Origin of the sequence: Pseudaquabacterium rugosum (assembly GCF_038066575.1) — a bacterium.
Taxonomy (GTDB): domain Bacteria; phylum Pseudomonadota; class Gammaproteobacteria; order Burkholderiales; family Burkholderiaceae_C; genus Pseudaquabacterium; species Pseudaquabacterium rugosum.
In genome coordinates, this window is the sequence record NZ_JBBUTF010000007.1 from 173,015 (window position 1) to 286,188 (window position 113,174).

The following is a 113,174-nucleotide window of genomic DNA, read 5'->3' on the forward strand; positions in this document are numbered from 1 at the left end:
CGTGCCGGCGTTGAACACCGCCGTCAGGTTCGACGGCAGCTGCTGCACGGCCCAGGCGTAGCAGAGAAAGGGCAGGGCGGAGTTGGTCAGGCCCACCAGCAGCAGCTGCGGCGCGCGCTCGCGCAGGGCCGCGCCTTCGCCGCGCCACAGCGCGATCGGCACCAGCAGCGCCGCAGCGCCGGCCACCCGCAGCCAGGCTGTGCCCGCGGGCCCGAAGACCGGCACCACCAGGCGCATGAACAGGAAGGAGCTGCCCCAGATGGTGGCCAGCAGCAGCAGATCGGTCAGGTGTCGGGGTTTCATGGCGGGGCTCGCGGGGCGAGCCGTGGGAACGTCAGCCGGGGCGCAGCGGGCGGCACCCGGGCGATGAGCGCGGGGCCGACCCGCGAGTGTGCCTGCGCCGCGGGGGCGGGATTCGCGTCAACAGGGCGCCAGGCTCGCCGCTTCCCATTGCAGCAAGGCCTGTTTGCGCGGCAGGCCGCCGGCATAGCCGGTCAGGCTGCCGTCGCGGCCGATCACGCGGTGGCAGGGCACCAGCAGCGTCACCGGGTTGCGGCCGACGGCCGAGCCGACCGCGCGCGGCGAGGTGCGCCGGCCCAGGACCGGCGCCAGCCGATCGGCCAGATCCTGGTAGCTGGGCCGCTCGGCGGTGCGCAGTGCGGCCAGCGCCTGCCAGACCGCCTGCTGGAAGGGCGTGCCGCTGCGCAGGTCGAGCGGCAGGCGGGGGGTGTCGGCCTCGCCGCTGCGCCACAGGTGGGTCGAGCCAGAGCGATCCCCGGTCGGATCCCCAGACCGATCCGTTAGCGCTAGCGTGATCGCGGATGTCTCCGGCAGGTGGGGGTGGCCGGACGGCGGGCGCGAGACGGCCGCGGCCTGCAGCGCGCCGAGCGCCGTCAGCGGGCTGCCCGGTGCCTGCCAGCCGTCGAAATAGGTCGTCAGCAGGTCGGCCGTCTGGTGCAGCCAGGGGTGATCGGGGTCCGCGGGGGCGTCCAGCGGGCCCGGGTGGTGGCGTTCGTCGTCGAACCACAGGCCGCACAGGCCGAGCGCGGTGACGGCGGCCGTCATCGGGCCCAGCGGGGTGTCCAGGCGGGTCTGGGCGATCAGCGGGGGCAGGCGGTGGGAAGCGCTCATCGGCAGGGCGGAACGGCGGGGGCCGGGGTGGGTGTCGGATCGGCGCGGACCGTCCGACGCTGGTCATGCCACCAGGCCAGCGGGGCCAGGCCGTGGCGGCGGACGAAGATGCGGCGCAGGTGGCGCGGGCTGATGCCCAGGCGCGCCGCGATGGGGCCGAGGGCCGGTGGGCGCGCGGTCTGCAGCGTGGGGCGCAGCCAGTCGGCGGCGAGATCGGCCAGCGTGGCCGGGCCGTCGACCCGGGCCAGCCCCGGCGCCTGCTCGGGCCGGCAGCGCAGACAGGCGCGGAAGCCGGCGGCCTCGGCCTGGGTGGCCTGTGCGAAGAAGCGGCAGTTCTCGCGCCGCGGCAGCCGCACCCGGCACACCGGCCGGCAGTAGATGCCGGTGGAGGTGACGCCGATCCACAGCCGGCCGTCGGCGTGGGCGTCGTGGTGCTGCCAGGCGGCCCAGGCCGCGTCCTCGTCGGCCACGGTGCCGCGCGCCGCGCGCCAGGCCGCACGCCCGGGGCGGGGCGGCGGGCGAGGTGCGGCGGGCGGCGGAGCGGCGGCGGGCATGGCGGCCATCATAGGCAGCGCCGGGGGCGGCGGTGTGCGCGGCCGCGGACCTGTGAGCGTCCGGGCGCCGGCCGGCCACCCCTGCGTCATGGCCACGGTCACCGTCATCGCCACCCGGCCCGGGCGCCGCGCGTCGGCGGCCCGCGGGGCGGCACGGATCGCCGGTGTCCGTCCGCCAGCGGTCCGGGCCCCTAATGTGTCGGTGCCGGATGGGGTGTCCACCCCACGCGCACGGGGCCCGGACCGCCGCGGGCCGTCGGGGCCCCTCCTAGAATGCGGCGCACATCCAACCCGAGCCCGCACGGGCCCAGCCTTACCTCCACACGCCCCATGCAAGTCACCGCATCGGCCTTCAAGGCCTACGACATCCGCGGCATCGTCGGCGAAGCCCTCGACGAGCCGTTCGCCGAGCACCTGGGCCGTGCCTTCGGCAGCGAGGCCCGGCTGGCGGGCGAGAAGGCGGTGGTGGTCGGGCGGGACGGCCGCGTGTCGGGCCCGATGCTGGTCGATGCGCTGATCCGCGGCCTGCGCGCCGCCGGCGTCGACGTCGTCGATCTGGGCGCCGTCACCACGCCGATGCTCTACTACGTGGCCGCCACCCGTGGCATCCACGGTTGCAACAGCGGCATCCAGGTCACCGGCAGCCACAACCCGAAGCACTACAACGGCTTCAAGATGGTGCTGGCCGGCCGCGCCATCCACGGCGCCGAGATCCAGAACCTGCGCCAGCGCATGGAGCTGGAGAACTACGAGGTCGGCACCGGCCGTCTCGGCCACATGGACATCGTGCCCGAGTACACCGCGCGCATCACCGGTGACTGCAAGCTGGCACGGCCGATGAAGATCGTCGTCGACAGCGGCAACGGCATCCCGGGCGCCACCGCGCCGGCCATCCTCAAGGCCCTGGGCTGCGAGGTGGTCGACCTGTACTCGCGCGTGGACGGCGACTTCCCCAACCACCATCCGGACCCGTCCAAGCCCGAGAACCTGGCGGACCTGATCAAGGTCGTGCACGCCACCGATGCCGAGCTGGGCCTGGCCTTCGACGGCGACGGCGACCGCCTGGGCGTGGTCACCCGCGACGGCCAGATCATCTACCCGGACCGCCAGATCATGCTGTTCGCCGAGGACGTGCTGTCGCGCAACCCGGGCGGCACCATCATCTTCGACGTCAAGTGCACCCAGCGTCTGGCGCCGATCATCAAGAAGGCCGGCGGCGTGCCGCTGATGTACAAGACCGGCCACAGCCTGGTGAAGGCCAAGATGAAGGAAGTCGGCAGCCCGTTCGCCGGCGAGATGAGCGGCCACATCTTCTTCGGTGAGCGCTGGTACGGTTTCGATGACGCGATGTACACCGCCGCGCGTCTGCTGGAGATCCTGTCCAAGCATGCGGACCCGAGCCGGGTGCTCAACGAGCTGCCGACCAGCTTCAGCACGCCCGAGCTGAACGTGGCCTGCGCCGAGGGCGAGCCGGCCCGCATCATCGACACGCTGCGCGCGACCTGCCAGTTCCCGGGCAGCCAGGAGGTCGTGACCATCGACGGCCTGCGCGCCGAGTACAGCGACGGCTTCGGCCTGATCCGCGCCAGCAACACCACGCCGGTGCTGGTGCTGCGCTTCGAGGGCCACACGCCCGAGGCCCTGACCCGCATCCAGCAGCAGTTCATGGACGCGCTGCGCGAGGTCAAGCCCGACGCCAGGATCCAGGAAGCCGCGCACTGAGCCACGCCCTGAAGCCCGATCCGGCGGCCGCGGCAGCGCCCCACGCTCCCGACGCCGCGGACACCCCGCCCCCGGTCGCGCCCTGGGCCGACCGCCTCGCGCGTGCCGCCTGGGCGCTGGCGCTGCGCCTGGCCACGCCGGCCTATCTGCTGCGCCTGTGGCGGCGCGGTACGGCCGAGCCCGGCTACCGCAGCCATCTGGGCGAGCGCCTGGGTCTGTATGGCGATCGGACGCGGCCGGCGGCCGGCGCGATCTGGGTGCATGCGGTCAGCCTGGGCGAGACGCGGGCCGCGCAGCCGCTGGTCGAGGCGCTGCGCGCCGCCCATCCCGGGCGGGCGCTGCTGCTGACCCACGGCACGGCCACCGGCCGTGAGGCGGGCGCGGCGCTGCTGCAGGCCGTCGCCGGCCGCGTCGGCGCCCATGCCGATGACCGCCAGGCCTGGCTGCCCTACGACACGCCCGGCGCCGTGCGGCGTTTCCTGCGCTGGCAGCGGCCGTCGGTCGGCGTGCTGATGGAGACCGAGCTGTGGCCGGCGCTGATGCACGCGGCCGAGCGCCAGGGCCTGCCGGTGGTGCTGGCCAACGCGCGCCTGAGCGCCCGCAGCGCGCGCAAGGGCGAGCGCCTGCGCGCGCTGCTGCATCCGGCGGCCGCGCGGCTGAGCCGCGTGCTGGCCCAGACCGCGGCCGACGCACAGCGCCTGCGCGCGGCCGGTGCCCGCGACGTGCAGGTGGCCGGCAACCTCAAGTACGACCTCGATCCGCCGCCGGCGCTGCTGGCCCTCGGCCGCCACTGGCGCGACGCCATCGCCGCCCCGCGCCCGGTGGTGCTGGCCGCCAGCACCCGCGAGGGCGAGGAGGCGCCGCTGCTGGCCGCCTGGCAGGCCGCGCTGCGCGCCCGCCCGGCCGCTGCGCCACGCCCGCTGCTGCTGCTGGTGCCGCGCCATCCGCAGCGCTTCGACGAGGTGGCCGCGCTGGTGCGCCAGCAGGGGCTGACGCTGGAGCGGCGCAGCGCCTGGAAGCCGACCCCGTCGGCCGTGCCGGCCGAGCCCTCCGCGGCCATCGCGCAGCCCCTGCGGGACGTGCTGGCCGAGCGCGGCCAGCCGCCGGCCGAGGCCCTGGCCGCCGACGTCTGGCTGGGCGACAGCCTGGGCGAGATGCCGCTGTACTACGCCAGCGCCCAGGCCGCGCTGCTGGGCGGCAGCTTCGCGCCGCTGGGCGGGCAGAACCTGATCGAGGCGGCCGCCTGCGGCTGCCCGCTGGTGATGGGCCCCCACACCTTCAACTTCGAACAGGCGGCCGAGGACAGCCTGGCCGCCGGCGCCTCGCAGCGGGTCGACGGCATCGAGGCCGGCGTGGCCGCCGCGCTGGCGCTGGCCGTGGCCGCCGATCGCCCGTCATGGGAGGCCCGCGCCCGCGATTTCGCCGCCGCCCACCGCGGCGCGGCGCGGCGCATGGCCGCGGCCATCGTGCCCGGCGCGGCCGGCGCGGTCTGATGGCCCGGCCGCACTGGTCACCCGCGTGAACGCTTGCTAACCTCGGTCGCCAGCGGACGGATGGATCCGTCCCGCGATCCAGGGAGTGAACATGTCGATCGATCGAAGCGCGGTGGCCTGGGCCACCGTCCTGTGCATGGCCGCGGTGCCGGCCGCCCGGGCCGCCACCAGCACGTCCGCGGCCTATGTGCTGGACACCGGCGGCACGCCGCAGACCGCCGGCCAGACCACCGACGGGCTGAGCCCGGCCAGCGCCGGCACCCTCTACACGCTGGACAGCGGCGGCCAGCAGCTGTCCTGGGCCCTGTCGGCGGTCAGCGGGCAGAGCGGCCGCGCGTTCAGCGTCGACAGCCGCGTGCAGCTGAGCGCCGCCTCGACCGCCGGCGGTCTGGCCAGCACGGGCGGGGTCTCGGCCCGCCTGAGCTTCGTCGACACCTTCGTCATCGACTGCGCGGGCTGCGTCGCCGGCACGACGGGCACGCTGCAGCTGTCGGTGCCCGATCTGGCGGCGGTGATGGCCGCCGGCGGTGCGGGCGGGCGCGACAGCGGTGATCTGACGCTGTCCGTCGATGCGGCGGGCATCGGCGCGGCCGAGGCACTGGCCACCACCACCCGCACGATCGAGCTCAGCGTGCAGGGCGACAACCTGCCGCTGCCGCCGGGCGTCGGCCCGGCCGACAGCTCCGCCTGGTGGACCCGCACCGAGACCGAGACCTGGCGCGACAGCGGCAGCGGCGGCACGGCCTTCCTGCCGGTCAGCGAGAGCGCCACCGACGGCGAGATCCGCTTCGTCTTCGGCCAGCCGATCCGGCTCGTGCTGTCGATGGGCGTCAGCGCCGGGCTGGATGTCGATGCCTGGCTGGCGGCGGGCCATCCCAGCTTCGAGGCCCGGCTGTGGCGCGAGGCGGCGCTGCAGTTCGACCTGCCCCAGGTGCTGGCGGTGTTCGATGCCTCGGGCACGGCGGTCAGCGGCTTCAGCGCGCTGTCGGCCTCCGGGCTCGATCTGGCGGCCGTCGCAGCCGTGCCCGAGCCGTCGCCGGCGCAGGCGTGGATGGCCGGTCTGCTGCTGCTCGGCGCTCTGGGCTGGCGTCGCCGCAGCGGGTGCACCGCGGCCGGCCGGCCCATCCCGGCCGCCGCTGGATCCTGAGATCGGCGGACGCCGCCGGGGGGCTGCCTGGGCACAATGGCCCATCGGCCTTTCCAGGCGGTGGTGGACGCTCGCCCTGCGTGACAGATGTGGGGCGCTGATGCGCATCCGCCACCTGTCTCCCCTCCAGGGCTGGGGCCTGCCCGGCGCCGGCAGGCCAGATCCCGACCTTTCCCCTTCTTCCGGATGACCTCACCTGACCGTTTCCATGGCCTGCAATCGCTGATCTGGCCCGACGAGGCCTGCCATGCCGAAGACGCCCTCCATTTCCAGGATCCGGAGGCGGCGTTCTTCGACCGCGCGGCACACGGCGTGCGCCTGCGGCCCGGTGGCCGTCTGCGGCTGATGAGCTACTTCAACGCCTACCACGCCACCCGCTGGCGTCAGGTCAACCCGGACATCGTGCCGGCCTTCCAGCTCAAGGGCCGGGGCCGTGTGCGGCTGTGCTGGGAGCAGCTCGGCGCCGACGGCCGGCTGCAGCCGCTGACCGAGGTCGAGCTGGCGCTGTCGCCCGACGGCTGGTCGACCTCGCCCATGCCCGCCGGCGTGTCGGGCTTTCTGGCACCGTGCGTGACCGGGCTCGACGACGACAACCTCGTCACCGAGGGCCGTTACGTGACCGCGCTGGCGCCGCGGCGCAGCGTCCGCCTGGGTCTGGTCATCACCCATTTCCAGCGCCAGGCCCAGGTCCAGGGCGCCATCGCCCGCCTGTCGGCGCTGATGCAGGCGCCGGACTACCGGGACAAGCTCGCGCTGAAGGTGATCGACAACAGCCAGGATCTGCCGCCGGCCGACAGTGAGCAGGTGCAGATCGTGCCCAACCGCAATCTCGGGGGCTCGGGCGGCTTCGCCCGCGGGCTGTTCGAGTTCGAGGCCGACGGCGGCTACACCCACTGCCTGTTCATGGACGACGATGCGTCCTGCCCGGTCGAGTCGATCCGGCGCACCCTGGCCGTCCTGGAGTGGGCGACCGACGACCGCATGGCGGTGGCCGGCGCGATGCTGCGCGACGATCGGCCACGCGAGATGCACGAGAACGGCGCCACCTTCGCCGGCTGCGTCCATTCGTTGCACCGGGGTCTGGATCTGGGCCGGCTGGCCGATCTGGCCCGCACCGACGGCCTGCCGCACATCGACTACGGCGCGTGGTGGTACTTCGCCTTTCCGCTGCGCCATGTCCGTCACTACCCGTTCCCGTTCTTCGTCCGCGGCGACGACATCAGCTTCGGCCTGGCCAACCGCTTCGACATCCTGACGCTCAACGGCGTGTGCTCCTGGCAGGACGCCTTCGAGGAAAAGGCCTCGCCGCTGACCAATTACCTGGACACCCGTAACCATCTGGTCCATCTGCTGACCGGCCATGTGGCGCACGGCCGGCGGGCCGTCCGTCAGGTGCTGCGGGGCTTCGTGACGCGGCGTGCCGAGGCGATGCTCTATGAATCGGCCGAGGCGGCCCTGCTGGCCGTCGAGGACGTGCTGCAGGGCCCGGCCTTCTGGCGGGCCCACATGGACCTCGGCGAACGGCGCCGGATGCTGGCCGAGCTGACGTCCGTCGAGAAAGCCCGTCCGCTCGATCCGGCGACCATCGCCCAGGCCCGCCTGTGCCGCTCGCCACGCCGGCTGGCGACCCGCCTGGCCTATCACCTCACGGGCCGCGGTCGTCTGCTGCCGGGCAAGCTGCTCGAGCCACGGCCCGCGCTGGCCCGCAAGGGCGTTCCGGCCAGCCGTTATGCGCTGTTCAGGTTCCGGCAGGTGATCTACCTGAGCGCTTCCGGCCACAGCGGCTTCATCGCCCGGCATGACGCGGCCCGGCTGGCGGCCATCCGTCAGCGCGCGCGGCAGCTGCAGCAGGTCCTGAGCGAGCGCTTCGAGACCCTGTCGGCCTCCTACCACACGGGCTATGCGGAGCTGACGTCGAAGGCGTACTGGCAGGCGGTCTACGCCTGACGTTCTCGGCGGCCCCGCCGTGTCCGGATCCCTGGTGTGACAGCCCGGGTTGCCGGATTGCTGAGTTAAGGTCCGCGCCATGAACGCATCGCATCAGCCCTTCGCGGCGGGGCGCCCTCCGGCGGTCGAGGTCCCCGGCGCATCCGTCCCCATCCGCTTCGACGACGGCGCCGCCTACGAGCGCTACATGGGCCTGTGGAGCCGCGAGGTCGGCCTGCGCTTCCTGGACTGGCTGGCGCTGCCGGCCGGCGGGCGCTGGCTGGACATCGGCTGTGGCAACGGGGCCTTCACCGAGCTGCTGCCGGATCGGGTGGCGCCGGCCGCGATCGATGGCATCGACCCGTCGGCGGCCCAGCTGGCCCATGCCCGCGCCCGGCCGATCGGCGCCCGGGCCCGCTTCGTCGAGGGCGACGCGATGGCCTTGCCCTACGCGGACGGCGGCTTCGATGCCGCGGTGATGCCGCTGGTCATCTTCTTCGTGCCCGATCCGGCGCGTGGCGTGGCCGAGATGCGCCGCGTGCTGCGCCCGGGCGGCACCGCAGCGGCCTATGCCTGGGACATGGCCGGCGGTGGCTTTCCCTATCACCTGGCGCAGCAGGGCCTGCGCGAGGCCGGTGTCGACGTGCCCCGTCCGCCCAGCCCCGAGGCGTCGGATCTGCCGGCCCTCGTCGGCCTGTGGCAGGGCGCCGGTCTGGTCGACGTGTGCACCGAGGTCATCACCGTGCGCCGCCGGTGGCCGGACTTCGAGGCCTGGTGGCAGACGCTGCGCGATGCGCCGAGCATGGGCGCGCGCATCGCGGGCCTGGACGCCGAGCGCAGCCGGCAGTTGAAGGAGCGCCTGTGCGCCCGTCTGCAGCCCGAGGCCGACGGCAGCCTGTGGCTGAGCGCGCGGGCCCACGCGGTCCGCGGCCGGGTGCCGGGCTGAGCCCCTGTGGACGATCGTCGACACCCGCTCGACGCGCCCTGACGCTCCCCACCCGGGCGCTCCCAGCCCCGGTGCCCCCGCCCGGGGGCGCCCGGCTCCTCCGCAGGTTCCGGGCCGACGGCCGGGCCGGCCTCAGCCCGGTGCGCGGGCCTGCAGCCGCAGCGTGAACACGGCGCCCGGCCGGCCGTCCTCGCGGTCGGCGGCGGTGAGCTCGCCGCCGTGGCGCTCGACGATGCCGCGGCTGATCCACAGCCCCAGGCCGTTGCCGTCGTGCTTGTGGGTGCGGAAGGGCTGGAACAGCTCGGCCAGCACCGCGGGCCCCAGGCCGGGGCCGCTGTCGCCGACCTGCACGGCGATGCGCCCGTCGTCCTCGTCGCCGCTGCGCAGCGTCAGCTCGCCCTGGCCGTCCATCGCCTGCAGTGCGTTGACCAGCAGGTTGACCAGCACCTGCTGCAGCTCCAGCCGGTTGCCCAGGGCGATGCGCCGGCTCCTCAGGTCGCGCGTGATGACGAGGCGCCCGGGCACCGTCAGATGGGCGACCAGGCGCAGGCTGTCGTCGACCAGCGCCGTGACGTCCAGCGGCTGGGCGGCGGTCGCGGCCGCCTCGCCCGGCCGCGCGAACTGCAGCAGCTGCGTGATGATGCGCTGGATGCGGGCGATCTGTTCGTCGACCAGGGCCAGTTCGGTGCGCACCTGGGCGGCGGCCGGTGGCGGCAGCAGCGCGCGCACCAGATCCAGATTGCCCTGGATGACGGCGATCGGGTTGTTCACCTCATGGGCGATGCCGGCGGTCAGCTGGCCGATGGTGGCCAGGCGTTCGCGGCGCACCAGGCCGGCCTGCGCCTGTTCCAGCGCCCGCGTGCGGGCGGCCACCTGGGCGTCGAGCTCGGCGTTCCAGCGCTGCAGGTCGCGCGTCTTGGCATCGACGGTGTCCAGCAGATGGTCCAGGTGGCGGGCGAGGGTGCCGATCTCGTCGGTCTGGGCCAGCGGGCCGACGCGTGCGGTGCCGTGCCCGGCCTCCACCTCGCGCATCGTGTGCGCCATGCGCTCCAGCGGCGCCGAGAAGGCGGCCGAGGCCCGCAGGGCCAGCCAGCCGGCGCCCCACATCGCCAGGCCCAGCACGGCGGCCAGGGCGCCCAGCAGCGTCCACTTCAGCCAGATGAAGGGCCGCTCCAGAAAGCCGACGTAGAGCATGCCGATGCGCTGGCCGCGGGCGTCGTGCAGCGGCCGGTAGGCCGAGACGTACCAGTCGTCGACGACGAAGGCGCGCTGCAGCCAGGTGCGGCCGTCGCGCAGCACCGCGTCATGCACCTGCTGCGAGACCCGGGTGCCGATGGCCCGCTCGCGCGCTTCGCCGCCGAACAGGCGTACATTGGTCGACACCCGCACGTCGCCGAGGAACAGCGTGGCCGTGCCGCGGCTGCCGAAGGGCAGGGCGTCGGGCGGGTAGATGCGGTCGTTGAGCGCGTCGATGAAGCGCAGGTTGCGGTTGAGCAGCACGCCGCCGTGCAGCACGCCGCGCACGCGGCCGGCAGCGTCGTGCACCGGCCAGCGGGCCTCGGCGACCAGCGCCCGGTCCTCCTGCCGGCGCGCCGTCGGCGCGGCATTGCGTGTCGGCAGCAGGGGCACCGACACCTGGCCGCGCAGGGCGGGCGCCAGCCGCGCGACGGTGGCGGCATCGAGCACCGCCAGGTCGGCGCCGGGGATCGGGCGCGGGCCGGGCGCGCGGGCGGAGGCCGCCGTGGGGGTGCGGGCGAAGGCCGCTGTGGGGTCTGTGGCCTCGCTGGACTCGTGAGTGCCTGACGTGGTGTCTGATGTGGTGCCCGAGGTGGCGCCCGAGGTGACGGGGAAGGTCGCCCCGGCGTGCCATTGCAGCCAGTCCAGACCGTGGCGCTGACGCTCGGCATCGAGCCAGGCGGTGAGTGCGGCCGCGGTGTCCGGCGCGTGCTCGCCGGGCTCCGGATGGGCGCGGGCGTCCGCACCCTCTCGGCCGTCGCCCGAGCGCTGCCGCGCAGGCGTGGCACGCGGCAGTGGCTCTGGCTGTGGCCGTGGCCGTGGCGGCTGCAGCCATGCGGCCAGCGCGGCCGATTCGGCCACCGCCGCCGTGCTGTGGCCGACGCTGTCGAGCAGCTGCTCGAAGGACACGCTGGCACCGGCCAGATCGGTGCGCACCTTGGTGATCAGCAGCCGGTCCCAGGCCAGCGCGCTCCACCACAGCGCCAGCAGGCCCAGCAGGGGCAGCACCAGGCCCAGCGGCAGCAGCACCAGCGCCAGCAGCTTGCGCCGCACCGGCAGGGCCTGCCAGCGCCCGGTCAGGCGCGCGCGCAGGCCGGGCCCGTGCCCGCTGTCCCGCCCTGGGCGATCCGGGGGGCCAGCGTGGATGGGTGATGCGGGTGGTGCGGGTGGTGCGGGTGACAGGGCATGCCCGGGCCCGGTCCCGCCCGCCGGCGCCGCCTCAGACCGCGTCGTCACCATCCGCCGCGGCGCCGCCGGCCCATTCGGCCTGGCGGCGCTCCAGGGTCCGGCGCGAGACGCCCAGCAGCCGCGCGGCCTGCGTCTTGTCGCCACCCACCGACTGCAGCACCTGCCGGATGTGCTGCTTCTGCAGCGCCTGCAGATCGACCGGGCGGGGCTCCGCGGGGGCCTGAAGCTGGCTCGGGTGGCCCGGTCCGCTCGGTCCGCCCGGTCCGTCCGCATCGCGCGGTCCGTCCGTGCCGTGCGGTGCTTGCCGAGCCGCGCGCTCGCGCCGCGCCAGGTCCTCGTAGAGCGCGCTGACGTTGAGCGAGCCGATGATCAGCGAGCGCTCGATCAGGTTGCGCAGCTCGCGCACATTGCCCGGCCAGTCGTAGCCGGCCAGGAAGTCGAGCTCCTCGTGGCTGACGGCGATCGGCGGCACGCCCAGCTGCGGCGCCAGGACCGCGATGAAATGGGCGACCAGCTCCGGGATGTCCTCCTTGTGGGCGCGCAGCGGCGGCAGGCGCAGCTGCACCACCTGCAGCCGCCAGTACAGGTCCTCGCGCAGGCGGCCGGCGGCGACCTCGGCATCGAGCGCGCGCTGGCTGGCCGCGACGATGCGCACATCCACCGGCACCTGCTGCTCGCCGCCCAGCGGGCGCACCTGCTGGTCCTCCAGCACCCGCAGCAGCGCAGCCTGCAGCGCCAGCGGCATCTCGGCGATCTCGTCGAGGAACAGCGTGCCGCCCTGGGCATAGACGAACAGGCCGTCGCGCGGCGTGCCGGCGGCGGCCGTGCAGCCGAAGAGCTCGGCCTCGATGCCGGCGGCGGTCGCGGTCGCGCAGTTCAGCGGCACGAAGGGGCCGTCGGCCCGGGGCCCCAGCCGGTGCAGGGCGTGGGCGGCCAGCTCCTTGCCGGTGCCCGATTCCCCGCTGAGCAGCACGGTGCTGGGCACGCCGGCCACGCGCTGCAGCGCGGTGCGCAGCCCCTGCATCGCCAGCGAGCGGCCGACCAGGCCGTCGCCCGGCGGCGTGCGTTGCTGCAGGCTGCGCCGCAGCACCCAGTTCTCGCGCCGCAGGGCCGCGCGTTCGAGCCCGCGCCGCAGCGCGTTGAGCACCTGGGTCAGCCGGAAGGGCTTGAGCAGCAGGTCGCAGGCGCCGGCGCGCAGGGCCTCGATGGCCGTGTCGAGGTCGGCATAGGCGGTGATCAGCACCACCTCGCCGTTGTGCCCCTGCGCCTGCAGCGCACGCAGCCAGTCCAGGCCGCTGCGCCCGGGCAGGGTGATGTCCAGCAGCGTCAGGTCGACCCGGTGGCGCTGCACCAGCGGCGCGGCCTCCTCGGCCGAGCCGGCCACCAGCACCTGGCCGACGCACGGCGCCAGCGCCCGCGCCAGGAAGTGGCGCATGCCGGGCTCGTCATCGACCACCAGCACGCAGGCCAGTGGCCAGCGCTCGGCCTGGGGCCAGGCGGCGGCGGGATCGTCGGCGTCCGGGGCGGTGGCCATGGCGGCGCATTCTAGGCAGCGCGGCGGGCGGCCCGGATCGGGGAGAGCGCCGGGCCGCGGGGCCGTGGCACGGGCCCGACTGCGACAAGTTGTCGCGCCGCTGCGTCAGCCTGTCGTGAGCGGGCCCGTGTCGTACCGACTGTGCACCTCGTCACGTCCGGTGTCTGATGCGCCCCGCCGTGCGATGTCGCCGGCGTCCGTGGCGGATGGCGGCCGTCGTCGCCGGCCTTGCTCCCGCCTGCCCTCGCTCCACCGGAGAAGGATCCTCATGTCTGCAGTGATGAGCGGCGCCGTGCCGCACACCGGCCGCGCTGGCTGGCTCGACAAGGAGCGCACGATCGCGGCGCCCGGCTTCAACCGCTGGCTGGTGCCGCCGGCCGCGCTCGCCATCCACCTGTGCATCGGCATGGCCTACGGCTTCTCGGTGTTCTGGCTGCCGCTGTCCAAGGCGATCGGCGTGCAGGCCGCCCAGACCTGCGCCAAGGACATGAGCCTGTGGGCCGAGCTGTTCACCACCAGCTGCGACTGGCGCATCTCCAGCCTGGGCTGGATCTACACGCTGTTCTTCGTGCTGCTGGGCTCGTCGGCCGCGCTGTGGGGCGGCTGGCTGGAGCGTGCCGGTCCGCGCAAGGCCGGGGTGGTGGCCGCGCTGTGCTGGTGCGGCGGCATGGTGGTCTCGGCCCTCGGCGTGCACCTGCACCAGCTGTGGCTGATGTGGCTGGGCTCGGGCCTGATCGGCGGCATCGGCCTGGGCCTGGGCTACATCTCGCCGGTGTCCACGCTGATCAAGTGGTTCCCCGACCGCCGCGGCATGGCCACCGGCATGGCCATCATGGGCTTCGGTGGCGGCGCGATGATCGGCTCGCCGCTGGCGGCCGAGTTGATGAAGGTCTTCGCCGGGCCGACCTCGGTCGGTGTCGTGCCCACGCTGCTGGTCATGGCCGCGGTCTATGTCGTCTTCATGATGGGCGGCGCGCTGGGCTACCGGGTGCCGCCCTCGGGCTGGGCACCCGAAGGCTGGCAGGCGCCGGCCGCCAGCACCGGCAGCGCGATGATCACGCGCCAGCATGTGCACGTCAGCAAGGTCTGGGGCATTCCGCAGTTCTGGCTGGTGTGGCTGGTGCTGTGCATGAACGTGTCGGCCGGCATCGGCGTGATCGGCATGGCCAGCCCGATGCTGCAGGAGATCTTCGGCGGCCATCTGATCGGCGTCGACCTGCGCTACGGTGATCTGGACAAGGCCCAGCTGGCGGCGATCGCCGGCGTGGCCGCGGGCTTCACCGCGCTGCTGAGCCTGTTCAACATCGGCGGGCGCTTCGTCTGGGCCAGCCTGTCGGACCGCCTGGGCCGCAAGACCACCTATGTGGTGTTCTTCGTGCTGGGCGGGCTGCTGTACGCCAGCGTGCCGTCATCGGCGGCGGCCGGTCAGCTGGTGCTGTTCGTCGGCGCGCTGTGCCTGATCCTGAGCATGTACGGCGGCGGCTTCGCCACGGTGCCGGCCTATCTGGCCGACCTGTTCGGCACGCAGATGGTCGGCGCCATCCACGGCCGGCTGCTGACGGCCTGGGCCACGGCCGGCATCCTGGGCCCTGTGGTGGTCAATTACATGCGGGACTACCAGCTGGCCCTCGGCCTGCCGCGCGAGCAGGTCTATAACCAGACCATGTACATCCTGGTGGGCATGCTGGCCCTCGGCCTGGTGTGCAACCTGATGATCCGGCCGGTGGCCGCGCGCCACTTCATGAGCGATGCGGAACTGGCCCACGAGAAGCGGCTGGCGCATGACCGCGCGGCGGCGGCCGAGGTCGGCCCCGGCACCATGACCTTCCACCGCACCTCGACGGCGGTGGTGGTGCTGGCCTGGGCGGCGGTGGGTCTGCCGCTGGCCTGGGGCATCTGGCGCACGCTGCTGAGCGTGGCCAAGATGGTCCACTGAGGTCGTCGGTACGGTGGCGGCCGGCCGGGTGCCGGCGGGCCGCCTGGCGCTTCCGGTCCGGCTCCGGTCCGGCCGTCAGGCCTGCGCAGGCGGGCCGGAGCGCTGCCGCAGCCGGCGCAGCAGCGCGCTGGCGGCCAGCTCGGCATGCAGCGCCGGCTCCAGCGGCGCGCGACACAGCCCGGCCTGGGCGTAGTGCAGGTTCTCGTAGAGCTCGGCCAGCGCCGGGCGCACGCGCAGCAGCCGCTCCAGCGCCTCGTCGCGCTCGGTGGTCTGCAGCTGCGCCCGGGTGCGTTCGACGACATGGCGGTACTGGTCGGCGCTGGCGCTGCCGGGCTCGCGCTCCAGCTTCTCCAGCAGCGTGGCCAGCTCGGCCAGGGCCTTGAGCCGCAGCGGCAACGTCACGCCGCCGGCGCGGCCTGCGGGAGACGGCGGGGTCGAGGAAGCGGGGGTGTCGTGCGTCATGCCCTGCAGATGGCGCGTGGCGGGCGGAAATCAAGAGGCGGCCGCCGGCCGGCCCGCTCCGGCCGGGTGGAGGGCGCTGTCCAGTGGCTCGGATCCCGCGGCGACATCTGTCCGTTTTCTACAGGAAAACGATGTCTTGAAACGTCCGTACGCAAGCCCCTCGCGCCTGCGCATTGACCCGGATCAAGCGCCTTGGACATCCCCAGTTCATGGCCGATGGGACGCGTAATTCAAGCGCTATTCTGCCTTCGCCCCACCCGTGGACGGACCGCCGGTCCGTGTGGGCCGGGGCCGCCGCGATCGCGGCACCACGGAGGACGATGACTGTGCTGGATGCGCTCGCGCCGACCGCCCCCTGGGCCGGTCCGATGCTGTACGCCTGCCTGCTGTTCGGGCTGCGCTACCTGGTGGTGGCGGGTTTCTGGTTCGTGATGAGCCGGCCGGTGGCCGGGCGCGGGGGCGGCCGGGCCCATGCGGTGACGCCGGGTTCGCGCTTCGACGTCCGCTCGGCCGCGCTGCACGAGGCGGTGCGCTCGGCGGTGGCCATCGGGGTGTTCACGCTGGTCTATGGCGTGTGCGCCGGCTGGCAGCTCGACCGCTGGATGGCCGTCTACCTCGATGACCGCCATCCGCTGTGGTGGATCCCGGTGAGCATCGTGCTGGCGCTGCTGCTGCACGACACCCTGTTCTACTGGCTGCACCGGCTGATGCACACCCGCGCGCTGTTCCGCCGCGTGCATCTGGTGCACCACCGCTCGATCCATCCGACGTCCTTCGCCGCCTACTGCTTCCATCCGCTGGAGGCCTTGCTCGAAGGTCTGGCGGTGCTGGCCGTCTTCTGCATCGTGCCGATGCATCTGGGCGCGATGCTGGCCTTCGAGACCATCGGCCTGATCTACAACTGCTACGGCCACTGCGGCCGCGAGTTCTATCCGGTGGGCTGGGGCAGCCATCCGCTGGGCCGCTGGCTCAACAGCTCGTCCAACCATGCCCACCACCACCTGCGCGGCAGTGGCAACTACGGCCTGTACTTCATGGTCTGGGACCACCTGATGGGCACGGCCGTCGAGCAGAACGCGCTCCAGCAGGACGCGCCCGACACCGTGCCGATGGAGCTGCTGCCGGATTCGCAGATGGTGTGAGCGCGCGGGCGGCCCCGGCGGGGGAAGGGCCGCCCTGGCTGCTCACACCGCGCCATGCGCCTCGACGTAGAGCGCGTACAGCGAATGGCAGCTGGCCATGTAGAGGCGGTTGCCCTTGGGGCCGCCGAAGCAGAGGTTGGCGCAGCGCTCGGGCAGGCGGATGTGGGCCAGCGGCTTGCCGGCGGGGCTGAACACCATCACGCCGTCCAGGTCTTCGGGCTTGCCCTTGAGTTGGTAGACCTTGCGGCCACCCACGTCGCTGGGCTCGGCGTTCAGCGCGCCGTTGCTGCCCCAGCCGCACCACAGGTTGCCGTCGCGGTCCACTTTGAAACCGTCGAGCGCGCCGAAGTCGGCCGCGTCGATCAGCTTGGTCTTGTTGGCGACCGTGCCGTCGGCGTTGACGTCGTAGGCCCAGATGCTGCGGTTGGGCGTTCCCTTCCACTCCACCACGTAGAGCTTCTTCTCGTCCGGGCTGAAGGCCAGGCCGTTGGGGTTGACCAGGTCGGTGATGACGGCGGTCAGCTTGCCGTCGGCGGCGATGCGGTACACGTTGGTGCTGGCCTGCTCGGGCTTGGCCTTGAAGCCTTCCCATTCGCCGTTGATGCCGAACAGCGGGTCGGTGAACCAGAGGCTGTCGTCGGACTTGACCACCACGTCGTTGGGCGCGTTCAGGCGCTTGCCCTCGAAGCTGTCGGCCAGCACGGTGAGCTTGCCGTTGGTCTCGGTGCGCACCACGCGGCGCGTGACCGAGTGTTCGCAGGTGATCAGGCGGCCCTGGCGGTCGCGGGTGTTGCCATTGGCCCAGTTGGCCTTGTCGCGGAAGACGCTGATACTGCCCGTCTTCTCGTCGAACTTCATGATGCGGTTGTTCGGAATGTCGCTGAGCAGCAGGTAACCCGGTGCGCCGTCCGCGCCCGGGAAGTAGGCCGGCCCTTCGGCCCAGCGCATGCCGGTCGCCACCTGTTCGATGGTGCTGCTGTAGATGCGGTAGCGGGCGAAGGACGGGTCCAGGATCTGCACCGACGGATCGGGATAGCGCTGCTGCGGCGTGAAGGCGAAGGCCTGGGCCAGCGCGCTGCCGGTGAAGGCGGTGGCACCGGTGGCGGCGCCGGCGGCCAGCAGCTGGCGACGGGTGGGATGGGCGAGGCTCATGGTCGGGTCTCCGGGGTGATGCGGCCCTTCTGCGGGGCCATGAAAAAGGCCGGCACACGTCTGCGTGCCGGCCTGGGATGGCGCGAGGGCGCGCCGGGGTGCGCCGTGCGTGGTGGCGCACCGGCTCCGTCCAGCGCGCGCTCAGCGCACCAGGCAGGGCTTCTTGTTGTCGAAGGTCCAGCCCGGGATCAGGTACTGCATGGCCATCGCGTCATCGCGCGCGCCCAGGCCGTGCTGCAGGTAGAGCTGGTGGGCCTTCTCGACCTCGACCATGTCGAGCTCGACGCCCAGGCCCGGCTTCTTCGGCACCTGCACATGGCCGCCGACGATCTTCAGCGGGTCCTTCGTCAGGCGCTGGCCGTCCTGCCAGATCCAGTGGGTATCGATGGCGGTGACCTTGCCCGGTGCGGCCGCGCCCACATGGGTGAACATGGCCAGCGAGACGTCGAAGTGGTTGTTCGAGTGGCTGCCCCAGGTCAGGCCCCAGTCGCGGCAGGTCTGGGCCACACGCACCGAGCCGGCCATGGTCCAGAAGTGCGGGTCGGCCAGCGGGATGTCCACGCTCTGCAGGCTCAGCGCATGGGTGAACTGGCGCCAGTCGGTGGCCACCATGTTGGTGGCGGTGGGCAGGCCGGTGGCGCGGCGGAACTCGGCCATCACCTCGCGGCCCGAGAAGCCGCCCTCGGCGCCGCAGGGGTCCTCGGCATAGGCGACGATGCCGCGCATGCGCTGGCCCAGGCGGATCGCGTCCTTCAGCAGCCAGCCGCCGTTGGGGTCCAGCGTGACGCGGGCGTCGGGGAAACGTTCGTGGATGGCGGTGACGGCATCCACCTCGGCATCACCGGCCAGCACGCCGCCCTTCAACTTGAAGTCGTTGAAGCCGTAGCGCGCGCGGGCGGCCTCGGCCAGGCGCACGACCGATTCGGGTGTCATCGCGGCCTCGTGGCGCAGGCGACACCAGTCGTCGGCGTCATCGGCTTCATCGGCCGGGCTGGCGTAGGGCAGATCGGTCTTCGTGCGGTCGCCGACGAAGAACAGATAACCGAGCATCTCGACGGCATCGCGCTGCCGGCCTTCGCCCAGCAGATCGCACACCGGCAGATCCAGGTGCTGGCCCAGCAGGTCCAGCATCGCCGATTCGATGGCGGCCAGCGCGTGGATGGTGATGCGCAGGTCGAAGGTCTGCAGGCCGCGGCCGCCGCTGTCGCGGTCGGAGAAGGCCTTCTGCACCGCCTGCAGCACGGCCAGATGGCTGCCCACCGGCTGGCCGACGACCAGCGCGGCCGCGTCCTCCAGCGTCTGGCGGATCTTCTCGCCGCCGGGCACCTCGCCCACGCCGGTGCGGCCGGCCGAGTCGGTCAGCACCAGCAGGTTGCGGGTGAAGTAAGGGGCATGTGCGCCGCTCAGGTTGAGCAGCATGCCGTCGCGGCCGGCCACGGGGATGGCGCGCAGGGAGGTGATGCGGGGCGTGGTCATGAGGAGGTGGGTCCGTGATGCAGGGGCAGGGCGCCGGGCCGCGGCTTGCGCCCCGCGGAGGGCGCGTGCGCGGGTGTCTGCAGGGGTGGGGGAACTCAGTCCGCGGTGATCTTGCGGGTCTCGATGAGCTGCTTCCAGCGCGCGTTCTCGCGGGCCATGAAGGCGGCGAAGGCCTCGGGCGTGCTGGCCACGATCTCGAGGCCGACGCTGGTGAACTGCTGGCTGATCTTCGGGTCCTTCAGCGCGTCGACCAGGGCGTCGTGCAGCTTCGCCTTGACGTCGGCCGGCAGGCCCTTGGGCGCGACCACGGCCTGCCACGAGTAGACGTCGGCCCCCTTGACGCCGGACTCGGCCAGCGTGGGCACCTGCGGCAGCACGGCCGAGCGCTTGTCGCCGGTGACGGCGAGCGCGCGCAGCTTGCCGCCGCGGATGTGCTGCAGCACCGCGTTGACGTTCTGGAACGAGGCCTCGACCTGGCCGCCCAGCAGATCGCTGATGGCCGGTGCGCCGCCCTTGTAGGGCACGTGCAGGCCGGAGGTGCCGGTCTGCAGCCAGAACAGCTCGGCCGTCAGGTGGTCCGACGAGCCGTTGCCCGACGAGGCGAAGCTGACCTTGTCCGGCTGGGCCTTGAGTGCGGCGACGACATCGGCGGTGGACTTGAACGGCGAGGCCGCCGGCACCACCAGCACGTTGGGCGCCTGCACGGCCACGGTCAGCAGGTCGAAGTCCTTCTGCGCGTCATAGGCGGTGGCCTTGATCAGGTGCGGGGCGATCACCAGCGGGCCCAGCGAGGTCACCATCAGCGTGTGGCCGTCGGCCGGCGCGCGCTTGACCTGGGTGGCGCCGATGGTGCCGGTGGCGCCGGCCTTGTTGTCGACCAGGAAGGTCTGGCCGAAGCGCTCCTGCAGCTTGGGGCCGATGGCGCGGGCGATCGAATCCGTCGAGCCGCCGGGCGGGAAGGGCACCAGCAGGGTCACCGGCTTGGCCGGCCAGGTCTGCGCCTGGGCGGACGGGGCGAGGGCGAGCGAGGCGGCAAGGGCCGGCAGGCCGAGGGCGAGGCAGGCCAGGCGGCGAGAGAACATGGCGGTCATGATAGCGCTGTCATCCGTGGGTGATCGAATGATATCGTTGTCATCTGGTGCCGGACAGGGGGATGAAATCCGTGTTTACCCGGGGGCGTGAGCGCGGCTTCGGCCGATCGTTGGGGGCCGGCGGTGCCCGGCGGTGCCCGGTACTGGTGGCCTGTGCGGGTGGCCGGTGCGGGTGGTCAGCGCCCGGGGCCCGCGGCCGTGCCGCGGTGGCGTCTCGCCCGCCCGGAGCGCCTCAGTCGCTGTCCCGGCTGACGATGCGGAAGCCGACGTCGATCACCCGCGGGCCCGCGTCGCCACCGGCGCGCGCGACGATGCAGGCCGCCGCGTGGCGGCCGATGGTCGGGCCGTCGATGCGCACCGTGCTCAGCGCCGGCAGGGTGTCGGCCGCGAAGTCGAGGTCACCGAAGCCGATGACCGCCAGATCCTGCGGCAGCCGCAGCCCGTCGGCCTGGGCCTGCAGCAGCACGCCGAGGGCCAGCAGATCGGAGCTGCAGAAGACCGCGTCGGGCCGCGCCGCGGAGGCGGCGGTGGCCGTGGTGCCGGTGGTGCTGGCGGTGCCGGTGATGGACGGGGTGCCCGCGGTGCCGCCGGCGCCGGCCTGGCCCGTCGCCCCGCCCAGCAACTGCCGCAGGCCGGCGCGGCCGCTGCGCAGCGTGGTCGGCGCCGGCACCTCGACCGCCTGCACCGGGTCCAAGCCCAGGCGCGCCGCCTCGTCGGCGAAGGCGGCCGCGCGGCGGCGGGCCCGCGGATCGTCGCCACCGATCAGCGCCAGCCGGCGCCGGCCCCGGGCATGCAGATGGCGGGCCACCGCGCGGCCGACCGCCTCGTGCGAGAAGCCGACCAGCATGTCGATCGGGTCGCCCGCCAGGTCCCAGGTCTCGACCACCGGAAAGCCGGCCGCGCGCAGCCGCCGGCGGGCGGCCTCGCTGCGCAGCGTGCCGGTCAGCACCAGGCCGTCGGGGCGGCGGCCGATGATGGCCTCCAGCAGCGCGTCCTCGCGTGCGACGTCGTAGCCGGTCTGGCCCAGCATCAGCTGGCAGCCCTCGGCCGCCAGCGCCTCGGTCAGTGCGGCCACCGTCGGCAGGAAGACCGGGCCGGTCAGCGTCGGCACCACGGCCGCCACCAGGCGGCTGCGGGTCGAGGCCAGGCCGCCGGCCAGCAGATTGGGCACGTAGCCGGTCTGCGCGACCGCCTCGGCCACCTTGCGCCGCACCTCGTCGGAGACCAGCTGCGGCTTGTTGAGCGCGCGCGAGGCGGTGATCGGCGCCACGCCCGCCAGCCGGGCCACCTCGTGCAGCGTGACGGCCCCGCTGCCGCGCCGCGCGCGCCGCGGCTTCAGCGGGTCCATGCCCGGGCCGTCGGCTCGGCCGGCCGGTGTGGCGCCTGAAGCGCGGCCCGGTGTGTCGCCCGATCTGCGCGTGGCCGTGCCGGTCGATCCGCCGCCGCGGCCTCAGCGCGCCAGCAGCGCATCGGTGGCCTGCAGATCGGGCTCGGCCAGCACGCCGGCCAACTGGCGCAGCTTGAGCTGGCCGACCAGCAGGTCGTAGCGGGCCTTGGCCAGGTCGCGCTGCGCACCGTTGAGCTGGCTCTGCGCGTTGAGCACGTCGAGGTTGACGCGCACGCCCACCTGGTAGCCCAGTTGCGTGGCCTGCAGGGCCAGCGCGCTGCTGGCTTCGGCCGCCTGCAGCGCGCCGATGCGCGCGCGCAGCGAGCGCAGGCTCTGGAAGGCGCTGCGCGTGCCCTGGGCGACGCTGCGGCGGGCGGCCTCCAGATCGGCGCGCGCCTTGGCCTCCAGCGCCAGCGTCTCCTTGAGCCGGTTCTGCAGCGACTCGCCGCTGTAGAGCGGCATGTTCAGCGCCACGCCCACGCTGCCCGACAGGCCGCTGCCGCGGTTCGGGCCGAACGGCACTTCCTGGCCGCTGCTGACCGTGCGGCCGGACACGCGGGTCCAGGTGTCGGCCAGCGTCGCGCTGGCGCTGACGGTGGGCGACAGCGCCGCGCGGGCCTTGTCCGTCTCCAGCCGGGCGACGTCGAGCGCCAGCCGCAGCTGGGCGAGTTGCGCGTTGTTCGCCTCGGCCTGGGCGACCCAGGCCTCGACGTCGTCGGGCAGCAGCGCCGGCAGCGTGACCGGGCGGGCCAGCGGCCGCGGCTGCAGGCCGTCACGGCCGACCAGCTGGCCCAGCGCCAGCCCGGTGGTCTCCAGATCGTTCTCGGCGGCGATTTCCTGGGCGCGCACCAGATCGGCCCGGGCCTCGGCCTCGCGGGTGTCGGTGATGGTGGCGGTGCCGACCTCGAAGTTGCGCTTGGCCGAGGCCAGCTGCTCGGCGATGGCGCTGCGGTTGGCGCGCACCGTGGCCAGCGCGTCCTGGGCCGTCAGCACGTCGAAATAGGCCTGGGTCAGGCGCAGCATCAGGTCCTGCTGCGCGGCGCGCAGCTGGGATTCGGCCACGGCCACGCCGCGCTCGGACTGGGCGATGGTCGCGTCGTTGGCGCGGTTGTAGAGCGACTGGCGCGCGGTCAGCGTCAGCTGGCCCTGCTGGTTGTGCGTGGTGCGCGTGCTCGACCAGGGCGTGTCGGCGGTGGACGCCGCCAGGCTGGCGCCGCCATCCACGCTCGGGCCCTTCAGCGCGCGGCTCTGCGCGGCCTTCAGCCGGGTGCCGTCGGTCTGCAGCCGGGCCGATTCCAGCGTCGCGTCATGGTCGCGTGCGGCCTCGTACAGCGGCTGCAGGCTCTGGGCCTGGACGGATCCCAGGCCGAGGCCTGCGAGCGCCAGGGCGATGGCCCGGGCCATCGCGGGGCGGCGCAGGCGGCCGGGCGTCGGGCGGGTACCGGCCGACGGCCGACGGAACAGGGAGGAACGGCTCAGGCTCATGATGCGCACCACCGCCGGCTGGCGTGTCAGTAACGGGGAATGGACGGGTCCACGTCGCGCGACCAGGCATCGATGCCCCCGGCGATGTTGACCAGATGGTCGAAACCTTGATCCGCCAGGAAGCGCAGCGCGGCCACGCTGCGCACGCCGTGGTGGCACAGCGCCAGCACCGGCTGCCCGGGGTCCAGCGCGTCATGGCCGTGGGGCAGGCTCTGCAGCGGGATGTGGACCAGCGCCGCGCCGTCGATCTCCAGCCGTGCCGTGGCCAGCTCCCAGGGCTCGCGCACGTCCAGCAGCACCGGTCGCGCCTGCGGCTCGCGCTGGCGCAGGGCGTCCAGCCAGGGGGCGATGTCTTCGGGGCGCAGGTGCTGCATCGGGGAGGCTTTCCGTGGGGCTGTCCGTGGGGCAGGGCGGTGCGGCCGGGGCGCCAGGGCCGTGGCGCCCCGCGGCCGCGACGATCAGAACTGGAAGCGCGGGCTGTCGCTGAAGCCCACCAGGCGCGGCGCGACGGTGTCGAACAGCGGCTCGGTGTGCAGGCCGCCGTTGGGCAGACGGGTGATGCGCTGGGCCACCATCATCGGCAGGTCGCCGACGACGGCCAGCAGGCGGCCGCCCGGCTTGAGCTGGTCGATCAGGTCCGCGGGCACGCGGGCCACGCTGCCCGACAGCACGATGACGTCGAACGGCGCATCGCCGGCCGCGCCGCGGGCGCCATCGGCCTCGCGCACGGTGACGTTGGTGACGCCGGCCGCGCGCAGCGATTCGGCGGCCTGGCGGGCCAGCGCCGGCACGCGCTCGAGCGTCAGCACGCTCTGCGCGCGGTGGCCGAGCAGGGCGGCCATGTAGCCCGAGCCGGTGCCGATCTCCAGCACGCGCTCGTGGCGCTGCACGCGGGCCTCCTGCAGCAGGCGGGCTTCCAGGCGCGGGGCCAGCATGATCTGGCCGTCACGGCCGCCATCGGCCAGCGGGATCTCGGTGTCGCTGAAGGCCAGGGCCTTGTGGACGGCCGGCACGAAGTCCTCGCGGCGCGCCACGCCCAGCAGCGACAGCACGTCGAGGTCGAGCACGTTCCAGGGGCGGATCTGCTGCTCGATCATGTTGAAGCGGGCTTGTTCGATGTTCATGGCGCGTTGTCCGTGTGCGTGTGCGGTGGAGCGGTTCTTCGGGCGGGTGGCGCGGCGTGCGGGCGGCGGCCTTCGGGCCACGCGCACCGGGCACGGCGCGGACAAACCCGCGATTCTATGGGGGGCTTGTCCCCTCCAGGCTGACGTCCGTCACGGCCGGCGGCAGGCCCAGCCGGTGCCGGCCCCAGGCGGCCAGATCGTCCATCCAGCCGTAGATGACCGGCACCACCACCAGCGTCAGCACCGAGGAGGTGATGACGCCGCCGATGACGGCCTGGCCCATCGGCGCGCGCTGCTCGGAGCCCTCGGACACGCCGAAGGCCAGCGGCACCATGCCGAAGACCATGGCCAGCGTCGTCATCAGGATCGGCCGCAGCCGCACGCGGGCGGCCAGCAGCAGGGCCTCGGTGCGCGGCAGGCCGGGCACGCGCCGGCCCTGGGCATCGACCGTGTCCTGGCGGGCGCGGATCGCGAAGTCGATCAGCAGGATCGCGTTCTTGGTCACCAGGCCCATCAGCATGATCACGCCGATGACCGAGAACATGCTCAGCGTCGAGCGCCAGACCAGCAGCGCGCCGACCACGCCGATCAGCGTCAGCGGCAGCGAGGCCATCAGCGCCAGCGGCTGCAGGAAGCTGCGGAACTGGCTGGCCAGGATCATGTAGATGAAGACCACGCCGAGCGCCAGCGCCGAGACCGCGTAGGCGAAGCTCTCCTGCATGTCCTTGGTGCTGCCGCCGAAGCGCCAGCTGTAGCCCGGCGGCAGCGGCATCGCCTTGAGCACCTTCTGCACGTCGGCCGAGACCTGGCCGAGCGCGCGGCCGTCGGTGTTGGCCGTGATCTCGGCCTCGCGCTGCAGGTCGCGGCGGTTGATCTGGGCCACGCCGGTGTCGGGCCGCAGGTCGGCGACCTGGCCCAGGCGCACCAGGCGCGCGCTGCCGTCGCTGCCCTGGCCGACCACCAGGCCCAGGCGCGCCAGGTCCTGCGGTTCGTCGCGCGCTTCGGGGGCCAGGCGCACGCGCACGTCGTAGCTCTGGTCGTCCTGGGCCCGCCACTGGGCCACCACCGTGCCATTGACGAGCGCGCGCAGCGTGCTGGTGATGGCGCCGACCGACAGGCCGAGGTCGCTGGCGGCCTCGCGCCGCACGTCGACCGTCAGCACCGGCTTCGGCGGCTTCATGCTGCTGTCCGGATCGACCAGGCCCGGCACGGTGCGCAGCCGGGCCAGGGCCTGCTGCGTCAGCCGCTCCAGCTCGCGCAGGTCCGGGCCCCGCAAGGACAGCGACAGCGGCTTGGCACCGCCCACCGCGTCCAGCAGGCCGACGTGGGTGACGGTGATGCCCGGCACCTGGGCCAGTTGCGCGCGCAGCGGCGCCGACATCTGCTCGACGGTGCGCGTGCGCGCCTTGCGCTCGACCAGGCGCACGAAGATCGACACGTCGGTGCGCCCGGCCGCCTGGCCGGAATTGATCGTGGCCAGCGTCTGCCGCACCTCGGGCAGGCGGCGCACGATGGCGTCGACCTGGCGGGCGCGGGCCTCGGTGACGGCCAGCGGCGTGCCCGGCGGGGTGTGGAAGCTCAGCGAGGTCTCGGAGAAATCGGCCTTGGGCACGAACTCGGTGCCCAGGCGGCCGGCCAGCAGCAGCGCCGCCACCAGCGTGCCGACGGCCAGCAGCACGGTCTTGCCCTGGTGGCGCAGCGACCAGTCCAGCGCCGCCACATAGTGTTCGCCCAGCCGGTGGCTGGCGCGGTCGACGGCGTGCGTCAGGCGGCCCAGCGTGCGGTCGTAGCGCGTGCGCGGCACGAACGGCTGGCCTTCGCGGTCGATCGCCGGGTCATGCCAGACCGCGCTGAGCATCGGATCGAGCGTGAAGCTGACGAACATCGAGATCAGCACCGCCGCGACGATGGTGAGCCCGAACTCGTGGAAGAACTTGCCGATGATGCCGCCCATGAAGCCGATGGGCAGGAACACCGCGACGATCGACAGCGTGGTGGCCAGCACCGCCAGCCCGATCTCGGCCGTGCCCTCGAGGGCGGCCTGGCGCGCCGTCTTGCCCATCTGCACATGGCGCACGATGTTCTCGCGCACGACGATGGCGTCGTCGATCAGCAGGCCCACGCACAGGCTCAGCGCCATCAGCGTGATCATGTTGATCGAGAAGCCCCAGGCGTACATGAACAGGAAGGTGCCGATCAGCGCGATCGGCAGCGTCAGCCCGGTGATGACGGTCGAGCGCCAGCTGTTGAGGAACAGGAAGACGATGCCCACCGTCAGCAGCGCGCCCTCGATCAGCGTCTGCCGCACGTTGGCCACCGCGGTGCGGATCTGGCGCGAGTTGTCGCGCACCACCTCGATGGCCATGCCGGCGGGCAGGTCGCGCCGGAGCTCGGCGGCCACCGCCTGCAGGCCGTCGACCACCTCCACCGTGTTCTGGCCCTGGCTCTTTTGCACCTCGAGGGCCAGCGTGCGCCGTCCGTTGAGCAGGGCCAGCGATTCCGTCTCGGCCGCGCCGTCGATCACGCGCGCGACCTGGCGCAGCCGCACCGGCTGGCCGGCCGCACCGGCCACCGTCGTGCTGCCGGCCGCGGCCGCGCCGCGGCGGGCGACGATCAGCTCGCCGAGCGCGGCCGGATCGGCCACCCGCGCGCGGATCTGCACCGAGCGCTCGATCTCCGGGCCGCGCAGCGCGCCGGCCGGCAGATCCTGGGTGTCGTTGCGCAGCGCGGCCATCACCGCGTCCACCGTCACGCCGTAGGCCTCCATCGCCTGCGGGTCGAGCGCGATCGAGACCTCGCGCGCGCTGCCGCCCACCAGCGCCACCGAGCCCACGCCGCGCACCGTCTCCAGCCGCTTCTTCAGCACCTGGTCGGCGTGGCGGGTCAGCTGCTGCAGGCTGCGGCTGGCGTCGGGCGAGGTCAGCGCCAGGCTGAAGATCGGCCGCGTGGACGGATCGAAGCGCGAGACGCGCGGCTCCTCGACCTCGTCGCGCAGCTGCGGGCGGATGGCGGCCAGCTTCTCGCGCACGTCGTCGGCCGCGCGCCGGCCGTCCACGTCCAGATTGAACTGGACGATGACCACCGAGGTGCCTTCATAGGTACGCGACATCAGCTGGTTGATGCCGGCGATCGTGTTGACCGCCTCCTCGACCTTGCGCGTGACCTCGTTCTCGACCACCTCGGGCGCGGCGCCGGGGTAGTCGATCTGGGCGACGACGGTGGGAAATTCGATCTCGGGGAACTGGTCGACCTTCAGCCGCTGCAGGCTGAACAGCCCCAGCACGACGAAGGCGGCCATCACCATGACGGCCATCACCGGGTTGACGATCGAGACGCGGGTGAACCACATGGCGGGCGGTGGGCGAGCCGGGGGCGCGGATGGCGCGCGCGTCAGCGCGAGGCCGCCAGGGCGGTGGCGGTCGCGGTGGCCGACGGCGGCGTCGCGGGCATCCCGGGCGTCCGGGGCGGCCCGGACGGCGCGGGGCCGTTGGCCCCCTGCGGGCTGCCGCCCGGCGGCTCCAGCCGCAGGCGCATGCCTTGCGGCACCAGACCGGCCGCGCCGGACAGCACCCGGTCGCCGGCCGTCAGGCCATCGAGCACCACCACCATGTCGACCCCGTCCAGGCCGTTGGCGCGCCCCCGCTCGCCGAGCCGGGGCACCACCCACTGCGCCAGGCCATCGGCGCCGACACGCACCACATAGGGTTGCGGCTGGTCATTGCGCAGGGCCGAGACCGGCAGCAGCAGCGCGTGTCGGCGGTCCAGCTCCAGCGTGACGCGGGCGAACAGGCCCTGGCGCAGCGACGGATGGCCGTCGACCGACAGATAGACCGGCAGCTGGCGGCTGCCGGCCTGGGCGCTGGGGTTGATGCGGGCCAGCCGGGCGGGCAGCACCTCGGCCGCGCCCTCGACCTGCAGCCGTGCCGGCTGGCCCGGCCGCAGGGCGGGTGCGGCGTCGGGCGGCACGCCGGCCTCCAGCTCCAGGCGGCGCAGGTCGACGATCTCCAGCACGCGGGCATCGAGGGCCAGCCGCTCGCCCGGCTGGGCCAGGCGCTGCGACACCAGACCGGTCAGCGGCGCGCGCAGCACCGTGTCGTCGGCCGCCTTGCGCGCCAGGGCCAGCGCCGCCTGTGCGGCCTGCACGGCGGCACGGGCGGCGGTGGCGTTGGATTCGCTGGTCTGCAGCGCCGTGCCGCTGATGAAGCCCTGCCGCTGCAGGGCCTGGTTGTTGTCGAGCTGGCGCTGGGCGATGTCCAGCTGGGCGCGGGTCTGCACCAGCTGCTGCTCGGCCTGTTGCAGGCGCAGCCGGGCCTCGGTGGGGTCGATGCGGCCGATCTCCTGGCCGGCGTGCACGCTGTCGCCTTCGCGCACGTCCAGCCGCTGCAGCTCGCCCGCCGCACGGGCCTTGAGCACCGCGCTGTCGACCGCCTTCAGGCTGCCGTTGAGCTCCAGCGTGCGCAGCAGCTCGCCCTGCTGCAGCGTGAACACGTCGCGTGGCAGCAGCGCCAGCTCGATGCCGCCGGCCCCCTCCACGGGGCTGCCGACGGTGCCGCCGGCCACCCCCGCAGCACCCGGGGCCGCGCCGCGGGCGCCGGCCGTGGGCGCCTGGGGCGCCGGTGCCGCGCGCTGGCGCAGCAAGAGCCCGCCGGCGATGACGACGGCAGCGGCGATCAGGCTCGACACGAGGATGCGACGGCGGGCGGGGCTCACGGCGACGGGGGCTCCAGGCTCCGGGTCGACGGGCCGCAGCAGGCGCTGTCTTGCGGCGGCAGGCCGGGCGCTCCGGTCTGCAGGCCGTCGACGACCAGGTTGACGTGGTGGCGGATGAACTGCGCGGCGTCGGCCGACAACGGCGAGACGCACGGCGCCAGCGAATGCCGGTGCACGCACAGCATGACCAGCGGCAGGATCAGCGAATGCACGACCAGATCCGGATCCAGCGGCCGGAACTCGCCACTGGCGATGCCGCGGCGGATCAGGGCGGCCAGCATCGCATGCGCCGGCTCGACCACCTCCTGCGCGTAGAAACGGCCGATCTCGGGGAAGTTGCGCACCTCGGAGATGATCAGCTTGAACACCCCGGCCGCCGGGCTGTCGTGGGCCTCGATCCACCAGTCGGCCAGACCCTGGCGCAGCACCGGGCCGCAGGGGCCGGTGTGCTGCGCGATCTCGCCCAGCGTGGCGGCGATGCGCTGCGACACGAAGTGGCTGATGACGGCCTTGAGCAGGTCTTCCTTGCTCTGGAAGTACAGGTAGAGCGTGCCCTTGGACACGCCCGCGGCCTGGGCCACTTCCTCGGCCCGGGTCGCGGCGAAACCCTTGTCGACGAACAGGGCCAGGGCGGCCTCCAGCAGTTCCTGCGGGCGGGCGTCCTTGCGGCGGCGGCGGGCCGGATCGGCAGCGGGGGAAGACACGGAAATCGCGAGTTAATGACTGACCGGTCAGTAATGTAGTGCGCCGCGGTGCCGTGGGTCAACCGCCGACGCGCACCGAAGGCCCGTCACATCAGGGATGGCGCCCCCGGGGCCCGGGTGTGGCTGCTGCAGCCGCCCGGGTGCGCTCGTATCATGCGCGCGCACCGCACTGGGGTTGACCCTGATCAGCCAGCCCCGGCGCGCCTGTTCACTGTCATTCAAGGGGCGTCATCCGTGGATCTGTTGTTGCTGGCCAAGGCCGCCATCATGGGCATCGTCGAGGGCCTGACCGAGTTCCTGCCGATCTCCTCGACCGGCCACCTGATCCTCACCGGCTCGCTGCTGGGCCTGACCGAGGCCAAGGACAAGGTCTTCGACATCGCGATCCAGACCGGCGCCATCTTCGCCGTCATCCTGGTCTATGCCCAGCGTCTGAAGGAGGCCGTCACCGGCGTGGCCAGCAGCCCGGCCCAGCGCCGCTTCCTGCTGAACGTGGGCATCGGTTTCTTCCCGGCCGTGGTGCTGGGCCTGCTGTTCGGCAAGGCGATCAAGGCCCATCTGTTCACGCCCACCGTGGTGGCGACCAGCTTCATCGTCGGCGCCTTCATCATCCTGTGGGCCGAACGCCGGCCGGCCAGCGCGGTGCGCATCCACAGCGTGGACGACATGAGCCCGCTGGATGCGCTGAAGGTCGGTCTGGTGCAGTGCGTGGCGATGATCCCCGGCACCAGCCGCTCGGGCGCGACCATCATCGGCGGCATGCTGCTGGGCCTGTCGCGCAAGGCGGCCACCGACTTCAGCTTCTTCCTCGCCATCCCGACGCTGATGGGTGCCGGCGCCTACAGCCTGTACAAGGAGCGCGCGCTGCTGAGCCTGGCCGACGCACCGCAGTTCGCCGTCGGCCTGGTCACCGCCTTCATCAGCGCCTATGCCTGCGTGCGCTGGCTGCTGCGCTACATCGCCAACCACAGCTTCGTGCCCTTCGCCTGGTACCGCATCGTCTTCGGCATCGTGGTGCTGGTGACGGCCTGGACCGGCGTGGTGAGCTGGCAGGACTGACCGCGCGTCGCGCCCGGCACCGGGCGCCGGGCGGATGAACGAAGGGGCCCCGCGGGGCCCCTCGTCACGTCGGCTCGCCGTCAGTCCGCCTTGCGGCGGAACACCAGGTCCCACACGCCGTGGCCCAGGCGCAGGCCGCGGGCCTCGAAGCGGGTCAGCGGGCGCATCTCCGGGCGCGGCACATAACCGTCGGAGCCAGGGGCGGCGGTGTTCTCGAGCGCCGGGCAGCCGCCCAGCACCTCCAGCATCTGCACCGCGTAGTCCTGCCAGTCGGTCGCGCAGTGCAGCCAGCCGCCGGGCGCCAGCCGGGTGGCCAGGAAGGCGACGAAATCGGGCTGGATCAGGCGGCGCTTGTGGTGGCGCTTCTTGTGCCACGGGTCGGGGAAGTAGATGTGCAGGCCAGCCAGGCTGCCGGGCGCGACCATGTCGCGCAGCACCTCGACCGCATCGTGCTGGACGATGCGGACGTTGCCGAGCCCGCCCTCGCCGATCATCTTCAGCAGCGAGCCCACGCCCGGCTCGTGCACCTCGACGCCGATGAAGTCCAGCTCGGGCCGCGCCGCGGCGATCTGGGCCGTGGCCTGGCCCATGCCGAAGCCGATCTCCAGCACCCGCGGGGCCTGACGGCCGAAGTGCGCATCCCAGTCCTGCAGCTGCGCCTGGTAGGGCAGACGGAAGCGTGGCGCCAGTTCCTCCAGCGCACGGATCTGGCCCGTGCCCATGCGGCCGGCCCGCAGCACGAAGCTGCGCACCGGGCGCTGGTGACGGCTGTCGGTGGCCACCGGCACCTCACCCGCGCCGCCGACCGGGTCGGACGGCGCGGCGGCGGCGGCATCGGTCATCTCGTCGGCAGGGGGCATCGGCACGTCGCTGGCCATGGGCGGGTCTCGGGCGGTTCGGGGCAGGGCGGCCCGCCATGCGGGCCCGGAAAGCACAGAGGCCCCGGATGGGGCCTCGTGGGTGGCACGGGTCAGGTGCCGGGGTCTGGAGCGGGTGAAGGGAATCGAACCCTCGTATGAAGCTTGGGAAGCTGCCGTTCTACCATTGAACTACACCCGCATTTCACTTTTCCCTGATGAATCAAGCACTTGCGTCGTTTTATCCTTGTGGGGCAACAACTTGGCACCGTTTCCTCGGGTCAGTGGCCATAGTCTAACAGCCCTCGAAGGGCCGGGGCAGTCGGGGCCGCGGCGTAGATATTCGCGTAGAAAAAAACGGGTCCGGAGCGACCGGACCGTGACCGGACCGTGACCGGACCGTGACCGGACCGCGGCCCTGGCCGCCGGGTGCCGATCCACGGCGCGGGGTGGCGGGTCCAGCGCCGCCACACACGGGCACACACGCATTGGCACCCCCCTGCGCCTGAGGCATCATGCCGTCTTTGCTGCACTGCACACATGAGCGCCCCCGTCGAAATCATCCTGGTCTCCCGTGCACCGGCACCGGACCTCGGCTTCAGTCCCTACGGGCCCTTGATCCTGCATCCGGTGGCCGATCTGGCGCAGCTGGGTGAGGCGCTGGTGCGACAGCGCCCCGACGGCCTGGTCTTCGACTGTCCGGATGCGCCGACGTTGGCGCGCGTGGCGGCCTGGCCCGGGCTGGCCCAGGCCGCGCTCGATGCCGCGGTGGTGGTGCTGGGGCCCGAGCCGGCGCTGGCCGATGTGTTGCGCCTGCTGCGGCTGGGCGTGCAGGACGTGCTGCCGCGCCGCGAGGCCTGGGGCCTGGCGATGGACCGGCCGCTGCGGCTGGCGGTCGAGCGCAAGCGCCTGGAGCGCGAGGCGCGCAAGGCCTATGCGTCGGACCTGGCCACCGGCCTGCCCAACCACGCGCAGCTGATGGAGCACATGACCCATCTGCTGGCGCTGCGTGAGCGCGAGCCGGCACCGATGGCCGTGCTGCTGCTGCAGTTGCAAGGGCTGGACGAGGCCACGCGGGATCTGGGGCCGGAGGCGGCCAACGTGCTGCGGCGCAAGGTGGCGGTCCGGCTGCGCTCGGGCCTGCGCGCCAGCGACGTCGTCGCCTCGATCGGCGGCGATGCCTTCGCCGTGCTGCTGGCCTGGATGGATGATCCCAAGGACGCCGGGCGCGTGGCCGAGAAGCTCGCGCAGCTCCTGCTGCGGCCGTTCGCGGTGGCCGGGCGGGATCTGGGGGTCAGCGTGGCCACCGGGCTGGCGCAGTACCCGCAGCAGGGCAAGGATGCGCGCGAGCTGCTGCAGCGCGCGCGCGAGTCCTGCCTGACGGCGGTGCCGCGCGGGCGGCTGCCCTTCGGTGCCCGGGGCACGGCCGCACCGGCCGCCAACGACGAGTGAGTGGGGGGGCGCCCGTGGCGCCCCGGGGCCTCACTTCTGGATGTCGCCCAGGCAGAGGTACTTGGTTTCCAGGTACTCGTCGATGCCCTGGCGGCCGCCCTCGCGGCCCAGGCCCGACTGCTTGACGCCGCCGAACGGCACCTCGCAGGTGCTGATGATGCCGGTGTTGATGCCGACCATGCCGTACTCCAGCGCCTCGCCGACGCGGAAGATGCGGCCGACATCGCGGCTGTAGAAGTAGCTGGCCAGACCGAACTCGGTGGCATTGGCCGCGGCGATGGCCTCGGCCTCGGTCTCGAAGCGGAAGACCGGGGCCACGGGGCCGAAGGTCTCCTCGCGGGCGCACAGCATGTCGGCCGTCACGTCGGCCAGCACGGTGGGCTGGTAGAAGCGCTCGCCGTGCTCGGCGGCGCGCTGGCCGCCGGCCACCACGCGGGCGCCCTTGGACAGCGCGTCGGCCACGTGCTCCTCGACCTTGACGAGCGCGTCGTCGTCGATCAGCGGGCCCTGGGTGACGCCCGGCGCGAAGCCGTTGCCCACGCTGAGGGTGGCGACCTTGGCCGCCAGCTTCTCGACGAAGGCGTCATAGACGCCGGCCTGTGCGTACAGACGGTTGGCGCAGACGCAGGTCTGGCCGGCGTTGCGGTACTTGCTGGCCATCGCGCCCTCGACGGCCGAATCCAGGTCGGCGTCGTCGAAGACGATGAAGGGGGCGTTGCCGCCCAGCTCCAGCGCCAGCTTCTTGACCGTGTTCGCGCACTGGCGCATCAGGATGCGGCCGACCTCGGTCGAGCCGGTGAACGACAGGTGGCGCACCACGTCCGACGAGCACAGCACGGCGCCGATCTCGATGCTCTGGGCCGAATCGGCCGGCAGCACGTTGAGCACGCCCGCGGGCAGGCCGGCACGCTGGGCCAGCTCGGCCACGGCCAGCGCCGACAGCGGCGTGGCCTCGGCCGGCTTGATCACCACCGGGCAGCCCGCGGCCAGCGCCGGCGCCACCTTGCGCGTGATCATCGCGATCGGGAAATTCCACGGCGTGATGGCCGCGCACACGCCGATGGGCTGGCGCATCGTCAGGAAGCGCTTGTTGCCGTCGGTCGAGGGGATGGTCTCGCCGCAGGCGCGCTTGGCTTCCTCGGCGAACCACTCGATGAAGCTGGCGCCGTAGACGACCTCGCCCTTGGCCTCGGCCAGCGGCTTGCCCTGCTCGGCGGTCAGGATGCGGGCCAGGTCGTCGGCATGGCGCTGGATCAGCTGGAACCAGCGCATCAGCACCGCCGCACGCTCCTTGGCGCTGCGGGCGCGCCAGGCGGGCCAGGCCTTGTCGGCGGCGACGATGGCGTTGTGGCAGTCGATCGGGCCCATGTTGGCCACGTCCACCAGGCGTTGGCCGGTGGCCGGATCGTGCACGTCGAAGCGGCTGCCGCCGCTGACCCACTCACCGCCGATCAGCGCGTCGGTCTTCAGCAGGCTCGGGTCGGCCAGGCTGTCCAGGGGCGATGCGGGGGTGTCGGACATGGTGATGCTCGTCGGCTCGGTGGCTGCGGGGAGCGTGGACTCTAGCCCAGCCGTCGGGGCCTGCAGGGAGGAAGTCGTGGACATCGGGGGGGCGTTTGTCGCGGATCAGGGGGGGAAGTCGGGGTCCTGGGGGGATCAGGCGCGGCGGCCGCGCAACCACTCCAGCGCCAGCATCAGGCCGGTGGTGAACAGCGTCAGCAGCGTGGCCACGGCGGCGATGGTCGGGTTGATGTTCTCGCGGATGCCGGTGAACATCTGGCGCGGCAGCGTCACCTGCTCGGGGCCGGCGATGAACAGCGTCACCACCACCTCGTCGAAGGAGGTGGCGAACGCGAACAGCGCACCCGAGATCACGCCCGGCGCGATCACCGGCAGCGTGACGCGGAAGAAGGTGGCCAGCGGCGAGGCGCCCAGGCTCAGCGAGGCGCGCACCAGGTTGTGGTTGAAGCCCTGCAGCGTGGCCAGCACGGTGGTGACGACGAAGGGCGCGCCGAGCGCCGCATGCACGGCGATCAGGCCGAGGTAGCTGTCGGCCAGGCCGATGCGGGCGAAGAACAGGTAGCAGGCGACGCCCACGACGACGATGGGCACCACCATCGGCGCGATCAGGATGCTCATCAGCAGGCCCTTGCCGGGGAACTGCGCACGGGCCAGGCCGACGGCCGTCATCGTGCCCAGCACGGTGGCGATCAGCGTGGCGGCGGGGGCGACGATGAAGCTGTTCTTGGCCGCCCGCGTCCATTCGGCGCTGGTGAACAGCTGCTCGTACCAGCGCAGGCTGAAGCCCGGCATCGGGTAGGCCAGGAAGGACGAGGCGCTGAAGCTCAGCGGCACGATGACCAGGATGGGCAGCAGCAGGAACAGCAGCACGGCCACGCCGGCCACGCGCAGCGCCCACCAGCCGGCCTTGTCCAGCGGGGTGTAGTAGGAGGGGAAGATCGACGGGCGCATGGCGGGCGGGCGGCGGAGTGGAGGAGGGCGCGGCGGTGCGCAGGGACGGGCCGGGCGTCAGCCCAGGCTCAGCTCGGCCTTGGCCAGGCGGCGGTAGACGGCGTAGAGCGCCAGCGTCGCGGTCAGCAGCACGGCGCCGAGGGCGCAGGCCATGCCCCAGTTGATGTCGACGTTGGTGTAGTGGGCGATGTAGTAGCTGAGCATCTGGTCGTCGGCCCCGCCCAGCAGCGCCGGGGTCACGTAGTAGCCGATCGACAGGATGAACACCAGCAGCGCGCCCGCACCGATGCCGGGATAGGTCTGCGGCACGTAGACGCGGAAGAAGGCGGCCAGCGGGCTGCTGCCCAGCGAGATGGCCGCGCGCAGATAGGTCGGCGGCACGCTCTTCATCACGCTGTACAGCGGCAGGATCATGAAGGGCAGCAGGATGTGCACCATGGCGATGGTCACGCCGGTGCGGTTGAACAGCAGTTCCAGCGGCTCGCCGGTCAGGCCGATGCCCTGCAGCGCACCGTTGACCAGGCCCTCGCGCTGCAGCAGCACGATCCAGGCGGCCACGCGCACCAGGATCGAGGTCCAGAAGGGCACCAGCACCAGGATCATCAGCACGTTGGCACGGCGCGCCGGCAGCGTCGACAGCCACCAGGCCAGCGGGTAGGCCAGCAGCAGGCACCACAGCGTGACGCTCAGGCTGATGGTGAAGGTGCGCAGCAGGATGCGGCCGAAGACGCGCTGTTCGGGCTCGATGGCGCCGATGCTGCCGTCAGGCCCGCGCTTGAGGTCGATGCTGGTCAGCAGGTAGTCCGGCGTCCAGCGGCTGGCGTTCTTGGCGATGGCCTGCCAGTACTTGTCCTCGCCCCAGCGCGGGTCCTGCGCGAGCAGGGCCGCGCGGGCGGCCACGGCGTCGGCCGGCGCCTGCCAGCCTTCACCGTGGATCGCGCGGTAGGTGCCCATGATCAGCGAGCGGCCGCCGGCCACCTCGGTGTTGAGCCGCCGGGCCAGGCCGCCGGCCTGGGCACCGTCGTCGATCGCGGCCAGATCGGCCGCGATGCCGGCATAGGCCGCGTCCGGCACGGCCTCGCGGTGCTTCCAGCCGGAGAGCGCGCCGGCCGTGCGCGAGAGGTTGGCCGCCACCTCCGGGTTCTCGACCGCGCGTTGCAGCAACGCGCCGATGGGCACCAGCAGCGTCAGCAGCAGGAACACCAGCAGCGGCAGCGTCAGCGCGACGGCCAGCAGGCGCTGGCGGCGCTGGGCCGTGGCCAGCGAACGGCGCAGGTCGGGGGAACCGAGGGCGATGGAGGTCATGGCAGGGCCGGCGGACTCAGGGGGACTTCAGCAGGAGCAGCCAGGCGTCACTGCGCGGCCCAGGCCGCGAAGCGCTTTTCCAGTGCCTCGCCCTGGTCGGCCCAGAAGCCGATGCTGAACTGCAGCGCGTCCTTGGCGTTGGCCGGGGCGGTCGGCAGGCCCGACAGGGTCTTGGCGTCCAGCTTGGCCAGGGCCTTCTTGTTGGTCGGACCGTAGGCGATGTTCTGGGCGTAGACGGCCTGGGCTTCCGGCGTCGAGGCGAAGGCGATGAACTTCATCGCCGCGTCCTTGTTGGGCGTGCCCTTGACCACGGTCCAGTAGTCCAGGTCGTAGATGCCGCCGGTCCAGGCCACCTGCAGGTTCTTGCCCTCGCGCTGGGCGGCGTCGATGCGGCCGTTGAAGGCGGTGGCCATCACCACGTCACCGGCGACCAGGAACTGCGGCGGCTGCGCACCGGCTTCCCACCACTGGATGTTGGCCTTGAGCTCGCTCATCTTCTTGAAGGCGCGGTCGGCCCCTTCCTGGGTGGCCAGCACCTTGTAGACGTCGGCCGGCTTGACGCCGTCGGCCATCAGCGCGAACTCCAGGTTGTAGCGCGCGCCCTTGCGCATGCCGCGCTTGCCCGGGATCTTCTTCGTGTCCCAGAAGTCGGCCCAGGTCTTCGGGGCGGTCTTGATCTTGTCGCCGTTGTAGGCCATGACGGTCGACCAGACGAAGATGCCGACGCCGCACTCGTGGATGGCCGCGGGCATGAAGTCGGCCTTGTGGCCGACCTTGGACCAGTCGATCTTCTCGAACAGGCCCTCGTCACAGCCGCGGGCCACGTCCGGGCTCTCGACCTCGACCACGTCCCAGCTGATCTTCTTGGTCTCGACCATGGCCTTGATCTTGGCCTGCTCGCCGTTGTACTCGACCGACACGATCTGCGTGCCCGTCTTGTTGAACGGTTCGACATAAGCCTTCTTCTGCGCGGCTCCGTTGGCGCCGCCGAAGTTGACGACGGTCAGTTGCGACTGGGCGAAGGCGGGCAGGGCCAGCAGACCGGCGGCAGCCAGCGCGACGGCACGGACGGGACGGGACAGACGGATCATCGACGGACTCCAGGGACGAAGGAATGCGCAGGCCAGCGGCCCGTGCGGGTGGGGATCGGGGGCAGGGCGGCGCGGACCGTGAGGGCCCGCGTGCACCGCGCGGCCCCGGCCCGGCGGTGTTCAGGCGTAGACGCGCAGATAGGGCGTCGGGATGTGCAGCCAGACGGTCTGGCCGGCCACCGGTTGCTCCTGCGCCGACAGCGGCAGCTTGACCGTGGCCGGCTGGCTCTGGCCGGGCAGCGCGCAGCGCAGGCGCAGGTGGTCACCGAAGTAGATGACGTCGTTGACGGCGGCCTGGATCACGTTCGCGCCGGGCTCCGACGGGGTGAAGCAGGCCTCGATGCGCTCGGGGCGGACGGAGGCCAGCGCAGCCTGGCCCGGCAGCGCGCCGTTGACGTTGATGCCCGACAGGCGTTCACCGCCGGGCAGCACCAGCTCGCAGCTGCCGCCGGAGGAGGTGCCGATGGTGCCGGCCAGCGGCGTGCTGTCGCCGACGAAGCCGGCGACGAAGCGGTTGGCCGGCGTCTCGTAGAGGCGTTCGACGGCGTCGATCTGCTGGATCTCGCCATCGTTGAAGACGGCTACGCGGTCGCTCATCGTCAGCGCCTCGTCCTGGTCGTGGGTGACGTAGACGAAGGTGATGCCCAGCTGGCGGTGCAGGGCCTTGAGCTCCAGCTGCATGTGCTCGCGCAGCTGCTTGTCGAGCGCGCCCAGCGGCTCGTCCATCAGCACCAGCTGCGGCTCGAACACCAGCGCGCGGGCGAGGGCCACGCGCTGCTGCTGGCCGCCCGACAGCTGCGACGGGTAGGCGCTGTCGCGGTGGGTCAGCTGCACGCTGGCCAGCGCCTTGCGCACCCGCTGCGCGATCTCGCCCTTGGGCATCTTGCGCACCGTCAGCGGGTAGGCGACGTTGTCGGCCACCGTCATGTGCGGGAACAGCGCGTAGTTCTGGAACACCATGCCGAAGTTGCGCTTGTGCGGCGGGGTGCGCGTGATCGGCTTGCCGTCGAGCAGGATCTCGCCGGCGGTGGGCGACTCGAAGCCCGCCAGCATCATCAGGCAGGTGGTCTTGCCCGAGCCCGAGGGGCCCAGCAGCGACAGGAACTCGCCGCGGCGGATGTCCAGATCGAGGGAGCGGACGACGAGCGTGTCCCCGTCATAGGTCTTCTGGACCCCACGGAACTGGACGAGGGTGTCGGAGGCGGGGGACGACATGGCGGTTTCGGAGGCAGCGTGCAGCGGAATGCCGCGCACTGTAGGTGCCGCCCCCCGTGGGCGCCATGTACAAACAGTCATCCCCGACGGGACACTGTGCAGGCGCAGATGCCAGTACAGAGATCAGGGGTTTCCCGGATGGATTTGCCCAGATCTGGTGCGTGACGTCAAGCCCCGGAAGGCCGGTCCTGCGCCTCTTTTTCGGCGTCAGGTCGTGCCTGCGCGGCGGGCCAGCCCTGACCCGCGGCCAGCGCGGCACGGATCGCCGGGCCGTCGGCGTCGAGGGCGGGTGGGGTCTGCAGGGCCATCGGCCGCGTGCCATCGACGCACATGGGCGGGGCCACCAGCGGCAGGCCGTCGATGGTCACGCCCAGCCCGCGGTGCTTCACCTGCGGATGGGCGAAGACCTCCGGCACGCCCAGGATTGGTGCGCAGGGCACCGCATTGGGTTCCAGCAGCGCGCACCAGTCGGCCGTCGTGCGTTCGCGCAGCCACACAGACAGCTGCGCGACCAGCTCGGCACGGTGCTGCACCCGGTCGGCATTGCGGGCGTGGCGCGGATCGGCGGCCACCTCGGGCCGTCCGGCCAGCGCGCAGAAGCGCGCGAACTGCCCGTCGTTGCCGATGGCCAGCACCAGATGGCCGTCGGCCGTGGCGAAGACCTGGTAGGGCACGATGTTCGGATGGGCATTGCCCATGCGCGTGGGCCGCAGCCCGCCGATGCGGGCGTTGGCCGCCTGGTTGGCCAGCATCGCCACCTGGGTGTCGAGCAGGGCCGCGTCGATGTGGCGGCCGCGCCCGGTGCGGCCGCGCTCCAGCAGCGCGGCCAGGATGGCGGTGGCCGCGTAGACGCCGGTGAACAGGTCCGTCACCGCCACGCCCACCTTCTGCGGCTGGGTGCCGGGCGTGCCCTCGGCCTCGCCGGTCAGGCTCATCAGCCCGCCGGTGGCCTGGATCGCGAAGTCGTAGCCGGCGGCCTCGGCCAGCGGGCCGTCCTGGCCGTAGCCGGTGATCGAGCAGTAGACCAGGCGCGGGTTCAGCGCCTGCAGCGTGGCCGCGTCCAGACCGTAGCGCGCGAGCTGGCCGACCTTGTAGTTCTCCAGCAGCACGTCGGCCTCGGCCGCCAGCTGGCGCACCTGGGCCGCGCCCTCGGCGCTGGCGATGTCGATCGCCACCGAGCGCTTGCCGCGGTTGGCACACAGGTAGTAGGCGGCGGTGCGCTGCGCGCCCTCGCCCCACCAGGGCGGGCCCCAGGCGCGCGTGTCGTCGCCGCTGCCGGGGCGCTCGACCTTGATCACGTCGGCGCCGTAGTCGGCCAGCAGCTGGCCGCACCAGGGGCCGGCCAGCACGCGGGAGAGGTCGAGCACGCGCACGCCGTCGAGCAGGCGGGGGCCCTGGTGGGGCAGGGCCGGGGGCGGCGGGGTGTCGCTCATCGGGTCGGTCATCGGGGCGGGCATCGCGTCGGTCATCGGGGCGCTCATCGCGGGGCCCCTGCCTTCAGCCGGTGAAGGCCTGCAGCCCGGTGATCGCCCGGCCCAGGATCAGCGCGTGGATGTCGTGCGTGCCCTCGTAGGTGTTGACCACCTCCAGGTTGACCAGATGGCGCGCCACGCCGAACTCGTCGGAGATGCCGTTGCCGCCCATCATGTCGCGGCTCATGCGGGCGATGTCGAGTGCCTTGCCGCAGCTGTTGCGCTTGAGGATGCTGGTGACCTCGACCGCCGCCGTGCCCGCCTCCTTCATCCGGCCCAGCTGCAGGCAGCCCTGCAGGCCGAGCGCGATCTCGGTGACCATGTCGGCCAGCTTCTTCTGGATCAGCTGGTTGGCGGCCAGCGGGCGGCCGAACTGCCGGCGGTCCAGCACGTACTGGCGGGCGCGGTGCAGGCAGTCCTCGGCTGCGCCGAGCGCGCCCCAGGCGATGCCGTAGCGCGCGCTGTTCAGGCAGGTGAACGGGCCCTTGAGGCCGCGCACCTGCTCGAAGGCGTTCTCGTCCGGGCAGAACACCTCGTCCAGCACGATCTCGCCGGTGATGCTGGTGCGCAGGCCCACCTTGCCGTGCACCGCCGGCGCGCTCAGCCCGCGCGCGCCCTTGTCGAGCACGAAGCCGCGGATCGCGCCCTCGTCGTCCTTGGCCCAGACCACGAACACGTCGGCGATCGGCGCATTGGTGATCCACATCTTGGCGCCCGTCAGCCGCCAGCCGCCGGGCACCTTGCGCGCCCGCGTGACCATGCCGCCGGGGTCCGAGCCGTGGTCCGGCTCGGTCAGGCCGAAGCAGCCGATCCACTCGCCGCTGGCCAGCTTCGGCAGGTACTTCTGCCGCAGCGCCTCGGAGCCGAATTCGTGGATCGGCACCATCACCAGCGAGCTCTGCACGCTCATCATGCTGCGGTAGCCGGAGTCCACCCGCTCGACCTCGCGCGCCACCAGGCCGTAGCTGACGTAGCCCAACCCCGCGCCGCCATAGGCCTCGGGGATGGTCGGCCCCAGCAGGCCGAGCGCCCCCATCTCACGGAAGATCGCCGGATCGGTCGACTCCTGGCGGAAGGCCAGCGTGGCGCGCGGCAGCAGCCGCTCCTGCGCATAGGCGCGGGCCGCGTCGCGCACGGCGCGCTCGTCGTCGGTCAGCTGGGCGTCGAGGTGCAGCGGGTCATCCCACTGGAAGGGGGCGAGGGCGGCCATGGATGCGTCTCCGTCAAGGGTGCGGTCTGTGCTGGCGCCGACTTTACGAGGGCGAGCGGGGCGGCACAAACGATTCGTCGGCAGCCACTTGTGCGCATTCGGCATGGGTGGTGGCGGGTTCGCCGCGGTGCCGTCCACGGTGATCGTGGGTTGTGTAAAGATGAGATTGCGATTCATTCTCATCTTCTGTAGAGTCCGCGACTGTGATCTGACAGGTGTGCCGCGTGGCACGCCGCCACGCACCCCCAGCCGCGGCCAGAGCCGGTGCCCCTGCGATAACGAGGCATCTCATGGCTGTCCGCATGCCGTCTCCGGCTGTCCTGTCACCCCCGGGCCTGTGCATGGCGTGTCGGCGGCTGCCGTCGGTGCGGCATGGCTGAGGCGGGTGGCCGTCCGCCGGCACCCCGCGCGCTCGACCTCTGGCACCGCCTGGGCATGCGCATCCGTCTGGGCTGGGAGCCCGGCAACGCCGCACTGGTGCGGGTCTGGCTGGCCCAGGGCGAGGCCCTGCCGGCCCTGGGTCTGCTGACGGCCTGGTCGGTCCACGAACGCAGCCTGCGCCTGCTGCTGGCCAGCGCCGAGGATCCCCTGCTGCCCATCGGCTGGCGCCTGATCTGCCTGGACGCCGGTGGTCGGGTGCTGGGCCGTCTCGGCCCGCTCGTGCACGACGACGACACCGCCCTGCGGCTGCGCCAGCACGCACGGCGTCTGGCGTCGTTCTCATGCGGTCCGCCGCGCTCTGCGGCCGGCGACACGCCGTCGCATCCCCCTTCATCATCCACCTGAGGAGCTTCCGATGATCACCCGTGTCATCTCCCGTCCGGCCGTGCTGGCCGCAGCGGCCCTGTGCGCCAGCCTGGCCGCCCCCGCCACCGCCCTGGCGGCCGACCATGTCGTCAAGATGCTCAACGCGGGCAAGGACGGGTCGATGGTCTTCGAGCCGGCCTTCGTCAAGGCCGCGGTCGGTGACACCGTGGTCTTCACCCCGACGGAGAAGGCCGCGCACAACAGCGCCTCGGTGCTGCTGCCCGCGGGTGCCAAGCCCTGGAGGGGGGCGGCGGATACCGAACTCAAGGTCAAGCTCGACAAGGAAGGGGTCTATCTCTATGCCTGCGAGCCCCACAAGATGATGGGCATGGTCGGCGCGATCCAGGTCGGCAAACCATCGAACCTGGCCGATGCCAAGGTGGCGGCGGCCAAGGAGCAGGCCGCGTTCGTGATGGGCAAGGACCGCTACGACAAGGCGCTGGCCCAGGTGCGCTGATGGTGGCGGCCGTGGCTCACGGCCAGGGCCGAGGGCGCCGATCGATCGGCTCAGCCCCCCGTTCAGGGGTGACCCGCGCGCTGACCTGCCGGGTTTGATAGGGGTCAATTGCTAGACTGTTTCCAGTCTGTGCCGGGCCGTTTCGCGGTCTGTCCATCCCCTGCATCGTGTGCCGCGTGTCCGCCGCACGGCCACCCTCCGGAGTCCCCCCTTGCAACGTCGATTCGCCACCCTGGCCGCTGCCGCCGCAGCGCTGTCGTCCCAGGCCGCGCTGGCCGTGCCCACGGCCGTCTTCACCGATGGCCGCCTGACGGGCGTGCGCAATCTGGAGACCAGCGTCGGCACCTTCGACGTCGACTGGGAGGTCGGCACCTGCGCCGACGTCTACGGCAACGATCTGTGCACCACGGTCGGCAACCCGTTCGGCTTCGATCAGGCCGGGGCCCAGGCCGCCGCCACGGCGCTGGACGACTTCCTGGCGACGCAGGACGAGAGCCTGCTGCCGGGCTACAACCCGGCCACGGGCAACAGCTTGACCTTTGTCGCGACGCCGTACGCGATCGTGCCCTACGAGTTGCGCATCGGCCCGACCGTCCGCCGGGACGGCGAGTCCATCTCCGTCTACCTGACCAGCGGGTTGACCCGGGACGACTACGTGTGGGGGGGCTCCGTGCGCACGAAGCCCGGCAGCAGCGGGCGGTCCACCTTCGCCACCTACACGCCCTCCGTCGTGCCGCCCTCGGCCGTGCCCGAGCCGGCCACCTGGCTGATGATGGGGCTGGGTCTGGCGGTCGTCGGCGTGGCCGGTCGTCGGCGTCTGGCCGGCCCGGACGAGACCCGCCGCGCCCGCTGAATGGCGCGCCTGCCCGTCAGCTATGTGCTGACCTACCGCGGCGGTGCCGATCCGGCCCGCGCGGGCAATCTGGCGGCGGTGCTGGACTGGCTGCAGACGCAGGACCTGGCCCAGGTCATCGTCGTCGAGCAGGACCGCGCGCCGACGCTGCCCGAGCGCATCGGCCCGGCCGTCGTCGTCCACGCCTTCCATGACGGACCCTTCAACAAGGGCTGGGGCCTGAACGTGGGCGCGCGCCGCTCGACCCAGCCGCTGCTGGCCTTCGGCGATGCGGACACGGTCTGCCACGGCCTGCGCCAGGCGGTGGGCGTGGCGGCCGCCGGCGTGCCGGTGGTGCGGCCCTTCACCGGCATCGTCGATCTGGACGAGGCCACGTCGGCGGCCATCCGCGCGCGGCCGGCCGAGATCGCCGGGCTCGCGGCCGGCACCCGCGTGGCCGACCGCCTCGCCCAAGGCGAGCACAGCCCGCTGTGCGGCGGGATGTTCGTGATCCACCGTGCGCATTTCGTGCTGCTCGGTGGCTGGGACGAGCGCTTCCTGGGCTGGGGCGGCGACGACGACGCGATGACGATCAAGATCCGCCGCGCGGCCATGCGCACCCACGTGATGCCCTCGACCGACGGCTTCCACCTGCACCATGCCCGCGCCACGCCGGCCGTGCCTGGTGATCCGCTCTACCGCGGCAACCTCGATCTGCTGGAGCAACTGCGCACGCTGAGCGAGCCCGAGCTCAAGCGCCTGTGCGAGGTGCAGTGGTACCTGGCCGGCGATGCCAACCGCCACCGCCGGGAGGCCGCATGACGCCGACGCTGATCCCGCCCTCGCTCATCCCGCCCGCGCGGATGACGCCCTCGCTGATGGTGGGCACGCCGGCCTACGGCGGCATGGTCCACCTCGACTACCTGAACGCGCTGTTCGGCTTCACCGCCCACGGCATCGCCTTCCAGCTCGCGGCCATCGGCAACGAGAGCCTGATCACCCGGGCGCGCAACACCATCCTGTCGAACTTCCACGCCAGCCCGCAGTGCTCGCACTTGCTGTTCCTGGACGCGGACGTGAACCTGCCGGCAGCCGGGCTGCGCCGCATGCTCGACGCCGACGTGCCGGTGATCGGCGCGCCGGTGGCGCTCAAGGGCACGGATGCGGCCGGCCAGCGGCTGTGGAACACCGGTCCGGCGCTCGGCTCGCGCGGGCGGCTGATCGAGGTCGGGCGGGTGGGCTCGGCGGCGCTGCTGCTGTCGCGCGCGGCGGTGCAGGCGCTGGTCGACGACGCCATCGCCGACGGGCGCGTCTACAGCCCGGCGCCCACGCTGGAGCAGGCCCTCGGCCAGGACCGCCACTACGACGTCTTCCGCGTCGGCGTGAAGGACGGCGTCTACCTGTCCGAGGACTACTGGGTCTGCGAGCGGCTGCGCGCACTCGGCTTCCCGGTGCTGATCGATCCGTCCATCGTCACCACGCACCACGGCATCGTCGACGTCTGAGCGGGGTGGGCTGGCGCTGCGCTGCGGCGTGCCGCGGCACGTGGCTTTGGTGGGTGGTTGTGCGGGTGGTTGCGCTGGGCTCGTGCGGGGCGTGATGCGGGGCGTGATGCGCGGCCGCAGCCGTCCGGGGCCTGCGCGGCGGGCTATCCTGCGGGCCCCCGATCCCCGCTGCCGCCCGCCCTGCGCCCATGCGCCGCACCCTGCCCACCACCGCCTCGCTGACCGCCTTCGAGACCGCCGCCCGGCGCCTGAGCTTCACGCTGGCGGCCGATGAGCTGGCGGTCACGCAGAGCGCGGTGTGCCGGCAGATCGCGGCGCTGGAGGCGGCGCTCGGCGTCAAGCTGTTCCGGCGCGACGGCCGCGGCGTGGCGCTGACCGAGGCCGGCGCGGCCTATGCGCGCCAGGTGCGGGCGCGGCTCGACGAGCTGGAGCGCGACGCGCTGGCGCTGATGGCCCGCGGCGGGCCGGGCGGCTCGGTCGGCGCGCTGGAACTCGGCGTGGTGCCCACCTTCGCCACCCGCTGGCTGCTGCCGCGCCTGGGCGGCTTCCAGGCCGCGCATCCGGGCATCCAGCTCCACCTGTCCTCGCGCACGCGGCCCTTCCTGTTCGACGAGGCGCGGCTGGATGCGGCCATCCATGCCGGCACCGCGCCCTGGCCCGGCACCACCGGCCGCGTGCTGCTGGCCGAGCAGATGCTGCCGGTGGCCGCCCCGGCCTGGCTGGCCGCGCACGGCTTCGCGCCCGACCGCCTGCCGCGCACGGCGGCCGACTGGCAACGCCTGGTGCTGCTGCAGCCGGCCACCCGGCCCTACGCCTGGCGCGAGTGGTTCGGCGCGCAGGGCCTGGGCGTGGCCGGCGACATGGCCGGCCCGCGGCTGGAGCTGTTCTCGATGCTGGCCGAGGCCGCGGGCTGCGGCCTGGGCGTGGCCCTGGTGCCGCCCTTCGTCGTCGCCGACGAACTGGCGCGCGGCGTGCTGGTGCCGGTCGCCGCCGCCCCGATGCCCAGCGGCCGCAGCTACTTCCTGATCTACCCCGAGCACGCGGCCGAGGCGAACCCGGTGCTGCGCACCTTCGCCGACTGGCTGCAGGCGCAGGCCGGGGCGGCCTGAGCCGCCTGGGCGCCTGGGGTGGCCCCGGAGCCACCAGAGCGCTTCGGGCGACCGGAGCCGCCCGGCCGGCCCGGCCGGCCCGACCGGTCCGACCGGTCCGATCGCCCCGGGATCAGCGTGGGCTGTCGCCGGCCGGCCGCGTGCTCATCCACACCGCCGAGGCCACGATCAGCGCGCCGCCCAGCCAGCCCTGCGCGCGCATCGGCTCGCCCAGCCAGGCCACCGCGATCAGCGCGCCCCACAGCGGTTCGCTGCCGGTCAGCAGGGCCACGCGCGAGGGGCTGCTGCGCCCGGCGGCATGGTTCTGCACGAAGAAGGCGAACACCGTGCACAGCAGCACCAGAAAGGCCATCGCGCCCCAGAAGCCGGCGTGCGTGGGCAGCGGCACCCAGCCGGCACGGCCCTGGGTCAGCGCCAGCGCGGTGGCCGTGCCCAGCGTCATCACGCCCATCTGCACGGCGGTCACCGTCAGCGCGGGCAGGCCGTGGGCCTGGCCGTGGCGGCGCGTCAGGCAGACCATGACGGCGCGCAGCAGGGCGGCCAGCAGCACCAGCGCATCGCCGCGGTTCAGCCCGTCCACGCCGCCGTGCTGGAAGGCCAGCAGGCCGGCGCCGGCCATCGACAGCGCGGCGGCCAGCGCCGTGGCCGCGCCGGGGCGCACGCCCAGCAGCCACCATTCGCACAGCGGCGTGAAGGCCACGCACAGGCTGATCAGGAAGGCCGCGTTGGCGGCGGTGGTCAGCGTCACGCCCCAGGTCTCGCAGACCAGGATGGCCAGCAGGTTCAGCCCCAGCAGCGCGGCACCGGCCAGGGCGCCCCGCGGCAGCGGCTGCGTCTGCGGTCGCGCCAGTGCGCGCAGGCCCGGCAGCAGCACCAGGAAGGTCAGGCCGAAGCGCAGCAGCAGGAACTGCAGCACCGGCACCTCGGTGGTGGCCAGCTTGGCCGCGCTGTAGCTGCCCCCCCAGACGATGGCCACCAGCAGCAGCAGGCCGTCCAGGGTGCTCGGGCCGTGCCAGCGGCGCGGGGCGGGGGCGTCGTCGTGCGGCGCCGGAATGGGGGCGGCGCCGCGCGGCGCCGGGGCGGGGGTCGTCAGGGGTTCCATCGGGCGCCGATTGTTCGGAGCGCTCGCCGGGGTGACTAGACTGGCCGGCTGAACAGGAGCTGTGCCCGGTGAGAACAGACGATGTCCTGGCGGTGATGCACGAGCTGGTCACCTTCGTCCGCGCGGTGGAGGCGGGCAGCTTCTCGGCGGCCGCGCGCCAGCACGGGCTGACGCCCTCGGCCGTCAGCCGCCAGGTGGCGCGGCTGGAGCAGGCCCTCGGCGTGACGCTGCTGCAGCGCTCGACCCGCCAGCTGCGCCTGACCGAGGCCGGGCTGGACGTGCTGGCCCGTGGCCGCGAGATGCTGGCCGCCGCCCAGGCCAGCCTGCGCGTGGCCGAGGGCCATGTGGAGGCGCCGCGCGGCCTGGTGCGGCTGAGCGCGCCCAAGGCCGTCGCCCGGCAGCTGCTGCACCAGCCCCTGCTGGACTTCCTGCAGCGCCATCCTCAGGTGGACGTGCATCTGATGGTCGTCGACCGTCCGGTGGACCCGCTGCGCGAGGGTGTGGACCTGGTGCTGCGCATGACCGACACGCCGCCGCCCGGCCTGGTGGCACGGCCGCTGCGGCGCGTGCGCCAGTGCGTGCTGGCCAGCCCGGCCTATCTGGCCAAGGCCCCGCCGCTGCGCACGCCGGAGGACCTGACGGCCCACAGCTGTCTGTCGCTGGGCGAGCAGGCGCACGACCACCGCTGGCGCTTCTCGCGCGCCCGTGGGGCGGGGGATTCGGGGCTGGGCGATGCGGTGGGCGAGTCCGGCGCTGGTGCGGCGGAATCGGTGGTGGTGCCGGTGTCGGGCCGCTACACCATCAACCACAGCGAGATGCGCCTGGCGGCCATCGAGCAGGGGCTGGGCGTGGGCTGCGTGCCGGATTTCGGCGCCCGGCAGGCGCTGGCGGCCGGCCGCGTGGTGCAGGTGCTGGCCGACTGGCACTACGAGAGCGACTACCAGGGCATGGCCTGGCTGCTGTTCGCGCCCTCACGCCACCTGCCGCCCAAGGTGAGGGTGCTCATCGACCACCTGGTGGCCGCGCTGCAGCCGGCGGACTGAGCGCGGCGCGGGACGGGACGGCGCGGCGCCCCGTCGCGCGGGCTCAGGCCTTCGGCGCGGTGGCGGCCAGCGCCTGGTCCAGCAGGCCCAGGCCTTCTTCCAGCAGCGCGTCGCTGGCCGTCAGCGGCACCAGCACGCGCACCACGTTGCCGTGGGTGCCGCAGGACAGCAGGATCAGGCCGGCGTCGATCGCCGCCTTGACCACCGCGGCGGTGCGCGGGGCGTCCGGCTTGCCGTCGGTGCCGAACAGCTCGATGGCGACCATCGCGCCGGCGGCCCGCACCTCGCGGATGCCGGGGTGCTTGGCGGCCAGCGCCTGCAGGCCGCGCACCAGCAGGGCGCCGACGGTGCGGCTGCGCTCCAGCAGGCCGTCACGCTCGAAGGCCTCGATCACGGCCAGCGCGGCGGCGCAGGCCAGCGGGTTGCCCGAGTAGGTGCCGCCCAGGCCACCGACCGAGGCCGCGTCCATCACGTCGGCGCGGCCGATGATGGCCGAGATCGGGAAGCCGCCGCCCAGGCTCTTGGCCATGGTGATGACGTCCGGCGCCACGCCGGCCTCGCGCCACCACAGGTCGCTGGCCAGCCAGTCGCCGGTGCGGCCGGCGCCGGTCTGCACCTCGTCGGCGATCAGCAGGATGCCGTGCGCATCGCACAGCGCGCGCAGGCGCTTCACGAAGTCCAGCGGCGCGATGTAGAAGCCGCCTTCGCCCTGCACCGGCTCCAGGATGATGGCCGCCACGCGGCTGGCCTCGACGTCGTACTTGAACAGCGCCTCGATGCTGGCGATCGCGTCATCGACGCTGACGCCGTGCAGCGCGCACGGGAACTTGGCGTGGAAGACCTCGGCCGGGAAGGGACCGAAGCCCAGCTTGTACGGGGCGACCTTGCCGGTCAGCGCCATGCCCATCATCGTGCGGCCGTGGAAGCCGCCGCCGAAGGCGATGACGGCCGAGCGCCTGGTGTAGGCGCGGGCCACCTTGATGGCGTTCTCCACGGCTTCGGCGCCGGTGGTCATGAAGAAGCTCTTCTTGGCGAAGTCGCCGGGGGCCATCGCGTTGAGCTTCTCGGCCAGCTCGACGTAGGGCTCGTAGGCCAGCACCTGGAAGCAGGTGTGGGTGGCGCGTTCGAGCTGGCGCTGCACGGCGGCGACCACGGCCGGGTGGCGGTGGCCGGTGTTGAGCACCGCGATGCCGCCGGCGAAGTCGATGTAGCGCTTGCCCTCGACGTCCCACACCTCGGCGTTCTCGGCACGGTCGACGAAGATCGGGAAGGCCTGGCCCAGGCCCGAGGGCAGGGCGGCGCGGCGGCGCGCCATCAGGTCGGCGTTGGTCTGTGCGGTGGGCAGAGGGTCGCGGTGCATGGTGCGATGGGCCTGGGAAGCGAGGGGCGGGCGGAGTCTGGACGGTGGTCCAGGATGACACGGTGACTCTAGACGCCGGGCCCGGGCGCTACCATGTACAGCACGCCCACCGGGCCGGGTGTACTGTGCCGGCCCGCCGACCTGTACAGCGCCCGGGGCCGGGCCGGCACAGCCGGTCCTTTTCCGCCGGGCCCCCGCCGCGTTCCGATGTTCAGTCTTTCTCCCCAGTCGTCCGTTCCGCTCGTCACGCAGATCGTCCAGGGTCTGCGCGGGCTGATCGAGGACGGCTCGATGCGTGCCGGCACCAAGGTGCCGTCGATCCGGCAGTTCGCCCAGGTCCATGGCGTCAGCGTCTACACGGTTGTCGAGGCCTATGACCGTCTGGTCGCCCAGGGCTTCCTGGTCTCGCGCCCGCACTCCGGCTTCTTCGTGCGCCGGCGCGGCCGTGGCGGGCCGGCCGACAGCGTGCATCCGAAGGACCCGGGCGGCGCCACCGCCTTCGATGCGCTGTGGTACCTGCGCAAGATCTTCGAGAACCGCCACCTGTCGATGAAGCCCGGCTGCGGCTGGCTGCCCGACGCCTGGCTGTTCGAGGACGGCTTGAAGCGCAGCCTGCGCGCACTGGCCGGTGACGATGTGGGCCTGGGCGGCTACGGTGACCCCAAGGGCTATCCGCAGCTGCGCGCGCTGATGCGCGACACGCTGGCCGAGCAGGAGGTCGCGGTGGTGCCCGAGCAGGTGCTGCTGACCCAGGGCTCCAGCCAGGCGCTCGATCTGGTGGCGCGGCGCCTGGTGCGCCCGGGCGATGCGGTGCTGGTCGACGATCCCGGCTATGCCAACCTGCTGTTCAGCCTGCGCTACCTGGGCGCGAAGCTGCTGGGCGTGCCGCGCACGCCGGGCGGCTACGACCTGGCCGCGCTCGAGGCCCTGCTGGCCGAGCACCGGCCCAAGGTCTTCTTCACCCAGCCGCGGCTGCACAGCCCGACCGGCTCGGTGGCGCCGCTGTCGCAGCTGCACCGCCTGCTGCAGCTGGCCGAGCGCCACGACTTCACCATCGTCGAGAACGACATCTACGCCGATCTGGACCCGACCCCGCGCCCCTCGCTGGCCGGGCTCGACCAGCTCACGCGCGTGGTCCACATCAGCAGCTTCTCCAAGACCATCTCGCCGAACCTGCGCGTGGGCTATGTGGTGGCCGACCCGGATCTGGTCGAGGACCTGGCCCAGCTGAAGATGATCGCCGGCCTGACCTCGTCGGAGTTCGCCGAGCGCCTGGTCTACGGCGCGCTGACCGAAGGCCGCTGGCGCAAGCACCTCAAGGGCCTGCGCGACCGCCTGGCCGAGGCCCACGAGCGCGTCGGCGCACGCCTGGACGGCCTGGGCTTCGAGCTCTTCGCCGAGCCCAAGGCCGGCATGTTCCTGTGGGCCCGCCACCCGGCCATCGCCGATGCGGCCGAGCTGTCCGACCGCGCCGCCGAGCACGACATCCTGCTCGGCCCCGGCCACCTGTTCAGCCCGATGCTGAACGCCACGCCGTGGATGCGCTTCAACGTCGCCTACGGCGAGGACGACCGCGTCTACGCCTTCCTGGCCGCCCAGCGCGGTTGAGGACGCCCCGCAGCCGCCCCGGCGTCAAGACACGCCGGGGGGCCGTCCCGGTCGCCGGGGCGCGGCACCATAGAATCCATGATTCGCCCGTCGCGCTGATCCCAGCACGTCCGCGGGTTTCCCATCGCATCGACCGCCCGAGCCGACGCCGCCCATGAAAGCCTCCGAGATCCGTTCCACGTTCCTCAAGTTCTTCGAGTCGAAGGGCCACCAGATCGTCGCCTCCAGCCCGGTGATCCCGGGCGACGACCCGACGCTGCTGTTCACCAACGCCGGGATGAACCAGTTCAAGGACGTGTTCCTGGGCTTCGACAAGCGGCCCTATTCGCGTGCGACGACCAGCCAGAAGTGCATCCGCGCCGGCGGCAAGCACAACGATCTGGACAACGTGGGCTACACCGCGCGGCACCACACCTTCTTCGAGATGCTGGGCAACTTCAGCTTCGGCGACTACTTCAAGAAGGACGCGATCGCCTACGCCTGGGAGCTGCTGACCGTCCACTTCAAGCTGCCGGCCGACAAGCTGTGGGCCACGGTCTACGCCGAGGACGACGAGGCCTACGGCATCTGGTTGAACGACATCGGCCTGCCGCCGGAGCGCATCGTGCGCATCGGCGACAACAAGGGCGGCCGCTACATGTCCGACAACTTCTGGATGATGGGCGACACCGGCCCCTGCGGCCCGTGCTCGGAGATCTTCTTCGACCACGGTCCCGAGGTCGCCGGCGGCCCTCCGGGCAGCCCGGACGAGGACGGCGACCGCTACATCGAGATCTGGAACAACGTGTTCATGCAGTTCAACCGCACGGAGGACGGCGTGATGCACCCGCTGCCCAAGCCGTCGGTGGACACCGGCATGGGCCTGGAGCGGGTCACCGCCGTGCTGCAGCACGTGCACTCGAACTACGAGATCGACCTGTTCGTCAAGCTGCTGGCCGCGGCCAAGAACGCCGTCGACCAGGCCACGCCGCAGCGCACCGAGGGCGGTTGTGACGCGACCAGCCCCAGCCTGAAGGTCATCGCCGACCACATCCGCGCCTGTGCCTTCACGGTGGCCGACGGCGTGATCCCGGGCAATGCCGGCCGCGGCTTCGTGCTGCGCCGCATCGCCCGCCGCGCGATCCGCCACGGCTACAAGCTGGGCGCGCGCGCGCCGTTCTTCCACACGCTGGTGCATCCGCTGGCCGTCGAGATGGGCGAGGCCTATCCCGAGCTGCGCGCCCAGGCCGACCGCATCTTCGGCGTGCTCAAGCAGGAAGAGGAGCGCTTCTTCCAGACCATCGACCGCGGCATGGAGATCCTCGACGGGGCGCTCGCGTCGCTGGCCGAAGGCCAGGGCACGGTGTTCGACGGCGAGACCGCGTTCAAGCTGCACGACACCTACGGCTTCCCGGTCGACCTGACCGCCGACGTCTGCCGCGAGCGCGGCGTGACCGTCGACAGCGCCGGCTTCGAGGCCGCGATGGGCCGCCAGCGCGAGCAGGCCCGTGCCGCCGGCAAGTTCAAGATGGCCCAGGGCCTGGAATACGCCGGCCAGGCCACGCGCTTCCAGGGCTACGAGCACCTGGCCGTCGAGGCCGCCCGCGTGACCGCCGTCTACGTCGACGGCAGCCCGGTGGACAGCGCCAAGGCCGGTGACGACGCCGTCATCGTGCTCGACCAGACCCCGTTCTACGCCGAGAGCGGCGGCCAGGTCGGCGATGCCGGCGAGCTGCGCAACGCCACCACCAAGGTCGAGGTCTCGGACACCTTCAAGATCCAGGCTGACGTCTTCGGCCACCACGGCCACATCGCCGAGGGCGAGGTCAAGGTCGGTGACGTGTTCGCCGCCAAGGTCGACGGCGAGCGCCGCGCGCGCACCGTGCGCAATCACAGTGCCACCCACCTGATGCACAAGGCCCTGCGCGAGGTGCTGGGCACCCATGTGCAGCAGAAGGGCTCGCTGGTCACGCCCGAGCGCACCCGCTTCGACTTCGCCCACACCGCGGCGCTGAGTGACGACGAGATCCGCCGCGTCGAGGCCATCGTCAACGCCGAGGTGCTGGCCAACGCCGGCGCCAAGGCCGAGGTGATGGGCATCGAGGACGCGCAGAAGACCGGCGCGATGATGCTGTTCGGCGAGAAGTACGGCGAGACCGTGCGCGTGCTGACCATCGGCTCGACCCGCGAGCTGTGCGGCGGCACCCACGTCAAGGCCACCGGCGACATCGGCCTGTTCAAGATCGTGGCCGAGGGCGGCGTGGCTGCCGGCATCCGCCGCATCGAGGCGGTGACCGGCGACAACGCGCTGGCCTATCTGCAGGGCCTGGAGCACACCGTCAACGGCGTGGCCGGGGCGCTGAAGGCCGCACCGGCCGAGGTGCCGGCCCGCATCGCCAGCCTGCAGGAGCAGTTGCGCACCCTCGAAAAGGAGCTGGCCGCCGTCAAGGGCAAGCTGGCCTCCAGCCAGGGTGACGCGCTGGTCGCGCAGGCCGTCGACATCAAGGGCCTGAAGGTGCTGGCCGCGACGCTGGAAGGCGCCGACGCCGCCACGCTGCGCACGACGATGGACCAGCTGAAGAACAAGCTGAAGTCCGCCGCCATCGTGTTGGCCGCCGTCGACGGCGGCAAGGTGCAGCTGGCCGCGGGCGTGACCGCCGACGTGGTCGGCAAGGTCAAGGCCGGTGAGCTGGTCAACTTCGTCGCCCAGCAGGTGGGCGGCAAGGGCGGTGGCAAACCCGACATGGCGATGGCTGGCGGAACGGAGCCGGCCAGGCTGCCGCAGGCGCTGGCGGGCGTCAGCGCCTGGGTGGGAGAGCGTCTGTGAGCGCCCCGGTGAACCCCGATCCGCAGAACCTGCGCCAGGCCGGCATCGCCGCCGGTGACGCACCGGTGGACGACACCACGCCGGCCGTGGCCGCCCAGGGCGCCGACGCTGATGCTGATGCCGACGTGGATGCCGACGCCGTCTTCGACGGCAGCACCCAGGCCGAGATCGACGCGCTGCACGCCCTGTGCGAGCAGCTCAACGGCTTCGGCGCCGAGCTCTCGGTCGAGTGGGTCGACGGCTTCCTGACGGCGCTGCTGTCGGGCCGGCGGGCGATTCCGGTGTCCGAATGGCTGCCGGCGCTCGCCGGTGACGCCTTCGACCGCGCCTTCGGCGATCCGCAATCGGCCGAGCCGGCGCTCAAGGTGCTGCACGACCGCTGGCGCGTGATCGCCGGCCAGCTCGACCCCGAGGCCCTGCTGGACGCGCCCGACGAGATGCGTCTGGCGCCGCTGATCGTCCAGTACGACGAGGCGCTGCGCGCCGAGATCGTCGCCGACGGCATGGCCACGGCCGAGCAGGCCGAGGAAGAGCTGCTGTCGGGCGGCCTGTGGGCCGACGGCTTCCTGGCCGCCATCGAGGCCTTCGCCGACGACTGGCCCTCGCCCGAGGCGCTCGGCATCGAGGACGAGGAGCTGGCGCACTTCTTCGAGGACACGCTCGAGCGCATCGTCCATCTGTCGCTGCCCAAGTCCGAGATCGGGCCGCTGGTGGCCGAGCGCTACCAGGGCGAGGAGATGTCGCGCGACGACCTGATCGACGAGGCCTGCTTCGCCGCCCAGGACCTGCGCCTGTACTGGCTGGACCATCCGGCCAAGTCCGAGACCCGCTCGGTCGGCGCCAAGGTCGGCCGCAACGATCCCTGCACCTGCGGCAGCGGCAAGAAGTTCAAGAAGTGCTGCGGGGCCTGAAGCCCCGGTCCTGAAGGTGGATGCGTTCGATCACGTTCGCGCTAACGTTCCCCGCCTTCCGCCTTCCGCCTTCCGCCTTCCGCCTTCCGCCTTCCGCCTTCCGGCGTTCACCGCCCTGATCCGGAGTCCCGACCATGGCTGAACTGAGCGGCCGCCACATCCTGCTGGGCCTGAGCGGCGGCATCGCCTGCTACAAGTCGGCCGAACTGGTGCGCCTGCTGGTCAAGGCCGGTGCCACGGTGCAGGTCGCGATGAGCGAGGCGGCCACGCGCTTCATCACCCCGGTGACGATGCAGGCGCTCAGCGGTCGGCCGGTGGTGACCACCCAGTGGGATGCCCGCGAGCCCAACGCGATGGCCCACATCAACCTCGCCCGCGAGGCCGATGCGGTGCTGGTGGCGCCGGCCTCGGCCGACTTCATCGCCCAGCTGGCCCATGGCCTGGCCGGTGAGCTGCTGCCGCTGCTGTGTCTGGCGCGGCCCTGGGCCTCGCCCGATGCCGCCACCGCGGCGGTGGGCGACGGCCGCTGCCCGCTGCTGCTGGCCCCGGCGATGAACCGCGAGATGTGGGCCCATCCGGCCACCCAGCGCAACGTCGCCCAGGTGCGGGCCGACGGCGCGCAGGTGCTGGGCCCGGGCCACGGCGACCAGGCCTGCGGCGAGACCGGCGACGGCCGCATGCTGGAGGCTGCCGAGATCCTGGACGCGCTGATCGCCTTCTTCCAGCCCAAGGTGCTGGCCGGCCGGCGCGTGCTGATCACGGCCGGGCCCACCTTCGAGGCCATCGATCCGGTGCGCGGCATCACCAACCACTCCAGCGGCAAGATGGGTTTCGCCATCGCCCGCGCCGCGGCCGAGGCCGGGGCGCAGGTCACGCTGGTGGCCGGGCCGGTGCATCTGCCCACGCCGGCGGGCGTCACCCGCATCGACGTGCGCAGCGCGCAGCAGATGCACGACGCCGTGCTGCCGCGGGCGCCGGCCCATGACGTCTTCGTCGCCACCGCCGCGGTGGCCGACTGGCGGCCCGCCGCCGAGCAGGGCGAGAAGATCAAGAAGGCCGAGGGCCAGCGTGTGCCCGCGCCCTTCGCCCTGGTCGAGAACCCCGACATCCTGGCCACCGTGGCCCGCTTGCCCGAGGGCCAGCGGCCCTGGTGCGTGGGTTTCGCCGCCGAGAGCCACGATCTGGTCCGCCATGCGCGCGAGAAGCGCCTGCGCAAGGGCGTGCCGCTGCTGGTCGGCAACCTCGGCCCGGCCACCTTCGGCCGTGACGACAACACGCTGCTGCTGGTCGACGCGGCCGGCGAGCGCGAACTGGCCACCGCCGACAAGCTGACGCTGGCCCGCGCGCTGGTCGCCGAGATCGCGCAGCGGCTGCCGGCGGTCTGAACGTCCGGCCGGCCGGCACATCCCCCCTGATTTCCAGACTCCAGGACCTCTCCCGATGACCTTGCCGATCGCCCTCAAGATCCTCGACCCGCGCATGGCCGACCAGCTGCCGGCCTATGCGACCGGCGGCTCGGCCGGCCTGGACCTGCGCGCCTGCATCGATGCACCGCTGAGCGTCGAGCCCGGCCAGGCCGTGCTGATCCCGACCGGCCTGGCCATGCACATCGGTGACCCGGGCCTGTGCGCGATGCTGCTGCCGCGTTCCGGCCTCGGCCACAAGCACGGTCTGGTGCTGGGCAATCTGGTCGGCCTGATCGACAGCGACTACCAGGGCCCGCTGATGGTCAGCTGCTGGAACCGCGGCAGCGTGGCCTACACGGTGCAGCCGTTCGAGCGCATCGCCCAGATGGTGATCGTGCCGGTGGTGCAGGCCGCCTTCGAGATCGTCGAGGACTTCAGCGCCACCCAGCGCGGCCAGGGCGGCTTCGGCTCGACCGGCACGGCCTGAAGCCTGCTCCGGGGGGCCGGGGCGTCCCCGGCCGGCTGCGCGGGGCGATCGGTCAGCCGTGCCTGACGGACATTTCGTCAAATGAAGGCTTGTTCAGGCGCCGCGGTGCGGCGTGTGCGGGCAGGCGCATGAGACCTGGCGGTCTGACGGCCCGATGGCCCAACGCCCCGATGGCCCGCAGCCCGGGTCACCGGGCGTGCCCGGCCCCGCGGCCCGCGTTCAGTGCAGTTGAGAGGAGCCCGGTGCGGTCTGCAACACCGACATCGCGCCGCCTTCGCTGAGGCTGCGGCTCTCGGCTTCCTCGGCGGTGGCCGCACGCACGGCCATCACCTTGAGCTTGAGGTTGATGGCGATGCCGGCCAGCGGATGGTTGCCGTCCAGCACGACATGGGTCGGATAGACCTCGGTGACCGTGTAGATCACGTCCTCGGGCATGTCCTCGGAGGCGGCGCCCTCGGGCAGGCCCTCGAACTGCATGCCTTCCTCGAGCAGTTCGGGGAACAGGGCCCGTTCCTCGAAGCAGACGAGGTTGGCGTCGTATTCGCCGAACGCGTGCTCGGGCTCCAGGTGCAGTTCGGTCTCGAAACCGACCGCCTGTCCGGCCAGGACGTCCTCGACCTTGGGCAGCAGGTCATCACCGCCGTAGAAGAACTCCACCGGTTCGGGCAGGTCGTCGATGGTCTGGTGCTGGGCGTCCGTCAGCGTCCACACGAGGCTGACGACGCAAGGTGCTTGGATCAACATCAGGGGATGTTCGCACATCCGCAGGGACAATCGGCCCCATGGCCATCGATGTGCACACCCCGACGCCGCTGCTGGGCGGCCTGAGTCCCGACCGTTTCATGCGCCGCCACTGGCAGCGCAAGCCCCTGGTGATCCGCCAGGCCTGGCCCGACGTGCGGCCGCCGATCGACCGCGCCGCGCTGTTCGATCTGGCCGGCAGCGAGGATGTCGAGAGCCGCCTGCTGACGGCCTTCGACGGCCGTTGGCAACTGCGCCACGGCCCGTTCTCGCGCCGCCAGATCCCGTCGCCGTCCAAGGCCGGCTGGACGCTGCTGGTGCAGGGCCTGGACCTGCACCAGCAGGCGGCCCACGAGATGCTGCAGCGCTTCCGCTTCGTGCCCGAGGCGCGGCTGGACGACCTGATGATCAGCTACGCCAGCGAGGGTGGGGGCGTCGGCCCGCACCTGGACTCCTACGACGTCTTCCTGCTGCAGGTCCACGGTCGGCGGCGCTGGCGCATCGGCCCGGTGCGCGACCGCAGCCTGGTGCCGGGCCTGCCGGTGCGCATCCTCGCGAACTTCGAGCCGACCGAGGAGGTGGTGCTCGAGCCGGGCGACATGCTGTATCTGCCGCCGCTCTACGGCCACGACGGCATCGCCGAGGGCGGCGACTGCATGACCTGCTCGATCGGCTTCCGTGCCGCCACCGCCACTGGCCTGGCCACCGAACTGCTGCACCAGATCGCCGATGCGGTCGAGCCGCCGGAGCCCGGCGCCCGCGAGCCGATCTACAAGGACCCGGGCGCGCCGGCCGTCACCGAGCCGGGCCGTCTGCCGGCCAGCCTGGTGGACTTCGCCCGCGACAGCCTGCGCCGTGTGCTCGACGAGCCCGACGCGCTGCCGCGCGCGCTCGGCGAGCTGATGACCGAGCCCAAGCCTCGCGTGGTGTTCGAGCCCGGCGAGCCGATCGCTCCGGGTCAGGCCCTGGTGCTCGACCGTCGCACCCGCATGCTGCACGACGATCGTCACGTCTACATCAACGGTGAGTCCTTCCGCGCCGGCGGGCGCGACGCCCGCTTGCTGCGCGAACTGGCCGATGCCCGCGCGCTGCCGGCCGTCCAGGCCGCACGCTTCAGCGACGAGGCCTGGGGCCTGCTGGGAGACTGGGCCGATGCCGGCTGGTTGCATGGACGCGACGAGGCCTGAGCCCGCGCGGGCCCCGAGCGCCGGCCTGCGCATCGACGGACGCCCCGAGGCCCTGGCCCATTGGCGCGCTGCGCTGCTGGCCCTGCCGGGGCAGCCCGCGGCGCGCACGCTGTGGATCGCCAGCATCGACCTGTCGGACTGGCCGCTGGCCGAGACGGTGGTGCTGGAGGCGCTCGGTCAGTGGTTGCGTCAGCCCGGTCGCTCGCTCACGCTGCTGCTGCGCGAGCCGGAGGCGGCCGCGCGCCTGCAGACCCGGTTCGCCCGCTGGCGGCGCGACTACAGCCACGCCATCCACTGCCTGGGCCCGACGCCGGCGCTGTCGTCCGCGCAGTCGTCGGCGTTGTGGGAGGCCTGGCCCCAGGGCATGGCCACCGAAGCAGGGTGCAGCGAGCGTCTGCCGGGCCTGCCCTGGCGCCTGCGGGTTCAGCTTCGACCCACGGTGCCACAAGGGCTCTGGCGCCCCTGGTTGCAGGAATGCGAAAGTTGCTGGCCCGCACACACCTTGGGTTTATAGGGAAGTTCCCTGATCTGTCTATAATGCGTGGCTGACTTCGAAAGCAGTCGAGACTTTCGAGTCGGGTTTCTCGACAGACATGCTGCTTCGCAGGATGAGTCAGATCCACTACCGGTAACTGTTGGTCGACACTTTTCACTGAGGACACACAAATGAACAAGTCGCTCCTGTTGGCTTCGCTGATCGCCGCCGCTGCCCTGACCGCCTGCGGCAAGAAGGAAGAGCCGGCTGCTGCTCCGGTCGAAGCTTCGGCTCCGGCTGCTGCCCCGGTTGAGGCCGCTTCGGCCGCCGTCGAAGCCGCTTCGGCCGCTGTTGACGCTGCTTCCGCTGCTGTCGAAGCCGCTTCGGCCGCCAGCAACTGATCTCGCGCCAGCAGGTCAATGAAAAAGCCGCCTTCGGGCGGCTTTTTTCATGGCCGTGCACCAAGGCGCGGCGGTGGGCGGCGGGTCTGCTTGGCGGGCCTGGGGCCTGAAGCGACGAGGCCCCGGCCGCTGGCTGCGGTCGGGGCCTCGATGGGGCCGGTGCCGGACCCGTCCAGGGTCGCGGCACGATCTCAGCGCAGGGCGTCGATCAGGCGGGCGACGATCTGCCGTGCGGCATCGCCGGTCTCCGGCTGCCCCTCGGCCGTCTGCACGCTGACCAGCGTGCCGTCCGGACGCGTCTGCAGGGCCAGGCGGTAGCGCTGGACCTGGCGGCTGCGCAGCAGCGCATCATCCTTGCTGCTGAACATGCGGGTGAAGAAGCCGGGCTCTTCCTGCGGTGCGCGCGGATCGATGTAGCGCACGAAGTACAGGCCCGCACGGCGGTCGCGGTCCTCGACGGTGAAGCCGCTGCGGTCGAGCGCCAGGCCGATCTGGCGCCAGGCGCGGTCGAAACCTTCTTCCAGCGACAGCGTCACCGGCGCGTCGGCCGGCAGGTCCAGCGGCGTGCGCGGGCGTGCGGCGGTCGACGGACCGGCGGCGGCCTGCGAGGCGGCCGTGGCGCCGGGCGCTGCGGCCACGGTGCGGGCCTGGGCCAGTTCGCCCACGCCACCCAGGCGCAGCAGCAGCCGGGCCAGCATTTCCTGCTCGAGACCCGGATCGGCCGCGCGCGGTTGCCAGCGCGTGCTTTCCTGGTCCCGCGCGCCGACCAGCACTTCCTGCAGGCCGCGGTGGCTGATGTAGACCTCGCTGCCGCCGTCGGCGCGGCGCTCGACCCGCGTGCGGTAGGCATCACGCTCACCGGTCGAGTACAGCCGGTCGATCAGGTTGCCCAGCGTGCGGCGCAGGATGTCGTCGGGCAGCTTGGCGCGGTTCTCGGCCCAGTCCGTCTGCATCACGCCGACGGCCGGCAGATCCTCGACGAGCGGCAGGCCCTGATCCGACCAGAAGGCCTTGAGCTGCGGGTAGAGCTGCTCGGGCGGCAGCGGGCTGACCAGCCAGCGCACCTGGCCTTCGCGCTCGATGCGGGTGCTGCCGATGCGGCTCGGTGCCACCACGGCGTCGGTGCCGGCGGTGGCCGGGGCGCTGCCCTGCACGCTGCCGCGCTGCTGCTGCAGCGCATTGGCACTGACGCTGCCGCCGACCTGCGGCGCATAGCGGCCATCGGCATTGAGCTGGCTCAGGTCCGGCGGCACGTCCAGCGGTGCGGTCTTGACCGACTGTGCGCGGTAGATGGCCGGGTCCCCGGCCGACGGGCCCGAGGTCACGACGGTGCAGCCACCGAGCACCGCCAGCGCGCCGACGGCCAGCAGCGTGGTCGCGGGGCGGCAGGAGGTGACGGACATCGGCGCGGGACGGGTCGGAGGCAAGGCGCTCGGCACGGCGTTCAACGAGGCGGTCGGCAGGGTGTTCGGCGCAGCCGGCCGGCTCGGACGGTCAGCGCGCATCAGGCCAGACCCGCGTCGCGCAGGGCGGCGCCGACCAGTTGTTCGCCGGTGGCCGTCAGCGGGGTGATCGGCAGGCGCACGACGTTGCGGCAGCGGCCGAGCTGGGCCATCGCCCACTTGGTCGGGGCCGGGCTCGGTTCGCAGAACAGCTGCTTGTGCAGCGACAGCAGCTGCAGGTGGATCTGGCGCGCCTTCTGCACCTCGCCGGCGATGGCGGCCATGCACAGCTCGTGCATCAGCTTCGGCGCGACGTTGGCGGTCACGCTGACATTGCCGTGGCCCCCCAGCAGCATCAGCGCCACCGCCGTGCCATCGTCGCCGGAGTAGATGTGGAAGCCGGCCGGTGCGTGCTTGATCAGGTAGGCCGCGCGCTCGATGTTGCCGCTGGCTTCCTTGATGCCGATGACGCCGGGCAGCTGGGCGCAGCGCAGGGCGGTGTCGGGCAGCATGTCGGCCACGGTGCGGCCGGGCACGTTGTAGAGCACCTGCGGGATGTCCACCGCCTCGGCGATCGCCTTGAAGTGCTGGAAGATGCCTTCCTGCGACGGCTTGTTGTAGTAGGGCACGACCTGCAGCGTGCAGTCGGCGCCGACTTCCTTGCAGAACTTGCTCAGCTCGATCGCCTCGCGCGTGCTGTTGGCACCCGCGCCCGCCATGATCGGCACGCGGCCGGCGGCGTGCGCCACCGCCACGCGGATGATCTCGCAGTGCTCGTCGACCGAGACCGTCGGGGACTCGCCCGTGGTGCCGACGACGCCGATGCAGTCGGTGCCTTCGGCGATGTGCCAGTCGATCAGGGCACGCAGTGCCGGATAGTCGACGCTGCCGTCTTCCTGCATCGGGGTGACGAGCGCGACGATGCTGCCTACGATGGGTTTCATGCGGGTTCCTTGCGAAGCGGGGATTTTAGCGGGCGGCGGCGCGGCCGGATCCGGCGTTCAGCCGACGGTGGGCCGTGGCGCGCCCGCCGGCGCGTTCAGCGGCCAGGCGGGCGGTGGCGCCGGTGGCGGTGGCGTGTCCGGACCCGGAGCGGCCGCACGCGCCGTCGTGGCGCCCTGGGGCGCAGTGGCTGCGTCGCCGGTCGCGGACGGCGGCCGGCGCGCGATGATGCGCTGCACGCAGCGCTCGGGCGCCGTCTCCAGGCCGTCCTCGTAGGCGACGATCTGCCAGCCGGCGCAACGCTGCAGCAGCTCGCCCGGCTGCAGCAGGAACTCCGGCCGTGACGGCCGGCCGATGGCCGCCTGGCCCTGGCCGAAGGTCTCGTAGATCAGCCAGCCGCCGGGCGCGACGCAGTCGGCCAGCGCGTCCCACCGGGGCCGCCACAGGTAGTTCGTCACCAGCACGGCGTCGAAACGCTCACCGTGCAGCGGCCAGGGGCCGTGCTCGAGGTCGACGCAGCGCACGTGCGCGACATCGGCCAGCGGGGCGAGCGCCGCCGCATCGCGGTCGACGCCCGTCACCCGATGGCCGCGCGCGGCCAGCCAGCGCACATGCCGGCCGCTGCCGCAGGCCAGGTCCAGCACCGCGCTGCCGGCCGGCAGCAGATGGGCCCAGCGCAGCAGCCAGGGCGAAGGGGCGGCGACGTGGGCCGCTTCAGGAGCCAGGGGCAGGACCATCAGGAGCGCGGAGTGCGGACGGAGACCGCCGGCGCGTCGGCCGGTGCTCAGAAACAAGCTCAGAAACAGGCCCAGAAACGGGCCGACAGGTCGCGGGCGAGGTGCGGGTCCAGGTAGGCCAGGAAGACGGCCGCCAGCGCCGCGGCCACGCCGAGCGCGATCGCCGCGCGCGCGATCACGGCGTGGCCGGCAGCGGTGTGCGCTGCAGCGGCTGCTCGCGCACCGGCAGGTTGGCCAGCGCGGCCAGCACGCCGAGGGCGACCGACAGCCACCAGACGATGTCGTAGCTGCCCGTCGCGTCATAGAGCCGGCCGCCCAGCCAGACGCCGAGGAAGGAGCCGATCTGGTGCGAGAAGAACACGAAGCCGCCCAGCATCGACAGATGGCGCACGCCGAAGATCTGCGCGATCACCGCATTGGTCGGCGGCACGGTGGACAGCCACAGCACACCCATCACGCTGGCGAAGACATAGACCGTCAGTGCCGTCTTGGGCGCGGCCATGAAGGCGACGATGGCCACCGAGCGCAGCGCGTAGATCGCCGCCAGGATGTGGCGCTTGGCCAGCTTCTGGCCGAGTTGCCCGGCCGCGTAGGTGCCGAAGACGTTGAACAGGCCGATCAGCGCCAGCGCGGTGGTGGCCACCTGCGGCGGCAGGCCCTCGTCCTTCAGGAAGCTGGGCATGTGCACGCCGATGAAGACGACCTGGAAGCCGCAGACGAAGTAGCCGCCCATCAGCCAGCGGAAGCTGGGCAGCGCGAAGGCCTCGCGCACGGCCGCGCCCACGCTCTGGGCCGGCGCGCCGCCGGCGGCCGCCAGCTGGGCCGGCTCGCGCAGGCCGCGCGCCAGCGGGATGATCAGCAGCGCGGCGGCGGCCAGCACGAACAGTGCCTGCTGCCAGCCCAGATGGCCGATCAGCGCGCTCTCGACCGGCACCATCAGGAACTGGCCGAAGGAGCCGGCGGCCGCGGCCACGCCCATCGCCCAGCTGCGCCGCTCGGCCGGCACCTGGCGGCCGATCACGCCGTAGACCACCGCGTAGGTGCAGCCCGATTGCGCGATGCCCACCAGCAGGCCGGCGGTGGCGGCGAAACCCGTGCCGGTGGCGGCCAGCGCCATCGACGCCAGGCCGGCCGCGTAGAGCAGCGCCGCGGCAGCCAGCACGCGGAAGGCGCCCCAGCGGTCGGCCAGCATGCCGGCGAACGGCCCGGCGGCGCCCCAGGCCAGGTTCTGCACCGCCAGCGCGAACGAGAAGGTCTCGCGCGTCCAGCCGCGGTCCATCGTCATCGGCTGCAGCCACAGGCCGAAGCCGTGGCGGATGCCCATGCTGAGGGTGACGATCAGGGCGCCGCACAGCAGCACCTGGCGCACCGACAGGGCGGCGGGGCGATCGATCGGAGAGATAGCGCTCACGTTGTTCCTGATCGGGCCGCGGTGGCCGCGGCAGGGGAAGGACCGTCGACTGTAGCGGCTGGACGTGGTCCGTGCCTGACGGGGCGATGGCGGCCTCCGGCGGCGCGTGGCACCGCGCGGCGGGCGGGGCCGCGCCCGGCTCTGCCTAGAATCCCGCGCCATGGCTACCTCCTCCTCCGCTACGTCGTCGCCCGGCAGCTACGGCGAGGGCTCGATCCGTGTGCTCAAGGGCCTGGAGCCCGTCAAGCAGCGCCCGGGCATGTACACCCGCACCGACAACCCGCTGCACATCGTGCAGGAGGTGATCGACAACGCGGCCGACGAGGCCCTGGCCGGCCACGGCAAGCGCATCGCCGTCGTCCTGCATGTCGACGGCTCGGTCAGCGTCGAGGACGACGGCCGCGGCATCCCCTTCGGCCTGCACCCCGAAGAGGGCGTGCCGGTGGTCGAGATCGTGTTCACCCGGCTGCACGCCGGCGGCAAGTTCGACAAGGGCGCGGGCGGCGCCTACAGCTTCTCCGGTGGCCTGCACGGCGTGGGCGTCAGCGTGACCAACGCGCTGTCGACGCGGCTGCAGGTCGGTGTCTGCCGTGACGGCCAGGTCGCCCAGCTGGCGTTTTCCGGCGGCGACGTGATCGAGCCGCTGACCGTGCGCAAGGCCGAGCGCGGCGAGCGCCGCCAGGGCACGACCGTGCGCGTGTGGCCGGACGCGACGTACTTCGAGGCGGCCGAGCTGCCGCGCGGCGAGCTGCTCCACCTGCTGCGCAGCAAGGCCGTGCTGATGCCGGGCGTGACCGTCACGCTGACGGTCGAGAAGGGCGGCGACAAGCCGGCCGAGGTGCTGACCTGGCTCTACAAGGGCGGCCTGCGCGACTACCTGGCCCAGGGTCTGGCGGCCGATCCGCTGATCCCGCTGTTCGACGGCGAGGCCTATGCCAGCGGCGCCGACAGCGAGACCTTCGCCGAGGGCGAGGGCGCGGCCTGGTGCGTGGCCTTCACCGAGGAAGGCCCGCTGCTGCGCGAGAGCTACGTCAACCTGATCCCGACGGTGGCCGGCGGCACCCACGAGAGCGGCCTGAAGGACGGCCTGTTCCAGGCGATCAAGACCTTCATCGAGCTGCACTCGCTGCTGCCCAAGGGCGTCAAGCTGATGCCCGAGGACGTGTTCAGCCGCGCCAGCTTCGTGCTGTCGGCCAAGGTGCTCGATCCGCAGTTCCAGGGCCAGACCAAGGAGCGGCTGAACAGCCGCGACGCGCTGCGCCTGGTCAGCGCCTTCGTCAAGCCGCCGCTGGAGCTGTGGCTGAACCAGCATGTCGAGCTCGGCAAGAAGCTGGCCGAGCTGGTCATCAAGGCCGCGCAGACGCGCCAGCGCGCCGGCCAGAAGGTCGAGAAGCGCAAGGGCTCGGGCGTGGCCGTGCTGCCGGGCAAGCTCACCGACTGCGAGAGCCGCGACATCGCCTTCAACGAGGTCTTCCTGGTCGAGGGCGACTCGGCCGGCGGCTCGGCCAAGATGGGCCGCGACAAGGAGACCCAGGCCGTGCTGCCGCTGCGCGGCAAGGTGCTCAACGCCTGGGAGGTCGAGCGCGACCTGCTGTTCAGGAACACCGAGATCCACGACATCTCGGTGGCCATCGGCGTCGATCCGCACGGGCCCGCCGATTCACCCGACTTGAGCGGCCTGCGCTACGGCAAGGTCTGCATCCTGTCGGACGCGGACGTCGACGGCTCGCACATCCAGGTGCTGCTGCTGACGCTGTTCTTCCGCCATTTCCCGAAGCTGATCGAGCGCGGCCATGTCCACATCGCCAAGCCGCCGCTGTTCCGGGTCGATGCGCCGGCGCGCGGCAAGAAGCCGGCGGCCAAGCTCTACGCGCTGGACCAGGGCGAGCTCGACGCCATCCTGGACAAGCTGCGCAAGGAAGGCGCGCGCGAGGGCAGCTGGTCGATCAGCCGCTTCAAGGGCCTGGGCGAGATGAGCGCCGAGCAGCTGTGGGAGACCACGCTGAACCCCGACACGCGCCGTCTGCTGCCGGTCAACTGGGGCGCGCTGAGCTTCGACGAGACCGTGGGCAGCTTCACCAAGCTGATGGGCAAGGGCGAGGCCGCCGCGCGCCGCGAGCTGATGGAGCTGCACGGCGACGCGGTCGAGATCGACGTGTGAGTCTGGCCGCGTCCGAGCCCGGCCGCGGGCGGGCTCAGCCCTGGGTCATCGTGGCGGCCAGGGCGGCCAGATCGTCCAGCCGTGCCGCCCGCACCTGGGTGCCGTAGCTGCGATAGGTCTGCACCAGCTGCTGCAGGCGCTGGATCATCGGTGCGGCCGCGGCCTCGCCGATGCGGGCATGGTGGCGCAGCAGCGTGTGCTGGGCCAGATCCATCAGCTTGGCATTGAGGGTCTGCTCGGCCAGCTGCAGCAGGTCCTGCGCGGCGGCCGCCGGCTCGCCGGCCAGCGTGCGTGCGACGGCCTGTTCGGCACTCTGGCCGATGCGTTCATGGCTGGTGCGGATCTGCACCACCAGCTGGGGGCAGTCGCCGACCGTCGCGCACATCAGATCGGTGGTGCTGCGGCTGACCGCGAAGCGCAGCGCCAGCTGCCCCACGTGATGGTCCAGGTCACCGAGCTGCAGCTCGCTGCGCGTCAGCCGCGCCAGCACCGCCAGCAGGTTGACGGCGGCCTCGACGTCGAAGTCCGGCTCGCGCATCGCGCCCAGCAGCGCGGTCAGCTGGCCCAGCGCATCGACCGTGTGCCGCTGCTGCAGCGACAGCATCACCTTCAGCACGCGCTCGAAGCGCTCGAGCCGGGCACTCTGGCCGACGTCGCCACGGATGCGCGCGAGCATCTGGGTCGAGGCGGTCAGGCCGCGTTCGTCGCTGGTGTCGAACTGCAGCAGGCCCAGCAGCACCAGGCCTTCCAGGTCATAGACCCGGTGGTTCAGGCCGATCCGTGTCGCGCGCTGCAGCGCGTCGAGCGCGGTGCGTCCGTTGCCGAAGCAGAAGTTCAGCAGGCCCAGCTTGATCAGGCGCGGCACGCTCGACGGCGTCAGCCGCGCGGCCTGCTGCAGCGTCTCGACCGCGGCGGCGGCCTCGCCCTGTTCGAGCTGCGAGCGGCACATCAGGTCGAACGCGTCGTTGTAGCCCTCGGCCTCGCCGATCAGGCTCTCGAGCGTGCGGCGCGGCTTGCGCCCGGCGCCCGGCTCGCCGGCCGGCTGGGCCAGACCCAGCCGTGACCAGGGCAGCGCACCGTTGCGGATGACATGGCCCAGCATCTCCAGCGACTGCGCACCGCGCCCCAGCCGCAGGTAGAGGTCGACGCCGATGCGGGCCGCCTCCAGCCAGGCCGGTGCGCGCGTGTCGACCAGGCGCTGGGCCTCCTGGGCGGCCGGCTCGAAGGCTTCCTGCTCGATCAGCTGCAGCAGCCCGTGCAGCGCCTGCTTGCGGGCGCGGGCCTGCAGCAGACGCTGGCGCAGCGCGGCCTCGGTGTGGGGCTTGAGCAGGTAGGCGTCGAGCGCGACCTCGGCCGCCTCGGCCACCACGCCGTAGTTGCTCTCGCCGCTGATCATCACGACGATGGTGCGCAGCGGCAGCAGGCCGGACTGGCGCAGGTCCTCGACCAGTTCCTGGCCGTTGACCGGCTGGTCGGGGAAGTGGTAGTCGCACAGCACGATGTCGTGGCCGCGGATGTCGAGCATGTCGCGCGCCTCCTGCGGCCGTGCCGCCTGCTCGATGCGACCGACGCCGAGGTTGCGCAGCATGCCCGCCAGCGTCCGGCGCGAGACATCGTTGGCGTCGATGACCAGGGCGGAGCAGGCGGTGAAATCGTCTTCGGCAGGCGTCATGACGGACGGACAGGGGACTGCGGACAGCGCCAGGACCGGCACCGCGACCTTCGTCTTATCGGTGTGCGGCGCGCCGGATTGAGCCACTTCGGTCGGCGCACGGTCGGGGTGGTCGGCGGCGGGCGGCCGGTGGCCCCTTCCGCGCGGTCAGCCCGCCGGTCGCCAGCTCCGCCATGCCCACAGCAGCCCGAGCAACAGCGGCTGGTGCAGCATGTAGACCGTCAGCGGCCAGCGGCCGATGGCCTGCAGCGGGCCGCTGGCGCGCGGCAAGGGCCGGGCCAGCCAGGCCGCGGGCAGGGCGCGGCCGGCGGCCAGGCCCCACAGCAGCAGGCCCGACCAGGGCAGCAGCGGCACCCAGTCCTCGGTCACGGGCTTGCGGGTGACCAGGCCGAGCGGATTTGTCCAGCGCGTGTCGAACCACGGATCGGCGATGACCTGGGGCAGGGCGATGGCCAGCGCGCCCAGGGCCAGCAGCCGCCAGGGCGGCGTGCGGCCCAGCCGCTCGCGCAGCGGATGCAGGATCAGCTGCATCGCCGCCATCGCGTGCAGCACGCCGAAGCTGATCCAGCTGTGCGGAAACAGCCACGCCGAGCCGATGGACACGCCCGCCGCGCAGGCGGCGATCTGCGCCCAGCGCCGCCAGAAGCGTGGCCGTGCCGGTGCGGCACGCAGCGTCAGCGCCAGCGCGAGGCCGGCGCACAGCATGAACAGGCTGACGATCAGCGTGCGCTGGGTGGTCCACAGCGGATCGCGCGTGAAGTGCCAGCGCGGCTGGATGAAGCCCAGCCAGTTCAGGTCGAAGGCCGCATGGAAGCCGACCATCCAGACGATGGCCAGCCCGCGCAGCGCGTCCAGCAGGGCGCAGCGGGGCGGCGGCGTGGCCGGAGCGTCGGCGCGGGATGAGGCGGCCAAGCTGGCGTGTTCAGCGGCCTGTTCAGCGGCGGGGGTGTCGGTCATGCTCGGCGCATTGTCGTCGGCGCCGTCGCGGGAGAAGGCACAATGCGCCCCGCGCGCTGCCCGTAGCTCAACTGGATAGAGCAGCTGCCTTCTAAGCAGCAGGTCGGGGGTTCGAGTCCCTCCGGGCAGGCCAGCGTTCACCGTCGTTCACCGCTTCCCAGGGCTTGGCAGCGCGGTGAACGAGGGCCGGAAAAGGGCGGGAAGAGGGCGGGAAGAGGGCGGGAAGAGCGGGTAGTTAACGCTAGCGTTAATGGTGACTTTCCGCCTTCGCCTTCGTGGCCTGGCCGCGGACCGGCGCCTGCCGCTGCATCTGCATCGCTTGCCGTTGCAGCGGCCCTCCCGGGCCGTTCCGGGCCGTCCGGTTCCCACCCCGGCTTCCATCCCCATTCGCCTCCCGGCCCGCCGCGCCGTGTCAGGCCACGCTGAAGCAGGGCCGGAACTGGGGGCGAAAGCGGCCTGTTCTCCGGCGATGCGCGACCCCCCGCGAGCCAGGGGGTCGACCTAAGATCCGGGCCACACATTCCGGTCCGTGCATCTGCCACATGAGGTCAGCGCACGGGCCGCCTCCAGGCCGCAGTCCAGCCGTCCTTCCGGAGAGCGCCATGCTTGCCCAGACCCTTGTTGACCCTGTCGCCGATCACCCATCGCCGACGCCGCACGCCGATGCCGCATCCGGTGCGACGCCGCGCGCACCGCATCCGTCGTGGCATGCGCTGCCCTGGCGTTGGGTGAGCGCCGACTGGCTGAATGCCTTGTCGGCCGATTGGGTGGCGGCCTTGAGTCTGTCGGCCCTGGCCCAGCTGTCCCGTCTGACCTGTGCGGGTCTGGCACCGGATTTCGTGCGTGCGCTCAGCCCGCTGCAGCTGGCCGCACTGTTCCATGTCGAGGCCCTGTCGCCCGCCGCCGTGGCCGTGCTGACGCCGGCCCAGGTGAGCGCGCTGCCGCAGACGGGCCGTTGGCTCGACGCGGACTGGATCAATGCCCTGGACGATGCGGCGCTCGCGGCCATGACGCCCGATCAGCTGGGCGACCTCGGCGCCTGCACCCTGGCCGGGCTGTCGCCCCGGGTGCTGCGCCTGATGTCGGCCGAGCAGCGCTTGGCATTGCCGGGCGCTGCGGCGATCGGCGGTGCGATGGTCGAGGAGCCGGTCGCCGGTGCGCCGGCCGCTCTTGCCGCCACCCCGGATCACCGGGAGGCCGACGCCGCGGCGGTCGAGACCACGGCGGCCCGGGTCCCGCCGGCAGACGTCGATGGTGCCGTCGCTTCTGTCCCTGTTCCTGCTTCCGTCCCTGCCTCCGCTTCCGCCTCCGCATTTACTGGCATCCCGGTGTTGACGGACGAGACCTCGCTGACCTTGCCGGAGGCGCGCGATGCGCCGGTCGAGGCCGTCGCACCGGCCGCCCCTCCGGGTGCCGACCTGGCCGAGGAGGATTGGCTGGCCGCCGGGCTCGAATGCCTGGACGGGCCGGTGCCGGTGGCCGTCGACGGATGTGCGTCCGGCGCGGCGGTGGCGGTCGAGGACCAGGCGGTCGAAGCGACCGTGGCGCACATCGTGGAGCGGACCATGGAACCGACCGCGGAACCGACCGTGGCGCAGGTGGCCGTCGCCCTTGCCCCCGCATCCGCATCCGCGGGACCGCCGGACGGATCGTCCGTCGATCCGTCCGACGATGCCCCTGTCGCCTGGGGCCCGGTGATCCTGGACCCCAGGCTCAGACCCCGCGCGCCACATGCCGGTCGCAACGAGCGCTCGGCGGCGACGAGGGCGCGTCCACCGGGGCGGCTGCCCGTCATCTCGCGCTCGATGGCGGCGCGCTGGCGTGCGCTGGTGTCTCCGGCCCGGCCCGGGCTGCGGATCGCCCGCGTCGGGTTGGCGGCGGGGCGACGGCTGGATGCATGGCTGGGCAGTGCCGCCTGGGCGGATCCGCCGCTGGCGGAGCGGCGAGGTGATGCCATCGCCATGGCCGGGCCGTGGTCGGCGAGCGCCAGCGTGTTGTCGTGGTCAGGGCCGGAGACGGTAGGTCCGGGCGGGCTGGCTCCGCCGGGTCACGGCCTGTCATGGCGCCCGCTCGCCGGGATCGGACAGCCGGTCGTCCGGGCCGGCGGACCGCCAGGGCAGGGCGGCTGGTGCCTGATGGCGTGCGGGCCGGAGCGGACGCCGCCGCCTGCCGCGCGGGCGGCCGGCGCCACCGATCCTGGCCGTCAGGCCGTGCCGTCGACGATGCGTTCGACACCGGGCCCCGGGCCCTGATCCGGGCCGGCGCCCATCCCGGCGCCCATCCCGGCGCTACAGTCATGGCGATGAACACCCAGGTCCTGTTCGGCTTCCACGCCGTCACGGTGCGTCTGAAGACCGCACCCGAGAGCATTGTCGAGATCCATGTCGAGTCCCGCCGCCGCGACGCGCGCATGCGCCAGTTCCTGGCCCGTGCCCAGGAAGCGGGCGTGCGCGTCATCGAGGGCGACGAAGCCGCGCTGCTCAAGCTCGCCGGCAATCCGCGCCACCAGGGCGTGGTCGCCAGGGCCAAGGCGCTGGCACCGCGCCATTCGCTCGACGACGTGCTCGACGAGGTCGAGGGCCCGCCGCTGGTGCTGGTGCTCGATGGCGTCACCGATCCGCACAACCTCGGCGCCTGCCTGCGGGTGGCCGATGGCTCGGGCGCCCATGCCGTGGTCGCGCCCAAGGACCATGCGGTCGGGCTGAACGCCACCGTGGCCAAGGTGGCCAGCGGTGCGGCCGAGACCGTGCCTTATCTGATGGTGACCAACCTGGCGCGGACCCTCAACGAGCTGAAGGAACGCGACATCCGCGTCATCGGCACCGCCGAGGACGCCGAGGAGACCATCCATGACATCGATCTGTCGGGTCCGGTCGCGCTGGTGCTCGGTGCCGAAGGCCCGGGCATGCGCGCCCTGACCAAGAAGACCTGCGATGCGCTGGTGCGCATCCCGATGTGCGGCGCCGTCGAGAGCCTGAACGTCTCGGTGGCCGCCGCCGTCTGCCTGTACGAGGCGCTGCGCCAGCGGCGCGCCGCTGCGGCGCCGGCCGATGACGATGCCCAGGCCGCCGACGCCGACGCCGACGCCTCCGACGACGACGCAGGCGTCTGACCGAGACACCCGTACCCGGGTGGCCGGTGCCGCCGTCACGGCCGGTCCACGCCGTGGCCGGCGGCTCTGGCATGCCGCTCGCTACACTGATCGTCAGCAGACCGGGGGCAGCGATGTGCTGGCGCGTTCCGTGCCACGGCCGCCCGGGGAGTACCTGACGATGCCCGTGATTGCCGTCGCGCACCCGCTCGTGCGCCACAAGATCGGCCTGCTGCGCGAGGCCGACATCTCGACGAAGAAATTCCGCGAGCTCACCGCCGAGATCACCCGTCTGCTGGCCTACGAGGCCAGCGCCGATTTCCCGCTGGAACGCACGACGCTGTCCTGCTGGAGCGGCCCGGTCGAGGTCGAGCAGGTCGCCGGCCGCAAGGTCACGATCGTGCCCATCCTGCGCGCCGGCCTCGGCATGATGGACGGCGTGCTCGACCTGATGCCCAACGCCAAGATCAGCGTCGTCGGCCTGGCCCGCGACCACGAGACCTTGCAGCCGGTGCACTACTTCGAGCGCTTCGTCGGCCATCTGAGCGAGCGCACGGCCATCATCGTCGACCCGATGCTGGCCACCGCCGGCTCCTTGATCGCCACCATCGACCTGCTCAAGGCCCGCGGCTGCCAGGACATCCGGGCGCTGGTGCTGGTGGCCGCGCCCGAGGGCATCGCCGCGCTCGAGGCCCGGCATCCGGACGTGCGCTGCTGGACGGCGGCCATCGACCGCCACCTGGACGCCAACGGCTACATCATCCCGGGCCTGGGAGATGCCGGCGACAAGATCTTCGGCACCAAGGAGGAGGCGTGAGCCGCGCCGTCGCCGGGCGGGGCGCCTGCGGTGACGGCCCCTGGCGCCGCCGGGCACTGGCCGCCGGCCTGCTCGCGGTCCTGCTGGCCACCGGCTGCACCCAGGAGCGGCAGAACGAGATCCGCCGCAGCATCCAGAACTGGACCGGCACCGACGGCGTCCTCGAGATCTACTCGGGCGACAAGCTGGTGCGCCGTTTCCTGAAGATCGACAAGATGTCCACCGCCTACGGCACCGACGATGCCCAGGCCCGCAGCTACCGCTACGGCTACGGCGTGCTCGACGAGAACCTGGACATGCAGGCCGGCCCGGGCGAGAAGCGCGTGTACTTCGAGGTGCCGGGCGCCGGCAGCACCTGGGTGTTCTTCGACAACCCCCGCTGAGCGCGGCCCGCGCCGCGCTCCAACCGGGCCCGCATCGATCGGGCCCGCATCGTTCACAGACAAGAGGATTCCTTCGTCATGGCCATGGATGTCGTCGACTACGAGATCAAGGGTTCGGAGATGCAGTTCGTCGAGGTCGAGCTCGACCCCGGCGAGGCGGCGGTCGGCGAGGCCGGCAGCCTGTTCTTCATGGACGCCGGCATCGCGATGGACACCGTCTTCGGTGACGGCCGCCAGCAGGCCGGCGGCCTGTTCGGCAAGCTGCTGGGCGCCGGCAAGCGCCTGATCACCGGCGAGAGCCTGTTCACCACGGTCTACACCAACCAGGCGCCGGCCAAGCAGCGCGTGGCCTTCGGCGCGCCCTATCCGGGCAAGATCCTGCCGATGGATCTGCGCACGCTCGGCGGCACGCTGATCTGCCAGAAGGACTCCTTCCTGTGCGCGGCGCGCGGCGTCTCGCTCGGCATCCATTTCCAGCAGAAGCTGTCGGTCGGCTTCTTCGGTGGCGAAGGCTTCGTCATGCAGAAGCTGGAGGGCGATGGCCTGGCCTTCGTGCATGCCGGTGGCACCGTCGTCAAGCGCCAGCTGCAGCCCGGCCAGACGCTGATGGTCGACACCGGCTGCCTGGTCGCCTACACGCCGGACGTGGACTTCGAGATCCAGTACGTCGGCAAGATCAAGACGGCGCTGTTCGGTGGCGAGGGCCTGTTCTTCGCGCGCGTCACCGGCCCCGGCACGGTGTGGCTGCAGAGCCTGCCGTTCAGCCGTCTGGCCAGCCGCGTGTTCGCGGCCGCGCCGCAGACCGGTGGCAGCCGCGAGGAGGGCTCGATGCTCGGCGGTCTGGCCGGTGGCGCGGCCCTCGGCGGCCTGTTCGGGGGCGGCGACGACGACTGATCCGGCGGGCCCGGGCGCAGCGCGGTCGGTCATGGACGGACCGTCCGTCCGCCCGCCGCGCGGCGACATCTTGATCCTGCGCGTCCGGCCGTGGGGGACGCTGCACCTACACTGGCGGGCTGATCACCGCTTGCCTGGCCCAGTCCCGATGCCGTCCGCCCTGCCGCTGTCCTGCGTTTCTTCCGCTGTCGTGAGGCCCGCGGTCTCTTCGGGAGGCATCTTCCATGGCCGGCCCGTCCGTCGCGGGGCGGCCGCGTGGGCGGGCCTGCTGGCTTCTGCCTGGCTGGCCGTGCTCGCCGCCCCTCAGGTCGTCGCCCAGCCCGCGGCTGTGGCGCCGGCCGCGGCACCGGCCCGGGTGGCGGTGGCCGCGCCCACGACCGCGCTGCGGCCGCCGGCGGTTGCCACCGTCGCGCCCGCGGCCCGGCGGCCGATCTTCGTGCTGAACTCGCTCGACGACAGCATCAGCGTGATCGATCCGGTCAGCTACACCGAGCTGCGCCGCATCCCGACCGGCAAGGAACCGCACCACCTGTACCTGACGCCGGACGAGAAGAGCCTGCTGGTGGCCAACGCGCTGTCGGACTCGCTGACCTTCGTCGATCCGGTCACCGCCCAGGTCCAGCGCGTGCTCACCGGCATCGTCGATCCCTACCAGCTGCGTTTCTCGCCGGACATGAAGTGGTTCGTCACCGCGGCCAACCGGCTCGACCACATCGACATCTACCGCTGGGTGCCGCAGGACAGCGCCGCGCCGCTGAAGCTGGCCAAGCGCATCCCGGCGCCGAAGACGCCCAGCCACATCACGATCGACAGCCGCAGCACGGTGGCCTACGTCAGCCTGCAGGACAGCAGCGAGCTGATCGCCATCGATCTGGCCACCCAGCAGCCGCGCTGGAAGATCCCGGTCGGCAAGCTGCCGGCCGACGTCTACCTGGCCCCCGATGACAAGCGCCTGTTCGTCGGCCTGACCGGCGACCGCTTCGTCGAGGTCTGGGATGTGGCGGGGGCGCAGCCCCGGCTGATCCAGCGCATCGAGACCGGCGAGGCCGCCCACGCCTTCCGCGCGATGGGGGACCGGCGCCACCTGTTCGTCAGCAACCGGGTGGCCAACACCATCAGCCAGATCGACATGCAGACGCTGAAGGTGGTCAAGACGCTGCCCGGCGGCAACGGCCCGGACTGCATGGACCTGCTGGCCGACGGCCGCACCCTGCTGGTGAGCTCGCGCTGGGCGCGCAAGATGTCGGTGGTCGATCTGCAGACGCAGCAGATCGTGCGCCAGGTGCCGGTCGGTCGTTCGCCGCACGGGGTCTGGACGCTGGACCATGCGCCGCGCTGAGCGCCGCCGCGCGCTGGCGTGGCTGGCCGCCGCGGGCTCCGGCGCGCTGTCGCTGTGGCGGCCGGCCGCCGCGGCGACGAGCCCGGCCGCCGGCCGCTGCGCCACCCCCGTCTACCTGACGCTGGACACCGGCCACATGGGCGTGGCCGAGCTGATCGGCCGCACGCTGGCGCACGAGCAGGTGCCGGCCACCTTCTTCCTCGCCGCCGAGCGCACCCTCGACGGCGGCCACAGCCTGGACGCGCGCTGGGCCCCCTGGTGGCGCGAGCGGGTGGCCGAGGGCCATCTGTTCGGCTCCCACACCTGGGACCATGCCCGCTGGCGGCGCGATCTGCCCGAGGGCCGCTTCGTCGTCCAGCCCGAGCAGGGCGAGCGCCAGGGCCAGCGCCTGAGCCTGGACGGCACGGCCTACTGCGCCGAGCTGGCACGGCCGGCGCGCCGCCTGGCCGAGATCGCCGGCCGGCCGGTGATGGTGCCCTTGTTCCGCGCCCCGGGCGGCCGCCTGTCGCCGGCCCTCGAACAGGCCGCCGCACGCGGTGGCTGGCAGCACGTGGACTGGACGCCGGCCGGCTTCCTCGGTGACGAGCTGTCCACCGCCCAGGCCGGCAATGCGGCGCTGCTGGAACGGGCGCTGGCCCGGGTGCGGCCGGGCGACATCCTGCTGGCCCATCTCGGCATCTGGTCGCGCCAACCGCCGTGGGCGCCCGAGGTCTTCGCGCCGCTGATCCAGGGCCTGAAGGCCCGCGGCCTGTGCTTCGCCACGCTGCAGCAGCATCCCCGCTTTGCCGCCCGTGCGGCACGGCCGGTGGTGCTGGGCTGAACCACCACGGCCCTGCCGACCGGCGCCGGAACGCACCCGCACGCCTCGTCCCCGACCTCCGATGAATGAGCTGAGCCAACTCTTCGACACCGTCCGCCTGTTCGTCTTCGAGCGGCTGATGCAGCCCGTCCTCTTCGATGCCGGCCTGGGCAATCTGCTGGAGGACGCCTATGACGGCGCCGGCTGGCTGCTGATGGGCCTGCTGCAGCTGGCGGTGATGCTGACGCTGTGGCGTGCGCTGGAGCGCTGGCGCCCGGTCGAGCCGGTGACCGACCGCGCGGCGGTGCGCACCGACATCCTGTTCACCTTGCTGCACCGGCTGGGCGCAGTGCGCGTGCTGCTGTTCTTCGGCGTCGAGCCCTGGGTGCAGCAGGCCGCCGGCTGGCTGCGCATCCAGGGCCTGCCGAGCGTCCACATCGACCAGTGGCTGCCCGGCGTGGCCGAGCGCCCGCTGCTGAGCTTCCTGCTCTATCTGCTGGTGTTCGATTTCGTCGACTACCTGCTGCACCGGGGCCAGCACCGCTGGCGCTGGTGGTGGGCGCTGCACGCGGTCCACCACAGCCAGCGCCAGATGACGCAGTGGAGCGATCCGCGCAACCACCTGGCCGACGACGTGCTGCGTGACGTGGCTTTCGCCGGCCTGGCGCTGCTGATCGGTGTGCCACCCGGCCACTTCCTGGCCCTGACCGCGCTGACGCAGCTCATCGAGAGCCTGTCGCACGCGAACGTGCGGCTGGACTTCGGTCCGCTGCGCCACTGGCTGGTCAGTCCGCACTACCACCGGCTGCACCATGCGGTCGGTCTCGGCCATGAGGGCCGGCAAGGGCAGGGCAGTCTGGGCGGCTGCAACTACGCGGTGCTGTTCCCCGTCTGGGACCGCTTGTTCGGCACCGCCCGTTTCGACACCGGCTATTTCCCGACCGGCATCCGCGACCAGGCCTCCGGCCGCGACTACGGCCGCGGCTTCTGGTCGCTGCAGTGGCGGGCCGTGGCCCGGCTGTTCGGCCGGGCCTGATCCGCGCTGGGCCGGCGGCCGGCACGCGGCGCTGCGATGCGGCCCGGCACGGGCGGCGGCGTCGCGTGCTCGCGTATGCTGGACGGCATGAAGCTCGTGTTCGATGCATGGTGGCGCGCCCTGGTCTACAGCCTGATGCCGCGCCTGGTGATGATGTCGCTGGCGCCGCTGCTGCTGGCGCTGCCGTTGGGGGCGCTGGCCGGCTGGCTGTTCTGGGTGCCGGCCACGGGCCTGGTCGATGCCGGGGTCAACGGCTGGGCGCCGGTGGGCGCGGCCCTGGACAGCATCGAGGGCTTCACCGGCCTGTCGCTGCGGCCGGTGCTGGCGCCGCTGCTGGTGCTGCTGCTGGCCGTGCCGCTGGTGGTGGTGCTCAGCGTGCTGCTGGTGGCCTGGATGCTGACGCCGACCATCGTGCGGCTGGTCGCGCAGCGGCGCTTCCCGCAGCTGCAGGCCCGGCAGGGCGCGGGGACGCTGCGCAGCGTGGCCTGGTCGCTGGGGTGCGCGGTGGCGGCGCTCGGTGCGCTGGTGCTCAGCCTGCCGCTGTGGCTGTTGCCGCCGGTGGCGCTGCTGCTGCCGCCGGTGATCTGGGGCTGGCTGACGGCCCGGGTGATGGGCTTCGACGCCCTGGCCGAGCATGCCGACGCGCAGGAGCGCAAGACCCTGCTGCGCGAACACCGCTGGCCCTTGCTGGCCATCGGCGTGGCCTGTGGCTGGCTGGGCGCGGCGCCGGCCCTGATCTGGGCCGCCGGTGCGCTGACGGTGGCGCTGGCGCCGCTGTTCCTCGGCCTGTCGCTGTGGCTCTACATGCTGGTGTTCGTGTTCTGCTCGCTGTGGTTCACCCACTACCTGCTGGCCGCGCTGCAGGCCTTGCGGGAGCGCCAGGCCGCCGACAGTGCCCCGCGCGGCGAGATCATCGACATCACCCCGGCCGCCGGGGCCACCGCGCCGGTGCCCGGCGCATCCTGGCTCGAACGGGTGCTGCCCCCGATGGGCTCTGCCGAGCCGCGGCCGCCCGGCGCCTCCTCCGATCCCCGCCCTTGACCGCGCTTGACCGCCTTGCGCGACGCCCCGGACGACGCCCATGACCGATCCCGTGACCGCCCCCTCCCGCTTCGGCCTGCTCGTCATCGGTGACGAGATCCTGTCCGGCAAACGCCAGGACAAGCACCTGCCGAAGGTGATCGAGCTGCTGCGCGCGCGCGGCCTGGCCCTGTCCTGGGCGCGCTACCTCGGCGATGACCGGGCGCAGATCCGCGCGGCCATCGCCGAGGCCCATGCCAGCGGCGACATCGTGTTCTCCTGCGGTGGCATCGGTGCCACACCGGACGACCACACCCGCCAGGCCGCGGCCGAGGCCTTCGACCTGCCGCTGCAACTGCATCCGCAGGCCGCCGAGCGCATCCGCCTGCGCATGCAGGAGCTCGCCGCGGAGCAGGGCCTGCCCTGCGAGCCCGAGCGGCCCGACAACGTGCAGCGGCTGCAGATGGGCTGCTTTCCGGCCGGGGCCGCGCTGATCGAGAACCCGTACAACCGCATCCCGGGCTTCCAGGTCGGCCGGCTGTACTTCGTGCCCGGCTTTCCGGTGATGGCCCATCCGATGATCGAGGCGGTGCTCGACGGTCCGCTGGCCGGCCTGCACGGCCGCGACCGGCAGGTCGAGCGCTCGGTCATCGTCATCGGCGCGATGGAGTCGGCGCTGACGCCCTTGATGGAGGCGCTGGAGGCCGCCCATCCGGCGGTGCGCGTGTTCAGCCTGCCCAGTGTCGACCACCCGCAATGGGGTCGCCACATCGAGCTCGGCCTCAAGGGCCCGCCCGATGCCGTGACCTGTGCCTGGCCCGGTCTGATCGAGGGGCTGCAGCATCAGGCCTGCACGATGGGCCCCGAAATGGTGCGCGACAGCTGATCCATCTTGGTGCAAAAGAACGCACCAAAATGATGCGTCGCGTGGGTCTTGCGTGCCACGCGGCGCCGTCCAGGGACCCTCAGCCCCGAAGCGGGGAGCCTGCCGGGTCGAGGCATGGTTTCTGCTACATTGTTGGGCGTTCGTGGTCGCCCGGCGCCCTGCCGGGCTCGGTGACCGCGTCCGCATCCCCCCTCATTCCAGTTACCCCACCTGCGTCCCGCTAGGAGATTCTTGATGGCCAAGACCGTCGCCGACGTGATGTCGATGGTGAAGGAAAACGAAGTCAAGTTCGTCGACTTCCGTTTCACCGACACCCGCGGCAAGGAACAGCACGTTTCCGTGCCCATTTCCGCCTTTGACGAAGACAAGTTCACGTCGGGCCACGCTTTTGACGGTTCGTCGATCGCCGGTTGGAAGGGCATCGAAGCCTCCGACATGCTGCTGATGCCGGACCCGAGCACGGCCAACATCGATCCGTTCTTCGAAGAGCCGACGCTGATCCTGACCTGCGACGTCATCGATCCGGCCGACGGCAAGCCCTACGAGCGCGATCCGCGCTCGCTGGCCAAGCGTGCCGAGGCCTACATGAAGTCGTCGGGCCTGGGCGATGTCGCCTACTTCGGCCCGGAGCCCGAGTTCTTCGTCTTCGACGGCGTGCGCTGGGGCAACGACATGAGCGGTGCCTTCTTCGAGATCGAATCCGAAGAAGCCGCCTGGAACACCGGCAAGGCCTACGAAGGCGGCAACAAGGGCTATCGCCCGACCGTCAAGGGCGGTTATTTCCCGGTGCCTCCGGTCGACAGCGGCCAGGACATGCGCTCGGAAATGTGCCTGATCATGGAACAGATGGGCATCCCGGTCGAGGTCCATCACCATGAGGTGGCCAACGCCGGCCAGATGGAGATCGGCAGCAAGTTCAGCTCGCTGGTCGAACGTGCCGACTGGACCCAGCTCCAGAAGTACATCATCAACAACGTCGCGCACGCCTACGGCAAGACCGCGACGTTCATGCCGAAGCCCATCGTCGGCGACAACGGCTCGGGCATGCACGTGCACCAGTCGGTCTGGAAGGACGGCAAGAACCTGTTCGCCGGTGACGGCTACGCCGGTCTGTCGGAATTCGCGCTGTACTACATCGGCGGCATCATCAAGCACGCCCGTGCGCTGAATGCCATCACCAACCCGGGCACCAACAGCTACAAGCGTCTGGTGCCGGGCTTCGAAGCCCCGGTGAAGCTGGCCTACTCGGCCAAGAACCGCTCGGCCTCGATCCGCATTCCGTACGTCGCGAACCCGAAGGGCCGTCGCGTCGAGGCCCGCTTCCCGGATCCCTCGGCCAACCCCTACCTGTGCTTCGCCGCGCTGCTGATGGCCGGTCTGGACGGTGTCGAGAACAAGATCCACCCGGGCGAAGCCGCCACGAAGGATCTCTACCACCTGCCGCCGGAAGAGGACAAGCTGATCCCGACCGTCTGCCACAGCCTGGACCAGGCTCTGGAATACCTGGACAAGGACCGTGCGTTCCTGACCAAGGGTGGCGTGTTCACCGATGCCTGGATCGATGCCTACATCGACCTGAAGATGCAGGAAGTGACCCGCTTCCGCATGGCCGTGCACCCGGTCGAATACGACATGTACTACTCGCTGTGATGCCCGCCGGCCGGTCGTCGGTGCACCGTCCGGTGCATCGCGGCCGGTGGCCCGTATCCCGTGAAGGCGGCCGCAAGGCCGCCTTTTTTTTCGTCCCGACAGGTCACAATCGGCGCCGCACCGGTGCCAGTCCCGAACCCCCCGGGGCGATCGATCCCGCAGTTCCGCATGAGCCTTCCGCCGTCCTGTCTCCGCAACCTGTGCCGTCCGGCGACGGCCTTCGGCCTGCTGGCGTGGCTGCTGGCCGTCCCGGCCTCGGCCCAAGGCGAGGTCTTCCGCTGTCCCGGCCCGCCGGTGCTCTACACCGACGCGCTCAGCCCCGACGAGGCCCGTGCCAAGGGCTGCCGCACGATCGAGGGCGCGCCCATCACCATCGTGCAGTCGCCCCGGCGGCCGCCGCTGGTCGCGGCAGGTGGCGGGAGCGCGCCGGCCACGCCCTCGGCCTCCGGTGGCCGCGGTGGCGTGCCCGATGCGCGCGTCGACCAGCAGACCCAGCGCCAGCGCGATGCCGATGCGCGCCAGATCCTGCAGTCCGAGTTGCAGCGCGAGGAGGCCCGCCTGGCCCAGTTGCAGAAGGACTACAACAACGGCCAGCCGGAGCGGCGCGGTGAGGAGCGCAACTACCAGACCTATCTCGACCGGGTGGCCGCCATGAAGGCGAGCATCACCCGCGCTGAATCCGACATCGCGGCCATCCGCCGCGAAATCGCCAAGCTGGGATCATGAGCGTACGGACCTCCACCCGCGCGGCGGGCACCGACAGCCGCCAGGAGCGGCTGCGTCACGAGGCACTGGACATGCTGGCGACCATGGTCGCCATCGTCGGCGCCGACGGCCAGCTGCTGTTCGTCAACGCGATGTTCGAGACGGTGGCCGGGCTGTCGCGGCGCACGCTGATGCGCTCGAGCTTCTACGACTGGTTCGTCGACACCCGGGCGCTGAGCGAGACGGTGGCCGCGGTCTGCCGCAACGAGATCGCCACCGGCCGCTTCGACGCCACGATGCGCCGCGCGCCGGTGGCCGCCCACGAGACGCTGCCGGTCCACATGATCGTCAACCAGATCGACCATGCGAACGACCGCGTGCTGGTCGAGCTGCTGGAGATCGAGCAGCAGACGCGTCAGGACCGCGAGGAGCGGGCGCTGGGCCAGGTGCAGGCCAACAAGGAGCTGATCCGCAACCTGGCCCACGAGATCAAGAACCCGCTGGGTGGCATCCGCGGCGCGGCGCAGCTGCTGGCCATGGAGGTCAGCTCGCGCGAGCTGACCGAGTACACCCAGGTCATCATCCACGAGGCCGACCGGCTGCAGGCCCTCGTCGACCGCTTGCTGGCGCCGCACCGTCGCCCGCACGTGGTCGGTGACGTCAACATCCACGAGGTCTGCGAGCGGGTGCGCTCGCTGATCCTGGCCGAGTTCCCGCGCGGGCTGACGGTGCAGCGGGACTACGACATCTCGATTCCCGATTTCCGTGGCGACGGCGAGCAGCTGATCCAGGCCGTGCTCAACATCGCCCACAACGCCGCCCACGCGCTGCAGCAGCAGATCGCCGAAGCCCAGGCCTGCATCGTGATGCGCACCCGCGTCTCGCGCCAGGTGACCATCGGCAAGCAGCGTTATCGGCTGGCACTCGAATTGCATATCGAGGACAACGGACCCGGCATCCCCGAGGACATCCGGGACCGCATCTTCTACCCGCTGGTATCGGGGCGGGAGGGCGGCTCCGGCCTCGGGCTGACGCTCGCGCAGACCTTCGTGCAACAGCACCAGGGGATGATCGAATGCGACAGCCAGCCGGGCCGCACGGTTTTCCGCATCGTCATCCCGTTGCCCTGAGCCGCCGCCGCGCCACGACCTGAGGGTCGTCCGCGGTCGGAGGGCTCCGGTGCGACGTTCCAGGACCTGAAGTCCATCGCCGCATGAAACCCATCTGGATCGTAGACGACGATCAATCCATCCGCTTCGTGCTCGAGAAGGCGCTGGCGCGCGAGCAGTTCGCCACGCGCAGCTTCGCCAACCCGCGCGACGTGCTCGTGGCGCTGGAGGACGACGAGCCCCAGGTCCTGGTCAGCGACATCCGCATGCCGGGTGGCTCGGGCATCGACCTGCTGGCCAAGGTCAAGCAGAAGCATCCCGGGCTGCCCGTCATCATCATGACGGCCTACTCGGACCTGGACAGCGCGGTCTCCGCCTTCCAGGGCGGCGCCTTCGAGTACCTGCCCAAGCCCTTCGACCTGCCGCGGGCGGTCGAGCTGATCCGCCGTGCGGTCGACGAGAGCGTGCGCGAGGAGGTCCGGGATCTGGGTCAGGCCGAGATGCCCGAGATGCTGGGCCAGGCGCCGGCGATGCAGGACGTCTTCCGCGCCATCGGCCGCCTCAGCCAGAGCAACGTCACGGTGCTGATCACCGGCGAGTCCGGCGCCGGCAAGGAGCTGGTGGCGCGCGCGCTGCACAAGCACAGCCCGCGCGGGGCCGGGCCCTTCATCGCGATCAACACCGCGGCGATCCCGAAGGACCTGCTGGAGTCCGAGCTGTTCGGTCATGAGCGCGGGGCCTTCACCGGCGCGCAGACCACGCGCCGCGGCCGCTTCGAGCAGGCCGACGGCGGCACGCTGTTCCTCGACGAGATCGGCGACATGCCCTTCGATCTGCAGACGCGCCTGCTGCGCGTGCTGTCGGACGGCCAGTTCTACCGCGTCGGCGGCCACCAGCCGCTCAAGGCCAATGTCCGGGTCATCGCGGCCACCCACCAGAACCTGGAGCAGCGGGTGCGCGAGGGCGCCTTCCGCGAGGACTTGTTCCACCGCCTGAACGTGATCCGGCTGCGCCTGCCTGCGCTGCGCGAGCGGCGCGAGGACGTGCCGGCGCTGACCCGCTTCTTCCTGGCCAAGTCGGCCAAGGAGCTCGGCGTCGAGGCCAAGCGCATCACCGAGGCGGCCCTCGAACGCCTGATGGCCTTCGACTTCCCGGGCAATGTGCGCCAGCTGGAGAACGTCTGCCACTGGCTGACGGTGATGGCGCCGGCCCAGGTCATCGAGCCCAAGGATCTGCCGCCCGAGCTGATGGGGAGCGAGGTGCGTCCGCCGGCCGCGCCCGTGGCGCTGGCCGCCAGCGTACCGGCCGGCGATGGTCTGTCCAGCGCGCCGAGCTCGGGTTTCGGTGAGTTGGCGGCGCCGGCGGGCCTGTCGGGCCATGGTGCGGCCAACGGGTATGCGCCGATCGGTGCGGGTGCGACGCCTGTCGCAGGCGGGATGCCGGGCGCCCCGGGGCTGGCCGGCGGGGGCTGGCTGGACGATCTGCAGCGAGAGGCCCGCCGTCTGCTGGAAAGCGGTGATCCGCAGGTCTGGGACACGCTGACCCGACAGTTCGAGGGGCAACTGATCCACACCGCCCTCGAGCTGACGCGCGGGCGCCGCATCGAGGCGGCGCACAAGCTCGGCATCGGTCGCAACACGATCACGCGCAAGATCCAGGAGCTCGGTCTGGACGACTGAGCGCCGGGAGGCGAGGCCGGACGCGGCCGCCGTGCGGGCTGCCACCCGATGCGGCGGCGTCCGTGCGGCGCGTCGGTCCGCGCCGCTCAGGCGCGCAGGCGGCCGATGGGGCGCTCGGCGGGATCGCCGTCGGCCATCGACGCGTGAGAGGGGTGTGCAGGGGCCCGTGGCCGGCGGGCATCCGGATCCTCGAAGGCGGCGGTGTCCAGGTCGCTGCTGGCGTGCTCGTCGTCGGCGCTGCCGTCGTCCCAGGCCGAGCTGGGGTCGCCCGCCAGATGCAGGTGCGGCCGAGGTGGCAGCACCAGCGGCTCGCCGTGCCGTTGGCGGGTCTCGATCGCTTCGATCAGGCGCAGGCGCAACACGCGCAGCTGCAGGGTTTCCAGTGGCGGTTCGTCCTCGCGTTGCAGCATGGCCAGCTGCTGCAGGCCGCGCTGCAGCACCGGCAGGGGCAGGTCCCGCAGGGCGCGCGATCCGCGCCGGGCCAGCTTGCGTTCGATCACCGCCAGGTGCGGCAGCATGGTCCGCAGCGCCGGGTGCTGACGCAGGCGTCGGCGCAGCAGGCGGTGCGCATCGCGCAGCGCATGGCCGCGGGTGGGGGGCAGTTGGGTGGTGAGCTCGTCCGAGCCGCGTGGGCGGCCGCGCAGGCGCGCCAGGGCCTGGCGCAGCCACTGCGTCAGTCGGGCCGCCAGGCCGCCGGGCGCGGCCGGTCGACGGGCGGTCAGATGCACGGTCGTCGTTCGCGCGCCGACGCGGGTCGAACCATCGTCGTTCACGGGGTGTCCTCCAGTCGGTGCCGGGTGGCGCCGGGCGGATCGGCCCGCGGGCCACCGGCGCGCATGTCGCGGGTGATGTTGCCATACCCGCCTGCCGGCCGGCGTCCGGTGCTGTAACGTTTCAGAGGAGCGGCTCCAGTTCGACCCAGACCGGCGCATGGTCGCTGGGCCGCTCCAGCCGGCGGGGCGCCTTGTCGATGCCGCAGGCGCGCACCTGCGGCCGCAGGGCCTCGCTGACCAGGATGTGGTCGATGCGCAGTCCCTGGTTCTTGCGGAAACCCAGGTTGCGGTAGTCCCACCAGCTGAAGGTGCGATCGGGCTGCTCGAACAGCCGGTAGGCGTCATGCAGCCCGTGGTCGAGCAGGGCGGCGAAATGTGCCCGCTCCTGTGGCGTGCAATGGATCTGGCCGGCCCAGGCGGCCGGGTCATGCACATCACGGTCCTCGGGCGCGATGTTGAAGTCGCCCATCAGGACCAGGCGCGGCCAGCGGCTCAGCGCCTCGGCCACGCTGCGCTGCAGCGCGTCCAGCCAGGCCATCTTGTAGACGAACTTGTCACTGTCCGGCGCCTGGCCGTTCGGGAAATAGGCGCCGATCACGCGCACGCCGCCGACCGTGGCGGCGATCACGCGGGCCTGCGCATCCTCGAAGCCCGGCAGGTTCAGCGTCACGTCATCGATGTCCGCGCTGCGGCTGAGCAGGGCCACGCCGTTGTAGGTGCGCTGGCCGAACCAGCGTGCATGCCAGCCGGCCTCGCGCAAGGCCTCGGCCGGGAACTTGTCGTCGGTCAGCTTGGTTTCCTGCAGCACCAGCACGTCGGGCTGCTGCTGGCCGAGCCAGTCCAGCAGATGGGGCAGGCGGACGTTCAGGGAGTTGACGTTCCAGGTGGCCAGTTTCATGGGCAGGGAGCAGGGCAGGGCGATCGGTCGGCAGCACACGCCTGGCGTGGGCCGTGGGCGGCGATGGTAAGCGCCTGGGCGCGCGGACGGCGGTGTGGGGCCTGCGGCTGTCGCGGGTCGATCCGGATCGGGTGTCCGTGACCCAGACGGAGGCGGCGTGATATCGGACATCCCTTGTGGGATGTCTGTTGACGGATGTCGAGCAACAAGATGTCGCCGCTCGAATGCCGAGCGGAGGCGGGCGGCATCCGGTGGTGTCGGATGCCCTGTGCGGCGGTTCCCGTGGTGTACAGCCGCCGATCGGCGGGCTCAGGCGCCCGGTGTCGGGCCCGGGCTGACCTTGGTCATCGGACAACCTTCAGCGTGAAGCGGGCGGCACCGTAGTCGCTGCAGCGTGCGTCGGCACAGTCCGCGGGCCTCGCGCTCAGCAGCGGGCCCAGGCCCGGATCGTGTCGCGCGGCCAGTCCGGCGAGCGTGGTGGCGTCCGGCAGCTGCCAGAAGCTGGACACCCGGCGGCCACCGAGGGCCTCGTAGTCCCGCGGCAGCGTGCTGACCAGCACCAGGATGTCGGCCGTGCCCGTGGGCTCGCCCGCTTCCAGTGGCGAGCTGGCGGGGGGCAGCGCCATCACCTGCCCGGCACGGATGCGGTGCCCGCGGGCGCGGCTGTTGGGCAGCACCAGGGCCAGCGAGCCATCGGCGTCCCGCATCAGCACGTGGTAGTACCCGTCACGCGCGCTGCGCAGCGTGAAGCGCAGGCGGTCGCCGCGGGCAATGCTCAGGGCCTGCGTCGGTGGGGTGATCTGCAGCCGCCAGTCTTCCCGTGCGCCCGCCTGGACCTGCGCGAAGGCCTGCGCCGGGTCGAAGGGCGTGGCGGTGGACGGTGGGTCGATGGCGGGTGTGGGCGGTGCCGCGGTTTTCGTGGCGGCCGCGGATGGCGTGTCGGATCGCGGCCTGGTGTCCGGGGGCGCTGAAACTGAAGCCGAAGCCGAAGCCGAAGCCGGAGCCGGAGCCGGGGTCGAGGTCGAGGTCGAGGTCGAGGTCGAGGTCGGGGCCAGGCCTGAAGCCGGCGACGCCGACGCCGACGCGACGGTGCCCGCACCAAGGCCTGCCGCCCCGCCGGCGCGGTCGCCCAGCCACAGGCCGGTGCCGACCACCGCCAGCAGCCCGGCCCCGCCGAGGATCCACGCGGTGCGGCGCACGCCGGCCACCGGCCGGTCGAGCGGAGGCTCGGTCGCCGGGGGCCGAGGCTCGGTCGGCCCGTCGTCGTGGGGCCGCGGCCAGACGGCGGTCGGAGCGAAGGCGATCGGCCCGCTGGTGTCCGTCGCGGGCGTGGCGGCGGTGGCGCTTGCCGTCGCCATCGTGATTGCCGCGGCCGTGGCCGTGGCCGACACCGTCGCCGGCCAGGACAGGGCCGCACGGTCGGCGTCCGGCACCGTCGTGGGGGTGTCGGCCCGCAGGCGCCGTGCCGCCCCGGCGTCCGCCGATGGCCGCGCGGGCAGGCCGAGCTCGGCCCGCAGGGTCGCGATGTCAGGCGTGCGGTGGTCCGGCCGCACCGCCAGCGCGCGGTCGATCGCCTGCAGGAATCCGGCGTCGTAGCGGCCGGCGGCCAGCTCGGCCAACGGCGTGCAGCTGTCCGCCATCACGCGGGCGACGGCCACCGGCGGCGTGCGTCCGCTGATCGCGTGGTAGACGACGGCGGCCAGCGCATAGACGTCCGTCCAGGGCCCCTGGCGCATCTGCGGGACTTCGGCGTACTGCTCCAGCGGCGCGTATCCCGGCTTGAGGATGACCGTCAGGGCCTGTGTCATGTCGCCGATCACCTGGCGTGCGGCGCCGAAATCCAGCAGCAGCGGCCGCCCACTGTCCGCCAGCAGGATGATGTTGTCCGGCGCGATGTCGCGGTGGTAGCACTGGCGGGCATGCAGCACCTGCAACGCCTCGGTCAGCGGGTCCAGCAGTGCGCGCAGCCAGTCCTCGTCAGGCGGGGCGGGCAGGGCGCGCAGCCGGTCCTTCAGCGTCATGCCTTCGATGAAGGGCATCACCATGTAGGCGGTGCCGTGCGCCTCCCAGAAACGGAAGACCCGGACCAGTGCCGGGTGATCGAACTGGGCCAGCAGCCGTGCCTCGTTGACGAAGCTCCTGAGGCCGGCGTCGAAGGTCTCGCGGTGGCGCTCGCTGCGCACCACGACCTCGGTCGTGCCGCGCCGTGAGGCGAGCGCCGCCGGCATGTACTCCTTGATCGCGACCTGGCGGTCGAGCGAGGTGTCGTGGGCCAGATAGACGATGCCGAATCCGCCAATGCCCAGCACCCGCTGCAGGTCGAACTCGGCCAGACGCGAGGGCATCGGCAGGCTGGTGCCGTCGTCGATCGGCGCGGGGCGGGATGCGGGCGGATCAGTCGCGGACATGGACGGCGGGCGGCAGGCCTGGGGCCGGCGGGAGGGGCCGACGGTGAGGGCGGCGCCGGCGGATGGCTGGACGGCGCGGTCCGGCCGCTGCGGCGCGGTCTGGCGGGATGCGGGTCGCCGCCGTGCAGCGGCATCCGGCAACCCGGGCACCCAGGCACGGACCGCCGGCGATTGTCATCGATGGGCCCGCGTTCGCGCGTGTCGGACCGGTGGCGGACGGCGTGCCGGGCGGCTCGCGCGTCGCCTGTGTGGGGGATGCGTCCGCGAGTGCACCGGGTGCAGGGTGCAGGGTGCAGGGTGCAGGCGAACGGATACATCTGCTTGCATTTCGGCGGCGCGGACGCGGGGCCGGGCTTCTGGATGGCGGCCGAAAATGACGTCGCCGGCCGGCGGCCGGGCGGCCACCGGTGCGGACGACCCGGTGCACACCACCTGAGGAAGTACCGATGTTCGTCTACTCGCGGGCCGGTCGGGAGCTGGCCCGGGCGCTCGAGGATCCCAGCCAGTGGACCTTGTCCCGTCGCCAGCTGAGCCACCGCCCGACGGGCCGGGTCTACTGGGTCGGCAGCGGCGCGCTGGGGTTCGATGGTTATGCGGCGGCCGGCACGCCACGGCAGCTGGGCTTCATCGAGCGCCTGCTGCTGTGGCGCCGCTTCCGTCGCTTGCGGCTGCGCATGTTGGCGCTGCGCCTGCGCGAGGGGCCGCCGGCCGACGGCGGCTGAGCCGGACGCTCCGCCGTGGCCTGCCGCGGGGCTGAAAAGGGCAGCAAAGGGGCTGCGCAGGGTGCGCGGGCCCGGTGGTCCCGGCGGCCCCGGTGATCAGGCCGGCAAGGTCGGCGCGGGCCGGGGCTCGGCGTCGATGTGGGCGTCGATGTCGGCCGGCGGCTGCAGCCCGGCGGCGCGGGCTTCCAGGGTGCGGGCGAAGGTCTCGCGGGCCAGCGCCAGCGCCTGCTCGCCGCCGTCGGTCGGTGGCGTGCCGGTGATCCTCCAGACGGCCTGCAGCGCGGCGCCGAGCGCCTCGTCCAGGGCCTGGGCCGCCAGCTCCAGCCCGGTTTCATCCTGACGCCCGGGGAACCAGCCCAGGGCGGGGGCATCCTCTGGCGCATCGGGGGCGGCCGTTCCGGTTCCGACGCCGCGCGTGGTCTGGATCGCGGTCGGGGGCGTGGCGAGGGGGGCGTTGTCCGTGTCGTCCGTGTCGTCCGTGGGTGCGGTGTGGGCGAAGGCCGGCTCGGCCGCCGGTGTGGCATCGGGCGGGGGCGATGCGTCGGTGGTCGACGGGCGCTCCGTCCCGCGCGGGGCCGCGGGGGTGCCGGGGCCGGTGGTTCCGGCCGGACCCGCATCGGCCGCCGTGGCCGCAGGGATCCTGGCGGCGGGGGGCGGGGTCAAGGGCGAGGGGGCCGCTGCCGCTGTCGACGGGGCCGCTGCCGCTGGGGGCCGTCCGTCGCGGTGGGCCGAGGGCCGCGGTGCGATCACGGCGCCCGACATCGGGCCGCCGAGCGCACTGGTCGAGGTGCCGGCGCGCAGGCTGCCGGCGCGCGGGTTCCCGCCCGCTGCCGACCGCACGGCAGCGGCTTCCGCATCCAGCCGGGAGGCGGTCGGCAGCTCGGTCGGCAAGGCCTGCGTGCTGTCCAGTGCCTCGCGGGCCGAGGGGGCCAGTGCGAATTGCGCCAGGCGCCGGAAGGCGGCGAGCCGTCCGCCCGCAGCCGGGGCGGCGGGGGGGGCCGGCGGCGGCGCGGCCGCAGCGGTTGCAGCGGGTGCAGCGGTTGCAGCGGTTGCAGCGGGCGCACGGCTCACGATGGCGCCGCTGTCGGCCGTCGGCGGGGCCAGCGTCGCCCGGTCCAGCGCGGCGGCCATGGCCACGGCCTGGGCAGCAGCGCCAGGGGTCGTGCCGAGTGGCGTACCGGGTGTGGCGCCGGATGTCGCGGCGGCGGGCGTCGTGGGCGCGGTGCCGGATGTCGTGGTGCCGGGTGTGGTGCCGGTCGCGGTACCCCGGGGCGCGTCAGCGCTCGCGGCCGCCGCGGGGGGCGCAGCCGCCGGCAGGCCGGTCCCGCCGGTGGCGAGGGGCACCGCCTCGCGCGAGGCGGCGACCGATGGGCGTCCGCCGGTCGCCGGCAGCGCGGCGGTCCCTGGAATCGGCCGGATCACCGTCTCGTCGCCGGTGTCCGTCGCCATCGGCGTCGGCGCCGGGCTGCCGGGCAGGGTCTGGGCCTGGCCGCGGTGGTCGACCTTGACGGTGGTGGGCGCGTCATCGCCGCCGCGTGCGTGCGGCGGGCGGGTGCCGGGCAGGGCGTCGATCCGTGCGCGCAGCAGGTAGGGCCCGATCTGCAGCGTGTCGCCGTCGCGCAGCCGCAGTTCGCGTCCGGCGGTCAGCAGCCGGCCGTTGATCCGCACCGAATTGCTGCCCTGGTTGTGCAGCATCCAGTGGCCGTCGGTCGGGAAGAGCCGGGCGTGCACGCGGGAGATGGTGCGCTCCATGTCGACCAGCACCAGCCGGTTGTGGTCCGCGCGGCCGATCGAGCCGCCGTCGAGCGGAAAGCGCGCGCTGACGCCGCTCATCGGCCGTCCCCCGCGCTGCACCACCGAGACCGTCAGGCTGCCGGCGTGCGTGGCCGGGCCCTGGGCCGCGGGGACGACCGGGGCTGGCGGACCGGGCTGGGGCGCGAGTTCGTGGGCGGGATCGGCACGCATGGTGTCCTGTTCTTCAACGCATCACATGACAGTGGCCCCGCAGCACGGCGATGCGCAGGGGCCAGTACACACGGTGGCCTTCGGCATCGGGCTGGCTGCGCAGCACCGGCAGGCCATCGTCGCCGTCGCATTGCACCAGACGACCGCCACCGCAGGGGCGCAGCACGATGTCCCGGCCCTGCGGCAGCGCCAGGCGCAGCGCGCCTTGCTGCTGCAGTTGCACCAGGCGCTGGCGCCAGCGCTGCGCCAGATCGGCGGTCGACTGCCCGTAGGCCTGGGCCACGTCCTCCAGCCGCAGTTGCGAGGCCTGCAGCAGGCCGTCCACGTCCCCCTGGGCCAGCGCGGTGCCGACCAGGCGCACGAAGCGGGTGATCAAGGGCCGGACGTCCTCGACCGAGCGGATCGGCGGCAGTTCCTGCCAGCGCCAGCGCGGCCAGTGGGCGGGCACCGGGACCACGCGCTCCTCGACGCGGGACTCGCCGGTGTCGGCCTCGGGATCGAGTTCGAGCTGTATCTCGGTCAGCGTGCGGGCATGGGCCTCGTGGCCGGGCTGGCCCAGGCGCGGCAGCATCAGGCGGACCCGGGCGCGCGCGGGCTGGCCCAGCAGGCGCGGGCCCCCCGGGCCACCCGACGTGCCGACCGGCCCCGGCAGCCGGTGTTCAGCCGGCGAGACCACCAGCTGCAGCCGGTTGTCGCCCGGAAGCAGGTATTCGTGCACCGGCACCATCAGCGCGCCGGTCTGGGTCACGCTGCTGGCCACCGGGATGTCGTTGAGCCAGACCTCGGCCCGGCAGCCGTCGGCCTGCAGACGCAGCATCACCAGGCGTTCCATCATCCGACGCTCCAGTCCAGCAGGGTCTGCGCGGGCAGCAGAGGCAGGGTCTCCTCGCTCCAGCCCAGCAGGGGGTCCTGCAGGCGCACGCGGGCCGAGAGCGCGTCGCATTCGAGGTGGACGAACCATTCCCAGCCGCCACCCTGGCGCCGCGGACGCAGGCCTGCGGCGCCCCGCAGCGCGCCTTCCAGCGGCGCGTGGCTGCCGGCCAGCATGCCGCCGGCCTGGGCCAGCGGCCACAGCTGCAGCCGCCACGGCCAGCGCCAGCGCAGCGACAGGCGTTGCGCCAGCGTGGTGTGGTCGGGGCTGTCGCGGTCGCGCAGGATGGTCTCTCGCAGCAGGCTGCGGCCTTCGACCTGCAGCATCGCCACGCTGCGCGCGCCGCCGCCGTGGGCGACCTCGCCCTGCAGCTGCAGGGCCATTTCACAGCCGATGTCGAATTCGCCGTGGCAGCGCAGCAGCGGCGGGGTGGTGTTGCCGGCCGGCGACTCCCGCCAGCCCCAGGCCATCACCTGGCGCCCCTGCAGCAGACGGTGCCGGCAGCGCAGCGAGGCCTGGCGGGCGCCCTGGCTCTGCCAGGATTGCCACAGCAGCTGCAGCCCGGCCTGCATGGCCTGCGGCAAGGCCTGGTCGAAGGCCTGCACCCAGGCCTGGGTCGGCAGCATCTGGCCGTCGCGTTCGAGCAGGCACAGGCTCGCGGTCGTCGGCGCCTCGGCCTGGGGCTGCGGCCAGCGCCGCAGCATGTGCAGCGCCGGGCTGTGGCGCTCGTGGCGCAAGGCGTCCGACAGGGTGGCCGTGCCGTCGTCCAGCGCGTCGTGCAGCACCGGTGGCAGCGTGCCGCGGCCGTCGATGTCGGTGATCGGCGAGGCCGCACCCGCACCCGCACTGCGCGCGCGGGCCGCGGCTGTCCGGGCCTCGGCCTGGGCGGCACGGTTGCCGCCGGCCGGCAGCTGGATTTCGCGCACGGCCTGGTGCTGCAGCGCGAACAGCCACTGGGTGGCCGGATGCACATGCAGGTGCAGCGCCTGGCGGCCCAGCGACGGGCCTTCGTCGCGCAGGCCGCAGCCGTCGATGCGCAGCTGGCTGATCGTCGGCGGGACCTCGTGCAGCAGGCGGGTCTGCAGCCCGTCGGCGGCTGCCGGGGCGTCCCGTGCGGGCAGCGCCCAGTCCAGCTGCTGGACTTCGCGGCCCTGCCAGCGCTGCACGCCGTGCTCGCCGGTCCATTCGACGCGCGGGTGTTCGGCGCAGCCACCATGCCAGCCCAGCCGCAGCTGCAGCCGCACCGGCTCCGGCCGGCTGCGGTCCAGCCAGCCCGGGGCGATCGGGGTGCCGTCGGGGCCCTCGACACCGGGGACCGCGCCCAGCAGATGCACCTGGCGAGGCGCGCGGTGGTGGCGGTCCACGTGCACCGGCAGGGACAGATCGGCCACCGGCAGCCGGGCCCAGCGGCCCTCCTGCAGCCGGTACTCGGCGCGGGAGGCGGTCGGGGCGCGGCGCAGCGTCAGCGCGTCCAGGTCACAGCTGCTGCGTGCCAGCGGTGCGGCGTCGGCGTCGTGGGCGCGGCGCCGCTGGGCCAGCCAGTCGAGGGCGCCGGCCTCGCGCTGCAGCAGCAGCCGGGCGTCGGTGCTGCCGCCCTGTTGCTGCAGCAGGCCGACGCAGTGGCGCATCACCTGGTGCACCCGCTCGGCCGCGCGCAGTCGAGGGTCGGCCAGCAGCTCGGCCAAGGGCTCGTGGCCGGGTTGCTCGACGACATCGGTGCCCAGCGCGCAGCACAAGGTCAGGAAGCGCAGCGTGGCCGTCTCGTCGTCGAGCAGGCGATGGCGTGCGCACTGCGCGAGGGCCGACTGCAGGAACTCGTTCTGGCGCGTGCCGAGCCGTTGCTGCAGCGACGGCCACTGGCGCAGCGTCTGCTCGGCCAGGATGCGCGCCGGGCTGTCGAGGGCGTCGGGGGGCGGGGCGTCCGACATGGGCGGCTTCAGTCCAGGGGAGGCAGCGGCGCGCTCGGCGGACGCTGCGGGGCCAGGGGGGCCACGGGTTGGCGGGTCGGCAGGCGCAGGGCGTCGGCGGGTACGCCGCCGCCGTCCAGGCTGACGCGCTGGCCGTTGATCGTCACGTCCTGCGGGCCGATCATCAGGCTGGCGTCACCGCAGCGCAGCGTCAGCAGCGTGCCCGCCTCGATCACCAGATGGCCGCCACTGTGCAGGTGCAGCGCGCCGTCGGCGCGCGCGGCCAGGTTGTCCCGGCCGTGCAGGCTGACCGGGCCGGTGCTGCGCAGCGACAGCCCGCCATCGGTGGCCAGTTGCAGGTCGCCCAGCAGCAGATCGGTCTGGCCATCGACCTGGACGCGGACGTCGGCGGCCTGGCGCAGGTGCAGCTCGCCGTGCACCTCGCGCCGCACCGGCCCGTGGATGTGGCTGTGGACGCCGCCGCGCAGGTCCTCGTGCAGCACGCCGCCGACGTGGTGCACGACCTGGCCGGCCACCACCTGCCAATGGTCGCGCGGCACGTGGGCGTGCAGATCCTGCTGGGCCTCCAGCCACAGCTGGCGCCCGGCCCCTGCGGTCGGGCGCAGCCGCAGCGCGGCGTCGGCGGCCGGCACCGGGCGCTCGGTGCTGGCGCTGATGTGGGTGCTGGTGTTGGTGGATGCGGGGGGATGCACCGCCGGAAGATCCCGCGGTGCCTGGGCCGTCGGCGGGCCGCTGTCGGTCACGCCCTGCGACAGGGGGGAGGTCTGCGCCGGCATCCGGGCGTCCTGCGGCGGGCGGGCCGTGGCCATCGATCCGGGGGGCGTGGTGTCGAGCGGGGTGAGCCAGCCGGTGATCCAGGGCTGCCGCCCCGGCTCGTCGGCGAATTCCACGCGCACGCTGGCGCCCGCCAGGCTGCGGGCCCGGGCCTCGGCGGTGTGCGGGCCGGTGGCGGCGGTGGCGGGCGAGGTGTCTGGTGCGCCGTCCGACGAGCTGTCCGGCCACAGCGGGGCGGCCAGCAAGGCGGCGGCCTGCCGTGACAGGGGCACCCACCACAGCGGGCGTTCGGCCGGTGCGGGCGTGCCGCCATCGCCGCGGGCGTCGCCGGCATCGGCCGTCCGGCTGGTCGCCGCACCGCTGGCCGTGGCGCCGTTGGCCGTGGTGACGGACGGGGCGCCGGACGGCTCGGCGGCCATGCCGCGGCCGCCGCGCTCCGGTGCATCGAACACCAGCGGCAGGCGGCCTTGCGCGTCGGGCACCGCCACCCCGGGCGCCACGCTGGCCACGCGGGCGCTCACCAGGCGGCCGGCCCACGGCGCCGGGGCCGGCGCGGGCAGTGGATAGGGCTGGCTGGCGGCGATCGCGATGAAGCCGCAGTCCGACTGCCAGCGGGCCTGCCGCAGCTGCAGCCGGTCGGCGGTGCGCAGCTCGGTGTCGGTATCGACGTCGACCTCGGCATCGGCACCCGCGGGTGCGGTGGGCGAGGTCGGCTGCAGACCGGCCGCCACCGACGCCCCCCGGCCGGCCTGTGGGGCGGTGGCATCGTCGGCATCGAGCCGCTGCAGCGTCAGCTGGGCCGAGACCACCAGGTGGTCGACGTTGTGCACCGGCAGCGGATGGCCCCGCAGCGCGAAGCGGTGACCCGGCGCCAGGCCGCGGCTGCCGCTGCGCCCTTCGACATGGGTCTCGGGCAGGTCGGCCTGGGCGGTCGGCCGGCTCGGCGACAGGTTGCCGCCGGTCAGCATCGTGCGCGCGCGCCAGCGCCGCACCAGCGTGGCCCCGGGCGGCACCGGGCTGGCATGGCCCCAGTGCAGCAGCGCACCGCCGGGCAGGATGCGGTGGGCGGTCGGGGCATCGACCAGCACCAGCGTGTGGCGGCCCTGGGCGTGGCGGAAGTAGTGGTAGAGGCCGTGGCCGGCGAGCAGGCGCAGCACGAAGGCCAGATCGGTCTCGCGCCACTGCAGGCAGTGGGCGATGGGCTCGAAGCGGGCGCTCGTTTCCACCGACACGTCATGGGCGTAGGGCCGGAAGACCTGGCGCAGGATCTCGATGAGCGTCAGCTGCTGGAAGGCGCGGCTGTCGCTGCGCCACTGCAGCTGCCACAGCCACGGGCGCAGCTCGATGCGGTAGAGCAGGCGGCCATCGGCGTCGGCGTCGTCGAGCTCGACCGCCGTCACCAGGCCGTCGATGTGGCGCACCCGGCCGGCGGGCAGGCCGATCTCCAGCCCGGCACGGGTGCCCAGCAGCCGGCCGACGTCGATGCCCCGCTGGTCGACCCGCACGCTCAGCTGGTATTCGAACAGGCGGCCGAGCGCCTCGTGGCCACGCACGGCCTGCAGATGCAGGCGGCCTTCGGGCAGGGCGGTGCGCAGCAGGACGCGATCGTCGGGAAGACTCACAACGGGGACGGGCAGGGCCCGCTTGGACGACAGGACAGACCGCCGGCAGGTGCCAGCACATGCAACCAAGTGTGCATCTGCCGATTGTGCAGGTTGCAGCGCCTGCCTGGCAGCTGCCGGACACCCTTGTTGCGGCGTCGTGCGCAGGCAGATGTGCGTCCGCGCAGGTTCGGCCGTCGCCGGGCGGCGCCCCGGGGGCGGTGGCGGGTCGCCATCCCCCCGGAACACGGGGTGCCGCGCGGCCCGGCGGGTCGGGTTGCGCCGCGGGCCACAATCCGCGCCATGCAGCTGCGCGCCAACGGCATCCGGATCGAGGTCGACGAACAGGGGCCGCCCGACGGCCCGGTGCTGCTGCTGATCATGGGCCTGGGCATGCAGCTGGTCGGCTGGCCGCAGCCGCTGGTCGACCGGCTGTGCGCGGCCGGCGTGCGGGTGCTGCGGCTGGACAACCGCGATGCCGGCCTCAGCCAGGGCTTCGACGAGGCCGGCGTGCCCAGCCTGTGGCGCGCCGGACTGCGCCAGCAGCTGCATCTGCCGCTGCGGGGCCTGCCCTACGGTCTGAGCGACATGGCCGCCGACGTGCTCGGCGTGCTCGATGCGCTGCGGATCCCGCGCGTCCATGTCTGCGGCGCCTCGATGGGCGGCATGATCGCCCAGCATCTGGCGGCCACGTCTCCGCAGCGGGTGGCCAGCCTGGTGCTGCTGATGAGCACGCGCGGCGCCCGCGATCTGCCCCAGCCCTCGCTCGGGGCGCAGTGGACGATGCTGCAACGGCCGCGCCGCAACGACGAGGCCGCGGTGCTGCCCTATCTGATGCGCGTGCACCGGGCCATCGGCAGCCAGCCGCCCTGGCGCATCGACGAGGCCGCGCTGCTCGAACGCCAGCGCGAGGCCTTCCGCCGCGCCTGGCGGCCCGATGGCACGGTGCGCCAGCTGCTGGCGGTGGCCGCCGACGGGGACCGCGCGCCGCTGCTGCGCCGCATCGCGGCCCAGCCCTGGCCGCAGCACGTGATCCACGGCGCCGCCGATCCGCTGCTGCCGCCGGCCCATGGTCGCGATCTGGTGCGCCATCTGCCGCGTGCCGCCTTCAGCCTGATCGAGGGCATGGGCCACGATCTGCCGCCGGCCCTGCTGCCGCGACTGGCCGCCGAGCTGCTGGAGACGATGGCCGCCGGCGGCGCGCCGATAATCGCCGGGTGACCGCAACGCATCCTGTGCCGGCCCCGATGCCGGGCCCCGACCCCAGCCCCTGGCGCCTGTCCGTCGCGCCGATGATGGCGTGGACCGACCGCCACTGCCGCCATTTCCACCGCCTGATCACCCGCCACACCCGGCTCTACACCGAGATGGTGACCACCGGCGCGCTGGTGCACGGCGACGTGCCCAAGCACCTGGCCCACGATGCCGACGGCGAGCGCCCGACCGCGCTGCAGATCGGCGGCAGCGAGCCCGACGAGATGGCCGTGGCCGCGAAGCTGGCCGTGCAGTGGGGCTACGACGAGATCAACCTGAACTGCGGCTGCCCCAGCGAGCGGGTGCAGAAGGGCGCCTTCGGGGCCTGCCTGATGAACGAGGCCGCGCTGGTGCGCGACGGCGTCAAGGCCATGCGCGACGCGGTCGGCGACGCGATTCCGGTGACGGTCAAGCACCGCATCGGCATCGACCGGATCGAGCGCTACGAGTTCGTGCGCGACTTCATCGCCACCGTGGCCGAGGGCGGGTGCACCGTCTTCATCGTCCATGCGCGCAATGCCTGGCTGCAGGGCCTGTCGCCGAAGGACAACCGCGAGATCCCGCCGCTGCGCTACGACATCGTGCACCGCCTCAAGAGCGAGTTCCCGCAGTTCACGATCGCCATCAACGGCGGCATCACCGCCAACGCCCAGATCGACGCCGAACTGGCCGCGGTCGACGGCGTGATGGTCGGCCGCGCCAGCTACCACGATCCGGTGCTGATGGCCGACTGGGACGCGCGCTACTGGGGCCAGGGCACGGCGCCCGATCTGGCCGGCGAGGCCGGCGACGCCTGGCGGCTGGACATCGAGCGGCGCATGGTCGACTACATCCGCGCCCAGCAGGCCGCGCACCAGCTGCCCTGGGCCTGGGCGGCGACGCACATCCTGGGCCTGTGGAACGGCCGCCCGGGCGCGCGCGCCTGGCGCCGGGTCTGGAGCGATCACCGGCTCAAGGGGCGGCCGGTGGACGAGGTGGCCGCGGCCGCCTTGCAGGCGCGGCTGGCGGCGCGTCCGGCCGCCTCGACCGTCGACGAGGCCTGATCCACGGCCCAGGGCCGTCAGCCTGCCGCCCGGGCGGCTGCGGGGGGCGCCGTCCAGGCCGCCGAGCGGCGGCGGGCCCAGCGCATCATCGGCCGCTCCAGGCCGCGATGGCTGGCCTCGGCCAGCAGCCAGGCCACGGCCAGCAGCAGCGGCCGCTTCAGGTAGCGTTCCAGCGTCGAGCCGCTGCCCAGCCAGCCATGGGCCAGCAGCGGGTGGACCAGGTAGAGCGCATAGGACAGGCGCGCCACATGGGCCAGCAGCGGCCGCTCCAGCGCCCGGCTCAAGGGATGGCGGGCCTGGACCAGCGTGCTGCCGATCAGCAGCATCGCGACCCAGGCCCGCGCATGGGTCGCGGCCTCCAGCGCCGGCAGGCAGCACGCCAGCAACAGGGCCAGCCAGCACAGTGGATTGACATGGCCGAGGGCGGCGACGGCCAGCCGCAGGGGCCGGCTGGCGACCGGGGTCCGCACGACGCCCGGCAGCCCGGCCGCCGTCGCCGAGACCTCGGCCAGCGGTGCGCGTTGCAGCCACAGCGCCAGGGTGGCGCCGGCCAGGACCTCGTCGGCCCGGGTGTGGGTGGTGCTCTGGAACGGCTGGTCCAGCACGATGCGCGCCAAGGTCGAGGCCAGGCCCAGCAGCGGCAGCAGCCACAGCGCGCGCCGCCCGCCCAGCAGCACCAGCAGCGCGACGCCGACGTAGAACTGCAGCTCCACGCACAGGCTCCACAGGTGGGCGGTGGCCGGCCACAGATCCTGCGGCGGCAGGTTGGCGACGAACAGCAGATGGCGCCACCAGGTGGATGCCGGTGCGCCCTGCCAGGCCAGGCCGACCACGATGCACAGCCAGGCCAGCGGCAGCACCCGGGTGGCGCGCAGCAGCAGGAAGCGCCGCAGGCCCTGGCCGCGCAGCAGGGCCGAGGTGATCAGGTAACCCGACAGGATGAAGAACAGGGCCATGCCGAACAGGCCGGCCCCCACGTTGAGCTGCCAGCGGGCCGGCCCCAGCGGCAGCAGGTGGGCCGCCAGCACGGCCAGGATGCTGATCGCCCGCCAGCCGTCGAGGGCCGGTTGGCGCGGGGCCGTCCCGGCGTCTGGCGAGCCCGCCGGACCGGCCGTGCCCGAGGGCGCGTCGTCGCAGGCCGTCGTCGCGGCCTGGGCGGGGTTCCGGTCCGGCGCTGGCGCTCGCAGGCTCATGCCCGCGGGTCCGGCCGATCCTTGGGCGATGCCGGCCAGGTCGCCAGCAGCAGGCCGGCCAGCGACAGGCCGAGCGCCGCCAGATGCCCGCCGCCGAAAGGCTCGCCCAGCGCCAGCACGCCGACGGTGGCGGCACTGACCGGCAGCATCACGGTGAACACGCCGGCCTTCTGCGCCGGCACCCGCTGCAGGCCGCGCATCCACAGCCAGACCGTCCACATGCTGGCGGCCAGCGCGTAGAACAGCAGCAGGCCCCAGGTCGGCAGCCGGACCTGGCTGAAGTCGAAGTGCCAGGCCTGCCACAGCCCCAGCGGCGTCACCAGGGCCAGGCCCCAGAGGTTGATCAGCGCGCTGATGCGGCGTGGCGCGATCCCCGCACTGGTCAGCCGCTTGCCGATGACCACGTAGGAGGCCTCGCACAGCATCGCCGCCACCAGCAGCAGCTGGCCCAGCCAGACGGGCCCGGCCGCTGCAGCGGCGGTGTGGCCGGCGGCCGCGCCGTCACCGGGTGTCCGGGCCAGGGCCAGCAGCGCCATGCCGCCCACCGCACAGCCGATGGCCGCCACGATGCGCCCGTTCAGCCGCTCGCCAAGGAAGACGCGCGACATCAGCGCGACCGCCGCCGGGATGCCCGACATCGTCACGCCCGCGGCCACGGCCGAGGTCATCGCCACGCCGTAGAGCATGAAGACCGAGAACAGGAAGTTGCCCAGCAGGCTTTCGAGGAACAGCAGGCGCTGGGTCGGGACGTCCAGCCGCGGCTCGTCGGCACCGCGCCGCAGCCAGGGGCCCATGGCCACGGCCGCGATGCCGAAGCGCAGCCAGGCCAGCAGGAAGACCGGGAACACCGCCACCAGCAGGCGCGACAGGCCGACATAGCTGCCGACCAGCGTCATCGAGGCCGCCAGGCTGCCGTAGGCCAGCCAGGGCAGGGCGCTGCCGCCGGCCCCGGCTGCCGCGCCCACCCCGGCCGCCGCCGTCGGGCCGTGCGACCGGGCCGCCGCCGCGGGCTCAGTCATCGATGCGGATCCAGGTGGTCTTCAGCTCGGTCACCTTGTCGAAGGCGTGCAGGCTCTTGTCGCGGCCGTTGCCGCTCTGCTTGACGCCGCCGAAGGGCACGGTGATGTCGTCCTCGTCGTACTGGTTGACGTGGACGGTGCCGGCCTTGAGCGCGCGGGCCACGCGGTGGGCACGGTCCAGGCCGCCGCTCCAGACGGCGGCCTGCAGGCCGTAGACGCTGTCGTTGGCCTGGGCGATGGCGTCGGCCTCGTCGTCGAAGGGGATGATGGAGATGACCGGGCCGAAGATCTCCTCCTGCGCAATGGTCATGCGGTTGTGGACGCCGGCGAAGACGGTGGGCTCGACATAGCAGCCGCCGGTCTCGGTGCGGGCCTGCCGGCCGCCGCTCAGCAGCCGGGCGCCCTGGGCCTGGCCGGCGTCGATGTAGCCGAGCACCGTGCGCAGCTGGCCGGCGTCGACCACCGCCCCCATCCGGGTGCGCGGATCGAGCGGATCGCCCGGCTGCCAGCGCGCGGCGCGTGCGGTGATGCGCTCGGCCAGCGCGTCGGCGATGCCGCGTTGCACCAGCACCCGGCTGGGCGCGTTGCAGCTCTCGCCCTGGTTGAAGAACACGCTGTCGGCCACGGTGTGGGCGGCGCGGTCGAGGTCACGGCAGTCGTCGAAGACGAGGAAGGCGGACTTGCCGCCGAGCTCGTTGTAGACGCGCTTGAGGTTGCTCTGGCTGGCATAGGCCAGCATGCGGCGGCCGGTGCGGGTGCTGCCGGTGAAGCCCAGCGCATCGACGTCCATGTGCAGGGCCAGCGCCTCGCCGGCCTCGTGGCCGTAGCCCGGCACCACGTTGAGCACGCCCGGTGGCAGCCCGGCCTCCAGCGCGATCTCGGCCAGGCGCAGCGCGCTCAAGGGCGACTTCTCGCTCGGCTTGAGCACCACCGAGTTGCCGGCGGCCAGCGCCGGGCCCAGCTTCCAGGCCGTCATGATCAGCGGGTAGTTCCAGGGCACGATGGCGCCGACCACGCCCACCGGCTCGCGCGTGATCAGCGCCAGCGCCTGGCGCGGCGTGGGCGCGATCTCGTCGTAGATCTTGTCGATCGCCTCGCCGTACCAGGCCAGCGTGCGGGCGGTCGAGGCGATGTCGACGGCCAGCGCATGGGCGATCGGCTTGCCCATGTCCAGCGTCTCCAGCAGCGCGAGCTCGTCGGCGGCGGCCAGCACCGCGGCCGAGAAGCGCTGCATCACCTGCTTGCGCGCGGCCGGCGCCTGGCGCGACCAGCGGCCGTCGTCGAAGGCCCGGCGCGCGGCGCGCACCGCCGCGTCGATGTCGGCGGCCTGGCCGCGGGCGATGGCGCCCAGGCGGCGGCCGTCGATCGGCGAGTGCTTGTCGAAGGTGGCGCCGTCGGCCGCATCCTGGCGCTGGCCGTCGATCACGGCGCGGCCATCGACCTGCAGCCCGGCCGCGCGGGCGTGCCAGTCGGGGGGGGAGGCAGGGGCGGCGCGGTCGGTCATGGACGGGGGCTCCAGGGAGAGTGAATCCCTATGTTAGCGAGCGAGCGGCCATCCCGCGTCCGCGGGTCGCCGCCGGCCGCCACACCCCCCAGGTGCGAGGGGGGCGGCCGCGCACCGGGCCGCGGCGGCCGGCGTCCGGCGGCTATGGCGGCTGGCGGCCGGGCCCGACGGTGCGCTCAGCTGCCGCGTTGGGCGGCGCTGATCTCGGCGGCGCGGCGGCGCTCGGCGCGTGCCAGCCACAGGCTGCCGAGCGTGATCGCGATGGCGACGACGGCGATGACCACGGTGGCCACCGCGTTGATGCCCGGGTTCAGGCCCAGGCGGGCGCGCGAGAAGATCACCAGCGGCAGCGTGGTGGAGCCCGGGCCCGACAGGAAGGCCGAGATCACCACGTCGTCCAGCGACAGGCTGAAGGCCAGCAGCCATGCCGAGGCGAGCGCCTGGCCGATCATCGGCAGCGTCACCAGGAAGAAGACCTGGCCCGGGCGCGCGCCCAGATCCATCGCGGCTTCCTCCAGCTGCGGGTTCAGCTCGCCCAGCCGGGCCTGGATCACCACCGTCGCGTAGGCGGTGCACAGCAGCATGTGGCCGAGCCAGATCGCCGTCAGGCCGCGGTCGAACAGCGGCGAGTCGGTCAGGCCCTGCAGCGCCACCAGCAGCAGCAGCAGCGACAGCCCCAGGATCACCTCGGGCATCACCAGCGGCGCGCTGGTCATGCCCGAGAACAGCGTGCGGCCCGGGAAGCGCTTGTACTTGACCAGCGTGAACGCGCTGAGCGTGCCCAGCACCACCGCGCCGCAGGCCGACAGGAAGGCGATCTGCAGCGACAGCCACAGCGCCTCGATCAGGTCGCGGTCCTGGGTCAGCTGCGCGTACCACCGGGTGGTGAAGCCGCCCCAGTGGGTCAGCATCGGCGAGTCGTTGAACGAGAACACGACGAGCGCGATGATCGGCACGTACAGGAAGCCGAAGGCCAGCAGCAGCCAGCCGCGGCCGAAGGCGCGCGCCGCGGTGGCGCTGGTCAGCAGGCGCACGAGTGCGTTCATCGACGGCCTCCATGGGCCGCCTGGGCGGCCTGGGCCCGGCTGTGCAGCGCCAGCGGGACGACGATCAGCAGGATCAGCACCACGGCCACGGTCGAGGCCATGGTCCAGTCGTTGTTGCTGAAGAACTCCGACCACAGCACGCGGCCGATCATCAGCGAGTCCGGCCCGCCGAGCAGCTCGGGGATGACGAACTCGCCGATGCAGGGGATGAACACCAGCATCGAGCCGGCCAGGATGCCGGCGCGGCTCAGCGGCACCGTCACCAGCCAGAAGGCGGTGAAGCGGTTGGCGCCGAGATCGGCGGCGGCCTCCAGCAGGCGCAGGTCCATCTTGGCCAGCGTGCTGTAGAGCGGCAGCACCATGAAGGGCAGGTAGGTGTAGACCATGCCCAGCACCATCGAGAACGGCGTGTAGAGGTAGGTGCCCGGGGTCTCGATCCAGCCGAGCGCGGCCATCGCTGCGCCCAGGCCGGCGGCATCGAGCGCGCGGTCGATCAGCCCGCCCTCGTCGAGCAGGCCCTTCCAGGCGTAGACGCGCAGCAGGAACGAGGTCCAGAACGGCAGCATCACCGCCATCAGCAGTGCCGGCTGCACGGCGGCCTTGGCGCGCGCCATGAAGTAGGCCATCGGGTAGCCGATCAGCAGGCAGATCAGCGTGGCCGTGGCCGCGTACTTCAGGCTCGACAGGTAGGCGTCGAAGTACAGATCATCGGTCAGCAGGGTGAGGTAGTTCTGCAGCCGCAGCGTCAGCGTCAGCACCTCGTCCTCGACCTTGAGCAGCGGCTCCGGGCGCACCGTGCCCATCTCGGCCAGGCTGTAGGTCAGGATGATCAGGAAGGGCGCGGCGAAGAACAGCAGCAGCCACGCATAGGGGATGCCGATGACCAGGCTGCGGCCGCGCGCCAGCGCGCCCAAGCGGGCGCGCACGGCGGCCAGGCCGGTGGGCCGCGGGGCGGCCGCACCCGGACGGGACGGCGACGGGAGGGCGGGGGCGGACATCGCGGGGCTCCGGGTCGCGTTCACTGCGTCAGCACGACGTGGGCATTGCGTGCCCAGTGCGCCCAGGCGGTGTCACCGACCTGCAGCTCGTCGTCGCGGTGGCGCTGGGTGTTGGGGGCGGTGATCTTCAGCGTCGCGCCGCTGGCCAGGGCCAGGTGGTAGACGGTGAAGCTGCCGAAGTACGACAGCGCCTTGACGGTGCCCTGCGCCCGGTTGAACTCGCCCTCGTGCGCGGGGGCGTGGCGCTGCAGATGGATCTTCTCGGGCCGCAGCGCGACGGCCACCGGCATGCCCTGCGTGCCGGTGATGCCGTGGCCGACGTAGTGGCGGCAGTCCGGGCAGTCGATCACGCAGTGGTCGCTCTCGTCGACGGCCAGCGTGCCGTCCATCAGGTTGACGTTGCCGATGAAGTCGGCGACGAAGCGGGTGGCCGGTGTCTCGTAGACCTCGGCCGGTGCGCCGACCTGCAGGATGCGGCCCTCGCTCATCACGGCGATGCGCGAGGCCATCGTCATCGCCTCCTCCTGGTCGTGGGTCACCATCACGCAGGTGACGCCGACGTCGGCGACGATGCGCTTCAACTCGATCTGGGTCTCCTCGCGCAGCTTCTTGTCGAGCGCGCCCAGCGGCTCGTCGAGCAGCAGCAGCTGGGGCCGCTTGGCCAGGCTGCGCGCCAGCGCGACGCGCTGCTGCTGGCCGCCGGACAGCTGGTGCGGCTTGCGCTGCGCGAACTTGCCCAGCTGCACCAGCCTGAGCATGTCCTCGACGCGCTGGCGGATCTGCTCGCGCGGCAGGCCCTCGCGCTTCAGGCCGAACGCGATGTTGTCCTCGACCGTCAGGTGCGGGAACAGCGCGTAGGACTGGAACATCATGTTGATGGGCCGGCTGTAGGGCTCCATCGTGGCCAGGTCCTGGCCGTCCAGCACGATGCGGCCCGAGCTCGGCGTCTCGAAGCCGGCCAGCATGCGCAGCAGGGTGGTCTTGCCGCAACCGGACGAGCCCAGCAGCGCGAAGATCTCGCCGCGCTCGATGTCCAGGCTGACATGGTTGACGGCCTTGACGCCGGAGAAATCCTTGACGACGTCCTGGATCGCGAGAAAGGCGGCCATGCGTACTTCCAGAGCAGAAAGAACGAACGGCGCGCGCCGCCGGGCATCGGACCCCGACCGCGCACGCCGTCTTCGGGGATCAGCGCTTGGTCTTGAAGTTGGTGAAGGTGCGCGTGATCAGCTTGAGCGTGGCCTGGTCAGGCGTGCCCGGGGCGATCATGGTGGACAGCGCCTCGGCCGACGGGAACACCGCCGCGTCCTTGGCCAGCACCGGGTTGACGAACTTCAGCGAGGCCTTGTTCGGGTTGGCGTAGAAGACCGTGTTGGTCAGCGACGCGTGCACCTCGGGCTTCAGGATGTAGTTGATCCACTTGTAGGCGTTCTCGACGTTCTTGGCGTCCTTGGGGATGGCCATGGTGTCGAAGAACAGCAGGCCGCCGCTCTTGGGCAGCAGCACTTCCAGCGCCTGCGGCTTCTTGGCCTTGGCCGACTTGTCCTTGGCGATCATGATGTCGCCCGACCAGCCCACCACCGCGCAGATCTGGCCCTTGGCCATCTGGTCGATGTAGTCCGAGCCCGAGGCCACGAAGCGCGTGACCGAGGGGCGCACGGCCTTGAGCATCTCGCCGGCGGCCTTGTAGTCGTCGGCGTTCTTGCTGCGCGGGTCCTTGCCGATGTAGTGCAGCGCGATCGGCATGATCTCGGAGGCGGTGTCCAGGAAGGCGACGCCGCAGGACTTCAGCTTGGAGACGTACTCGGGCTTGAAGACCAGGTCCCAGGCGTTGTCGGGCATCGGCATGCCGCCGAGCGCGGCCTTGACCTTGTCGCGGTTGATGCCGACGGTGGTGTAGCCCCACATCCAGTCGACCAGATGGTCGTTGCCCGGATCGACCTTGGCCAGCTGGGCCTGGATGCCCGGATCCAGGTTGGCCAGGTTCGGGATCTTGGACTTGTCGAGCTTCTGCAGCAGGCCGGCCTCGATCTGCAGCTTGGCGAAGTGCGAACCCGGCACGACGATGTCGTAGCCGGTCTTGCCCGCGACCAGCTTGGCGTGCAGCGCCTCGTTGCTGTCGAAGTTGTCGTACTTGACCTTGATGCCCGTCTCTTTCTCGAAGTTCTTGATCGTGTCCTCGGCGATGTAATCCGCCCAGTTGTAGATGTTGAGAACGTTCGACTGGGCCTGCGCTCCGGTGGCCGCGCCGAGGGCGGCAGCGGCCAGGCCGGCCGCCAGGGCCGCACGGCGGCTGGCGCGGGCGATCGGGGAGAGGACGGACGTGCGAATCATGAGGACAGGCTCCGTGGGTCAGATCCGGGGGGGCGGACGGTTCAGGGTCGATCGATGGGCGGGTGCCGGCAGGCGGGCCGCCGCGGTCGGGACGGGCGGGAGTCTACCCACAACTCGGGCGGCACCCGGCCCGGGCACAGGCCCCAGCAAGACCCGCACCCAGGGCGCGGGGGCGCACGGTCAGAGCCAGCCGCTGCGCTGTGCCTGTTCCAGCGTCAGGTCCAGGCAGCGGCGGATGCGCGCGGCCAGCTCGTCGATCTGCGCGCGGGTGATGATCAGCGGCGGCGCGATGATCATGCGGTCGCCGACGGCACGCATGATCAGCCCGTTGCCGAAGCAGTGGGCGCGGCAGGCCATGCCGATGCCGACCTCGGGGCCGAAGGGCTGCAGCGTGGCCTTGTCGCGCACCAGCCAGAGCGCGCCCATCAGGCCGCAGGTCTCGGCATGGCCGACCAGCGGATGGTCGGCCAGCGCGGCATAGGCCTGGGCCAGATACGGGCCGGTGTCCTCGCGCACCTGGCGCACCAGATCGCGCTCGCGGATCAGCCGCAGATTGGCCAGTGCCACCGCGCAGGCCACCGGGTGGCCGCTGTAGGTGTAGCCGTGCTCGAACTCGCCGCCGCGCTCGATCAGCGCGCGCGCCACCCGCTCGCCGACCAGCACCCCGCCGAGTGGCACGTAGCCGCTGGTCACGCCCTTGGCGAAGGTGATCAGGTCGGGCTTCGCGCCGAAGGTCTGGCAGCCGAACCACTGGCCGGTGCGGCCGAAGCCGCAGATCACCTCGTCGCTGACCAGCAGGATGCCGTGGCGGTCGCAGATGCGCTGGATCTCGGGCCAGTAGGTGGCCGGCGGGATGATGACGCCGCCGGCTCCCTGCACCGGCTCGCCGATGAAGGCGGCGACGTTCTCCGGGCCCAGTTCCTGGATCTTCGCCTCCAGCCAGCCGGCGGCCTCCAGGCCGAAGGCCGCGCGCTCCTCGGGCGTGCCCGGCGTGCGGTGGTGCTCGTGCCAGTGCGGCTGGCCGATGTGGGCGATGCCCGGGATCGGCAGCCCGCCCTGGGCGTGCATGGCCGCCATGCCGCCCAGCGAGGCGCCGGCCATCGTGCTGCCGTGGTAGCCGTTGTGGCGGCCGATGAGGATCTGGCGCTGCGGCTGGCCCTGGATGTCCCAGTAGCGGCGCACCATGCGCACCACGGTGTCGTTGCTCTCCGAGCCCGAGCTGCCGTAGAAGACGTGCTGGAAGCCCGGCGGTGCCAGCTCGGCCAGGGTCTCGGCCAGCGCGATGGCCGCCGGATGGGCCGTCTGGAAGAAGCTGTTGTAGAACGGCAGCGTGCGCATCTGCTCGGTCGCCGCGTCGACCAGCGCCTGCTGGCCGTAGCCGACGTTGACGCACCACAGGCCGCTCATCGCGTCGAGGATCTGCTGGCCCTCGCTGTCCCAGATGTGGATGCCCTCGCCGCGCGTGATGATGCGCGAGCCCTTGGCCGCCAGGGCCTGGAAGTCGGTGAACGGGTGCAGGAAATGCGCGGCGTCGGCCGCCTGCCACTCTCGGGTCGTGCGGGTCATGGGGAAAGCTCCGGTCGGATCGGTCGGATGGCGGTCGCGGGGTTCAGACGTGCAGCAGCAGGTGCTCGCGCTCCCAGGGCGAGATCACCTTCATGAACTCCGCGTACTCGACCTCCTTGACCTCGGTGTAGACGGTGATGAAGGCGTCGCCCAGCACCTCGCGCAGGTCGTCCTCGCGCTTGAGCTTGTCGAGGGCCTCGCCGAGGCTGGGCGGCAGCTGGCGGTCGCTCAGGTAGGCGTCGCCCTTGCACTCGGGCGAGGGCTCGATCTGCTTGCTGATGCCCAGCCAGCCGCAGGCCAGCGTGGCCGCCAGCGCGACGTAGGGGTTGGCATCGGCGCCGATCACGCGGTTCTCGATGCGGCGCGCGGCCGGGCCGGCCACCGGGCTGCGGATGCCCACGGTGCGGTTGTCGGTGCCCCACTGGATGTTGATCGGCGCGGCTGTGTAGCGCGCCAGACGGCGGTAGCTGTTGACGTAGGGCGCGAACAGCGCCATCGCCGCCGGGATGTAGGTCTGCAGGCCGCCGATGAACCAGTAGAACTCGCGGCTGGGCGTGCCGTCGGGGTTGCTGAAGATGTTGCGGCCGGTGCCCACCTCCTCGATGCTCTGGTGCACGTGCATGGCGCTGCCGGGCTCGCCGGCGATGGGCTTGGCCATGAAGGTCGCGTACATGTCGTGGCGCAGCGCGGCCTCGCGCAGCGTGCGCTTGAACAGGAAGACCTCGTCGGCCAGCTGCAGCGGATGGTCGTGGAAGAAGTTGATCTCCATCTGGCCGGCACCGATCTCGTGGATCAGCGTGTCGACGTTCAGCTCCATCTTCTCGCAGTAGTCGTAGACGTCCTCGAACAGCGGGTCGAACTCGTTGACGGCGTCGATCGAGTAGGCCTGGCGCGAGGTCTCGGCGCGACCGCTGCGGCCGATCGGCGGCTTCAGCGGCATGTCGGGGTCGCTGTTGCGGGCGACCAGGTAGAACTCCAGCTCGGGCGCGACCACCGGCTTCCAGCCGCGGGAGGCGTACAGGTCGCAGATGCGCTGCAGCACCGAGCGCGGGGCGAAGGGCACCAGCACGCCCTCGGCGTCGTAGCAGTCGTGGATCACCTGGGCGGTCGGGTCGCTGGCCCAGGGCACGATGCAGACGGTGCGCGGGTCGGGCCGCAGGTGCATGTCGCGGTCGGTCGGCCGGATGACGTCGAAGTAGGGCCCTTCGGTCGGGAATTCACCGGTCACGCCCATGCCGACGACGGCCTCGGGCAGGCGCATGCCGCGGTCCTCGGTGAACTTCTCGCGCGGCAGGATCTTGCCGCGCGCCACGCCGGTGAGGTCGGGCACCAGGCATTCGATCTCGGTGACCCGGCGCTGGTTGAGCCAGTGCTCCAGTTCGGCGAAGTTGAATCGGTCGTGGCGGGAGTGGTTCATGTGTGCTCCGTGTCATGGACCCGGCGTTGGCCCGCATCCGGTGCGCACGCACCGCGACAGGGCGGCGAGGCCGGGCGGCCCGCACCGAATCGGGGTGGCGCTAGGGCACCGGGGCGCGATGGCGCTGGCGGTACTGCCGGCAGGCCGCGCCGAAGGCCTGCAGGATGCGCATCGACACCGGATTGCCGGCGGCCTGCCATTCCGGGTGCCACTGCACGCACAGGTTGAAGCCCTTGGCCTCGGCCACCGAGAAGGCCTCGACCAGGCCGTCGGGCGCGCGGGCCTCGACCCGCAGACCCGGTGCCAGCCGGGCCACACCCTGGCCGTGCAGCGAATTGACCTCGAAGCGCGGCCGCTCGACGATGGACGCCAGCAGGCCGCCGGGCACCACCTCGACCGGATGGGCCGGGCCGTACTGCACCGGTGTGGGGTCGGCGTCGCGGCTGCGGTGGTCGTGGTAGGGGCCGACCGCCTGCACCGCCTGGTGCAGGCTGCCGCCGAGGGCCACGTTGGCCTCCTGCAGGCCGCGGCAGATCGCCAGCAGCGGGATGCCGCGGGCGATGGCCTGGCGGATCAGCGGCAGCGTCCAGGCGTCGCGCTCGGGGTCCAGCGGCAGCCGGGCGTCGTGCACGGTCTCGCCGAACAGGGCGGGATCGACATTGCTCTTGCTGCCGGTCAGCAGCACGCCGTCGGCCAGGGCCAGCAGGGCGTCGACCTCGTCGGCATGGGCGGCCGGCACCACCAGCGGCAGCGCGCCGGCCAGCCGCACCGCATCCACGTACTTGCGGCCGGCGACGTGGAAGCCGTGGTCGCCGATGGGGCGCTGGCAGGCGGGCACCAGCACCACCGGGGCGCCGGCACCCGGCGCCCGCGCGGTCGGCGGCACGCCGGCCGTGACCGATGGAACCTCAGGCTCACTCATCTCAGGAACTCCCGTCGGGGCGCATGGCCCGTGTCGCGGCCACCGCAGGTGGCGTGGCGGGCGGCGACCGGACAGCGCACGCGTCCGCTGCAGTCTAGAGCGGCCGACACGCAATGTGCGTGCGCATCGGCTGCGGGCAGACCCCGGCTTGCGCAACAATCTGCGAAGCAGCCCCCGATTCCTGGAGCAACATGCGAACCGATGACCGCAAGCCGCAACTCGATGCGATCGACCGCCTGATCCTGGCCGAACTGCAGGCCGACGGCCGGCTCAGCAACGTGGAGCTGGCCGAGCGGGTGCACCTGTCGCCGTCGGCCTGTCTGCGGCGGGTCAAGGCGCTGGAGGACGCGGGCGTGATCGACCGCTACGTGGCGCTGCTGAACGCCAAGGCCATCGGCCAGCACGGCACCTGCTTCGCCATCATCAACCTGCAGACGATGAACGACCGCATGATCGCGGCCTTCGAGCAGGCCGCGCGCGACGAGCCCGAGGTGCTGGACTGCTTCTACGTGGCCGGCAGCAACGACTACCTGATCCGCTTCAGCTACCGCGATGCGGAGGACCTGGAGCGCTTCCACACCCAGGTGCTGATGCGGCTGCCGGGCGTCGAGCGCTCGAACTCGATGCTGGTGCTGCGCACCGTCAAGCGCACGACGGCGCTGCCCTTGTCGGCCGGGGGCTGAGCCGGCGGCGCACCGCCCGCCCACCCGGGGCCGGGCGTCGCCGGATTCAGGCCGTCAGATCCGCATGGCGGGCGGCCCGCGAGGCCGCGTCGGCCGCCGCCTGGGCATCGGCCTCGCGCCGGGCGGCCGGGTAGATCATCGACTCCTCCAGCGCGATGTGCTCCTGGTAGAGCGCGGTGAACACGCCCACGCCATGGCGCAGGCCGTCGATCTCGTACCAGCTGTAGCCTTCGCCGACGGCCTGCAGCTGCGGCGCCAGTTCCAGCCAGTCCTCCTCCAGCCAGCCGTGGTCCTGCTGCAGGCGCAGCACGTGCTGGGTCAGGCCGGGGTCCTGGCGTGCGATCAGCAGCGGGAAGACCAGCGTCTCCTCGTCCGCGTGGTGGCGTCGCGCGTGTTCGGCGAAGAATGCGCAGATGGTGCGTGCGGTGGCCCGGGCCGTGGCGTCCACCCCGTGCGCATCGAGGTGCTCGACGAGCTGGCCCAGCTGCTCGAGCGTCTGCAGCATCTGGCGGTGGGTGCGGTCCAGCTGGTCGAGTGCCGGCAGGGCGGGCACCGGCGGGCGGGACGGGCGGGCGACGCGGGTCGTGGCGGGGACGTCGGCGGCACTGTCATGGGCGTTCATCGCGGTCTCCGTGTGAGGGTGAACCCGAGTCTGAACCCGCCTGCCGGCAGGGGCTTGCGGCGGATCAAGCGTGGCGCAGGTGTGGCGCAGGTGGCGCCGGTGCCCGCCCGCCGTGCGTCAGCGCAGCAGCACGTTGAGCCCCAGCCGCAGATCGGCCGCGTCGATGTAGCCGATGCCGCCCGGCTGGCTGCCGACATGGCGCAGCACGTCGGCGGCGGTCGGCAGTTCGGGCGGCGGCAAGCCCTTGCCGATGTGGCGGCGCACCGTCCAGTAGGCGCGGTAGTCGGCGTCGTCCTGTTGCAGGTACTGCTGCAGGAAGCGCAGGCGCAGCGGGCTGCCGGCCGGCGCGTTCACCACGCTGACCGACTGGTTGTCGAGCTCGATCATGCGGCCGGTGTACAGCCGGACCACCTGGGCCGGGCTCAGCCGGCCCAGGCCCGGGTGGCCGACGATGACCACGCCGCCATCGCCGCCGGCGGCATGGGCGAGCCGGCCGGCGGGCGCGACGCCGAGGACCGTCAGGCCGAACGCCTGCAGCCAGCGACGCCGGGCGAGGTCGGCCCGGGGATCGAGGGCACGGCCGCCCGCACGGGCATCGGCGGCGATGGCGGTGGCCGTGGCCGTGGCCGTGGCGGACAGAGGTGAAGGCAGAGGCATCGTCATCGTGCGCTCCGCGTCAGTAGACCCAGTTCAGGTTCAGCGTCAGCACGTCCAGGCTGCGCTGCCGGACGTCGTCGCTGCCCGGCCGCGCATCGACGAAGCGCGAGCGCCGGCCGATGCGGGTGTGCCCCCATTCCCCCTTGAGCTTGAGCGACGGCCCCAGCGCCCAGGCGGCGCCCACGGCCACGGTCTGCTGCTCGGTCGGCCACAGGGCTTCGGCGACCACCCGCTGCAGCCCGTTGATCGCGTCGGCACCCGGCACCACGGACGGCAGCGGGTGGGTGGTCAGGCGGTCGAACCAGTCGAAGCCGAGCTCGCGCGAGCGCA

General features: G+C 72.5%; 96 protein-coding genes and 2 tRNA genes (2 of these 98 running past the window's edge). 44 read left to right on the forward strand and 54 right to left on the reverse strand.

The window, feature by feature from the left end:
- The 3 genes from AACH11_RS09510 to AACH11_RS09520 all read right to left on the reverse strand — a co-directional run.
- Window positions 1-303, reverse strand: the 5' end (the start) of a protein-coding gene (locus tag AACH11_RS09510; RefSeq protein ID WP_341373976.1) for a DMT family transporter. It extends 585 nt beyond the left edge of the window; 303 of the gene's 888 nt are visible here — the first part of the coding sequence; its start codon is at window positions 301-303; the stop codon falls past the left edge of the window.
- 117 nt (window positions 304-420) lie between these two features.
- On the reverse strand, window positions 421-1,131 hold the full coding sequence (locus tag AACH11_RS09515) for a methylated-DNA--[protein]-cysteine S-methyltransferase (protein ID WP_341373977.1): 711 nt from the start codon (window positions 1,129-1,131) through the stop codon (window positions 421-423).
- The gene (locus AACH11_RS09520) at window positions 1,128-1,685 is read right to left on the reverse strand and encodes an Ada metal-binding domain-containing protein (RefSeq protein ID WP_341373978.1); all 558 of its coding nucleotides are present in this window, start codon (window positions 1,683-1,685) and stop codon (window positions 1,128-1,130) included. The genes AACH11_RS09515 and AACH11_RS09520 overlap by 4 nt, the downstream gene beginning before the upstream one ends.
- A 330-nt stretch (window positions 1,686-2,015) precedes the next feature.
- Here AACH11_RS09520 and AACH11_RS09525 point away from each other — a divergent pair, with 330 nt between their 5' ends.
- The 5 genes from AACH11_RS09525 to AACH11_RS09545 all read left to right on the forward strand — a co-directional run bounded on the left by AACH11_RS09525 (window position 2,016) and on the right by AACH11_RS09545 (window position 8,919).
- Entirely contained in the window at window positions 2,016-3,407 is a 1,392-nt protein-coding gene (locus AACH11_RS09525) for a phosphomannomutase/phosphoglucomutase (protein ID WP_341373979.1), read from the forward strand.
- Between the two features lie 116 nt (window positions 3,408-3,523).
- Window positions 3,524-4,900 carry a 3-deoxy-D-manno-octulosonic acid transferase gene (locus AACH11_RS09530; protein WP_341374085.1) on the forward strand — a complete coding sequence of 459 codons (1,377 nt, stop codon included), beginning with the start codon at window positions 3,524-3,526 and terminating at the stop codon, window positions 4,898-4,900.
- Between the two features lie 91 nt (window positions 4,901-4,991).
- Entirely contained in the window at window positions 4,992-6,047 is a 1,056-nt protein-coding gene (locus AACH11_RS09535; RefSeq protein ID WP_341373980.1) for a hypothetical protein, read from the forward strand.
- A gap of 186 nt (window positions 6,048-6,233) precedes the next feature.
- Window positions 6,234-7,994, forward strand: coding sequence for a hypothetical protein (locus AACH11_RS09540; RefSeq protein WP_341373981.1), 1,761 nt, complete (start codon window positions 6,234-6,236; stop codon window positions 7,992-7,994).
- A 79-nt stretch (window positions 7,995-8,073) separates the two neighbouring features.
- Window positions 8,074-8,919 carry a class I SAM-dependent methyltransferase gene (locus AACH11_RS09545; protein ID WP_341373982.1) on the forward strand — a complete coding sequence of 282 codons (846 nt, stop codon included), beginning with the start codon at window positions 8,074-8,076 and terminating at the stop codon, window positions 8,917-8,919.
- A 132-nt stretch (window positions 8,920-9,051) separates the two neighbouring features.
- Here AACH11_RS09545 and AACH11_RS09550 read toward each other — a convergent pair whose 3' ends face one another.
- Entirely contained in the window at window positions 9,052-11,208 is a 2,157-nt protein-coding gene (locus AACH11_RS09550; protein WP_341373983.1) for a sensor histidine kinase, read from the reverse strand.
- A 166-nt stretch (window positions 11,209-11,374) separates the two neighbouring features.
- The gene (locus AACH11_RS09555; RefSeq protein WP_341373984.1) at window positions 11,375-12,877 is read right to left on the reverse strand and encodes a sigma-54-dependent transcriptional regulator; all 1,503 of its coding nucleotides are present in this window, start codon (window positions 12,875-12,877) and stop codon (window positions 11,375-11,377) included.
- A gap of 268 nt (window positions 12,878-13,145) precedes the next feature.
- On the opposite strand from AACH11_RS09555, the gene AACH11_RS09560 reads away from it, so the two are divergent.
- Complete coding sequence (locus tag AACH11_RS09560) at window positions 13,146-14,813, forward strand: OFA family MFS transporter (protein ID WP_341373985.1); 1,668 nt, start codon at window positions 13,146-13,148, stop codon at window positions 14,811-14,813.
- Between the two features lie 75 nt (window positions 14,814-14,888).
- Here AACH11_RS09560 and AACH11_RS09565 read toward each other — a convergent pair whose 3' ends face one another.
- Window positions 14,889-15,275 carry a hypothetical protein gene (locus AACH11_RS09565; RefSeq protein ID WP_341373986.1) on the reverse strand — a complete coding sequence of 129 codons (387 nt, stop codon included), beginning with the start codon at window positions 15,273-15,275 and terminating at the stop codon, window positions 14,889-14,891.
- A gap of 320 nt (window positions 15,276-15,595) precedes the next feature.
- Here AACH11_RS09565 and AACH11_RS09570 point away from each other — a divergent pair, with 320 nt between their 5' ends.
- Window positions 15,596-16,417 carry a sterol desaturase family protein gene (locus AACH11_RS09570; RefSeq protein ID WP_341373987.1) on the forward strand — a complete coding sequence of 274 codons (822 nt, stop codon included), beginning with the start codon at window positions 15,596-15,598 and terminating at the stop codon, window positions 16,415-16,417.
- Between the two features lie 42 nt (window positions 16,418-16,459).
- Here AACH11_RS09570 and AACH11_RS09575 read toward each other — a convergent pair whose 3' ends face one another.
- The 10 genes from AACH11_RS09575 to AACH11_RS09620 form a co-directional block, all read right to left on the reverse strand.
- Complete coding sequence (locus tag AACH11_RS09575) at window positions 16,460-17,569, reverse strand: SMP-30/gluconolactonase/LRE family protein (protein WP_341373988.1); 1,110 nt, start codon at window positions 17,567-17,569, stop codon at window positions 16,460-16,462.
- A 141-nt stretch (window positions 17,570-17,710) separates the two neighbouring features.
- Window positions 17,711-19,045, reverse strand: a complete 1,335-nt coding sequence (gudD, locus tag AACH11_RS09580) for a glucarate dehydratase (protein WP_341373989.1) — start codon at window positions 19,043-19,045, stop codon at window positions 17,711-17,713.
- Window positions 19,046-19,140: 95 nt separating this feature from the next.
- The gene (locus AACH11_RS09585; protein WP_341373990.1) at window positions 19,141-20,127 is read right to left on the reverse strand and encodes a Bug family tripartite tricarboxylate transporter substrate binding protein; all 987 of its coding nucleotides are present in this window, start codon (window positions 20,125-20,127) and stop codon (window positions 19,141-19,143) included.
- Between the two features lie 241 nt (window positions 20,128-20,368).
- The gene (locus tag AACH11_RS09590) at window positions 20,369-21,484 is read right to left on the reverse strand and encodes a LacI family DNA-binding transcriptional regulator (protein ID WP_341373991.1); all 1,116 of its coding nucleotides are present in this window, start codon (window positions 21,482-21,484) and stop codon (window positions 20,369-20,371) included.
- Between the two features lie 102 nt (window positions 21,485-21,586).
- Complete coding sequence (locus AACH11_RS09595; protein ID WP_341373992.1) at window positions 21,587-23,008, reverse strand: TolC family outer membrane protein; 1,422 nt, start codon at window positions 23,006-23,008, stop codon at window positions 21,587-21,589.
- A 26-nt stretch (window positions 23,009-23,034) separates the two neighbouring features.
- Window positions 23,035-23,382, reverse strand: a complete 348-nt coding sequence (locus tag AACH11_RS09600) for a rhodanese-like domain-containing protein (protein ID WP_341373993.1) — start codon at window positions 23,380-23,382, stop codon at window positions 23,035-23,037.
- An 84-nt stretch (window positions 23,383-23,466) separates the two neighbouring features.
- Window positions 23,467-24,132, reverse strand: coding sequence for a protein-L-isoaspartate O-methyltransferase family protein (locus tag AACH11_RS09605; protein ID WP_341373994.1), 666 nt, complete (start codon window positions 24,130-24,132; stop codon window positions 23,467-23,469).
- A gap of 115 nt (window positions 24,133-24,247) precedes the next feature.
- Entirely contained in the window at window positions 24,248-27,481 is a 3,234-nt protein-coding gene (locus tag AACH11_RS09610) for an efflux RND transporter permease subunit (protein WP_341373995.1), read from the reverse strand.
- Window positions 27,482-27,522: 41 nt separating this feature from the next.
- The gene (locus AACH11_RS09615; RefSeq protein WP_341373996.1) at window positions 27,523-28,842 is read right to left on the reverse strand and encodes an efflux RND transporter periplasmic adaptor subunit; all 1,320 of its coding nucleotides are present in this window, start codon (window positions 28,840-28,842) and stop codon (window positions 27,523-27,525) included.
- Window positions 28,839-29,546, reverse strand: a complete 708-nt coding sequence (locus tag AACH11_RS09620) for a TetR/AcrR family transcriptional regulator (protein ID WP_341373997.1) — start codon at window positions 29,544-29,546, stop codon at window positions 28,839-28,841. Before AACH11_RS09620 ends, AACH11_RS09615 begins: the two co-directional genes overlap by 4 nt.
- 234 nt (window positions 29,547-29,780) lie before the next feature.
- Here AACH11_RS09620 and AACH11_RS09625 point away from each other — a divergent pair, with 234 nt between their 5' ends.
- Entirely contained in the window at window positions 29,781-30,605 is an 825-nt protein-coding gene (locus tag AACH11_RS09625) for an undecaprenyl-diphosphate phosphatase (RefSeq protein ID WP_341373998.1), read from the forward strand.
- A gap of 80 nt (window positions 30,606-30,685) precedes the next feature.
- Here the strand turns inward: AACH11_RS09625 and trmB are convergent, their stop codons facing one another.
- On the reverse strand, window positions 30,686-31,483 hold the full coding sequence (gene trmB / locus AACH11_RS09630) for a tRNA (guanosine(46)-N7)-methyltransferase TrmB (protein WP_341373999.1): 798 nt from the start codon (window positions 31,481-31,483) through the stop codon (window positions 30,686-30,688).
- A gap of 107 nt (window positions 31,484-31,590) precedes the next feature.
- Window positions 31,591-31,664: transfer RNA gene (locus AACH11_RS09635), tRNA-Gly, on the reverse strand.
- Window positions 31,665-32,002: 338 nt separating this feature from the next.
- Here AACH11_RS09635 and AACH11_RS09640 point away from each other — a divergent pair.
- On the forward strand, window positions 32,003-32,914 hold the full coding sequence (locus AACH11_RS09640; protein WP_341374000.1) for a GGDEF domain-containing protein: 912 nt from the start codon (window positions 32,003-32,005) through the stop codon (window positions 32,912-32,914).
- Window positions 32,915-32,944: 30 nt separating this feature from the next.
- Here AACH11_RS09640 and AACH11_RS09645 read toward each other — a convergent pair whose 3' ends face one another.
- The 7 genes from AACH11_RS09645 to AACH11_RS09675 form a co-directional block, all read right to left on the reverse strand.
- Window positions 32,945-34,435 (reverse strand): NAD-dependent succinate-semialdehyde dehydrogenase, encoded by a 1,491-nt coding sequence (locus AACH11_RS09645; protein ID WP_341374001.1) that lies wholly within the window; start codon window positions 34,433-34,435, stop codon window positions 32,945-32,947.
- Between the two features lie 135 nt (window positions 34,436-34,570).
- Window positions 34,571-35,386: an ABC transporter permease gene (locus AACH11_RS09650; protein WP_341374002.1), complete on the reverse strand. Its 816-nt coding sequence runs from the start codon at window positions 35,384-35,386 to the stop codon at window positions 34,571-34,573.
- Window positions 35,387-35,443: 57 nt separating this feature from the next.
- Window positions 35,444-36,691, reverse strand: a complete 1,248-nt coding sequence (locus AACH11_RS09655; protein WP_341374003.1) for an ABC transporter permease — start codon at window positions 36,689-36,691, stop codon at window positions 35,444-35,446.
- A 47-nt stretch (window positions 36,692-36,738) separates the two neighbouring features.
- Window positions 36,739-37,782, reverse strand: coding sequence for an ABC transporter substrate-binding protein (locus AACH11_RS09660; RefSeq protein ID WP_341374004.1), 1,044 nt, complete (start codon window positions 37,780-37,782; stop codon window positions 36,739-36,741).
- A 120-nt stretch (window positions 37,783-37,902) separates the two neighbouring features.
- Entirely contained in the window at window positions 37,903-38,997 is a 1,095-nt protein-coding gene (locus AACH11_RS09665; protein WP_341374005.1) for an ABC transporter ATP-binding protein, read from the reverse strand.
- A 167-nt stretch (window positions 38,998-39,164) separates the two neighbouring features.
- A complete protein-coding gene (locus AACH11_RS09670) occupies window positions 39,165-40,430 on the reverse strand; it encodes a CaiB/BaiF CoA transferase family protein (protein WP_341374086.1) in 1,266 nt (421 codons plus the stop codon).
- Window positions 40,431-40,494: 64 nt separating this feature from the next.
- A complete protein-coding gene (locus AACH11_RS09675; RefSeq protein WP_341374006.1) occupies window positions 40,495-41,679 on the reverse strand; it encodes an acyl-CoA dehydrogenase in 1,185 nt (394 codons plus the stop codon).
- 372 nt (window positions 41,680-42,051) lie between these two features.
- On the opposite strand from AACH11_RS09675, the gene AACH11_RS09680 reads away from it, so the two are divergent.
- The 6 genes from AACH11_RS09680 to AACH11_RS09705 all read left to right on the forward strand — a co-directional run bounded on the left by AACH11_RS09680 (window position 42,052) and on the right by AACH11_RS09705 (window position 46,389).
- Window positions 42,052-42,465: a hypothetical protein gene (locus tag AACH11_RS09680; RefSeq protein ID WP_341374007.1), complete on the forward strand. Its 414-nt coding sequence runs from the start codon at window positions 42,052-42,054 to the stop codon at window positions 42,463-42,465.
- A gap of 10 nt (window positions 42,466-42,475) precedes the next feature.
- On the forward strand, window positions 42,476-42,943 hold the full coding sequence (locus AACH11_RS09685) for a pseudoazurin (protein WP_341374008.1): 468 nt from the start codon (window positions 42,476-42,478) through the stop codon (window positions 42,941-42,943).
- Window positions 42,944-43,154: 211 nt separating this feature from the next.
- Window positions 43,155-43,796: a PEP-CTERM sorting domain-containing protein gene (locus AACH11_RS09690; RefSeq protein WP_341374009.1), complete on the forward strand. Its 642-nt coding sequence runs from the start codon at window positions 43,155-43,157 to the stop codon at window positions 43,794-43,796.
- On the forward strand, window positions 43,797-44,597 hold the full coding sequence (locus AACH11_RS09695; RefSeq protein WP_341374010.1) for a galactosyltransferase-related protein: 801 nt from the start codon (window positions 43,797-43,799) through the stop codon (window positions 44,595-44,597).
- Window positions 44,594-45,280, forward strand: a complete 687-nt coding sequence (locus AACH11_RS09700; protein ID WP_341374011.1) for a hypothetical protein — start codon at window positions 44,594-44,596, stop codon at window positions 45,278-45,280. Before AACH11_RS09695 ends, AACH11_RS09700 begins: the two co-directional genes overlap by 4 nt.
- A gap of 188 nt (window positions 45,281-45,468) precedes the next feature.
- Complete coding sequence (locus AACH11_RS09705) at window positions 45,469-46,389, forward strand: LysR substrate-binding domain-containing protein (protein WP_341374012.1); 921 nt, start codon at window positions 45,469-45,471, stop codon at window positions 46,387-46,389.
- A 112-nt stretch (window positions 46,390-46,501) separates the two neighbouring features.
- On the opposite strand, the gene AACH11_RS09710 is transcribed toward AACH11_RS09705, so the two are convergent.
- Complete coding sequence (locus tag AACH11_RS09710; RefSeq protein ID WP_341374013.1) at window positions 46,502-47,491, reverse strand: DMT family transporter; 990 nt, start codon at window positions 47,489-47,491, stop codon at window positions 46,502-46,504.
- A 68-nt stretch (window positions 47,492-47,559) separates the two neighbouring features.
- On the opposite strand from AACH11_RS09710, the gene AACH11_RS09715 reads away from it, so the two are divergent.
- The gene (locus tag AACH11_RS09715) at window positions 47,560-48,534 is read left to right on the forward strand and encodes a LysR family transcriptional regulator (protein ID WP_341374014.1); all 975 of its coding nucleotides are present in this window, start codon (window positions 47,560-47,562) and stop codon (window positions 48,532-48,534) included.
- A 43-nt stretch (window positions 48,535-48,577) separates the two neighbouring features.
- On the opposite strand, the gene gabT is transcribed toward AACH11_RS09715, so the two are convergent.
- The gene (gene gabT / locus AACH11_RS09720; RefSeq protein WP_341374015.1) at window positions 48,578-49,894 is read right to left on the reverse strand and encodes a 4-aminobutyrate--2-oxoglutarate transaminase; all 1,317 of its coding nucleotides are present in this window, start codon (window positions 49,892-49,894) and stop codon (window positions 48,578-48,580) included.
- A gap of 207 nt (window positions 49,895-50,101) precedes the next feature.
- Here gabT and AACH11_RS09725 point away from each other — a divergent pair, with 207 nt between their 5' ends.
- The 5 genes from AACH11_RS09725 (at window position 50,102) to dut (ending at window position 57,112) form a co-directional block, all read left to right on the forward strand.
- On the forward strand, window positions 50,102-51,502 hold the full coding sequence (locus AACH11_RS09725; protein WP_341374016.1) for an aminotransferase-like domain-containing protein: 1,401 nt from the start codon (window positions 50,102-50,104) through the stop codon (window positions 51,500-51,502).
- A 154-nt stretch (window positions 51,503-51,656) separates the two neighbouring features.
- On the forward strand, window positions 51,657-54,308 hold the full coding sequence (alaS, locus tag AACH11_RS09730) for an alanine--tRNA ligase (protein ID WP_341374017.1): 2,652 nt from the start codon (window positions 51,657-51,659) through the stop codon (window positions 54,306-54,308).
- Window positions 54,305-55,219, forward strand: a complete 915-nt coding sequence (locus AACH11_RS09735) for a UPF0149 family protein (protein WP_341374018.1) — start codon at window positions 54,305-54,307, stop codon at window positions 55,217-55,219. Before alaS ends, AACH11_RS09735 begins: the two co-directional genes overlap by 4 nt.
- Before the next feature lie 134 nt (window positions 55,220-55,353).
- Window positions 55,354-56,604 carry a bifunctional phosphopantothenoylcysteine decarboxylase/phosphopantothenate--cysteine ligase CoaBC gene (gene coaBC / locus AACH11_RS09740; protein WP_341374019.1) on the forward strand — a complete coding sequence of 417 codons (1,251 nt, stop codon included), beginning with the start codon at window positions 55,354-55,356 and terminating at the stop codon, window positions 56,602-56,604.
- Window positions 56,605-56,659: 55 nt separating this feature from the next.
- Window positions 56,660-57,112: a dUTP diphosphatase gene (dut, locus tag AACH11_RS09745; RefSeq protein WP_341374020.1), complete on the forward strand. Its 453-nt coding sequence runs from the start codon at window positions 56,660-56,662 to the stop codon at window positions 57,110-57,112.
- A gap of 219 nt (window positions 57,113-57,331) precedes the next feature.
- Here the strand turns inward: dut and AACH11_RS09750 are convergent, their stop codons facing one another.
- Window positions 57,332-57,856, reverse strand: coding sequence for an FKBP-type peptidyl-prolyl cis-trans isomerase (locus AACH11_RS09750; protein ID WP_341374021.1), 525 nt, complete (start codon window positions 57,854-57,856; stop codon window positions 57,332-57,334).
- Between the two features lie 44 nt (window positions 57,857-57,900).
- On the opposite strand from AACH11_RS09750, the gene AACH11_RS09755 reads away from it, so the two are divergent.
- The 3 genes from AACH11_RS09755 to AACH11_RS09765 all read left to right on the forward strand — a co-directional run bounded on the left by AACH11_RS09755 (window position 57,901) and on the right by AACH11_RS09765 (window position 59,916).
- Window positions 57,901-59,040: a JmjC domain-containing protein gene (locus AACH11_RS09755; protein ID WP_341374087.1), complete on the forward strand. Its 1,140-nt coding sequence runs from the start codon at window positions 57,901-57,903 to the stop codon at window positions 59,038-59,040.
- The gene (locus AACH11_RS09760; protein WP_341374022.1) at window positions 59,021-59,554 is read left to right on the forward strand and encodes a hypothetical protein; all 534 of its coding nucleotides are present in this window, start codon (window positions 59,021-59,023) and stop codon (window positions 59,552-59,554) included. Before AACH11_RS09755 ends, AACH11_RS09760 begins: the two co-directional genes overlap by 20 nt.
- A gap of 152 nt (window positions 59,555-59,706) precedes the next feature.
- Window positions 59,707-59,916, forward strand: coding sequence for a hypothetical protein (locus tag AACH11_RS09765; RefSeq protein ID WP_341374023.1), 210 nt, complete (start codon window positions 59,707-59,709; stop codon window positions 59,914-59,916).
- A 191-nt stretch (window positions 59,917-60,107) separates the two neighbouring features.
- Here the strand turns inward: AACH11_RS09765 and bamC are convergent, their stop codons facing one another.
- The 4 genes from bamC to AACH11_RS09785 all read right to left on the reverse strand — a co-directional run bounded on the left by bamC (window position 60,108) and on the right by AACH11_RS09785 (window position 64,448).
- Window positions 60,108-61,319, reverse strand: coding sequence for an outer membrane protein assembly factor BamC (gene bamC / locus AACH11_RS09770; protein ID WP_341374024.1), 1,212 nt, complete (start codon window positions 61,317-61,319; stop codon window positions 60,108-60,110).
- 101 nt (window positions 61,320-61,420) lie between these two features.
- The gene (gene dapA / locus AACH11_RS09775) at window positions 61,421-62,302 is read right to left on the reverse strand and encodes a 4-hydroxy-tetrahydrodipicolinate synthase (protein WP_341374025.1); all 882 of its coding nucleotides are present in this window, start codon (window positions 62,300-62,302) and stop codon (window positions 61,421-61,423) included.
- Window positions 62,303-62,359: 57 nt separating this feature from the next.
- Window positions 62,360-63,037 (reverse strand): class I SAM-dependent methyltransferase, encoded by a 678-nt coding sequence (locus AACH11_RS09780; protein WP_341374026.1) that lies wholly within the window; start codon window positions 63,035-63,037, stop codon window positions 62,360-62,362.
- Between the two features lie 175 nt (window positions 63,038-63,212).
- Window positions 63,213-64,448: an MFS transporter gene (locus AACH11_RS09785; RefSeq protein ID WP_341374027.1), complete on the reverse strand. Its 1,236-nt coding sequence runs from the start codon at window positions 64,446-64,448 to the stop codon at window positions 63,213-63,215.
- A gap of 160 nt (window positions 64,449-64,608) precedes the next feature.
- Between AACH11_RS09785 and AACH11_RS09790 the strand changes: the two genes are divergently transcribed.
- Entirely contained in the window at window positions 64,609-66,609 is a 2,001-nt protein-coding gene (locus AACH11_RS09790) for a DNA topoisomerase IV subunit B (RefSeq protein WP_341374028.1), read from the forward strand.
- Between the two features lie 34 nt (window positions 66,610-66,643).
- Here AACH11_RS09790 and AACH11_RS09795 read toward each other — a convergent pair whose 3' ends face one another.
- Together AACH11_RS09795 and AACH11_RS09800 are read right to left on the reverse strand one after the other, a co-directional pair.
- Window positions 66,644-68,281 (reverse strand): response regulator, encoded by a 1,638-nt coding sequence (locus AACH11_RS09795; RefSeq protein WP_341374029.1) that lies wholly within the window; start codon window positions 68,279-68,281, stop codon window positions 66,644-66,646.
- A 147-nt stretch (window positions 68,282-68,428) separates the two neighbouring features.
- Window positions 68,429-69,238, reverse strand: a complete 810-nt coding sequence (locus AACH11_RS09800; protein ID WP_341374030.1) for a heparan-alpha-glucosaminide N-acetyltransferase — start codon at window positions 69,236-69,238, stop codon at window positions 68,429-68,431.
- Window positions 69,239-69,294: 56 nt separating this feature from the next.
- Between AACH11_RS09800 and AACH11_RS09805 the strand changes: the two genes are divergently transcribed.
- From AACH11_RS09805 to ntrC, 15 genes are all read left to right on the forward strand, one after another.
- Window positions 69,295-69,371: transfer RNA gene (locus AACH11_RS09805), tRNA-Arg, on the forward strand.
- A gap of 595 nt (window positions 69,372-69,966) precedes the next feature.
- Window positions 69,967-71,490: a hypothetical protein gene (locus tag AACH11_RS09810; protein ID WP_341374031.1), complete on the forward strand. Its 1,524-nt coding sequence runs from the start codon at window positions 69,967-69,969 to the stop codon at window positions 71,488-71,490.
- A 50-nt stretch (window positions 71,491-71,540) separates the two neighbouring features.
- Complete coding sequence (gene rlmB, locus AACH11_RS09815) at window positions 71,541-72,350, forward strand: 23S rRNA (guanosine(2251)-2'-O)-methyltransferase RlmB (protein ID WP_341374032.1); 810 nt, start codon at window positions 71,541-71,543, stop codon at window positions 72,348-72,350.
- A gap of 160 nt (window positions 72,351-72,510) precedes the next feature.
- On the forward strand, window positions 72,511-73,146 hold the full coding sequence (upp, locus tag AACH11_RS09820; protein WP_341374033.1) for a uracil phosphoribosyltransferase: 636 nt from the start codon (window positions 72,511-72,513) through the stop codon (window positions 73,144-73,146).
- Window positions 73,143-73,529, forward strand: coding sequence for a hypothetical protein (locus AACH11_RS09825; RefSeq protein ID WP_423228716.1), 387 nt, complete (start codon window positions 73,143-73,145; stop codon window positions 73,527-73,529). Before upp ends, AACH11_RS09825 begins: the two co-directional genes overlap by 4 nt.
- A gap of 78 nt (window positions 73,530-73,607) precedes the next feature.
- On the forward strand, window positions 73,608-74,423 hold the full coding sequence (locus AACH11_RS09830) for a TIGR00266 family protein (protein ID WP_341374034.1): 816 nt from the start codon (window positions 73,608-73,610) through the stop codon (window positions 74,421-74,423).
- A 361-nt stretch (window positions 74,424-74,784) separates the two neighbouring features.
- Entirely contained in the window at window positions 74,785-75,762 is a 978-nt protein-coding gene (locus AACH11_RS09835; protein WP_423228722.1) for a YncE family protein, read from the forward strand.
- Entirely contained in the window at window positions 75,749-76,582 is an 834-nt protein-coding gene (locus AACH11_RS09840) for a polysaccharide deacetylase family protein (protein WP_341374035.1), read from the forward strand. The genes AACH11_RS09835 and AACH11_RS09840 overlap by 14 nt, the downstream gene beginning before the upstream one ends.
- A 61-nt stretch (window positions 76,583-76,643) precedes the next feature.
- On the forward strand, window positions 76,644-77,597 hold the full coding sequence (locus AACH11_RS09845) for a sterol desaturase family protein (protein ID WP_341374036.1): 954 nt from the start codon (window positions 76,644-76,646) through the stop codon (window positions 77,595-77,597).
- A gap of 87 nt (window positions 77,598-77,684) precedes the next feature.
- Window positions 77,685-78,638 (forward strand): EI24 domain-containing protein, encoded by a 954-nt coding sequence (locus tag AACH11_RS09850; RefSeq protein ID WP_341374037.1) that lies wholly within the window; start codon window positions 77,685-77,687, stop codon window positions 78,636-78,638.
- A gap of 40 nt (window positions 78,639-78,678) precedes the next feature.
- A complete protein-coding gene (locus AACH11_RS09855; protein WP_341374038.1) occupies window positions 78,679-79,503 on the forward strand; it encodes a competence/damage-inducible protein A in 825 nt (274 codons plus the stop codon).
- Between the two features lie 234 nt (window positions 79,504-79,737).
- A complete protein-coding gene (gene glnA, locus AACH11_RS09860; RefSeq protein WP_341374039.1) occupies window positions 79,738-81,153 on the forward strand; it encodes a type I glutamate--ammonia ligase in 1,416 nt (471 codons plus the stop codon).
- 168 nt (window positions 81,154-81,321) lie between these two features.
- On the forward strand, window positions 81,322-81,879 hold the full coding sequence (locus AACH11_RS09865; protein ID WP_341374040.1) for a hypothetical protein: 558 nt from the start codon (window positions 81,322-81,324) through the stop codon (window positions 81,877-81,879).
- A complete protein-coding gene (gene glnL, locus AACH11_RS09870) occupies window positions 81,876-82,988 on the forward strand; it encodes a nitrogen regulation protein NR(II) (protein ID WP_341374041.1) in 1,113 nt (370 codons plus the stop codon). The genes AACH11_RS09865 and glnL overlap by 4 nt, the downstream gene beginning before the upstream one ends.
- Window positions 82,989-83,071: 83 nt before the next feature.
- A complete protein-coding gene (ntrC, locus tag AACH11_RS09875) occupies window positions 83,072-84,646 on the forward strand; it encodes a nitrogen regulation protein NR(I) (RefSeq protein WP_341374042.1) in 1,575 nt (524 codons plus the stop codon).
- Window positions 84,647-84,732: 86 nt separating this feature from the next.
- Here the strand turns inward: ntrC and AACH11_RS09880 are convergent, their stop codons facing one another.
- The 3 genes from AACH11_RS09880 to AACH11_RS09890 form a co-directional block, all read right to left on the reverse strand.
- Window positions 84,733-85,419 (reverse strand): hypothetical protein, encoded by a 687-nt coding sequence (locus tag AACH11_RS09880; RefSeq protein WP_341374043.1) that lies wholly within the window; start codon window positions 85,417-85,419, stop codon window positions 84,733-84,735.
- Window positions 85,420-85,540: 121 nt separating this feature from the next.
- A complete protein-coding gene (locus AACH11_RS09885; RefSeq protein ID WP_341374044.1) occupies window positions 85,541-86,317 on the reverse strand; it encodes an exodeoxyribonuclease III in 777 nt (258 codons plus the stop codon).
- 344 nt (window positions 86,318-86,661) lie between these two features.
- Window positions 86,662-88,725 carry a serine/threonine-protein kinase gene (locus AACH11_RS09890; protein WP_341374045.1) on the reverse strand — a complete coding sequence of 688 codons (2,064 nt, stop codon included), beginning with the start codon at window positions 88,723-88,725 and terminating at the stop codon, window positions 86,662-86,664.
- Between the two features lie 446 nt (window positions 88,726-89,171).
- Here AACH11_RS09890 and AACH11_RS09895 point away from each other — a divergent pair, with 446 nt between their 5' ends.
- Window positions 89,172-89,447 carry a hypothetical protein gene (locus tag AACH11_RS09895; protein ID WP_341374046.1) on the forward strand — a complete coding sequence of 92 codons (276 nt, stop codon included), beginning with the start codon at window positions 89,172-89,174 and terminating at the stop codon, window positions 89,445-89,447.
- Between the two features lie 96 nt (window positions 89,448-89,543).
- Here AACH11_RS09895 and AACH11_RS09900 read toward each other — a convergent pair whose 3' ends face one another.
- Genes AACH11_RS09900 through AACH11_RS09915 form a run of 4 tightly spaced genes read right to left on the reverse strand, consistent with a single transcriptional unit; the run spans window position 89,544 to window position 96,607 of the window.
- Entirely contained in the window at window positions 89,544-91,412 is a 1,869-nt protein-coding gene (locus AACH11_RS09900) for an FHA domain-containing protein (protein WP_341374047.1), read from the reverse strand.
- A gap of 13 nt (window positions 91,413-91,425) precedes the next feature.
- Window positions 91,426-92,247 (reverse strand): hypothetical protein, encoded by an 822-nt coding sequence (locus AACH11_RS09905; RefSeq protein WP_341374048.1) that lies wholly within the window; start codon window positions 92,245-92,247, stop codon window positions 91,426-91,428.
- Entirely contained in the window at window positions 92,244-94,211 is a 1,968-nt protein-coding gene (locus AACH11_RS09910) for a hypothetical protein (RefSeq protein ID WP_341374049.1), read from the reverse strand. Before AACH11_RS09910 ends, AACH11_RS09905 begins: the two co-directional genes overlap by 4 nt.
- An 8-nt stretch (window positions 94,212-94,219) precedes the next feature.
- On the reverse strand, window positions 94,220-96,607 hold the full coding sequence (locus AACH11_RS09915) for a contractile injection system protein, VgrG/Pvc8 family (RefSeq protein WP_341374050.1): 2,388 nt from the start codon (window positions 96,605-96,607) through the stop codon (window positions 94,220-94,222).
- A gap of 282 nt (window positions 96,608-96,889) precedes the next feature.
- Between AACH11_RS09915 and AACH11_RS09920 the strand changes: the two genes are divergently transcribed.
- Together AACH11_RS09920 and dusA are read left to right on the forward strand one after the other, a co-directional pair.
- Entirely contained in the window at window positions 96,890-97,807 is a 918-nt protein-coding gene (locus tag AACH11_RS09920; protein ID WP_341374051.1) for an alpha/beta fold hydrolase, read from the forward strand.
- A 26-nt stretch (window positions 97,808-97,833) separates the two neighbouring features.
- On the forward strand, window positions 97,834-98,883 hold the full coding sequence (gene dusA / locus AACH11_RS09925) for a tRNA dihydrouridine(20/20a) synthase DusA (protein WP_341374052.1): 1,050 nt from the start codon (window positions 97,834-97,836) through the stop codon (window positions 98,881-98,883).
- A 17-nt stretch (window positions 98,884-98,900) separates the two neighbouring features.
- Here the strand turns inward: dusA and AACH11_RS09930 are convergent, their stop codons facing one another.
- The 10 genes from AACH11_RS09930 to AACH11_RS09975 all read right to left on the reverse strand — a co-directional run bounded on the left by AACH11_RS09930 (window position 98,901) and on the right by AACH11_RS09975 (window position 110,882).
- A complete protein-coding gene (locus tag AACH11_RS09930; protein ID WP_341374053.1) occupies window positions 98,901-100,076 on the reverse strand; it encodes an acyltransferase family protein in 1,176 nt (391 codons plus the stop codon).
- Complete coding sequence (locus AACH11_RS09935) at window positions 100,073-100,972, reverse strand: DMT family transporter (RefSeq protein ID WP_341374090.1); 900 nt, start codon at window positions 100,970-100,972, stop codon at window positions 100,073-100,075. Before AACH11_RS09935 ends, AACH11_RS09930 begins: the two co-directional genes overlap by 4 nt.
- Before the next feature lie 115 nt (window positions 100,973-101,087).
- Window positions 101,088-102,599 (reverse strand): aldehyde dehydrogenase, encoded by a 1,512-nt coding sequence (locus tag AACH11_RS09940; protein ID WP_341374054.1) that lies wholly within the window; start codon window positions 102,597-102,599, stop codon window positions 101,088-101,090.
- A 176-nt stretch (window positions 102,600-102,775) separates the two neighbouring features.
- On the reverse strand, window positions 102,776-103,645 hold the full coding sequence (locus tag AACH11_RS09945) for an ABC transporter permease subunit (protein ID WP_341374055.1): 870 nt from the start codon (window positions 103,643-103,645) through the stop codon (window positions 102,776-102,778).
- A complete protein-coding gene (locus AACH11_RS09950) occupies window positions 103,642-104,643 on the reverse strand; it encodes an ABC transporter permease subunit (RefSeq protein ID WP_341374056.1) in 1,002 nt (333 codons plus the stop codon). Before AACH11_RS09950 ends, AACH11_RS09945 begins: the two co-directional genes overlap by 4 nt.
- Window positions 104,644-104,663: 20 nt before the next feature.
- Window positions 104,664-105,752, reverse strand: a complete 1,089-nt coding sequence (locus AACH11_RS09955) for an ABC transporter ATP-binding protein (protein ID WP_341374057.1) — start codon at window positions 105,750-105,752, stop codon at window positions 104,664-104,666.
- Window positions 105,753-105,831: 79 nt separating this feature from the next.
- Window positions 105,832-106,977 carry a polyamine ABC transporter substrate-binding protein gene (locus AACH11_RS09960; RefSeq protein ID WP_341374058.1) on the reverse strand — a complete coding sequence of 382 codons (1,146 nt, stop codon included), beginning with the start codon at window positions 106,975-106,977 and terminating at the stop codon, window positions 105,832-105,834.
- 180 nt (window positions 106,978-107,157) lie between these two features.
- Window positions 107,158-108,543, reverse strand: coding sequence for an aspartate aminotransferase family protein (locus tag AACH11_RS09965; RefSeq protein WP_341374059.1), 1,386 nt, complete (start codon window positions 108,541-108,543; stop codon window positions 107,158-107,160).
- Window positions 108,544-108,586: 43 nt separating this feature from the next.
- Window positions 108,587-109,960, reverse strand: coding sequence for a glutamine synthetase family protein (locus AACH11_RS09970; protein WP_341374060.1), 1,374 nt, complete (start codon window positions 109,958-109,960; stop codon window positions 108,587-108,589).
- A 100-nt stretch (window positions 109,961-110,060) separates the two neighbouring features.
- The gene (locus tag AACH11_RS09975) at window positions 110,061-110,882 is read right to left on the reverse strand and encodes a gamma-glutamyl-gamma-aminobutyrate hydrolase family protein (RefSeq protein ID WP_341374061.1); all 822 of its coding nucleotides are present in this window, start codon (window positions 110,880-110,882) and stop codon (window positions 110,061-110,063) included.
- Window positions 110,883-111,073: 191 nt separating this feature from the next.
- Here AACH11_RS09975 and AACH11_RS09980 point away from each other — a divergent pair, with 191 nt between their 5' ends.
- Window positions 111,074-111,565, forward strand: a complete 492-nt coding sequence (locus AACH11_RS09980) for an Lrp/AsnC family transcriptional regulator (RefSeq protein ID WP_341374062.1) — start codon at window positions 111,074-111,076, stop codon at window positions 111,563-111,565.
- A 46-nt stretch (window positions 111,566-111,611) separates the two neighbouring features.
- Here AACH11_RS09980 and AACH11_RS09985 read toward each other — a convergent pair whose 3' ends face one another.
- From AACH11_RS09985 to AACH11_RS09995, 3 genes are all read right to left on the reverse strand, one after another.
- A complete protein-coding gene (locus AACH11_RS09985) occupies window positions 111,612-112,187 on the reverse strand; it encodes a hemerythrin domain-containing protein (protein WP_341374063.1) in 576 nt (191 codons plus the stop codon).
- Window positions 112,188-112,304: 117 nt separating this feature from the next.
- Complete coding sequence (locus tag AACH11_RS09990; protein WP_341374064.1) at window positions 112,305-112,850, reverse strand: hypothetical protein; 546 nt, start codon at window positions 112,848-112,850, stop codon at window positions 112,305-112,307.
- A gap of 13 nt (window positions 112,851-112,863) precedes the next feature.
- Window positions 112,864-113,174: the final stretch of a hypothetical protein gene (locus tag AACH11_RS09995; RefSeq protein WP_341374065.1), read on the reverse strand. 1,072 nt of this gene lie beyond the right edge of the window; 311 of the gene's 1,383 nt are visible here — the last part of the coding sequence; its start codon lies off the right edge, out of view — the gene reads right to left on this strand; the stop codon is at window positions 112,864-112,866.

Bases quoted from the DNA above. Each gene is read 5' to 3' on its own strand.
- AACH11_RS09515 (WP_341373977.1), bottom strand. From the start codon at position 1,131: ATGAGCGCTTCCCACCGCCTGCCCCCGCTGATCGCCCAGACCCGCCTG.
- AACH11_RS09520 (WP_341373978.1), bottom strand. From the start codon at position 1,685: ATGCCCGCCGCCGCTCCGCCGCCCGCCGCACCTCGCCCGCCGCCCCGC.
- AACH11_RS09525 (WP_341373979.1), top strand. From the start codon at position 2,016: ATGCAAGTCACCGCATCGGCCTTCAAGGCCTACGACATCCGCGGCATC.
- AACH11_RS09535 (WP_341373980.1), top strand. From the start codon at position 4,992: ATGTCGATCGATCGAAGCGCGGTGGCCTGGGCCACCGTCCTGTGCATG.
- AACH11_RS09540 (WP_341373981.1), top strand. From the start codon at position 6,234: ATGACCTCACCTGACCGTTTCCATGGCCTGCAATCGCTGATCTGGCCC.
- AACH11_RS09545 (WP_341373982.1), top strand. From the start codon at position 8,074: ATGAACGCATCGCATCAGCCCTTCGCGGCGGGGCGCCCTCCGGCGGTC.
- AACH11_RS09555 (WP_341373984.1), bottom strand. From the start codon at position 12,877: ATGGCCACCGCCCCGGACGCCGACGATCCCGCCGCCGCCTGGCCCCAG.
- AACH11_RS09560 (WP_341373985.1), top strand. From the start codon at position 13,146: ATGTCTGCAGTGATGAGCGGCGCCGTGCCGCACACCGGCCGCGCTGGC.
- AACH11_RS09565 (WP_341373986.1), bottom strand. From the start codon at position 15,275: ATGACGCACGACACCCCCGCTTCCTCGACCCCGCCGTCTCCCGCAGGC.
- AACH11_RS09570 (WP_341373987.1), top strand. From the start codon at position 15,596: ATGACTGTGCTGGATGCGCTCGCGCCGACCGCCCCCTGGGCCGGTCCG.
- AACH11_RS09575 (WP_341373988.1), bottom strand. From the start codon at position 17,569: ATGAGCCTCGCCCATCCCACCCGTCGCCAGCTGCTGGCCGCCGGCGCC.
- gudD (WP_341373989.1), bottom strand. From the start codon at position 19,045: ATGACCACGCCCCGCATCACCTCCCTGCGCGCCATCCCCGTGGCCGGC.
- AACH11_RS09585 (WP_341373990.1), bottom strand. From the start codon at position 20,127: ATGTTCTCTCGCCGCCTGGCCTGCCTCGCCCTCGGCCTGCCGGCCCTT.
- AACH11_RS09590 (WP_341373991.1), bottom strand. From the start codon at position 21,484: ATGGACCCGCTGAAGCCGCGGCGCGCGCGGCGCGGCAGCGGGGCCGTC.
- AACH11_RS09595 (WP_341373992.1), bottom strand. From the start codon at position 23,008: ATGAGCCTGAGCCGTTCCTCCCTGTTCCGTCGGCCGTCGGCCGGTACC.
- AACH11_RS09600 (WP_341373993.1), bottom strand. From the start codon at position 23,382: ATGCAGCACCTGCGCCCCGAAGACATCGCCCCCTGGCTGGACGCCCTG.
- AACH11_RS09605 (WP_341373994.1), bottom strand. From the start codon at position 24,132: ATGAACATCGAACAAGCCCGCTTCAACATGATCGAGCAGCAGATCCGC.
- AACH11_RS09610 (WP_341373995.1), bottom strand. From the start codon at position 27,481: ATGTGGTTCACCCGCGTCTCGATCGTCAACCCGGTGATGGCCGTCATG.
- trmB (WP_341373999.1), bottom strand. From the start codon at position 31,483: ATGGCCAGCGACGTGCCGATGCCCCCTGCCGACGAGATGACCGATGCC.
- AACH11_RS09640 (WP_341374000.1), top strand. From the start codon at position 32,003: ATGAGCGCCCCCGTCGAAATCATCCTGGTCTCCCGTGCACCGGCACCG.
- AACH11_RS09645 (WP_341374001.1), bottom strand. From the start codon at position 34,435: ATGTCCGACACCCCCGCATCGCCCCTGGACAGCCTGGCCGACCCGAGC.
- AACH11_RS09650 (WP_341374002.1), bottom strand. From the start codon at position 35,386: ATGCGCCCGTCGATCTTCCCCTCCTACTACACCCCGCTGGACAAGGCC.
- AACH11_RS09655 (WP_341374003.1), bottom strand. From the start codon at position 36,691: ATGACCTCCATCGCCCTCGGTTCCCCCGACCTGCGCCGTTCGCTGGCC.
- AACH11_RS09660 (WP_341374004.1), bottom strand. From the start codon at position 37,782: ATGATCCGTCTGTCCCGTCCCGTCCGTGCCGTCGCGCTGGCTGCCGCC.
- AACH11_RS09665 (WP_341374005.1), bottom strand. From the start codon at position 38,997: ATGTCGTCCCCCGCCTCCGACACCCTCGTCCAGTTCCGTGGGGTCCAG.
- AACH11_RS09670 (WP_341374086.1), bottom strand. From the start codon at position 40,430: ATGAGCGACACCCCGCCGCCCCCGGCCCTGCCCCACCAGGGCCCCCGC.
- AACH11_RS09675 (WP_341374006.1), bottom strand. From the start codon at position 41,679: ATGGCCGCCCTCGCCCCCTTCCAGTGGGATGACCCGCTGCACCTCGAC.
- AACH11_RS09680 (WP_341374007.1), top strand. From the start codon at position 42,052: ATGGCTGAGGCGGGTGGCCGTCCGCCGGCACCCCGCGCGCTCGACCTC.
- AACH11_RS09685 (WP_341374008.1), top strand. From the start codon at position 42,476: ATGATCACCCGTGTCATCTCCCGTCCGGCCGTGCTGGCCGCAGCGGCC.
- AACH11_RS09695 (WP_341374010.1), top strand. From the start codon at position 43,797: ATGGCGCGCCTGCCCGTCAGCTATGTGCTGACCTACCGCGGCGGTGCC.
- AACH11_RS09700 (WP_341374011.1), top strand. From the start codon at position 44,594: ATGACGCCGACGCTGATCCCGCCCTCGCTCATCCCGCCCGCGCGGATG.
- AACH11_RS09705 (WP_341374012.1), top strand. From the start codon at position 45,469: ATGCGCCGCACCCTGCCCACCACCGCCTCGCTGACCGCCTTCGAGACC.
- AACH11_RS09710 (WP_341374013.1), bottom strand. From the start codon at position 47,491: ATGGAACCCCTGACGACCCCCGCCCCGGCGCCGCGCGGCGCCGCCCCC.
- gabT (WP_341374015.1), bottom strand. From the start codon at position 49,894: ATGCACCGCGACCCTCTGCCCACCGCACAGACCAACGCCGACCTGATG.
- AACH11_RS09725 (WP_341374016.1), top strand. From the start codon at position 50,102: ATGTTCAGTCTTTCTCCCCAGTCGTCCGTTCCGCTCGTCACGCAGATC.
- alaS (WP_341374017.1), top strand. From the start codon at position 51,657: ATGAAAGCCTCCGAGATCCGTTCCACGTTCCTCAAGTTCTTCGAGTCG.
- coaBC (WP_341374019.1), top strand. From the start codon at position 55,354: ATGGCTGAACTGAGCGGCCGCCACATCCTGCTGGGCCTGAGCGGCGGC.
- dut (WP_341374020.1), top strand. From the start codon at position 56,660: ATGACCTTGCCGATCGCCCTCAAGATCCTCGACCCGCGCATGGCCGAC.
- AACH11_RS09750 (WP_341374021.1), bottom strand. From the start codon at position 57,856: ATGTTGATCCAAGCACCTTGCGTCGTCAGCCTCGTGTGGACGCTGACG.
- AACH11_RS09760 (WP_341374022.1), top strand. From the start codon at position 59,021: ATGGACGCGACGAGGCCTGAGCCCGCGCGGGCCCCGAGCGCCGGCCTG.
- AACH11_RS09765 (WP_341374023.1), top strand. From the start codon at position 59,707: ATGAACAAGTCGCTCCTGTTGGCTTCGCTGATCGCCGCCGCTGCCCTG.
- bamC (WP_341374024.1), bottom strand. From the start codon at position 61,319: ATGTCCGTCACCTCCTGCCGCCCCGCGACCACGCTGCTGGCCGTCGGC.
- dapA (WP_341374025.1), bottom strand. From the start codon at position 62,302: ATGAAACCCATCGTAGGCAGCATCGTCGCGCTCGTCACCCCGATGCAG.
- AACH11_RS09780 (WP_341374026.1), bottom strand. From the start codon at position 63,037: ATGGTCCTGCCCCTGGCTCCTGAAGCGGCCCACGTCGCCGCCCCTTCG.
- AACH11_RS09790 (WP_341374028.1), top strand. From the start codon at position 64,609: ATGGCTACCTCCTCCTCCGCTACGTCGTCGCCCGGCAGCTACGGCGAG.
- AACH11_RS09795 (WP_341374029.1), bottom strand. From the start codon at position 68,281: ATGACGCCTGCCGAAGACGATTTCACCGCCTGCTCCGCCCTGGTCATC.
- AACH11_RS09800 (WP_341374030.1), bottom strand. From the start codon at position 69,238: ATGACCGACACCCCCGCCGCTGAACAGGCCGCTGAACACGCCAGCTTG.
- rlmB (WP_341374032.1), top strand. From the start codon at position 71,541: ATGAACACCCAGGTCCTGTTCGGCTTCCACGCCGTCACGGTGCGTCTG.
- upp (WP_341374033.1), top strand. From the start codon at position 72,511: ATGCCCGTGATTGCCGTCGCGCACCCGCTCGTGCGCCACAAGATCGGC.
- AACH11_RS09830 (WP_341374034.1), top strand. From the start codon at position 73,608: ATGGCCATGGATGTCGTCGACTACGAGATCAAGGGTTCGGAGATGCAG.
- AACH11_RS09840 (WP_341374035.1), top strand. From the start codon at position 75,749: ATGCGCCGCGCTGAGCGCCGCCGCGCGCTGGCGTGGCTGGCCGCCGCG.
- AACH11_RS09845 (WP_341374036.1), top strand. From the start codon at position 76,644: ATGAATGAGCTGAGCCAACTCTTCGACACCGTCCGCCTGTTCGTCTTC.
- AACH11_RS09850 (WP_341374037.1), top strand. From the start codon at position 77,685: ATGAAGCTCGTGTTCGATGCATGGTGGCGCGCCCTGGTCTACAGCCTG.
- AACH11_RS09855 (WP_341374038.1), top strand. From the start codon at position 78,679: ATGACCGATCCCGTGACCGCCCCCTCCCGCTTCGGCCTGCTCGTCATC.
- glnA (WP_341374039.1), top strand. From the start codon at position 79,738: ATGGCCAAGACCGTCGCCGACGTGATGTCGATGGTGAAGGAAAACGAA.
- AACH11_RS09865 (WP_341374040.1), top strand. From the start codon at position 81,322: ATGAGCCTTCCGCCGTCCTGTCTCCGCAACCTGTGCCGTCCGGCGACG.
- glnL (WP_341374041.1), top strand. From the start codon at position 81,876: ATGAGCGTACGGACCTCCACCCGCGCGGCGGGCACCGACAGCCGCCAG.
- ntrC (WP_341374042.1), top strand. From the start codon at position 83,072: ATGAAACCCATCTGGATCGTAGACGACGATCAATCCATCCGCTTCGTG.
- AACH11_RS09885 (WP_341374044.1), bottom strand. From the start codon at position 86,317: ATGAAACTGGCCACCTGGAACGTCAACTCCCTGAACGTCCGCCTGCCC.
- AACH11_RS09890 (WP_341374045.1), bottom strand. From the start codon at position 88,725: ATGTCCGCGACTGATCCGCCCGCATCCCGCCCCGCGCCGATCGACGAC.
- AACH11_RS09895 (WP_341374046.1), top strand. From the start codon at position 89,172: ATGTTCGTCTACTCGCGGGCCGGTCGGGAGCTGGCCCGGGCGCTCGAG.
- AACH11_RS09900 (WP_341374047.1), bottom strand. From the start codon at position 91,412: ATGCGTGCCGATCCCGCCCACGAACTCGCGCCCCAGCCCGGTCCGCCA.
- AACH11_RS09905 (WP_341374048.1), bottom strand. From the start codon at position 92,247: ATGATGGAACGCCTGGTGATGCTGCGTCTGCAGGCCGACGGCTGCCGG.
- AACH11_RS09910 (WP_341374049.1), bottom strand. From the start codon at position 94,211: ATGTCGGACGCCCCGCCCCCCGACGCCCTCGACAGCCCGGCGCGCATC.
- AACH11_RS09920 (WP_341374051.1), top strand. From the start codon at position 96,890: ATGCAGCTGCGCGCCAACGGCATCCGGATCGAGGTCGACGAACAGGGG.
- dusA (WP_341374052.1), top strand. From the start codon at position 97,834: ATGCCGGGCCCCGACCCCAGCCCCTGGCGCCTGTCCGTCGCGCCGATG.
- AACH11_RS09930 (WP_341374053.1), bottom strand. From the start codon at position 100,076: ATGAGCCTGCGAGCGCCAGCGCCGGACCGGAACCCCGCCCAGGCCGCG.
- AACH11_RS09935 (WP_341374090.1), bottom strand. From the start codon at position 100,972: ATGACGCTGGTCGGCAGCTATGTCGGCCTGTCGCGCCTGCTGGTGGCG.
- AACH11_RS09940 (WP_341374054.1), bottom strand. From the start codon at position 102,599: ATGACCGACCGCGCCGCCCCTGCCTCCCCCCCCGACTGGCACGCCCGC.
- AACH11_RS09945 (WP_341374055.1), bottom strand. From the start codon at position 103,645: ATGAACGCACTCGTGCGCCTGCTGACCAGCGCCACCGCGGCGCGCGCC.
- AACH11_RS09950 (WP_341374056.1), bottom strand. From the start codon at position 104,643: ATGTCCGCCCCCGCCCTCCCGTCGCCGTCCCGTCCGGGTGCGGCCGCC.
- AACH11_RS09955 (WP_341374057.1), bottom strand. From the start codon at position 105,752: ATGGCCGCCTTTCTCGCGATCCAGGACGTCGTCAAGGATTTCTCCGGC.
- AACH11_RS09960 (WP_341374058.1), bottom strand. From the start codon at position 106,977: ATGATTCGCACGTCCGTCCTCTCCCCGATCGCCCGCGCCAGCCGCCGT.
- AACH11_RS09965 (WP_341374059.1), bottom strand. From the start codon at position 108,543: ATGACCCGCACGACCCGAGAGTGGCAGGCGGCCGACGCCGCGCATTTC.
- AACH11_RS09970 (WP_341374060.1), bottom strand. From the start codon at position 109,960: ATGAACCACTCCCGCCACGACCGATTCAACTTCGCCGAACTGGAGCAC.
- AACH11_RS09975 (WP_341374061.1), bottom strand. From the start codon at position 110,882: ATGAGTGAGCCTGAGGTTCCATCGGTCACGGCCGGCGTGCCGCCGACC.
- AACH11_RS09980 (WP_341374062.1), top strand. From the start codon at position 111,074: ATGCGAACCGATGACCGCAAGCCGCAACTCGATGCGATCGACCGCCTG.
- AACH11_RS09985 (WP_341374063.1), bottom strand. From the start codon at position 112,187: ATGAACGCCCATGACAGTGCCGCCGACGTCCCCGCCACGACCCGCGTC.
- AACH11_RS09990 (WP_341374064.1), bottom strand. From the start codon at position 112,850: ATGACGATGCCTCTGCCTTCACCTCTGTCCGCCACGGCCACGGCCACG.